This window comes from Psychrobacter pocilloporae (assembly GCF_029872915.1).
GTDB classification, from domain to species: Bacteria; Pseudomonadota; Gammaproteobacteria; order Pseudomonadales; family Moraxellaceae; genus Psychrobacter; species Psychrobacter pacificensis.
Window position 1 is genome coordinate 634,386 of sequence record NZ_PGFT01000001.1, and the last position, 115,343, is coordinate 749,728.

Genomic DNA, 115,343 nt, shown 5'->3' on the forward strand with positions numbered 1-115,343 from the left:
CGTGCAGGCGATATGGTCAGCGTCCACCGCGCAGGCGATGTGATACCCAAAGTCACCCGCGTTTGGGTAGACCAGCGCCCCGCAGACAGTAAACCTGTCACCCTACCAAGCGCGTGCCCTGTCTGTCATTCACCCGTCATCTTGCCCGAGGGCGAAGCCTTAGCCCGCTGCACAGGCGGACTGTATTGCCCAGCGCAGCAGACCGAGGCGCTGATTCACTTTGTTTCACGTCGTGCTATGGATATCGATGGGCTTGGTGAGCGCTGGCTGATTAGCTTTTTTGAGCACGGACTCATCAAGACCGTCGCTGATATCTATCAGCTGCACAAGCACACCGATGATTTGATTAACTTTGAAAAGCTGGGCGAAAAGTCGGTCAATAATATCCTTGCCGCCATTGAAGCGAGCAAACACACCACCCTTGCGCGCTTTATCTACGCGCTCGGCATTCGCGGTGTAGGCGAGAGCACCGCGCAAAACCTCGCGCAGCAGTTTGGCGAGCTTGCCCCCTTGATGCAGGCGGACATCGACGCGCTACTACAGACCCCCGACGTGGGCGCAATTACCGCCGAGCTGGTACATGAGTTTTTCCACGCCCCGCACAATATTGAGGTGATCGACGCGCTACAGGCAGCGGGCGTGCATTGGGACACGGTCGAGGCGGTCTCGGCAGATGGCTTGCCGCTCGATGGGCAGACGTGGGTTATCACCGGTGCGCTCGATAGCATGGCGCGTGATGAAGCCAAAGCCAAACTGCAAGCACTAGGCGCAAAAGTCTCAGGCAGTATCTCCGCAAAAACCACTGCGCTACTGGCAGGGGATAAGGCTGGCTCTAAGCTGACCAAAGCCGAAAAGCTCGGCGTTAAGATAGTGGGTGAGGAAGAGTTTTTGGCGATGGTTGGGGAGTAGGGTATGAATACTGATGACATGAAAGGTCTAGACGAAGAAACTCGTAAAGATGTTGAAGAGTTATTAAAAGTTACGCGTAAGAAAGATGGAACAAAGGCCTATGCAATAGCACAGTTCGAAATACAAGACTATAGGATGGCTAATAAGCAATATGATTTAAGTATAAAGACTTTGCAAAAGATAAAAGAAAGTGATGATAAAGAATATAGTCAGCTCAAAATAAAATTGTTATGGTTAGGGCAAACATCATAAAACAATTTGGATAAGTCGTTTTCCATCCAGCCTTGGCGTAGAAACTTCACTTGTGCCCATTTTTTCTCGATAGGATTCAGATCAGGGCTGTACGGCGGCAGCCAAAGAATACGATGACCATGTCTATTCAGTAGCTTTTGAATACGCCTGCTCTTATGAAATCTGGCGTTATCCATCACAATCACGCATTTGGTTTTAAGACTTGGGATTAGCGTGAATTTGCACCAGTGGTAAAATATGTTGCTGTTAATGTTGTGCTTAAAGTAATCTAGGGCAAACAGCATCTTGTTATACAGAGCACCGATAACATTGGTTCGCTTTTTACCTTGCCAGTTGTAGCGATCAATACAAGGCTTACCAATAGGCGCGTAACCATGGGAACGAATGGTTTCAGCCTCAAAGCCACTTTCATCCATATAGACAATAGGATAGCCTTGCTGCATAAAGCTATTAAGCTTACTGTGGTATATCGCTCTTTTTATCGGACATGCCTTTGGATGCTCTAAGGTCTTTTTTTTGACTGATGCCTAGGCGCTTTAGGGCATGATAAATGCCTGTTTTACTACAGTTTAGACGACGTGCTCGCTCATACTGGTAATCATCAGGATGCTCTTTGACATCATTAAGTAGCACGTCATCTGGTATTTTATAGGGTTTGGTTTGTCTGGTTGTTTTACTATGAACACGTCTCTTCCAGTTTTGTATGGTGGTTGGGCTGAGGTTATAGAATTTAGCTGCCTCGGCAAAGGTCATACCCTCGTCTAAGCTTTTTAGTACTTGTTTGCGGAAATCTAGTGAGTAAGTCATGGTCTTTATAATAACAATTGGGTTTGATAATTAGTTTATAACATTTTTAAGTAGGATTGACTATACTACGAGTTAGCTAAATTAAATATAGCTGTCATAGAATACAATTATAAGAATGAATTAAATGGAGCTTGTAAAAAAGTAGTAGAGCTTTTAGAAAAAACAGCTGGGTAAATAGAGTTACAAGAAAATATGCTTTTTTATTTGCAAAAGATTATTTGTCAAAAGGTAAATATGAAAAATCTATTCAATTGTTTAAATTGATTAGCATTGCTTATTCGTATGAGTCTAATTGTTATGGAAAGATATATAAATTGATGTTAGATTCTAAAACTATAAAGTTAGGTGAATACTTTCTAGAGCTTTTAGATAAAACATTATCAGTAGTCAATATTTTAAAATTAGACTTCAAGAAGTTATCAGATATAGAAAAATCTCCAGAAAGAAAGTTAGCTCACTACACTGGTACATATACAACAGAAAAACTGCTACATATGGACGAAGAGCAAACAAAGCCAAGTGCATTTCGTCTCAATACTATCAATAATGTTAATGATCCAAGTGAAGGTCAATTGCTTTTAAACTATTTGAAAGGGGTAAAAGAAACTTCATTTTATGCGCCGGACTTCGATGAGAAGTTACATGCTTTTGTCAGTTGTTTTACTTTTAATCACGATAGTCTTAACCAGTTTAGATTATATGGCAAACAAGACAATAAGGAAGCTTCTGGAATTAGTTTAGTATTTAACCAAAACTTCTTTCAAGAACATAATCCTGCTATAGGATTGTCTTACGTAGCATTTAAAGGTGATTTGCAAAAAACTGATACGGCTTCTATTAAGCAAGGTGCTATTGAGGTACCAGAAGACAAAGCTTTTGAAAAATCTTTCGAAGGAATTAAAGAACAGCCTGTAATGAGATGTGTCTATATTGATCCTACTTCAGATTATATCCATTTAGCTCAACGTAATCGTTTAACTTTTTTTCGGGAATTTGGTCATAATATCTTAGAAGGTGGCAGTACAACCGAAGCTGAATTTGAATGGAATAAGTATAAAGAATATATTGAAATAAAAACTGATGAGTTCAAAAAAGCATTTGTAGAATTAAAAAAGATTTATGGAAATGCCATTGAAGAAAGAGGCAATTTGAAAGGTATGGGTAAAGAAGATATGGAAGAGATAGATAGTCTGTTGGAGATGATTATTCTACCTTTGAAATATTTGATTAAACATTCAGCTTTTCAAGAAGAGCAAGAATGCCGTATGGTATATATCACCTCACTTGATGACCCTAAAGTAAAAATGAATTTTGGCAAATTTCTATATGTGGAGTACGAACCAGAGGTAAAAGCCCATTTAGACAAAATTTATATCGCGCCTGCTGCAACACAATATCAACCTTATTTAGCGAAACTACTTTGTGATACTAATGTAAAAATTGAGCCATCAAACAACCCCTATCGTCAAAATTAATATCTTTTAGTAGCATGGATACGAACCAAAACCAACCACTTTATCATTAAACCTAACAAAGGTAACAAGACTGATTCAGATCGTCCTTACCGATACTTATAAGATAATAGTCACAGTCATAAGAAAAATTATGATCAAAAAGCGAATAAGGAAAACGTAAGGAGCGCGTTATGGCAGACAATACTAATAATAAATCTAATACCGACACTATAGACACCAGACATAGCCCGCAAGCACAGCATCTCATCGACACTCTACAAGGCGAGCATATCCAAAAGAAGGGCGGGCAGTCTGCCGTCATCTTTCGTATGGTGATGCCAGATCATTTATGCCCGTTTGGCCTCAAGTCAATCGATGCGCTCAAGCACGCAGGCTACGACATCATTGATCGCCATATCACGACCCAAGATGAGAATACATTGGTCAAAGAGACGCTTGGGGTCAAGACCACGCCGCAGACCTTTATCAATGGCAAGCGCATTGGCGGCAATGATGATCTGCAAGTATTTTTGGGCAATTAAGAACCCGAGACAGACGACACCACGTACGCGCCGATAGTAATGTACCACTGGGCGCGATCTCTTTAACCGAAAACGTCATGATGTTCGGTATGGGTGGTTATATGCTGATTCGCGCTTTATTATAATCAAGTGGTTTGATGATGCATAACCGATACATCGAGCTACTCCGTCATTTCCCCATGCGCCTTAGCATCCCCTTTTTTGCCATCAGGTTTGATTACGATAGGTAATATCAACCCTTTGGCAAAGTCGTCTGATAACACATAGTCATAGCGACTGGCAGCGACATTGGGCGTGGTATGAATGACCAGTGTCATCTCGTTACCATCGGTCAGCTCATGTGAGACATAGGTTTCGCTCAGCTGATCCAAGGCTTTGGATAGCGCTTCGTTACTTGCCATACTGATAGTGAGGTTGTGCTGCGCTGTCGCCGCGTCCACATCGAAGTACTCTGCATAGTCACGGACGTTTTGACTATCGATTGCAAATGGATACTTATAGTTGGTGGGATCGGCAGGCTTTGTCCCGCTATCGACTAATGACCAATCTATCTGATCGGCTGCGGGTGTTGACGAGTCTGATGCGGTCGCCGCTGTTTCGGCGGCTGGATCAGGAGTTTTGACGCTATCGTCGCAGCCTGTTAGCGTCCACATACTAGCAGTTGCCATTACCATCATCGTTATCAGACGCGTCGCCATCGGGTTATCCTTTTTACTATTGATCATCATTAATTGGTGCTAAAGGCTATTTTGACAGGTTTCCTGATAGTTCTCTAGCGAAATGAGACAAACAAGTCATGGTTATAGAAATATCAGACAGACAAGATTTATAAAAAGCACGCATAAAAAAAACAGCCACTCTAAGGCGACTGTTTTATTTTTTGATAGAGCGCTGCTTATCTTTGATTGATTAGAGTTGGCAGTTTACTTTATATTCTTGACCGCTTGCCCATTTCATTGCAAAGATTCCTTTGTCACCTTTCATGTGCCACGCATAGACCGCTTTTGGGTTTGAGTCGTTGACATAGCTTGCGACGTCGCCTTTTACATCACCGTTTAAGACGAGCTTTTGCTCTGTCCATTTTACTTTAGGTAAGGTGGCATTGAGCATGACTTGTTTTTTGTTAATAGACTGCTTTGCCATGATGGTGCTGCCATCGGTACAGGTATATGGGGCTGCTGCCATGCGGTCATAAGCGGCAGTGACTTTTTCTGGTGCAGGGGTATCAGTCGTCTCTGGCGTGGTAGAGGCAGTCGTGGCACAAGCGCTCAGTAAGGCAAGTGCAGGTAGGGCAGTTGCAATTTTAGTGATGGTATTCATCATCCTCTCCAAAGTATTACTGGTGTCATTTACTTGTTCTTAATAATGCGTTTAGCATATGAGGCTTATAGTAGCGAAAACGAAGTATTGCCGTGTTAGAAATTGTTCATTACCTATTAGCTTCGTTACCCAATCACTGACAAATGTAACTTACCATCACCAGCCTATTGAAAGATAAACGATAATCATTTGAATTTTTATTCATTAATAAGTCAGATAAAAAAGCACCTATCAACTGAGCGCTGATAGGTGCTTTTTTATGAGTTTAATACGGCCTACGTTTAGTTCATGTTTCTATACTATTCATATTATTAAAACTACTTCTTATCAAGCTATTTGGTTTTGCGCGGTGGCAGACCTGTATGCTGAGTTTGGAAATTGCCTTTGCTGACTTTTTTCTTGGTATTTTTGCCGACCGTATTTTTGCTTGTGCCAGCACGGTTTGCAGCGTTGTTGTTTGACGAGTTGTTGCTACGCTTCACCGAGTCATTACCAAGGCGACTGTTCTTTTTGCGTGCTGACTGATAGCTGTCTTGCGCCGCATCACGTCCCTCTAAGTGCGCGTTAAATGGCGGAATCAAGCAGCCACGGTTTTTGCCAATCAGATCACTACGCCCCATGTCTTGTAGCGCTTTACGTAGTAGTGCCCAGTTTTTTGGGTCGTGATAGCGCAAGAATGCCTTGTGCAATTTACGCTGTTTGCCCGATTTGACGATGGTCACATCGCCTTGCTCGCGGTTGATTTTGTGCAGTGGGTCTTTGTGCGAGTGGTACATGGTGGTCGCGGTTGCCATCGGACTTGGATAAAACGCCTGTACTTGGTCCGCGCGAAAGCCATTGCGTTTGAGCCACAGCGCAAGGTTCATCATATCTTCATCGGTGGTGCCAGGGTGCGCGGCGATAAAGTAAGGGATGAGGTACTGCTCTTTGCCCGCCTCGGCACTAAAGCGCTCGAACATGGCTTTGAACTCATCATACGTGCCCATGCCAGGCTTCATCATTTTTGACAATACGTTGTCTTCTGAGTGTTCAGGGGCGATTTTTAGATAGCCACCGACGTGGTGCGTGACCAGCTCTTTGACGTATTCAGGATCTTTAACCGCCAAATCATAACGCAAACCAGAGGCGATAAGGATTTTTTTCACGCCTTTGATATCACGGGCTTTGCGATACAGTTTGGTCAAATTACTGTGATCGGTCAGCAGGTTTTCGCAGACATCAGGATAGACGCAAGACGGTTTACGGCAGTTTTTCTCAATCGTCTCGTCTTTACAGCTCAGACGATACATATTGGCCGTTGGCCCACCAAGATCAGAGATCACGCCAGTGTAGTTGGGTGCAGTATCACGAATGGCTTCGACTTCACGCAAGATTGAGTCTTCTGAACGGTTTTGGATAATACGGCCTTCGTGCTCAGTGATCGAGCAGAAGGTGCAACCACCAAAACAGCCGCGCATGATATTGACCGAAAACTTGATCATGTCATAAGCAGGGATGCGCGCATCGCCATAGCTTGGGTGCGGCAGACGCGCATAGGGCAGGTCAAACACATAATCCATCTCTTCAGTCGAGAGTGGAATCGGTGGTGGGTTCAGCCAGACATCGATAGAAGTATGCGAGTTACCTGCACCGCTACTATGACGCTGCACCAGCGCGCGAGCGTTACCCGGATTGGTCTCTAAATGTAAGATACGGTTGGCATGCGCATAAAGCACAGGGTCAGATTTGACATGCTCATAGTCAGGCAGACGAATCACCGTTTGCTCACGTGGGGGCATTTTGATTTTATGCTTGCGGGCGGTTTTTGGCTTATTAAACGCATTGTCAAAGCCGCGCATCTGTACCACTTGGGTATCAGTATCCACTTGGTCGGCATTAATGATTTTGTCAGTGACTGGCTCAGCGACAAAACCCTGATATTGTGATGACATAGATGACGGCATGGCTTGCCCGACAGGCGAGTCCGATGGTTTGTTCTGCTCAATTGAGCAGCTATCAACGTCTTCGGTCATGACATACGGGTTGATGATCGGATCGACACGGCCAACGGTATCGACATCGTTACTGGCGACCTCAGTCATATCCGCTTGCCAATGACGACGCGTTGGGGTCAATAAATACGCTGTACCACGTAGCTTACTCATTTGCTCAAAGCTATAGCCTTTCGACAGACCATGTACCACATCGACGATGGCGCGCTCAGCATTACCATACAATAAGACATCCGCACGCGCATCGAGCAAAATACTACGGCGCACTTTGTCTGACCAATAGTCATAATGCGCGATACGGCGTAAGCTGCCCTCAATACCGCCCAAGATAATCGGGACATCAGGATAGGCTTCACGGCAGCGCTGGCTATAGACGATAGCCGCGCGGTCAGGGCGCTTATTAGCGACGTTGCCAGGAGAGTAGGCATCATCACTACGGATTTTACGATCGGCGGTATAGCGGTTGATCATACTATCCATATTGCCAGCGGTCACGCCGTACGCATAGACAGGTTTGCCAAGCTCCATAAAGGCGTCTTTGCTCTTCCAATCAGGCTGCGCGATAATACCGACGCGAAAGCCTTGTGACTCAAGCAAGCGACCGATAATCGCCATACCAAAGCTTGGGTGATCGACATAGGCATCGCCTGAGACGATGATAACATCGCAAGCATCCCAGCCCAAATCGTCCATTTCTTTGCGGCTCATCGGCAGATAAGGCGCAGGCTCGTAGCAGCTCGCCCAGTGTTTGTCATAATCATAAAGTGGCTTGGTGCCTTGTTTAAAGGCAGTGCGGGCGATGGTATCGGCAGACATGGGCGGACCTGTTAATTAGAAAATGGCACTAAAAATACACCCCTTATTCATCATTGATAATAAAGGCTGATTTAAAAGTGCTCATTTTAACATGAATCACCTTCACTATGCGACCTATTCTATGAGTGGTGATTGCCGATAAGTTATTGATAGCGCGAGATAAACTGCTTATGCAAAGTGAGCGACTAGCCCAACCAAACAATGGCAAAAATGATTTCAGCAGAACCGTCACATTGTCGCAAGCATGGTTGTTAAAGTGCAGTTATCAAAGTATGGGTTTGGTCAGTACTAATCATTTGTTTTCTCATGTTTGTTAGCTGTTCTGATTTTCATCCATAGCTTTTGGCATAGCTTTTGCTCCAACCCCGTTAGGGCTTATTTGTGTGCATTCATGAGTGAAAATGGTGCACCGATAAAAATTGAACGGATAGATAAGTGTTTGGAGATAAAATGAGAACATCATCTGTTGGGCTGAATGCGATAAAAGGGCTACTAAGAACATTACTGCACAAGATACTTATGCTGGGGACGCTATTGTTTGGCACGATTGCCAGTGCACAAGCGGCCGCGGCTGACACATTGACGGTGGCGCAGCTACTCGAATATCAAAATATCGCTTGGATTATTTGGGGCGGGGTTTTGGTGTTCTTTATGCAGGCAGGTTTTGCGCTACTTGAGAGCGGCTCCGTGCGTGCCAAGAACGCGGTAAACGTGATGATGAAAAACTACACCGACATGTGTATCGGTGGTCTGGCGTTTTATTTGGTGGGTTTTGGGCTAATGATGGGTACTAATCATTCGGGGTTTGTCGGTACCGATCATTTTATGCCAGTCAATCTATCCAATATGGACTGGGCGCTGATGTTCTTTCAGATGATGTTTGCGGCGACAGCGGTGACCATCGCGAGTGGTGCCATGGCAGAGCGTGTCTCGTTTATCGGCTATGCAGTCGCCGCTTGCTTGATCTGTTTATTTATCTATCCTGTGTTTGCCAGCTGGGTCTGGGGTGGGTATTTTGGCGGGTCAGGGTGGCTAGCTGAGCTTGGTTTTATTGATTTTGCTGGTTCGACCGTGGTGCATTCTATCGGGGGCTGGTTGGCACTGGCAGGCATTTTGGTCATTGGGCCAAGATTGGGGCGCTTTGCCCCTGATGGTACGCCAAGACTCATCGCAGGTCACAACATGACGCTATTGGCGCTTGGCGGGTTTATCTTATGGTTTGGTTGGTTCGGCTTCAATGCTGGATCGACATTATCTATCACTGGAAATATTGGCTTGATTGCCGTCAATACTTTTATCGCTGCGGTCAGTGCGGTGGTGAGCTACATGCTGATTGCTCGGACAATGAGCAAAGCCATTTTGCTCAGTGATAGTGTCAATGCCAGTTTGATTGGTTTGGTGTCTATCACGGCAGGCTGTGCCACGACGACGCCTGTTTTCGCCGTTGTCATCGGTGCCATCGCCTCTGTGGTCTATATTTTATCCACGCAAGCATTATTGAAGCTCAAAATAGACGACGTGGTATCAGCGGTGGCAGTGCATGGATTCGGCGGTGCATGGGGCACACTCGCGGCTGGATTGTTTTATACAGGGGACTTATTTAACTTATCACGGCTGGGCGTACAAGCGCTAGGCGTGGGCGTGGCGTTAGCTTGGGGACTGGGGTTGGGTCTTGTGATGTATAAGCTGATTGATCTAAGCTTTGGGTTAAAGGCCAGCCGCTTACATGAGCAGCGTGGCCTTGATTATACCGAGCATGCCGAGCTCGGCTATCCTGAATTTCAAAAGCAGATGTTCGATGCGAAAAGCCTAACAGAGCGGCATTTATAGGAGAGAACTGATGAATATTGATACTCAATCCGTCGACCAAACCGTGTCTGCGATGGCAGAGGTGCTGTCAGAGTATTTACATCCTGAAGAGGTGCGCCTGCTCAAGAGGCAGTGGCAACAGTACTCAACTGTCTCTGTCAAAATGATGCAGCAGTGTGTGTTGGATGCGACAAGGCGCTATCCTGAACTACAAGATCACAAATCTAAAATTCGTAAAGGCTTTTGGGCTACGTTGCAAGTGGATAGTCAGCAGTCAGTGGAGTCTGACAGTCACAATGGCCATAACGAGACAATCAATGCACCCGTACCTATCTCTGAGCCCGTTCTCGCATTTTATACCGTGATAGAAGCGCTGCGCAGTCAGCTAACGGTAGCAGACAGTCGCAGCTTTTTTCATAGTATGCACCAAACTGTTTCGCAAGAACGCACCTTCAAAGGGCACCACATCAATATCAATCAATTTTTGGAAGGTAATCGTCCACCTGTACCGGACAATGAGCACCTGTTAAATAATCTGATGCAGCTTGCCTACGTGTGCTTGTGCGATATTACTGGTCCTGTAGAGGCAGATGAGATACTGTTTCAAGCGGCACAAACGGCCAAGCAAAGTTATCCAAAAGCCATTGTTGAAAAGTTATTTTAACCTATCAAGTGAGCACGTTACGAGCAAGTACGGATATCGCCTCGTAACGTACCTTATGGTTTCAGGTGAGTCAGTGCGCTGTCTGATAGCTTTTAATTATCTAATAATTGAAGCGGGAAAGTCACCACATCAAATGCAAGGGCAAAGGGCAGCAGCACCAGTTTTTGTGCGCTATTTGGTCCATGACGGTTTGTGTTTTTTTGCTGCGTTTGAGTATAAAAGCTTACCGTATAAGGCTTGGTTAGAGCGCGATAATTTGACTGAATCAAGCTTAAATTACTCACTTGCGGATATATGGCACCTTTCACGGGGACATTAAAACAAAAACGCTGGGCACCAATACGTTGATCACTGGCTGAGGTACACTCTCGGGCATTATTTTGTAAAAAGAACTGATAATCTGAGCGTCCAAACTCGTCTTTTAATTTGGCGTAAGAAAGCTTCATCTCCCCTTGGAAATATCCATCGTTATTGGGGACATAAAAACTCATGTCATTGTCAACGTGGATGTCTTTTTGTGTCAGATTGCTGAGCAAACTGATCATCTCAGTCCCACCTTGGGTAAGTACGTAGCTGTTTTTTTCACCAACGATAACCATCGTCGCATTTGGCGTTTTTGGTAATGCCTGCGCCGGACGGCCAAAAGCGATCACTTGATCTTCTGACAATGTCTGCTTGGTCGTGATGATATGGTCATTACTTTCTAGCAATGAGCTGGTCGCGCAGCCTGATATTGCAAGCATTGAAGAAGTCAGCAAAGTCCCTTTTACCAAAGCTTTTGGGCTTATATGCTTTAGTATGTTATACCTGCTGTTTATTTTATGAGGGTAGTCTGGTTGATAGGTCATGATCAGGCTTCCTTGTCTACTTCGATGAATAAAAATTGCTAATATTATCCAACTTATGTTAGTTTTTTACAAGTTTTGAATGCAGTTTAAACACTAATTATTAATAAAAAAGCTGATACCAACTCAACTAATACAGGTAGATGTATTTAGTCTAAGGTAATCTTGGTTCCACTCTTGGTAAAGTTCATCACAAACTGACTTTTAAAATTGCGTACATTATTTTCGTAAGTCAGCAAGCTACGGGTGAACTGGTGGTAGTCGCTCATGTTTTTGGCATTGACCATCAGCATAAAATCAAAATCGCCCGAGACTTCATAACAGCTCATCACCTGTGTTTGCGAATCCATCAAACGCTCAAACCGGCGCTGCATTGATGTGTTGGAGCGCTCCATTTCTATCATCACCACTGCGGTCAGACCGTAACCCACTTTATTAGGATTAACGATGGCGACTTGCTTGGTAATCACGCCGCTATCTATCAATGCTTGAATGCGACGCTGAGCCGTCGCAACAGACACATGCACTCGTTCTGCGACAGTTTTAAGCGGTAATGTCGCATCGTCTTGCAATAAATTCAAAATAGCTTTATCAGTGCTGTCTAGGATATGGCTCATGATAATGTACCCTCATTAATTATGATTATTAGGTTTTCGATTATAAATATTATCACTAATAATTTAAATTTAAGAAAATAGTTATTTATATGACATTATTTTGATAAATTTATCCATAAATACATTTTTATAGAGATAATATATCAAAGCACTCTAGTAAAATAGACCGTACCAATCAGAGCTGCTTTAAAAAAAGAGCGAGTAATTGTTTTTTTATCATCTACTAATAACTACGGTGCTTATCATGTCTATCTCAATGCTCTCCAATGTATTCGCTAATGCGCTAGCAACCACTACTTCACGTTTGCCATTGCCTGCGATTTGGACGACTGGTAACACGCAGCAGCGCACGCTGATGTTGGGAGTGTCATTTGCCATCTTATCCAATATTTTGTTTGGTGTACTCTATGCGTATAGCAGCTTTCTGACGCCTTTGTCAGGCACACAAGTGTTTATCTGGCGTATGCTGTCAATGTGGGCGGTGTTGGTTGGCTACTTATTGATAAGTGGACGGCTAGGCATGCACATCGATAAATTGCGTGCTTTGCACTCGATCAAACAGTGGGTTTGGCTGCTACTACCTACGCCGATATTTTTGAGTCAGCTTTGGCTATTTATGTGGGCACCGGTCAATGGGCAAGGTGTACAAACCGCCATGGGCTATTTTTTGTTTCCACTCATGATGGTGGTGTTCGGTTGCCTGCTGTTTGGCGAAAAGCTCAGTCGTCTACAGTGGCTTGCGGTCGCATTTGCGGCGGTAGGGGTGTTTAGTGAAATCATTCGTACGCAGAGTGTTTCTTGGGCGACATTGTGGGTGTGTGGTACTTATCCGATATATTATATCGTGCGTAGACTCCAAGGCATTGACGCCATCACTGGTATGCTGGTCGATCTGACATTGTTTGCCCCATTTGCGCTTGGTTACTTGTACTTTTTTGCATCTAGCAATTTGGTGATGGTAGCAGGGTCTGGATTTTTGATCATGATGTTAGTTGGTCTTGGCGTTTTGAGCATCTTAGCAATGAAAACCAATATTGATGCCAGCCAAATGCTACCCGTCAATGTCTATGGCATGATGAGTTATATAGAACCTGCTTTGCTATTTATATTGGCGGTGACGGTGCTCGGTAATCCGTTTGAATCAGCGATGATCTATAGTTATGGGTTGATCTGGTTAGGTATTTCTTGTTTGATTGCTCATGGGATAAAGCAGCTTCGAGCTCGTAAAAGTGTGCCATCATCAATCAAGGGGCAGGTCGCGTAAGCGGCTAGTAGGGTAGTTAATGAGTATTGTCAGTCACGAGTATTAACAGTTGATAAGTATAGTGGATCCAATTTAAAAATGTTATAGCGTTACTGGTATAAATTTTCCTTGCGTGCTGTATATACAGAGGCTGTGAAAAATTCATCCCAGTAGCGCTTTGGAACTTATGACAGTTTTGTTTTGAACTGACTATATAAGCATTAATAAGGTACAAAAAAGGACGGCTCTATATTTACTGAGCCGTCCTTTTTTGACATTTAGATTAAATAACACTTAATCTAAGTGTTGTTTAAAGCCACGCTGCTTATCACGTTCCCAATCGCGATCTTTTAACGTCTTACGTTTGTCATGCAGCTTTTTACCTAATGCGAGGCCAATTTGGCATTTCACCAGCGAGTTTTTCCAGTAGCAAGACAGCGGTACGCAAGCGTAGCCTTTTTGATTGATTGCTCCAGACAGTTTTTCGATTTCACGACGATTGAGCAGCAGTTTACGGGTACGAATACTGTCTGGACTAACGTGCGTAGAGCTCGATAGTAATGGCTGAATGTGCGCACCAAATAAGAAAGCTTCGTTATTGCGAAATATGACGTACGCTTCAGTGATGGTCATTTTTCCTGCACGAATGGCTTTGACTTCCCAGCCTTGCAATGCCAATCCCGCTTCAAAGGTTTCTTCGATAAAATATTCATGACGCGCTTTTTTATTGGCGCAAATCTGATTATCAGGTTTTTTTGATTTTTTTGACATAATTTCTCCATAAGGATTGCCTAAAAACACAGGCGCCTTATTTGACCAGTCCTACTAATTCCTCATCTTAACCCATTCAATGGTATTGAATTTTATTTGGATTATAAGTCAGATGAGTCGAACCGCCTATTGTATCAAAGCCTCTGGTGAAAAGGTAAATCGGCTGTTAGGACAAATGTAGCAGATAAGTATTAAGTTTGAGCAAAATTTGCTAGCATATGGCCTAATATTACCGATTATATTAGCCATGCTATGAGCCATTCTATTTCTCCTAATTCCTCAAAGCTACACACCAAAATTCTATATCCTGGTACGTTTGATCCCATTACCAATGGTCATGTGGATTTGGTGACACGCGCAACCAAGCTCTTTGATGAGGTTGTGATTGCGGTTGCCTCGGGGCATCATAAAAAACCTCTATTTAATTTTGAAGAGCGCGTTGCTTTAGTCGAAACCGTATTTGCCGATTTGCCGCAAGTCTCGGTGATTGGCTTTGAAGGGTTGCTCGTTGATTTTATGCGCGAAAAACACGCCACCGCCGTGCTGCGCGGGCTGCGAGCGATGTCCGATTTTGAGTACGAGTTTCAACTGGCCAATATGAACCGCGAGCTTGATGAAAACTTTGAAGCCGTATTTTTGACCCCCTCTCAGAACTATTCATTCATCTCATCGACCATGATTCGTGAAATTGCCAAACTCGGTGGCGATGTCAGTAAATTTGTCCCACCTGGTGTGTTGCAAGCTTTTGACAAAAAGTTAAATAGTAACTAAAAGATGCTGCATCAAAAATACTCTGCTAGCACTTGCTAAAACAGTCAAGCGCAGCCAGATAGGGCTAATATGAGCAAAAATATAAGGAGCAGTTTATGGCGCTATTAATCACTGATGAGTGCATTAACTGTGATGTGTGTGAGCCTGCTTGCCCCAATGAGGCCATCTCAGAAGGCGATGATATTTATGTCATTGATCCAGATCTATGCACAGAATGTGTCGGGCATTTTGACGAGCCACAATGCGTGGTGATTTGTCCAGTCGACTGTATCCCTCATGACCCCAACCATGTCGAGACAGAAAATGATTTATTAGCCAAATACAAGCGTATTACAGGTCAATAAAATCTTGATAAGCGATTGATGACGTTTGGGTTTACAACGTTTTAGGGACAATATAATGACCAGCAATACAATGACAACCAAATCCATGCAAGTAGCCAGTGAGTTCGATCAGCAACATCTTTGGCATCCATATGCCAGCCTGCCACCAACCTATTCCAATATCGTTATCGATCGCGCTGAAGGGATTTATATCATTACTGAAGACGGCACGCGCTTAATGGATGGTATGTCGTCATGGTGGGCGAGCGTCCATGGCTACAATCATCCTAAGCTAAACGACGCGCTGACTCAGCAGCTAGGTAAAATGGCGCATGTGATGTTTGGTGGCTTGACCCACCAGCCAGCGATAGATTTGGGCAAAAAGCTACTCGATATTGTGCCTTCTAGCCTTGACGCTATTTTTTATGCGGACAGTGGCAGTATCGCCGTAGAAGTGGCACTAAAAATGGCGCTGCAATATCAAGTGGCTGCCAAGCGCCCAAACAAGCAGCAGTTTGCGTCAACCCATTCAGGGTATTACGGAGATACTTGGCATGCCATGAGTGTCTGTGATCCTATCAATGGAATGCACAGTCTGTATGGCAAGCAATTACCGATGCAACATTTCGTTCCTGCGCCGCCACTTGGGTTTGATCGCGTATTGACAGTAGATGATCGTGAAACATTAGCTCAGTTTTTTGCAGAGTATGGCGCGCAGCTGGCAGGATTTATTATCGAGCCGATTATTCAGGGCGCAGGTGGTATGCGTTTTTATAGTCCTGAATATCTACAATTGCTGCGTCAACTGTGCGATAAGCATAATGTACTATTGATTGCCGATGAGATTGCTACTGGGTTTGGGCGTAGTGGCAAACTATTTGCGTGTGAACATGCTGGCATCAGCCCTGATATCATGACCATTGGCAAGGCGCTGACCGGCGGCTACATGACTTTTGCTGCAACACTATGTACCCGCAAAATTGCCGATACCATTCACAATAGCGACTATCCAGCGCTGATGCATGGTCCGACCTTTATGGGTAATCCGCTCGCCTGTGCGGTCGCCTGTGCATCGATTGATTTGATCCTGTCTTATGATATCGAAACGCGTACTGCCAGTATGCAACGTACGATGGAGCAAGCCCTGACGCCAGCTGCGCAGCTGGCAGGTGTAGCCGAGGTACGTTGTTTGGGGGCAGTGGCGGTGATTGAGTTAGAAGACGCTGTTGATATGCCCATTTTTCAATCCTTATTGATTGATAATGGTATCTGGGTCAGACCCTTTGGTAAGTTGGTGTATATCATGCCGCCTTATGTGATTACTGATGATGAGCTGACCACCTTATGCCAAGCGCTGCTAAAAGTAGTACGTAAATATTTAGAACATCGAGGTTAACCATGAGCGTGCTATTTGTATCCGGCATTGATACCGATATTGGCAAAACCTATGCCACGGGTCTGCTTGCCAAATCATTAATGCAGCAAGGCGTCAACGTTATCACGCAAAAGTTGGTACAAACGGGCATCAGTAAACAACCAGATGGCGAGCTAGGCATTGCAGATGATATTTTAAGTCACCGTCAATTGATGGGAATGCCATTACAACCATGCGATCTGGACTTTACCACCTGTCCTTATCGCTATGAGAAGCCTGCGTCACCGCATCTGTCCGCAGCATTGGCCAATCAGCCTCTTAACATCAATGTGATTACCGATGCCACCAACGCATTGCAAGCCGATTATGAGTTGGTGTTGCTTGAAGGGGCAGGCGGGCTACTGGTACCGATAAATGAGCAACTATTAACCTTGGACTATATTGCCAAGCAAGGCTATCCTATCGTCTTGGTCACCTCTGGCCGACTGGGCAGTATTAATCATACGTTACTCAGTTTAGAAGCCATAAAATCGCGCGGCTTAATGATCCATAGTGTGATTTACAATCATATCCATGATGATGCTGAACAAACGGATGCTGAGATTGCAAATAGTACCATTGATTTTTTGCAGGCGTATTTGGCTTGCCATTATCCCAAAGCTCACTGGCTGGTTTTGGCCAAACAAGCAAATAAACATTCAGATAATGCTGACATAACCTTGCCAACAGCGTTTATCTAAGTGTTTAAAATGCTTTTAAGGTCATTAAAGTCATTCTAAAAATAAGCCGAAAAGACATTCCCATACGGGTGTTAGTTTTGCTATACTAGCGCGCTTGGTAGACTAGGCGATCGCCGCTGCACACTGGCAACAGATGAGCAGGGGAGGAAAGTCCGGGCTACATAGGGCAGCGTGCCAGCTAACGGCTGGGCAGAGTAATCTGACGACCAGTGCAGCAGAGAGTAGACCGCCTTTGACTTAGTTGATTGTCGCAAGACACCAATGTCATCGGTAAGGGTGAAAGGGTGCGGTAAGAGCGCACCGCGTGGATGGCAACATCTCACGGCATGGTAAACTCCACGCGTAGCAAGACCAAATAGGCATCGGCATGGCGCGGCCCGCGTTCGATGCGGGTAGGTTGCTTGAGCGTATCAGCGATGATACGCCTAGAGGAATGATCGTCCACGACAGAACCCGGCTTATCGGTTTACCAAACCTTTTTTATCATTTGTTGTAGTAAGTAAGTGCAGTTAATTTGAATGACATTCATTTTTTTGCAAAAAATGCCCATTAGGGGTTGACGGCGGTCAGCAGCTTGGGCATAATGTGCAGCCTAAAACGGCGATGTAGCTCAGCTGGTTAGAGCGCACGACTCATAATCGTGAGGTCGAGAGTTCAAGTCTCTCCATCGCCACCATATATAGCAGTATTAAAAAGCCAATCTCTCTGGGATTGGCTTTTTTTTGCCTGAAATAATCTTTCATTTACAAGGTTTGTATGTGCTATTGCTTAGTCAAATACTCCTTGTTAGATGTCTGTCAGTCTCGCTTACTTGATAAATACTTTCTCTGCTACTAAAATCGCCTTACTTTGCAGTAGAAAACTGCTAGAATACTCTTTGGTATGTGCGTACAAAAGCGCAGCAGAGTTACCGTACTAAGTACTGGGCTTTAGGCGAGGTTATCCATTCTAAGGATTACGATCGACACAACAGCTGACCTGTAGCATACGTTTTAACGAAGCATACCTATCTTATCAAGTGTACTTGACCATATTTATCTCTTATCTTTATTCTATCACCTTTAATTTAGTAGGCGCTTTGTGACTGCATTAGCCAATATTCGTAACTTTTCAATCATTGCCCACATTGATCATGGTAAGTCGACCCTTGCCGATCGTTTTATTCAGATGTGCGGTGCCTTGCAAGATCGCGAGATGCAGGCGCAGGTGCTCGACTCGATGGATATTGAGCGTGAGCGCGGTATCACTATTAAAGCGCAGTCGGTCACGCTATATTATGACCATCCTAATGGTGAGCGCTATCAGCTTAACTTTATTGATACGCCAGGTCACGTTGATTTCTCGTATGAGGTGTCACGCTCATTGGCCGCTTGCGAAGGCGCGCTATTGGTGGTCGATGCCGCGCAAGGCGTAGAAGCACAGTCGGTTGCCAACTGTTATACCGCAGTCGATCAGGGCCTAGAAGTCATGGCTGTCCTTAACAAGATTGATCTACCGCAAGTGGAGCCTGAGCGCGTCATTCAAGAGATTGAAGATATTATCGGAATAGAAGCCATTGATGCCCCTCGTGTTTCAGCGAAATCTGGTCTGGGTGTCGATAAATTGTTGGAAGCGTTGGTTGAATTCATTCCAGCACCGACTGGCGACCGTGAAGCACCCTTACAAGCACTTATCATTGATTCATGGTTTGACAGTTATCTGGGTGTGGTCTCACTGGTTCGCGTACGTGAAGGGACGGTAAAAAAAGGCGATAAGATCTATATCAAATCAACGGGCGATGCTCATCCAGTAAGCTCTATCGGTGTATTCACGCCAAAACCTGTCGATACGGGTATTTTAGAAGCGGGTGAAGTAGGCTTTGTTATCGCTGGTATCAAAGATATTGCAGGCGCGCCAGTTGGCGATACGATTACGCATGCCAGTACGCCTGATGTTGAACGTATTCCAGGTTTTAAACAGATCACGCCACAAGTATATGCAGGAATGTTCCCAGTCGATTCGAGTGATTTTGAAAAATTCCGTGAAGCGCTGCAGAAATTGCAAATCAACGATGCGTCATTATTTTTTGAGCCTGATACTTCAGACGCGTTAGGCTTTGGCTTTCGTTGTGGCTTCTTAGGCATGCTACACATGGAGATTATCCAAGAGCGCTTAGAGCGTGAGTATGACTTGGATTTGATCACCACTGCGCCTTCAGTTATCTATGAGATTGAAAAGAAAGGCGGTGAAGTCATCTATGTTGATAATCCATCAAGACTGCCTGAGCCTAACAATATTGAAGAGTTCCGTGAGCCAATTGCCCGCTGTCAGATTTTAGTACCGCAAGATTACTTGGGTAACGTCATGACCCTATGTATTGAGCGCCGCGGTGTGCAGGTTGATATGCGCTTTATGGGTAAGCAAGTTCAGGTTATCTTTGATATTCCGATGGGTGAGGTGGTCATGGATTTCTTTGACCGTCTAAAATCAGTCTCGCGTGGTTTTGCATCACTGGACTATAATTTTGATCGTTATCAAGTGGACAAATTGGTTAAAGTCGACGTGCTAATCAACGGTGAAAAGGTGGATGCCTTGGCAATGATTGTGCATCAAGACCAAGCACGTTTCCGCGGTAATCAGCTAGTGACCAAGATGAAAGAGCTGATTCCACGTCAAATGTTCGATGTGGCGATTCAAGCCGCAATTGGTAGTCAGATCATTGGACGTAGTACGGTAAAAGCCATGCGTAAAGATGTCTTGGCCAAATGCTATGGCGGTGACGTATCGCGTAAGAAAAAGCTCTTGTCTAAGCAAAAAGCAGGTAAAAAACGTATGAAACAAGTGGGTAGTGTGGAGATTCCACAAGAAGCCTTCTTGGCTGTTTTACAAGTGGACAGTTAATACATCGCTTTATCTGAGAAAGTTCTGGTACATAACAGTTGAATATCGTCAGTTTTTTGATTAAAGCAACTAGACAAACAGCACGTTAATAGGCAATTTGGTATGGATTTTGATTTCAATTTAATTTTAGTGCCGTTGACCATAGGCTTAGGAATTGTCTGGCTGCTAGATAAGCTGGCACTCAAGCAGCGCAAAACTCGCGGTCGAGGTCAAGAAAGTCTGCTAGTGCGATGGGCCTATGATTTTTTTCCTGTGTTGGCTGTCGTATTGATCGTACGCTCGTTTTTGATTGAGCCTTTCAATATTCCATCTTCTTCCATGGTGCCAACGCTATATACGGGCGATTTCATTGCAGTCAATAAATATGCTTATGGCGTCCGCTTACCGCTGACTTACAATAAGGTGTTGGATACAGGATCACCTGAGCCTGGTGATGTGGTGGTATTTCGCTATCCTGAAAACCCAAGCATTTACTATATTAAACGCTTGATTGGCTTGCCAGGCGATACGGTGAGCTACAGTCAAGGCAAGCTCTCTATTAACGATGTACCCGTAAAAACAACGCCTATCGATTTTTCAGCCAATGCTGAATTGACATCACAGCTTTATCTGCCAGGACAGATGGGTCCAGGCGAGGTGCTGACAGAAGAAAGCGCGGCTGCGATGGGTCAGCAAGAAGAAGGCGCCGCGCAGTACTTCCAAGAAACGCAGGGTGAGAACCAGCACTTGGTTCGCTATCTAAAAGGGATGAACAGTGCCCAATATGCGCCTTTTTTACAGCAAGAGTCGCCAGAAGTGGTAAGCTCAGAGGGGACAGAGTGGCGCATTAAAGTACCAGAAGGTCATTATTTTGTGATGGGTGACAACCGTGATCGCAGTGCAGATGGCAGGTTCTGGGGATTTGTTCCTGATGAAAATTTAGCGGGTAAAGCGGTCTATATTTGGATGCATAAACCACCAGGATTAAACTTACCAACTTTCGAGCGTAATGGTACCATTGATTAATACCATGAGTACTCTATTGATTGAGTTATCGATAATAGTTTTATGCTAATATCGTTACTATTCAATAAATAGCGTTTTACTATCTAAGTCATAGGTATAGAACGCTATTAAAAATAGTCATCTATCTGTAGAGGGATATCATAATGCAGCAGTTATCTGGTCTTGCCACGCAGCGCGGTGCTAGTGTGACAAACATCGTTCTCATTATTATGATGTTGGGGATCGCGGTTAAACTCCTAGTGGCCATTGTGCCTGCTCAAATTGGTGACTATCAGCTCACGAAACTTTTGAGTGCAGAGCTTAAAGTAGCCAATGACAATAACGAGACAGCCAAGCAATTCGTTGAGCGTGTTAATAAACAGCTATCCATCAATGCTGACTATGACACCAAGGCAGAAGATGTATTCACTTTTACCAATAAAAAAACGGGCCAATTGGCCATTCATAAAGAATATGCAGTAACCAATACGTTCTTTAGCAATGTCGATATTGTGAATCGTTTCGAAGGAGACATCGATATGGCTACAGCAGAATAAATAATTATAAGATAGGACAGCGCTTTAGTGTCCTCAACAAAATCCAATATAGACTCTTATTAAACTGAATCTGTAAAACAGAAGGGATAACCACAAGCCACGCATGAAACCAACTTCGCAACATTCCCAAGCGGTTCTTACTTCCAAAAAAAATAGCACGTCTGTCGACACGCTTGTTGTTAGCTCAGAATTTACTCAGCGCTTAGCAGTCTTAACGCGCAAGTTAGGCTATGTATTTAATGATTTGAGCCTGCCAAAGCTTGCATTGACGCACCGCTCATTTGACAGCAAAAAAAACTATGAGCGTCTAGAGTTTTTGGGTGATGCGCTTTTGGGCATGATTGTGGGTGAGGCTTTATACCATCGTTATCCTAATCAAAACGAAGGGCGTCTAACCCGTATGCGTGCAACTTTGGTCCGCCAAGAATCATTGGTTATTATCGCGCAAAATCTAGAGCTATCTAACCATCTGATATTAGGCGTGGGTGAGCGTAAGGGCGGTGGCCGTAATCGTGCTTCTATATTGGCGGATGCGGTAGAGTCTTTGATTGGAGCCATCTATTTAGACAGTCAAGATATGGAGATTACTCGTCATTGCGTACTCTCTTGGTATGGAGACTTGATTGACAACGTCAATGACCAAAAAGCACTAAAAGATGCGAAGAGCCGTTTGCAAGAGTGGTTACAGTCTAAGCAATTTGATTTGCCGAGCTACGAGCTTATGGAAACACGTGGCAACGCTCCTCATCAAATCTTCGTGGTACGCTGTCACGTGAATATTCAGAACTGCCCTGATATTACTGAATCTGGTGAAAGTCGCCGCATCGCGGAGCAAAAAGCAGCAGAACTTATGATCAATCAGTTGCATAAACTTCCAGGATCCGCTAAAAAACGCTCTTAGAGAATATTCGCAGGTGATTATAGGCATATTTCTGAGTCAACAATGCCGCTTTTGCGTGATAAGACCTGAAGCGGCATAGACCTAATTTACCTTATATACTACTTATTTCAAATATTACCAGCTGATATCCAATAGTAACTACACCGACAAACTATTAAGTCATATTTGGCTGGATATAAACCCTATAGGATCAACTTATGAGCAATCACCCTGATGTGCCATCGAATAATGAAGATAGTACTCAAAATATGATTGAAAATACAGATGTCGATACGAATGCAGATAGCGTAGAAGATATCACACTAGAAAACGATCTGGCGATTGAAGAGTTTTTTGCACCAAGTGGTAGTGCCCAGTTGGCTGATGATTTTAGATCAGGCTATGTGGCCATCGTTGGACGCCCAAACGTCGGTAAGTCAACGTTGATGAACCACTTATTGGGTCAAAAGCTGTCTATTACCTCACGTAAGCCGCAAACGACGCGCCACCGTATTCATGGCATTTTGTCCAATCACGAGATGCAGGCGGTGTTTGTCGATACGCCAGGCATCCATCGCAATGAAGTACGGGCGATTAATGAGCGTATGAATAAAGCGGCAGTATCCGCTCTAGTAGATGTTGATCTGGTATTGTTCGTTGTTGACTCAGATCAATGGCGTGATGATGATCTATTGACGCTGCAAAAGCTTGGTGAGACCGATTTAACGATCGTACTGGTTATTAATAAATCAGATACTTTAAAAGATAAAGGCAGCGTATTGCCGCTTATTGAAACCTTTAATGAAAGTTTTGACTTTGCTGATATCGTTCCAGTATCTGCACTTAAAAACCAAAACTTAGATCGTTTGCAAGAAGTGATTGCCTCACATTTACCAGTTGCTGCACCTATTTATGATACAGAGCAAATCACTGACCGTTCAGAGCGATTCTTAGCGAGCGAAATCATTCGTGAAAAAATCATGCGTAGTGCGGGTGATGAAGTGCCATACGACTTGACTGTACAGATTGATGCGTTTAAAGACGAGCCTGCGCATACAGATCCAAAGACAGGGCGTCCACGTAAAGCCTGTACCTTTATTGATGCAACTATCTATGTTGAGCGCAGTGGTCAAAAAGCCATTGTTATTGGTGATAAAGGCCAGCGCATCAAGCAAGTCGGTATGGATGCTCGTAAAGACATGGAGCAACTGTTTAACAAAAAGATTATGCTAACGCTATGGGTCAAAGTCAAACGTGGCTGGTCTGATGACGAACGTGCATTAACCAGTTTGGGATATTGATAGCAATCACGCATAGTACGGTAATATTGCTATCCATATGTTAAATGCTGAGGTAATAAACGATGCGTAACGAAGCGTTAATTGGCTATTTATTACATCAGCGTCCTTATCAAGAAAAGCGTGCGTTGTATTATCTTTTTTCTCAGCAGCATGGTGTGATACATGGTGTTGGGAAAAAAGGTGCACCGTTATTTATGCCTTTACAGCTATTTGCCACTGGCAAACGCGACTTAAAGACATTCACTCAAATCCAGATTACTTCGCAAACCACTCTCCAAACAAGTAACGAGCAAAAAGAAGGTACCTCTGCCACACTATCTACTGTACCTTATAGTAATATCAATGGACAGCACCAATATGCGGCGTTGTACCTTAATGAGATACTGTGGCGATTGTTACCGACCGAAGATCCAATGCCGGTATTGTGGCAACATTATCAGGACAGTTTACAGCAGCTGAAGCAACCTTTAGATAACACTGAGCTTCGTTTATGTTTGCGCCAATTTGAGCAGCACCTATTCAATGAGTTAGGTTTCACCTTAACGCTAACGCATGATAACATCGAACATACTATCGAACCTAATTGTGTATATCGCTTTTTACCTGATGTGGGGTTACTGCCAATCATGCAGAATGCTATAGAGTCCGAGCATTTAGAGAGTAGTACCGGACAGACTATATTTAAGGGTATTGATATTATCGAGATGGCCTACCTAGGTATCACTAAAGCAACGCTGAATAATTGGTCAAAGCTACATCGGCATCTGATAGATCATCTACTTGATTATCAACCATTACAAAGTCGGCTGCTATGGCAACAGCAACAACGTTATCAATAAAGAGATTATCATTTTTAAATCTATTGAGTTTAGGCCATGGCTTAACTTGTGGGAATATCGATACTGTTGCCTAGGCCGATGGTGTTGATGAGTTAAATATAGAACACGCTATGATTTAGGATTATAGCAAGCTGTTGTTATGGTAAAAAATGCGATGTATTAAAATGCTTAAAGGTAATGTACTTGCTACTTTGTCCGCATTCAATTACCCATCACAATCGGTAGGGTGGTCTTGATTAAGCTTCTGACTGACTCGACCGTTTTGATTGAAAGAAATTTGGTACATTGCATCATTATAGGTAGATGTGGGGCAGTACTTGATATGGCCAAAATGCCCCCGAGGTTTGCCACTATCCCCCCAAAATTTGATGTAATGGCGACCCGCTCCGACTCTGAGTTTCAGTGTACTATATTTTAAATTAAAATATTGATTGAGTACTAGGGTGTGTTGACAATTACCGTAAATGGATAATCGTCGCTGCTAAATAGATATTAGCAGCAAACGACTCATCCGTTTTTTCAGCACGCATGGCAATTTTCTTGAAATCTTTCAGCTTACAGAAGAAGTTCTCGATTAAGTGACGCCACTTGTACATTTCTTTATCGAAATCTCGTTGCTTTAAACGAGAGCGTTTAGGGGGTATGACCGCTTTGCTACCACGCTCTTCTAAGTCTAGCAGTAGCCAATCCGTGTCAAAGGCTCTATCAGCAAGCAATGCACCAAACTCTTTGTCTTTAATTAAAGGTTTAACGCCAGCCATGTCATGCTGTTGTTCTTTCAATAAAGTAAAATCAACAAGGTTGCCTAATGCATCAACCATTGCCATGATTTTAGTGGTCATACCGCCTCTTGATTTGCCAATTGCCTGATGACAAGCCCCCCTTTTGCGCCTTGTCCATGACGATGTACCTTAACAATAGTGCCATCAATCATGGCATACTCTAAATCTGAGTCATTCAGAGCATTAAATAGCTTGCTGAATCTATCGCTTTTTACCCATCGACGGTAGCGCTTATAAACACTGTTCCAGTTACCAAATTCAGGGGGTAAGTCTCGCCACGGACTACCTGTTCGGACAATCCATAGAACAGCTTCGATAAATAGTCGATTATTTACCGCTGTTCTACCAACATCGGTCTCTTTACCTGCACAATACGGTGCTATCTTTGCCCACTGGGCATCACTTAGGGTTAATCTAGTCATAACACTATGATTATCAATTATTCTATATATGTCAACACACCCTAGAGTATCAGCATTTGTATCGAAGTTTTTGTTACCGTTTTTGTCTACGAATAATATAAGCATGTTGTCACTATTGCGGTCGCATTGTATACCGTCATTCGATAAACAAACCAATACATCTTGTCTAGTGATATAGCTTTCAGCTTTTGCCAAAGCGAGGGCGTTCTCTAATTGGGTTTTGACGCGTTTGGCTTCCATACGCGTTAATTGCGTCAATATGCTTGGCGTTGCAATCGCTACTATGATAGCAAGCACCGTTACAGTAACAATCAGCTCAACAAGAGTGAAGCCATTCCTACCTTTAGCGCTTAAAGCTTGTAAATGCGTTGCAGAGCGTTTGTTATATATAGTTAACTGGTGTAGTGGAGCGTACAACTGATTTATTCGAAATATTAGCCTATCATAACTAAGCATTCCCTTCATCAAAGTAGATACAGGTAAAACCACTATCAGTAATCTGCGATAATTTGATGATGTCTTATAAAGCGATTTCATAGATTGCTACATCCTATGGCTTCAGACTTTCCAAATAAAATAATCGCGCTTATCTGCAACATCTAGCTAATCCATTATGTAGAAAAAATACTTGATAAAGACTAGGGTGTGTATAGAATTCAAATGAGTGGCAACCAGATAAAGACACAAGCGAGCATTACCGCCGCTGCATAGCTATCTTTGAGCTTATCATATCGCGTGGCAATGCCCCTAAAATGTTTCAATCTAGCAAAAGCGTTTTCTACCAAATGACGGCAACGATACAAATACCAATCTAGTGTGTCGTTACAGCTTTTAGAGTTCGACTTAACGGGTATGACTGACTCAGCACAGTGCTTGAAGATACACTCTCTAATATCACTACTATCGTAGCCCCTGTCTGCAATCACCGCTTTAGTCTGGTTATTAATCGTGCTATCTATCAACGTCTTTGCCATCTTAGCGTCATGCACTTGCCCACCTGTCAGCTCAATATGTATAGGGTTACCACAAGCATCGACCACTAAGTGCAGTTTGCTGCTATTACCTGCAACACTTTTACCAATGGCCTCATCAAGATGACTGGCTGCACCTGAACTATGCTGATGAGCTTTGACCACGCTACCGTCTATAAATAACCATTCACTATCATAGTTTGCTGTGACTATCTTCATGAGCTTTTGCCATTTACCGGTTTTACGCCAGTAACGGTATTGATGATATATGCGAGACCAATGACCAAAATAAGAAGGTAAGTCTCGCCATGGACAGCCTACTCGTATGCGGTACAACATGCCTTCAACGGTACGTCTTAGATTGGGCTTGTTATATACGTTAATTTGTCGCAATATAATAAATAGCTTGTGCCAATGTTCATCGTTGAGCTTGGTGCGAGTCATAAGTGATGCCTTATTTCTTTGTTGTGGTAAACATTAGAGTAAGGCGTTGCTTATTTTTTTCAATGGTTCCTCAATTCTATACAGCCTCTAGTATTTGGGTTTGTTGGCAGTATACGAAATTATTACTTTTCTATAAGTTACTTCGAATATCAAATAATGTCGACTATTGTAATATAAACAGAATATATGTCTATTGTCAAAAAATGTTTCAATTAGTGAATAATGTGCATTAGGAATAGAGAAAAATTATTAATTGTAATAAAATATGTTCAAACGATAGGTGCTAGTTAATTTAGCATCTATCGTGAACTGACATACAAAAGATAAAAAGCGTAAGGTGTGTTAGTTCTAAGTAACTTAGAATGGCTATTGTGTTTTAGTTACAACATTATCGTGTAATAATGTGTAGCTCGTTAACGAAAAAAGTTGTAAACTGAATGGATAATCGCTAAGCTACTTCTTAATTGGTTTTGCTTTGTAACCTAAAATGCGTAAAAGATGTCTGATTTAGAGCGTCTTGAGAATCGGTTTTGCTTAATGCATCACTAAAATTATCCTTTGGAGGAAGTCCATGAAACTGAATAAAATTGCTTTAGCACTGTTCGCTGTAACAGCTGCACCTCTAGCAGCTAATGCTGGTGTTACTATTAGCCCACTATTATTAGGTTATCACTACAGCGAAGGCGCTGATGATGATCAAGCTGAATTACTAGGCGACTATAGTGGTAACGGTAATAGCTACTATAAAGAAGATGGTTTATACACTGGTGCCGCTTTAGGTATCGAGCTAACGCCTTCTACTCAGTTCCAAGTAGAGTATGGTGTGTCTAACACTGATGCTAATGCTACAGATGTTGGTGGTAACGATCTTGGCGATTCTTACGATGCAGAGCAAGAAATGATCTCTGGTAACTTCTTAGTTGGTTTTGAAGAATTCAGTGGCTACACTGAAAATGCATTCAAGCCATACATGCTAGTTGGTGCCGGTCAATCTAAAATCGAAATCGAAAACAGCAACGGTGACAAAGTTTCAGGTACTAAAGATACTATCGGTAACCTAGGTCTAGGTGCTATGTATCGTATCAACGATGCACTAAGTCTACGTGGTGAAGCTCGTGCGATTCATAACTTTGACAACAACTGGTGGGAAGGCATGGCATTGGCCGGTCTAGAAGTTGTACTTGGTGGCCATCTAGCACCTACAGTAGCAGTACCACCAATGGAAGAGCCAATGGTTGACAACACTCCAGTAGTTGTTGTTGAAGCTGACCTTGATTCTGACGGCGATGGCGTACCTGATAGCATGGATGCATGCCCAGGCACTCCAATGAATGTAGTGGTTGATGAGCGTGGTTGCCCAGTACCAGTAGATATTACTGATGAGCTAAAAATGGAACTACGTGTATTCTTTGATAACGATAAATCAGCTATCAAAAACCAATACAAGCCAGAAATCGCTAAAGTAGCAGAAAAAATGCGTGAGTATCCAAACTCTACAGCTCGTGTAGAAGGTCATGCATCTAAAACTGGTCCTTCAGCACGTTATAACCAACGTCTATCTGAAGCTCGTGCCGTTGCTGTTAAATCTATGCTAACTAACGAATTCGGTATTGCTCCAAACCGTCTATCAACTGTTGGTTATGGTTATGACCAACCAATCGCATCAAACGATACTGAAGAAGGTCGTGCTATGAACCGTCGTGTTTATGCCATCATCACTGGTGATAAAACTATGACTGTTGAACAAACTAAAGATATGGTTGTTCAGTAAGTATTAGATAAATAATCGTATAGTTAGATATATGGTTACAAAAAAAGTCACCCAATTGGGTGGCTTTTTTTATTTATGTATTGAGAAAAGTAAGTTATTTCATAAATTTATGAATCAATAATGTTATACTAGCCACCCAAACATTCTGTAAATTGACAGAATGTACATTAGCATAGCTATCTGTACGATGAATTTATCGGCATAGATATTTGATTATATTGAGATTTTCTGAGCGATAGCATTTATTGTGTATCATCTAAAATTCAATATTTATCTTATTGATGATAAAAGTTTATCCAGCGGCGCTTATTGCTACTGCATTTTTTTAAGACGACACGAGCATTTTATATGGCGAACGATATCAAACACCTGCGTAACATTGCAATTATTGCCCACGTTGACCACGGTAAAACAACTTTGGTTGATAAATTATTACATCAATCTGGTACTTTTGGCGATCGTGCAAATATTGCTGAACGTGCAATGGATTCAGGTGATATTGAGCAAGAACGTGGTATTACTATTTTGGCTAAAAACACAGCCATTCGTTGGACAGATCAGACTTCAGGAACTGAATACCGTATTAATATCGTTGATACCCCAGGTCACGCCGATTTCGGTGGTGAAGTTGAGCGTGTGATGTCAATGGTTGATTGCGTACTTTTGGTTGTTGATGCTGTCGATGGCCCGATGCCTCAGACTCGTTTTGTAACGCAAAAAGCATTTGAACAAGGTCTAAAGCCGATTGTTGTTATCAATAAAATTGACCGTCCTGGCTCACGCCCTGATTGGGTAATGGATCAAATTTTTGATTTGTTCGATAATCTAGGTGCAACTGATGAGCAGCTTGATTTTCCAGTGGTTTATGCATCAGCGTTAAATGGTATTGCAGGTTTGGAAGCAGATGATTTAGCTGATGACATGACGCCACTATTTAAAACTATTGTTGATGTTGTACAGGCGCCGCAAGTTGATGCAGACGCACCATTCCGTATGCAGATCTCAAGCCTTGATTACAATAGCTTCGTTGGTGTGATTGGTATTGGTCGTATCCAGCGTGGTAAGGTTAAAACCAATACACCAGTTACTGTCATTGATAAACATGGTAAGACACGTAACGGCCGTATCTTAAAAATTATGGGCTACCATGGCCTTGATCGTATTGATGTTGAAGAGGCACAGGCTGGTGATATCGTTTGTATCACAGGTATCGATGCGCTTAATATCTCAGATACGATTTGTGATCCTAATAAAGTTGAAGCATTACCAGCATTAACAGTTGATCAGCCTACCGTATCAATGAATTTCCAAGTAAATAACTCACCATTTGCTGGTCGTGAGGGTAAGTTTGTCACTTCACGTAATATTCGTGAGCGTCTTGAGCGTGAATTGATTCATAACGTTGCACTACGTGTAGAAGACACTGAATCTCCAGATAAATTTAAAGTCTCTGGTCGTGGTGAGCTTCATCTATCTGTACTTATCGAGAACATGCGCCGTGAAGGCTTTGAGATGGGTGTTTCAGGCCCAGAGGTTATCGTAAAAGAAGTTGATGGTGAGCTACAAGAGCCGTATGAAAACGTTGTCTTCGATATCGAAGAAGAGCATCAGGGTTCTATTATGGAGCAGGTTGGTCTACGCAAAGGCGAGATGACCAATATGGAGCTTGATGGTAAAGGTCGTATGCGTATTGAAGCGACAGTACCAGCTCGTGGTTTGATCGGTTTCCGTTCTGAGTTTTTAACATTGACTTCAGGTAGTGGTATCATGACGTCAAGCTTCTCGCATTACGGTCCACAAAAAATCGGTGATGTGGGTGGTCGTTCAAACGGCGTATTGGTTTCTATGGCAAACGGTACTTGCCTAGGCTTTGCACTGTTTAACCTACAAAAACGTGGTAAGTTATTTGCTGAGCCACAGCTTGAAGTTTATGAAGGTATGATTATTGGTCTTAACTCTCGTAACGATGATATGACGGTTAACCCAACAACCGGTAAGCAGTTAACCAACGTACGTGCTAGTGGTACTGATGAAGCGTTGACGTTGACGCCAGCAGTTAAGTTCACGCTTGAGCAAGCGCTTGAGTTCATTCAAGATGATGAGTTGGTTGAAGTCACGCCAAAAGCGATTCGTCTACGTAAACGTTATTTGACTGAAAGTGAGCGTAAGCGTCACAGCCGTAGTAAGAAAAATGCATAATATCGACAGTATAAACTATTCAATCTTTTAGAGCGTTGATTTTCAACACCAAAATTTAATGTCTTTTAGACATCGGAGTAGTTAAAGAATTAGCAGTATAGGGTGAGCTATAGTGGTTCACTTTATACTGCTTTTTTTTGTTGTAATTTTGAAGAAATAAATACAAAATGAACATTAGTTTTGATGTGTTCAATGATTAACGTTAGAGTGAAGTATGATACTGATTATATAAAATATCTATACGCCTATAGATAATTTTTGAGGAGAATACAATGAGTATGGTTTCAGAATTTAAAGAATTTGCTCTAAAAGGCAATGTGATGGACTTAGCAGTTGGTGTTATCATTGGTGGGGCTTTTGCTACCATCACTAAATCATTGGTAGATGATATCATTATGCCAATTGTCGCTTTCATTGTAGGGGGCGAGATTAACTTTAAAAATATGCTTTTGGTATTGGGTGATGTGCCTAATGGGGTTGCTATGACCTACGATGCACTCAAAGAAGCTGGCGTTCCTGTATTAGCATATGGTAGCTTCATCACTGTACTCATTAATTTTCTAATTTTAGCTTTTATTATTTTTATGATGGTGAGAGTAGTAAATAAAATGCGTCGTACGGAAGCTGTAGAGGAAGCTGTAGTAGAGCCATCAGAAGAAGTACAGTTACTGCGTGAAATCAGTGCTAAATTAAGTAATACTCATATTGTAAAATAATAACGTACGGTTTAGTGGTAACAAAAAAGGCTAACTTTATGTTAGCCTTTTCTATTGTCTATTCATAAAGTCATATTTTTTGATTTATGCTAAAAACGATCAAACACAGTAGCTTATGGCGTGACAACCACGTAATCGTTAGTATTAATCAAAATCTCTGATGGTTGGTCAACGACAATACGCACAGTATTATTGTCAATAACTTGTGATTTATAATAGTTGTCTTCAGCAACTGTACAGCCTAAACATCTTCCCATAGCATCCCAAGGCTCAACAAATAATTTTTGCTGCGCTTGATCGGCATTTCCACCGATAAGAGAGAAGGGTAGGCTCACGATATAGGCGGCGGTACCAGCCACAGCATTGACCAGTTGTAATGGTTTACCAACAATCGTATCTACTACCATCGTCTCATACGAAGGGCCAAAGTCAGTTTCGTCTATTTCTATGGCTGCAAGAGTAGGTTGCATACTAGCAGCCATTAACGCTAAGGAAGTAAAGACAGGAAACAACTTTTGCTTAACTGCGCGTTTGTTTGTGGCTTTAACCGTCATAACGATATCCTAAAATTTACAATTAGTATGATTAATGGCTGCTGCTGTCTCCATATAGGAATATCGCGGCAACGACAGGTAGGGTAAGTATTACAGAAGAATAAATAGTGCGCACTATTTTTGTAAGCGCTAGCACTATTAAAGCAAGATGTACGCCAATAAGCAACAAGAATACATGGGATATTCTTATGTGAGTAAAGAAATATATCAAACTAGATTGTATTTATTTTGAAAATAGTAGCAGATTTGTCTTTAGTCAAGGTAAGAAATCATATGAGCACTAATTAAGCTTAAGCTAACGGCTGACAATTTGGACAATAAACGCTGGCTCTACCATTGAGCTTAACATTTTCTAGAATGGTATCGCATTTTAGGCAATGCTCTCCTTGCCTACCATAAACATTTAAAGTCTGCTGAAAATAACCCGTTTGACCACTCGCGACTGTAAAATCTCGTAGCGTTGAGCCGCCAAGTTTGATAGCCTTTTTTAATATATCTTTAATATTGTCAACTAAAATTATCAGCTGCTCAAGTGACAGTTGATTGGCTGGGGTAGCAGGGTGAATACCTGATAGGTAGAGGCTTTCCGTCGCATAGATATTACCGACACCTACCACGACTTTTTGTTCCATAATGACAGATTTGATAGCTCGTGCGATGGACTGTGTTCGTTTGGTCGATGGTTTTTTGTTAGAGCCTGTATTGTTATGATCTTTATCGGATAAGTTATTACGTTGAATAACGTTATAAAGATATTCTGCGGTAAAATCTTCCGAGAGTGGCTCAGGGCCCAAGTGGTCCAGTAATTTGCTACCGTAATCTTCATACCATAATACTGAGCCAAATCGTCTTGGATCGTAATAATGTAGCTGAGACTTTGCATTTTCAGAATCCCTAAATACTACTATTAGATGATCATGTTTACGTTTGTCAGTGCCATAACTGTGCTGCTGTAAACTACCTGACATGCCTAAATGAATCAAAAGCTTAAGTGGTGCTACCATGGCATCATTATCATTAAGCACTGTGGGCAAAAATTTAAGAACAAGATATTTTGCTCGGCGTTCAACGCTATCTAACGTGTAGTCAGCCAGACTACTTAAGTCATCTGGCATCGCCCAACGTAGTTTGGGTTGAAAGACCTTTATGTCAATCACCTGTTGTCCTAATAATGGTGCAAGGCTAGTCTTGGTGGTTTCTACTTCTGGCAATTCGGGCATGATGTTTTATGACAACTCTATTTTTGAGTGAATAATTGGTAGCTTAGCATGTCAACTAAGCCACAGCGCGACGAGCATGTAAGACACCGTGCTGTTGCTCTAGTTTCGCCAGTAACTTAGATAGATGCGCTAGCCCTGAAACTTCGATATGAAATTTCAAAAAGGCGATATTGTCATCGTTACTAAGCGTTTCAACTTTGCGGATATTGACGTTCTCTTTATCAATAATCTGTGTCAAATCACGCAACAGGCCGCGTCTGTCATACGCCTCTACGTGGATATCAACTGGCTGATAGCGACCAGATTGTACTTGCCAAGCTGCCTCTATTTTGCGCTCAGGATCACGCTCGACCAAACGCAGATACTCAGGGCAACCGCGGTTATGAACGCTGACACCTCGCGATAAGGTAATGTATCCGGCAATTGGCTCACCATGTACAGGATGGCAGCAGCCTGCTAAATTGATTTCAATATTATCCAGACCGTCGATACGGATTTTGTAGGCATCGAGCTTGCTCGCATCTCTAGTATCGACGTGCGGTGCAAAGTTCTCTGGTGGTATCTCGGGTTCTAAATGCAGCTGCCGAGAAATATGGCTGGTTAGCTGATTGAGACCGATATCACCTGTGACGAGCCCCACGATAATATCATCGGTCGTATTGACGTGGAAATGCTGGATATAGTCATTTAAGTCAATGCTATTGGGATGCACAGATAGGCGCTCAAGCTCTTTGCTAAGCATCTGACGACCTATTTCAATATTCTTATCACGGTCTTGTTTGTTGAACCATTGACGCAGTTTTGAGCGTGCGCGATTGGTATGAATATAGCCCAGTGAGGCGACTAGCCAATCACGATTGGGCTCACGCGATGCCTTAGTGATGATCTCAACTTGTTCCCCTGTTTTTAGCTGATAAGTCAATGGCACATAGCGCTGATTAACTCGGGCTGCCTGTGCACGGTTACCAACTTGGGTATGCACATAATAGGCAAAATCGAGAACGGTTGCACCTTTTGGTAGCTCGGTGATGTCGCCGTCACGGCTGAAAATATAGATACGCTCGAGCTCATCAAAATCAACGAGTTGTTCTTCTTCGTCAAGCTCCATGTCATCTAGCTCTTCGCCTGTCATGACAGATGAGCGCGGCTGGTTACGGGTCTCGTTGTTAATAGACAGTAGCTGACGTAGCGAGCTGATTCTTTGATTTAAGTAATTGTCTTTTTTATTCTTCAGGCCTTCTTTGTAATTGACATGTGCGCACATGCCAAGCTCCGCCTCAAAATGCATCTCCTGAGTACGAATCTGCACTTCAAGCGATTTGTTTTCGGCAATGACGGCGGTATGTAGTGAGCGGTAGCCGTTTGACTTTGGGTTGGTAATATAATCGTCAAATTGCTCAGGAATATAACGCCACAAACCATGTACCAAGCCTAAGACGTGATAACAGTCTGAAGGATTATTGACCAATACTCGCAATGCTCGGATGTCATACAGCTGGTCAAAGGATAAACCTTTGAGTTTCATTTTGCGGTAAATAGAATAGATATGCTTGACGCGTCCGGATACTTCGCCCTCAATGCCAGCATTCGCTAATGCCTCATTGAGCTTCTCTTCTACACGCTGAATATAAGACTCGCGTTCGCTTCGCTTTTCGGACAGTAGCTTGGCAATCTCTTTGTACCTATCGGGCGCAAGGTAGCGAAACGCCAGATCCTCAAGCTCCCACTTGAGCTGTGCAATACCTAGGCGATGCGCTAATGGCGCATAAATAGTCATGACCTCGCGCGCGACACGAGTTTGACGCTCTGGCCTAGAAAACGTCAACTCACGCATGGCAAAGGTACGCTCTGCCAACTTAATGAGTACCACACGCACGTCGTTGGTGACAGAAATGAGCATGCTATAAATATTTGATAGCTGGTCACGCTGATTATTGACGAAATGATCTTCTAAGCGTTTATTGCTCTCAATAATCTCTGAGAGTTTCCCCATTGCTAAAGTGTCTTTAACAAGGGCTAGGATATCCGCACCAAAATTTTTCTCAACTTCAGCAAGACTAATGATGGATTTGCGGGCACTGCGATATAGCATGGCAGCAACAAGCGCGTCTTCATCTTGATAGAGATAGGTCAATATGTCTGTCATGCCAATACCAGTGACGTAAGCACCTGAGCGCTCAGATTCGCTAGTATTCATGTGACTGCGGATAAACTCACAAGCAGCACTCAGATGAGGTACAGACTCTTGTCCGATACGCTTCGCCACATTGTCGAGCCAAGTGGGTACATCGATATTGGCTTGATCTAAATCAATGGATTCGAGCTCTTCATCTGAGAGCGTATAGGTGTTGTCCAGATACTCGTTTTCAAGCGCGGGGTCGAGGCCATCATAAGTATGTGCCGCTGATCGATCAAAAGTAGTATGTAGCTTGTGAGTTGACAGCTGGTATTTGATATCGAGAGGAATCTGGGCGTAGCTGTTGGCAGATTGGTGAGAGCGTTGGCTCGCTACCAATTGCGCCGCCAGTGTGGCACTGTCGGCCTGCGTGGTTTGTCCATCCACCAACGGCAACCCCTCACGAATTTTTACCATAGCCGACTCCTCTTAGCTATTTTGAATTGATTATAACCTCATCTACTATGCACACACTCCGAATGAACGATTCATAAAGTGCCAGCTATAAACCAATACAACTGCTAAAAATCTGATTTTTAGCAGCCATAAAATGCGCGTAAAATATATAAAGCTACGAGTACAAGTGCTGCTTATACGGCGATATACAGTATAAGAAGATTGTTTACTATTATCTCACTTTGAAAGGACAAATCAAGCTAGGCTCTGTAATGACTTTGGTTAATTATGTGAAATAGTCGTGAGCTATGGGCAAAATATTATCCAAGCTTGGTTTCAGTGTTGCGGTCATAATACGGCTACTTAAGAGGTTATTACGAATCATAAGATACGTATAAAAATCAGCTGTCTACTTTTTCAAAACGAGCGATAGACTCGACGTGTCCAGTATGGCAGAACATATCCATGACACCCGCATGCGTCAAGCGATACCCTTGCTCTAGTAATGCTTTGGTATCGCGGGCGAGGGTTGCTGGATTACAAGAAACGTAGACGATACGCTCAGCGTTGAATTTTGGCAAATACTGCATAATCTCCCAAGCACCAGAGCGCGGGGGGTCGATGAGTAAGGCGTCAAAACCCTGATTGGCCCAAGGTTTGTCAGTGCAATCTTTTGTCAAATCTTGACTATAAAATTCAGTATTGCTGATACCGTTACGACGAGCATTGTCAGCCGCACGCTTGGTCATGGCCTCACTACCTTCGACACCCACCACAGAACCTGTTTCACCAACGAGACGTGCTAGCGGCAGGCTAAAATTACCCAAACCACTAAACAGATCCAGTACTCGCTCACCTGCTTTTAAATCTAATAAGTCGCAAGCCAGCTTGGTCATTTGGCGATTGACAGATAAATTGACTTGGGTAAAGTCAGTAGGAATAAATTCAAAGGTCAAATCATATTCTGGCAGTTGATAATATAGGCGACCAAACTGCTCGCTTAGATCATCTGCCTCTGTCAAAGCGATACGTTCAATACTATCAGCACCTTTTGACTGTAGATATAGCTGCCAATTGCGCGCTGCAAAGAATGCTTTTAATTTGTCTATATCAGCCTCTGACAGCGGCTCTAAGTGACGCACGATTAGTGCAACAGGTTGATTGCCGTCAGGCAATTCTGGCAATTGCTCACCCATCGCAAGCTCAAGCTGAGCAATCTTGTCACGGCTCTCTAGCGTGCTGATGAGCGTCTTTAAGTTCTCAATCTCAAAACCGATGCGTGGGTCTAAGATATGGCATTCATTGAGCTCTGCCAAAAAGTTACTTGAGCGCTCACGAAAGCCGACCAGCGCGGTTTCTTTTTTGACGACATAGCGCACGCCTAGACGAGCCTTGGTGCGATAGCCAAGACGATCACCTACGACAGGTGCTAGCCAGTTATCAGGTTCTACATTGGCTTGATGCATGAGCATCTCAGCAAGTACGGACTGCTTAAAATTTATCTGCCCATCGGGCTGCCAGTGTTGTAAGTTGCAGCCACCGCAAACACCAAAATGTGGGCAAGGCGGCACAGCACGCTCAGGATTTGGATTGGCAGTGATGCTGATTGCATCGCCTTCCTCAAAACTGGCACGGCTATTGGTGATTTTTACCAGTGCGCTTTCACCCGGTAGGGCAAAGCTTACAAATATTTTTTTGCCATGCTTATCTTCAGCATGGCCATCATCAACCCCAAAACCATTGCCATAGATGGCAACACCGCGACCATCATGTGACAAACCATCAATGTTAAATGGAATCGGCTCTGCATCTTTTAGACGACGGCGCGTTTTTGATGATGGCTTTGATTTTTTCTTGCTGGGTGGAATGGCAATCTTTTGGCTATCATTCGTTTGAGTAACACCGTTCTGCGGAGCAGAATTGGCTATTGAGGTTTTGGAGTCGGTGGGTTGCATAAACCTGCCTTAATAATAAATAACTATAAGAGGAGAATAACAAACTGCTAATAATACGGTTTCTATAATTTGGGTGCCGATGACCAGTCAGCAATAAACTCTTGATGTCGTGGACTACCATCGGCTTGGGTATATTGTGCTAGATAGTCGTAGCTCTGCTGTTGCCAAGCATCAAAGTCTGGTGAGGACAGCTTTCCTGTCAGACGTAGCCAACGAAGATAGATGAGCCAAGTGTTCATCACATCAGACTCACAATAGATGGAGAGTGTCTGCCAATCACCACTACTGACGAGCGCGCCCACCATGCTACCATCAACGTCAGTTTTGCCCGGTAATCCATATAAACTGGCGACGATATCCATGGCTTCGCGGCGACTGGCACCGTACTGACTAAATCTGTCCATCAAATCAAGATGACGCGTATGGAAACGATTGACGTAGTTATCAAAGCGCATATTTTTGATACGTTCACCTTCTTCAAACAGCCATGGCGCTGATAAATCATATTGCATAGCGCGATATATCAGTACAGGTATGTCAAAACCTGAACCATTCCAACTGATGAGCTGTGGCAAGGTTTCAAGATCACTGAATGCCCGAAAAAACTTGGTAAGAATGTCTTTTTCGCTAAACTTATCCGCGGTCAACGAAAACAACGATAACTTGCCATCTTTGATATATAAAGCGGAAATACAGACAATGCGCTGCAATGGCAAGCGCATAAAATCGTGTCCTGCTTCTTGGGTGCGTATCGCCGTTAACGCGCTCAACGTATCTGCATCATTAAGATCGGCCAATTGTGGATAGATACGGCGAGCTGCATCGATATCGGCGACCGTCTCGATATCAAAAACTAGTATAGGGTCGGACGGTAGAGCTTGTGACATAAAGAATCCTGCATTTTTATAAGCTTACTATGCTGCGTTATCTGCATCATTATCGATATGACTGTCATCAACATTGTATAAACCTGTCGATAAATAACGGTCTCCACGATCACAGACGATAAAGGCAATGACGGCATCGGGATTATTTTTGGCGACTTGCGTTGCTGCCCAAGCCGCTGCACCTGAGGATACTCCAGCAAAAATACCTTCAGTTTTTGCCAGTTTGCGCATGTAGACTTCAGCGATACGCTGATCGACATCCATGATCTCATCGACCAAGTCTGCGTCAAAAATACCCGGCATATATGCAGCAGGCCAACGGCGAATACCAGCGATAGAAGCGTCTTCATCAGGCTGCAAACCAATGATTTTGACGTCTGGATTTTGTTCTTTTAGATAACGTGAGACACCAGTGATGGTGCCAGTGGTGCCCATGGAGCTAATAAAATGGGTGATCTTACCGTCAGTTTGCGCCCACAGCTCAGGCCCTGTAGTCAGGTAATGCGCTTGGCTATTGTCAGGATTATTAAACTGATCCAGTACGATGCCTTTACCATCGGCTTGCATCTGCAATGCCAAATCGCGTGCCGCTTCCATGCCTTCATCGACTTCAATCAACGTCGCGCCGTAAGCAATCATGGCATCTTTACGCTCTTGAGTAGAGTTGGTTGGCATCAGTAATGTCATTGGATAACCGCGCATCGCCGCGACCATGGCTAATGCAATGCCAGTATTGCCGCTAGTGGCTTCAATCAACGTGTCGCCGGGTTTGATATCACCGCGCTGCTCTGCTTGATAAATCATATTAAAAGCAGGGCGATCCTTTACAGAGCCTGCGGGATTATTGCCTTCTAATTTGGCTAATAATGTGGCGCCATTTTCGATATGCTCTTGTTCAGGTAGGCGCTGCAATTTAACCAATGGCGTTTGACCGACACAATCGGCAAGCGTGGTCACGTGAGTGATAAAGTTAGCGTTTGACATGGCCGTTGCGGACATAAGAAATCCTTATTTATTTTCTAAAATATTTTTTGGGCGATAGGCTGTGATCGAATCACTATTTTTTATTGTCTGATCATCATTTGAGACAAGCGTTTTGTGTATTGGCTTATAGTGACAGATAAACCAAAACTTAACGGCAGTAGCATACGCTCTCATTCATCATGAGGGTAAACCATCTATTGTGGCAAATAAAAAGTTGCGTCATTATATCATTTTGTTGCTAGCTGCGCTTATTGCATAAAAGAATAATACTTGATGAAAGCGCCTTTTATTGGCAATTTTTTTAGGGACAAAAGCAGGTTTTATGGTGCCGCAACCATGCCGTTTAGTAACGTATGTATATTTGCTAGGTTTGCTTAAAGCCATATTGGTCAAAGTTTGTGTTTCATTCACCTTGAATGGGTAAACGCGATTTATAGAATCCTGTTAAGATAATCTTGAGCCATAAAAGGCGTATCTTTAAAAAACAAGCTAGCAAGCTTAAGCATTTTTTATGGTAGCGTAGAGACCGTAACAAAATTCACAGACAGCATTTTCGTAGAGAGTAGAGCGAGCATGGCATATAAAAAACGTTTCAATACCAGTAGCGCTTATGGGCAGCTGATCCTATTGGTGTTTTTACCCATCTGCGTGTTGGCGGCGGTAGGGGTATTTTGGTATTTCACGAAACCATGCGTGCGAGCGATTCAGAGCAAGAGGCACTGGCTGAGGCGGTATTGATTCGTTATACACCAGTCATTGCAGAGCTGATTCCTGATTTGTTGGAGCAAGAACGTCAGCAAGCAAAAAGCAACACAGATGAGGCATCACAAAGTGCGATGACAACGCTCGAAAGCATACAGGATAAACTCGGGCGTATGCAGTCTGAGCAGCATGTACAGCGTATTGCTGTTATCAATGAAGGCAATCAAGTGTTGGCAACCGTAGGCTATGGTCTGAACGAGAAATGGCCGCTAATCAGTGACTCAGCAAAGTTTTTATCGCAAAAACCAACGCCTGTAGGCACGGCATATGGCAGCGTGTTGGGTGAGTTTGAGGGGCAGACGTTGTGGCTACTGGTCGATATGGACAACGAGCCACTTTATATCGCCCGTTATCGTATCGCGATGGCGCTGGTGATTACCGGTCTGTTTACCATTCTGATTTTATTACTCAGCTTAAATATTTACTCAAAGCGTTGGATTGCACCTATCTATGAGCTGCGTTTGCAATTACAACGTACCCATGTTGATAACTTATATCAGCCTGTACCAGTAGAGTCAGATGGTGAGCTTAATTTATTACAGCAAGATTTGGTCAAGACATTTCGTCGCCTCCATAGAAGTTTTCAGGAGCTCAAGGATCATGCCGAGCAAACCGAAGACGATCTGCGTTTGGCATTTGATGAGATGGAAATGCAAAACATCTCTATTCGAAATGCGCGTGATGCTGCCATCTCAACCAGCCAAGCCAAATCCGCATTTTTGGCCAACATCAGCCACGAGCTGCGCACGCCGTTGAACAGTATCGATGGCTTTATTAACTTATTAGCGCGTCACGGTGAGCTCAATCCTGAACAGGATTTATACGTACAGACTATCCGCAAATCCTCAGCTCACCTACTTGCTTTGGTCAATGATGTTTTGGATTTTTCTAAGATTGAGGCGGGCAAGTTGGTGCTTGATCGTCATGAGTTTGATTTGTATGACACCATTTATGATGTGGTTGATATGCTCTCTCCTGTCTCTGCGGAGAAGGGGCTGCGCATGGCTGTCTTGTTCTATAACGATGTGCCCATGCGTATCAATGGCGATGCGCTGCGCCTCAAGCAGGTATTGACCAATATCGTTGGTAATGCCATCAAGTTCACAGATAGTGGCGATGTGGTCGTACGGGTCAGCTTGGATGATCACCGTGATAACTATCTAATGATTAGCGTGCAAGACAGTGGTAAAGGCATCTCGCTTGCTGATCAAAAAATGCTGTTTCAGAGCTTTAGCCAAGGCGATCCGTCAATCACGCGCCAGTATGGTGGTACGGGGTTGGGTCTGGTTATCTCCAAGCAATTAACGCGTCTGATGGGCGGCGATATCGGCTTTCATGACAATGCTCAAGAGAACATCGCCAACCAAGGCGCGACGTTTTGGTTCCGTATGCCAGCACATGTCGATGTGCTAGAGGCACCAACTGGTCAGACCATTGAGCTGCCAGTATTGGCACCGCTTGCAAGCGAGACTGATGAGTTCAACGTCTTGGTTTGGATCAGTCATACGGCCTCAATACAAGTGTTGAAGGCCAGCTTGCAGTACTTACCGATTAAGCTCACTCAAGCCAATTCATTGCCAGGGGTGCTTGAGTCGCTCAAAGAGCATGGCAACTTTTGGGATTGGGTCATTGTTGATGATGACACGCAAGACGATATGATGGCGTTACTCAAGCAAATCCGTCTCCATTATCAAGGCAAACTTGCTGTGTTTGGCTATCAAGTGGCAGCTGACCAAGCGCTGCTAAACCGCTATCAAGCCAATATCTTGTATGAGCCATTGGACAAAAGACAGCTATACGCGATGCTTGATACACAAAACCGTAGCATGCCAAAGAGCTTACAAGAGCCGCGCTGGAAAGGGATTACCGTGCTGGCAGTTGATGATCATCTACCAAATTTGTTGGTGCTTGATGCGCTATTGAGCGAGCTTGGCATACAAGTCATTACAGCGAGTAGCGGCTTTGATGCCATAGAGATTATCAGCAAACAGCAAACCAAAAATGTCAAATCTGCTAAAAACGATAAGCAGAGTCTGTCGAATAAAACGCAAATCTCTAAAGCGGAAACACGCGATGAGGTCAATAAAAAATCCAGCACCTCCCTGTATGCTGAAGAGAGTGCAAATGACGATAAAACAGCTACTCAAGATAAAAATCATATCGATTTGATATTTATGGATATCCAAATGCCGCGTATGTCAGGTCATGAAGCAGCGAAGCAAATTCGGAGCATTGAAGTGGCTGATAGTCGTATTCCTATTATCGCCTTGACAGCCCATGGCCTAGCGGATGAGCGTGATAAGCTTATCGCCAGCGGTATCAATGACTACGTTGGCAAACCAATTAGCCAACCTCAGTTATTGCAAGTACTCCAAAAGTGGCTAGGCCGGAAAAGCATCACACCGCAAATAACGGCATTGGCTGATACTGATTTGCAAGCTTCTAATTTGCAAAGCATCGATTTACAAAATACCGACTCCGAAAATATACACCTCACAGAACAATCGACGCCGCTCTCGGATCAAAAGACCGCCATTTATCCGATGGTCAAAGACAACGAACGCGTTCGTAATAGGACTGAAATCACAGAACCGCCAAAAGTCACTCGACCATTATCACTGAAAAAAATCCGTGATGACTACTTGCGTGACAGTCAGCCACGTGACGATTATAGACGAGAGACCACCCGTGAGAACCAGCCTCGCTATGAGAGCCTACGTTTACACAAGCAAGGGCAAGAATCATTATTGTATCCACCAAAAGAACCGACAGATAATTCTGCTGAAGACATAACAGCGAATATGGATAAAAGGCTATATGAGCAAACGGATCACAACCTCCATCAAAAAAACCTCAGTACAATGGATACGTCTGATATTTTAGACTGGCAAGATGCGCTTACTCGCTCAGCAAACAAACCTGATTTGGCAGCCAAGCTTATCATTATGATGCTCGATACGATTAACGAGGAAAAGCAAGCACTGACTCAAGCATGGGAAGCTCGTGATCGTAACTTGTTGGCACAAATTGCCCATCGCATATTGGGCGGCAGTCGTTATACAGGAGTGCCGCAGCTACGTCAGGCCAGCCAAGACTTGGAGGATAAGTGCTTATTGAATGTACAGCATACAACACCGGTACAATTTGCGATGATTGAGCCATATTATGAGGCACTACTTACCGCACTGAATAATTTACAAAACGTGGATTTATCGGCTTACCCGCAGCTCAACTATCATCGTTTGAGCGAAAATGACATGACGTGGAAAATGATTTAGAGCAGGTAATCGGACCGTTATTATGCGATGTAATAAGTGAATTGCATACGATACCGATCACTAGCGGCCAGATAATGTGCGAATATTAAAAGGCAGACGCTTGATACAGTATCGTAGCAGTCAGTTATTGCTACGGTAGAGTAGGGTTAAGCCTGCTAATATTATCGCTATCAGTCTATCTTTTACCCATTCATAAATAAGGATCGTTATGAACGCCATTGCAACTTACCAATACGAAACGCTACAAGTGAGTGTCACTGATAATATACTCACTGTAACGCTAAATCGTCCGCACAAAAAAAACGCCATGAGTTTTCAAGTCATCGATGAGCTGATCGCTGTGGCAGGCCGAGTGAGCAAAGATAAGACGATACGAGCGGTCATCTTAAACGGTGCAGAAGGGACGTTTTGTGCCGGTATCGACTTGGGCGATTTAAACCATCCCAAAAACCAAGCTTTTGCCATTTGGGAGCTGATTAAGCCATGGCAAAGCTCGTTTCAGCGTGTTTGCTTGGTCTGGCGTGATGTGCCAGTACCGGTCATCGCGGTCTTAGAAGGCTACTGTATCGGCGCAGGGCTACAATTGGCGCTGGCATGTGATGTGCGCATCAGCAATCCCGAGTGTAAACTGTCTATCATGGAGGCCAAGTGGGGGCTGGTGCCAGACATGGGTCTGACGCAATCGGCATTTGGGGTGGTACGAGAAGACGTTCTCAAAGAGCTGGCTATGACGGCGCGCATCATTAATGCTACGGACGGCAAAGAATTAGGATTAATCAGTCATTGTAGTGAGACGCCACTTGAGCAAGCACAGCAGCTGGCGGCTGAATTTGCCGAGCGCTCTCCTGATGCGGTGCTAGCGAGCAAACGCGTAATTAATGCGATGTATGAGCAGCCTGCGACTACCTTATATAAAGAAAAAATCTGGCAGATTAAGATGATGCTTGGACGCAATCGCAAACTTGCTCTGAGAAAAGCAAAGCAAGCTAGCACGGTGTTTAGCAAACGTCAGTTCCGCTAACATTCTTTTGGTGCTAGAAGTATATTCTATTTAGAAATTAATAAGACTTAACTATATGAACTAGGATGATTATGACGATGCTAAGGTTCATAGGCATTTTTATTTTAAATACTATAGGAATCTTAGTAATCGGATGTACTGAGCCAAAAGATCCAGATGAGCCAGTTACTGCTTACATACCAGCAGAAATATCAGACAAAGTGTATGTCGCTACTTTTCCTAGATGTAACCATAATGATGCTGGCGATTTAGATGAGTTTTCAACGAAAAGCTTGGTATTAAGCTTTCAAGCAAAAACTTTCTCTGGAAATATCAATGGTGATTATCACTGCCCCTCTGAGGACTTGGGTATGGTATTCAGAGCTACTGTAAGGCCTTTATACAAGCGAGACAGGACAATTGTAACTGGCAGAAAATATTTATATTTTCCCTATGGCGAAGATAGAGCAGTAGAACAAGTACCAAACGTAGAGTCTTTCTATCTTGATTCGACACAAGCAATGTTAATAATTGATGGTATGTCCAATCAGTCTAGTCCACTAAAATTAGTATTTACAACTTATGATGAAGAAGGGTTAAGTAGTTTCCACAATTATTATAGATTATCAACATTATTAGACAATGATTTCTTACTACAGTACAAAGTTAGAATAATGAATGATAACTACAACCAAAGGTTTAATCTGAGCGGTTACGATACACAATTTGCGCAAGCGTTTAAAGATGTCATAGCGGCTGATGGTAATATATTAAAGCATCCAGAGATTATCCAAGGGTTTGTTGATAATAATGAACGTGTTATTAATTTTTTTAAAGATCATAGAAAGATAATTACTCAAACAGAATTTGAAGAAATTAATAAGACTTAACTATATGAACTAGGATGATTATGACGATGCTAAGGTTCATAGGCATTTTTATTTTAAATACTATAGGAATCTTAGTAATCGGATGTACTGAGCCAAAAGATCCAGATGAGCCAGTTACTGCTTACATACCAGCAGAAATATCAGACAAAGTGTATGTCACTACTTTTCCTAGATGTAACTATAATGATGCTGGCGATTTAGATGAGTTCTCAACGAAAAGCTTAGTATTAAACTTTCAAGCTGAGACTTTCTCAGGAAACTTATCCGGTGAGTTTCATTGTCCCTCTGAGGACTTAGGAAAGGTGTTTAGAATAAAGATAGATCCCTTGTATGAACTTAATGCCAAAGTTGTCACTGGTAAGGAGTATTTTTATTATACTTTTCCTCCAGAGTCGCTACTAGAGAAAACGTCAAACATTGAGCGATTTTATGCTGATTCTAGTCAAGAAATGTTAGTAATAGATGGTATGCCCAATCAGACTAGTCCATTACAACTGATATTTGCTAAGTATCCTAATGAAAAACTTGGTCCTTTTCATAATTATTATGATCTGTATACCATATTGGATAAGGATTTTTTACTACAGTACAAAATTAGAATTATGAATGATGACTATAACCAAAGGTTTAATCTAAGCGGTTACGATACGCAATTTGCGCAGGCGTTTAAAGATGTCATAGCGGCTGATGGTAATATATTAAAGCATCCGGAGATTATCCAAGGGTTTGTTGATAATAATGAGCGCGTAATTAATTTTTTTAAAGATCATAGACAGATAATGACTCAAGCAAAATTTGACGAAATTAATAATTTAAAAAAGTAAATTTAAGCTAGAGGTCAAAGGGTTTATTTAGAACGATCCTGCTCTCAACATCTTTAATTTTAGTCACTTTTATAGCCACATTTGGATTGAAAATATACCAAACATATTTTGAGTAATTACGTTGATTGTTTTTAGTTGTTAAGGCTTGTTTCATTAGTTCCCTATGACTATTGAAATACGAGCGGACAGCACGATATAACACTGTCTGCTTGCACAGATTTGGATAAAAATGCACTATTGTCGTTAAAAACATCTATTTCATGCATCTTATAAAAGCTTAAGTAATCATCACTATATAAACGGTCTAACTATGTCTGCGCCAAAATCCTCTCTTTCAAAGAAACCTATCACCGCTGAACGAGTACGTTCTGCTGATCTGCCTGTTGCATGGATTATGATGCTGGGGTTGATGGTTGCGGTAGGACCATTATCTATTGATATGTATCTGCCAGCACTACCGTCGATGGCAGATGATTTTGGTGTGTCAACCGCTTTTATGGCCAACTCTGTGCCAGCGTATTTTTTGGGTTTGGTATTCGGGCAGTTATTTTATGGCCCTTTTAGTGATCGTGTCGGCCGTGTTAAGCCTTTATACATAGGCATGACACTATATGTGATTGCGTCCATTCTTTGTGCGACCACTGACAATGAATATGTATTATTTGTAGGGCGAACGATGCAGGCATTAGGCGCTTGTGTAGGGGCAGTGGTGACTCGCGCTGCTATTAGAGATCGCCTAACCGCCAAGCAAACCGCAAAAGCTTTTTCGATTATGATTTTGGTCATGGGTCTGGCACCCATACTAGCGCCGTCGCTTGGTGCACTATTTTTACAGTTTTTTGATTGGCATTCCATTTTCTGGTTTTTGGCCGCTTTTGGTGCCCTAAATTTATTGCTTACTAAGTTTTTCTTTTTTGAGACATTGACCGAAGAAAATCGTAATGTGCGTCCTGCAAAAGAAGTGCTTAGTCAGTATTGGGATTTATTAAAAGATCCAACCTTCAACTATCCAGCGATTGGTGGCGGGTTGTTGATGGGTGCGATGTTTGTCTATATCAGCTCAGCTTCTGAATTAATCATGGACACTTATGGCGTCTCGGCCACGCACTTTGGCTGGTTGTTTGGGATGAATGCGGCGGGCTTTGTGGGTTTGACTCAGCTGAATCAGTGGTTGACCAATCGCTTTCGTATCTTGAGCATATTACGCTTTGGGACGATGATGCAGGTGCTCTCTGCAGGCACATTGTTTGTTGTCGGTATATTTTTGGGGACCGATGCTTGGTTGCCACTGGTGCTGGCGTGTATTTTCTTTTGTATTGCAGGCTTGGGATTGACCCAGCCAAACGCCTCAGCGATTGCGCTGGCTTTTCAAAAGCAGCGTGCGGGTATGGCAAGCGCGCTGCAAGGCTCGCTGATGTTTTCAGTGGGTATTTTTGGTGGTTTATTATTAAACTTATTCCCTCTCAATCCAGTGTTAAAAATCGGTATTGCACTTTTTGTACTGATGAGCTTGGGTGCGTTTTTAATCTGGCAGATAGACCGTAACCTAAATCTTGACGATGCAGAGTAAGTATAAAGTTTCATCGTAAATTAAGTACTCATAAAAAGCACCCATACGTTTAGAGCGTATGGGTGCTTTTTTATGTCTGCTATTAATTTGTATATAAGATTTTCTTTTTGATAAAGCATTTTCTTCAAGTTCTATAAATATTAATAATATATATATTGTATAGATATATATGAATTATTATGTATATATAACTAATTGTATATAATTGTCAAACATTATTATTGCAATTGTAAAGTTAGGTAAGTATTATCCAACGTAACTTTCTGTAAGTAAATATTATAGGAATATTGCTTAACCTCTCTAGATTGTCATTCATTAAATTGCATAACCACATTAATTCTCAAGGATAGATTATGAAGCAGCTATACCGAATATTACCAGTCGTTTTAAGCGTAGGTATCTTTGGATGCAGCAACTCTAGTACACCAGAAAGTACTGCTGCTGAGAACCCGCCTGCAGAAGGGCAGGAGGAGTTTGTCAGTAGCCTTCCAGATTCAGCGCCAGTTTTAAAAGTAGCAACCACAGGGACCATGCCTCCTTTCTCGTTCCAGGATGACTATGGCAATATGCAGGGCATTGACATTGACTCTATTCGCGCGCTTGGCGAAGAAGAAGGGTTCAAAGTTGAGTTTTATAAAGAAACCTGGCAAAACATGTTCGATACAGTAGAGTCGGGTAGTCGCGATTTGGCGATTTCAGGCATCTCTTATAAAGATGAGCGTGATGCTAAATACGGGTTGTCTCAGCCTTACTTCTTTAACCCTGCCGCCATCATGTATGCAAAACCAGAATTAAATATTAACAGCCTAGATGATTTGCAAGGCAAAAACATTTCTGCAATGGAAGGCTCTAAGCAGGTCGATCAAGCACAGCAAATGGGTAAGTACAACAACTTCTCGACCAGAACGACTGCCTTTTTATTGTATGAAGATTTAATGCAAGGCAAAGTAGATGCGATTTTGCATGATCTACCTATCTTGCAATATACGGCAAAAAACCATCCTGAGCAAAAAGTAACCATCGTTCCTTATGAAGGGCAAGACAATCCATCAGCCCAGCAGGTTATTTTGATGGCAAAAGGTAATACTGAGCTCATTAACAAAATCAATGACGGTATTACCAAGCTAAAAGCGGAAGGTAAATTTAAAGAGATTGAAGCTCGCTGGCTTGGTGAGACTACAAGTCCAACGGCTAGTGCTTCTGCCACCACTGAACAAGCAAACTAAGGGACGTTTGATATGGCTACAATAAATAATGGAGATAACAAACGTTATCGCGGCTTGATTATTTCGATTGCACTGTTTTTGTCTTTGATCGGTGCTTTGCTTGTATTTACTTTCTATACCTCAAGCTTGCTTGAAAGAAACACGGTATTGATTGATCAGACCAACCAAGTAGCAAACAGCGCACAGTCAGTAATTAAAGATCTGTTCGATTTGGATAGCAGTTACGGTGAAGATACCAGCTCGCCGCACATTCAGCGTGTATTGGAGCGTTTGGAACAGAATACAGCACTGATTAACAATACGTTGACGGCTATCGGAGAAGGCGGCACGATTACCGACGATGCTGACGGCAAAACGTACAAATTACCGAGCGTTAGCGGTAGTGCGCAAGAAAATGTACAAGCGGCAAACGAGCAATGGCAGCTACTTGAGCCTAGAATTGAAACTTACTTAAAAGATGCTGATAACGTACTGGTCGATTCATCAGATGATTTGACTCAGGCGGTAGAGCAGGCAAAAACCTCAAGTTTGCTAATGAACGAATCATTAGATGATTTGACCAACGAAGTGTTTGATGATGCAGAGCGCCAAGCCAATACCATTCGTCTAATTCAGGCACTTGGGGTTGTTGCGATTTTTGCTTACTTCTTGATCTTCGTATTCTTCTTTGTACGCCGCTTACGTGAGACGGATGCTGAGGCATTTGCAGCTCGTCGTGAAACGCAAGAGATTATGGAAACGGTAAATACGGGCCTATTCCTACTGGACAAAGACTTAAATATTGGTCAGCAGCACTCGCGCGCCCTAAACAGTATCGTTGGTTCTGATAGATTGGCAGGAGAAAACTTTACCAATGTCTTGCGTGGTCGTATTTCTGACAAAGATCTTAAAACCACTCAGCAATTCATCGAGCAGCTTTATAATCCTCGAGTTAAAGAAAAATTGGTAGATTCTCTAAATCCTTTGCACAAAGTGATGCTACATAACAGCTCTGATGATAAAGGACTTAACAATCGCTTCTTAGACTTTAAATTCTCACGTGTTTATGAAGATAAAGACATTGCGCGTATTTTGGTTAACGTCAACGATGTGTCAGATGCCGTTTACTTAGAACAGCGTTTAGAAAAAGAACGCTCGCAAAACGATATGCAGATTGAGATGTTAACCACTATCTTGAATGTAAATCCAAAGATCATTAATGAGTTTATTAGCAACACCCAAGCGCATATCGAGCGTATGAACAACATCTTGAAAAACCCTGGTAGCTCACAATACGAGCTTGAAGGCAAACTAAATGCGATCTATCGTGAAATGCACAGCTTGAAAGGTGAGGCATCGGCACTAAAACTGCATAGCTTTACTAAAATTGCGTCAGAAGCAGAAGACAAATTGCATGCCTTGCAAAATCAAGGCCAGCTATCGGGTAATGATTTCTTACAGTTGGCAGTACACTTAGACGACTTACTAAGTCTATCAAATACCATTGCGACCTTGGGTGAACGTATTAACCGCTCAGCACCGCCTAAAGCGGCGACAGCCAATACGCAAGCCCCATTAAGCGATTCTACTTTAAAAGACAGCGTGGCAAAAACAGCTGCGGTAAATAGTCAGCCAGCGAGTAGCATCAGCACTGATGGCGGTTTAGATATTGATCTAGACGGTGAAAGCAATGATGATCGACTGTCTTTTTACAATGAGTTTGCAAAAGAGATTGCCGCTAGACAAGGCAAGCAAGTACAGCTAAAAAGCACGACACTGGCGCAAACTCACATACCAGAGCATCTTGCCAAGCCAATTAAAGAAATCAGTATCCAGTTACTACGAAACGCAGTTGTGCACGGTATCGAAACCCCAGGTGTTCGTCATTCTGCTGGTAAGACTGAAGTCGGTACGATTGACTTAGAAGTACAAGACAATGGTTCAGACTTCATACTAGTAGTGCAAGATGATGGCCAAGGTATCGACTATGACAGCATCCGTAATAAGCTAAGCAAAGAAGGTCGCTTTAGTGAGGAAGAAGCAAGCCAGCTCAGTCAAGGCGATTTACTCAAGCAGTTATTTTCTTCTGGGTTCTCTACCAAAGAAAACGCAGATGAAGATGGTGGACGCGGCGTTGGACTGGATATCATCAAAGCGCAAGTAAAAGACTACAATGGTAAGCTGAACGTAAATAGTGAGCTAGGTCAAATGACACGGTTTGTCATTACGTTACCAAAAGCTTAATTAAAAACACTAAACATATTGTCAGGGACGACAAGCATTTCATTAAAGGTAATAGACAAGTTATGCATAAATTAATGATTGTTGATGATTCAAATATTATCAGAAACCGTATTCAGCGCGCATACGATTCAGGAAAGTTTATGCTGGTTGCAACAGCGACTAGTGGCGTTCAAGCCATTGAAAAATTTAACATTCATCGTCCTAACGTGATCACCATGGACTTGACCATGCCACAAATGGACGGACTTGAGTGTATCGAAAAAATCATTGCGATTGATCCTGATGTACGTATTTTGGTCGTATCAGCGTTGTCTGATAAGGCCACTGGTATCGAAGCTTTATCACTAGGTGCCAGCGGTTTCTTGTGCAAGCCTTTCTCGGAAGAGGAGCTCGTGGAGTCTTTGTATGAGCTGATGCAAGACTAATACCATTCATCGATTAAAGCAGATGTCATTATGAAAGAACAAAAGCTACAGATTTTTTTGAGTATTATTAGTAACTATTTTAATCAGTTTGGTGGCGAAGAGCTAATTGCTGACACCCCTTACTTATTAGAAAACAAACAGCCAAAAGTCCACGATTATACAGGCGTTATTGGTATATCAGGTGGACAAAAAGGCGTGGTGTATTTTTCGGCAACTCGTCAATTACTGTCTTCAATATTGGATAGCATGGGTGAAGCTGATAAGAGTGAGGAAAACTACATCGATTTGGCTGGTGAAGTTGCCAACACGATTTCGGGTAATGCGCGTAAAGAGTTCGGCTCTGAATTTCATATCTCTGTGCCGTTTGTGTTCAAAGGCGCACCGCAAAGTATTGTGTTGCCGAACGATGAGCGTTCTTTTATCATTCCCATCACTTGGCACTCGCAAGTTGGCGAGATTGTGGTTTGTTTGCAGGACTAATGCTGCTGTCACGTAATACAGATGGATATTAATATATTATGTTTAAAGTAGAAAAGTTGGGTGTGTTTCTAAGCTCGATCAATGCGTTCTTTGCACAGATCGACGGCTCAGAAGTATCTATCGATACCCCTTATTTGAACAACAATAAAACGGCGATTGGTTTTGATTATAGTGGTGTCATTAAGATCTCAGGGCCTCTTGAAGGCTGTGTCTATGTCAGTGCACCAAGCGTAATGTTGCGAGAAGTGATAAATGTGATGGGTGAGCCTGACTCTTCGATCACGATGATGAAAGACTTGCTGGGTGAAATGGCCAATACTATCTCTGGTAATGCCCGTACAGAATTTGGTTCTGAATTCATTATCTCTACGCCGCAGATTGTTGAAAGCGCACCAAGTGTGTCTTACTTACCTAGAGATCGCCAAAGCTATATCACGCCATTCACATGGCGCGGTTACAAGGCTGTGATTGGTATCTGTATTGCATAATCTAATATGAAACCATTCATATAAAGTCTAAAGCCAGAAATAAAAAGCGATACGAATGTGTCGCTTTTTTTATTGCACTACCGATCTACTGTGTCTGTAACGCATTGAGGCACTATGAATAAACTGCTGGAGACTTTAAGGTATTATGTGATAAAATACAGCGCAGCTATTTTTATAGTTTAGATATAATTAGTTTAAACGCACAATGGCTTATTTTTGAAACCAACCAATGACACACACATCATGGCAAAAAATTGCTGGGTGTTTGGCGACTTGATTAATTTGCGAACCATTAGGGCTTTAGTAATAAAGACTAGTTAGTAGCAGATGCGTGTCGCCAAATAGGCTGTTTTTGTGATGTGGAGGCATAACCCAACCAATAGGATATATTATCATGGCTACAAAGAATCCAACCAAAATCGAAATGCGCGACTTACTACAAGCTGGCGCTCACTTTGGTCACCAAACACGTTTTTGGAACCCAAAAATGGGTCCATACATCTTTGGCGCACGTAACAAAATCCATATCATCAACTTAGAGCACACCGTAAAAGCGTTCAACGAAGCGTTGACTTACGTAAACGGCCTAGCTGCTAAGAAAAACAAAGTATTGTTTGTTGGTACTAAGCGTGCTGCAAGCGGTATCGTACGTGAGCAAGCGGCTCGTGCTGGTATGCCATACGTTGACCATCGCTGGTTAGGTGGTATGTTGACTAACTGGAAAACACTACGCCAGTCAATCAACCGTCTAAAAGAGTTAGAGAAGCAATCAGAAGACGGTACTTTTGCGAAGCTAACCAAGCGTGAAGCGCTAGAGCGTACCCGCGATATGGAAAAACTTGAGCGTTCACTAGGCGGTATCAAAGATATGGGCGGCCTACCTGATGCTATTTTTGTTGTAGACGTAGATCACGAAGCCATCGCTATTAAAGAAGCTAAAAACCTAGGTATCCCAGTTATCGGTATCGTTGATACCAACTCTAGCCCAGACAACGTTGACTACATCATCCCAGCTAACGATGATGCTATCCGTGCTGTGACTTTGTACGTAACTTCTATGGCTGATGCTATCATCGCTGGTAAAGAATACGCACAAACTCAAGCTGGCGGTAAAGCTGAGCAAGCACCTGCTACTGAAGAAGCACCAGCTGCAGAAGAAGCTACAACTCCAGCAGAGTAAATAGCTGAGTGAAAAAGTTTAACTTTGTAAGGATGTCTTGATAGTGTAGCTATCAGCATCCATATAATGTTATGAACAGCGTATAAGCTCATAATAGGCATGATGTAGTTTTACTCGTCATGCCTTGTTATTGAATAGAGCATTATTAATGAGGCCGTTATACATAACCGAGTAGCTAATGGGCGAGTATTATCGTTCGTACTGGCTATAGCGCTATGTTTTTAAGATGTTATCTTTTTGACATCATTGATGGCTATATTAGTAATGACTCAAAATGAGCGGTCTTGCTAGATTTAAAGCAACATTAAGATATCGAATAGACATTAATTCCTCTTATACATAACTATACTAAGGTGACTCTTATGACAGAAGTAAAAGTATCTGCCAAAATGGTAAAAGAATTGCGTGACCGTACTGGTCTTGGCATGATGGAATGTAAAAAAGCGTTAGAAGAATCAAACGGTGATGTTGAAGTTGCCATTGATAACCTACGTAAATCTGGTCAAGCAAAAGCAGCTAAAAAAGCGGGTAACATCGCAGCTGATGGCGCTATCATCATCGCTCAAGACGAAAACAAAGCATTCTTGTTAGAAGTTAACTGCCAAACTGACTTCGTTGCAAAAGACGACAGCTTCACAGCATTTGCAGAAAAAGTGGCTAACATTGCTCTAGAAAACAACGTCACTGATGTTGCTGCTATCTCTGAATTGCCTTATGGTGATGGTCAGACGGTTGAAGAAGCACGTGTATCTTTGGTACAAAAAATCGGTGAGAACATTCAGGTTCGCCGTGTTGAAGTACTTGAAGGCGCTAACATCGCTGCATACCGTCATGGTCTACGTATCGGTGTAGTGGTTTCTTATGAAGGTGGCGACGCTGACACTGGCAAAAATCTTGCCATGCACATTGCAGCATTTAACCCTGTTGCTGTCGATGATGAAGACGTTGCTGCTGATGTATTGGCACGCGAAAAAGACATCATCGAAGCCAAAGCAAAAGAGTCTGGCAAGCCTGACAACATCGTTGAAAAAATGATCGAAGGTGGCCTACGTAAGTACCTAGACGAAGTAACTTTGCTACGTCAGCCATACGTTATGGACAACGACAAAAAAGTTGGTGATGTCCTAAAAGCTGAAGGCGTAAAAGTACTTGGTTTCAAACGTCTAGAAGTTGGTGAAGGCATTGAGAAGAAGCAAGAAGACTTCGCTGCTGAAGTTGCTGCAACTCAGGCTGCTAACAAGTAAGCACCAAGTAAGAATTAAGTCATATTGGAAAATACTGTGAGTGCTGATTTAGCGCTCACAGTTTAGCTTTATAACTGATGACCTATCAAAATATAAAGCGTCCAAGCACAAAAAGCCCGTTAAGAAATTAACGGGCTTTTTGTGTCTGGGTTTTTAGGTCGCCGGTCTATTTCATTTCTAGCTTAGCTCTGGCTTAGCGTAAAGCATCATAAGCTGAGTTAGCATAGCTGGCACTATTCACATTATTGCTAGTGCCGTAACTGACGTTGCGCAATCCACTGTTAATGGTGCTATTCGTTTGATTGCTGGCACTCATACTGGCGCCAGATAGCCCAGCATCATTCTTATACAAGCTATGATAGCGGCTCATGACTCTTTGTACATAGTTACGGGTTTCTTTAAAAGGAGGAATACCGCCGTATTTATCGACATTACCTTCACCTGCATTGTAGCCAGCTACTGCATGTTCGACATTGTTATTGAAACGGCGCATGAGCCAAGCGATATATTTGGCTGAGCCTTCAATATTGTCTGCAGGGTTCCAAGGGTTACTTACATTAAAGCGACGAGCCGTCGCTGGCATTAACTGCATGAGGCCTTGCGCACCGACAGGTGAGCGAGCATTGGGATTGAAAGCAGATTCGGTATGCATCATTGCTTTCATAAGGGCAGGATCTACGCCATGACGTTCAGCAGAGGCGCGAATGTAGCTGTCGTAAGCATTGCGGCTACCACTCTTGCTAGCGGCACTGCTACCATAGCCATTGCTACTATTAATGCCGTCATACATTTTAGAGTCTTTATAATAAGTGACTTTAACTTTCTTAGTGAATTTATCAAAATTGCCACTAGGATTGACGTTGGTCAGTAATACTTGTCCAGCTTTGTCTTTATAGATATACATATTGCCAGCGTTGGCAGCAGTAGAAAAAGTAGAGAGGGCAATCGCACTTAATAAAATAGGAGGCAAACAGCGAGTAATCAAAGTAGCAGTATTTATCATAGTGTTATCACTTTTTATCGAATAATAGCAAATTGTTTTGCCTATAGACGCGTCATTTTACGCGCTTAAGCGGTCATCGGGGTTGCAGGATTTTATAGCTCGTCATCGATATAGCCACCTAGCAAATACCACGTTTAACAAGAACCACTTGCAATAGATACAAAAAATAATAGTTGCTTACTATAACATATAATAACTTTTTACCGCACCAGATTGACAAAATAAGTTGTAAAATCAAATTTTTATCGTTAAACAAACTTAAATAAATCAAAATGCTATATTTTTGAAGATTGTTAAATATCTGTTTATATTGGATTACAGGCAAGCACTTTTTTGATGCATACCTTATTTTAACTCTCTAAAATGCAAAGGTGATGACAACGGTTGGATGAGCCAAATGTCATGTCTATTAGTCTCGTTACTGAGTAAGCAATAACAATAAAAATAATGATTGAAATGATGAAACAGTGCTCAGTCATCTGTCAAAGCGGTAAGCAAAGTCAGTCTAGATGCCTAACGCACTGATAAATACAGGCACCCAAATGGCGGTCACTAAACCATTGACTGCCAGTCCAAATGCCGCATATCGTCCTGCCGTATGGCTGATTTGCCACGCTTCTACTGTACCAAATGCGTGAGCCGCCAGTCCAAGTGCAAGACCTTTAGCTCGATCATCATTGATACCGCGAAACAAAAAACGGGCGACAGCGCCGCCAATGAGACCTGAGACGATGATGATCAGGTTTGCCAGTGCTAATGGCGCATTGATTAAATCGGCAACACTGAGGCCAATGGGAGTAGTCACAGAACGGGTAGCAAAAGCAAGTATGCTGTCGTGACTCAATGAAAATAGATAAGCCAATGACATGGGCAGTAGGGCACCAATGACACTAGCAATAGCAACGATCAAAGAGAGCTTTTTGACAGGCAGTCCTTTAAAGTTCATTGCGGCTAGTGGCACCGCCAAAAGTACTGTGACATATCCTAATAGATGATCGAATATAGGCTTTGCCGCGCTGTAGTAGTTGTCATAATCCCATTGCAATAAAAATAAGAAGACCAGTACCAAAACGAGCGCGGTAATTACCATCGGTAACCATGATAATTTACGCGCTAACATACGTGCAATGACGTGTGCCGCCAAGGTTAGAAGTACGGCTGCTAAGGTCGCCATAAATACGCTGTCAAAAGTCATAATATCTCTCCGCAGCTCACGGCTGTTCCTTTTGCTGATTCGTCGTGCCGCTGTAGGCATTGGCATCTTGATTCAACCAGCGATTGGCCAGTAGCGCGAGTCCCCACATCGGTATGAGCGTGCTTACTATCATTGTGACCATCACGCCCAACAGCTCATCTCCTAGCGCGAATAGCAGTAAGCCTGCACCCGCTGAGACGGGCAGAAATGCAAAACCACTATCGACGAGGAGGGTGTTACTGGCTTGAGTGAGCCAGTTAGGCAACCCTTTGAGCAATCGCCATATCATCAAGATAACAAACATCGCCACCAAGCCGACAATATTGGCGGCTTTTGCGATACCTGCCAACTGACAAAGAACCACAGCCGTCTCTCGGACAACGATAACCATGGTCAACGTTAAAATTAACGAAATCCATAGCGGGAGATGGGAGGAGTGAGCAGGCTTCATAAGCAGTGTGGCCAAGTCAGATATAGGTGATGAGTTTATAAAAACGAGCGGGCGATGGTATCAATAATATAACGTGAAAAATAATATTATGAACGCTGATAATAGACACTAGTGACATTTCAACTTTTGAGTGGCGAGTATTACCTATCAATATTTGTTGAATGTATAACCGTTGATTATATAGAGAATAAGCTTACTAATAAAGCTTGTAGACACATTCAAAAAAATAGACGATATCGATTGATACCGTCTATGCTATTTTAACCTACTGTATAAAAGATTGCTGTCTAACAGTATGAATCAAAGGTTTACTTATCTATTAACGTCAACAATCGTTTTTCAGCAGCGACTATTTTTCAGAATCAGCGGTTTGTGAATTGAGCGCATTAAATTCGTCAAATGCTCTTTCTTCTTCTGCTGTCATCGTCGGCTCTTCAACTTCATGTTCGTCGGGCTGCTCAAATTCCTCAAGTACTGGCATCAGCAATGTCGCTTGTGCAAGCGGTAATACATCGGTGGGCTTGAGATTGGCTTGTCCGAGTAGTTGTCTTAGTCTATCGCTTGGTAAGCGAATCGTCAAGCACTCATGGCCGCTATCATCATAGCTTTCTTCTTCAATAACACCAAGCTCGTACAAGGTGTTTTTTAACTGTCCTGCATGATAGGGTAGCGTCAAATCAAAAGTGGTCAATGTGCCAGTTAGTAGCTGCTGCACGGCGAATGACAACTCTTCTATGCCTAAGTTCTCTCTAGAAGACACATAGACACGATTAGGTTGACCTTCGCTAGCATAACCAATATGTGCAGGCTCGTCAGTCAAATCAATCTTATTATAAACATTGAGTACCGGCACATCGTTATCAATCTCAGCCAGTACCTCTTTGACCGCCTGAATTTGCTCATGCATATCTTCACTAGAAGAATCGATGACGTGTAATAATAAGTCCGCCTCTAGCGTCTCTTCTAGCGTTGCATGAAAGGATTCAACCAATTCATGCGGCAGATGACGAACGAAACCGACGGTATCAACCAAGACTACACGTCCCACACCTTGCCAGTCTAAGCGGCGTAGCGTTGGATCGAGTGTCGCAAATAGCTTATCAGCTGCATATATATTTTCATCGACTAAGCGATTAAATAAAGTGGATTTGCCCGCATTGGTATAACCAACCAGTGAGATAGTCGGTACGTCTGATTTTTGGCGACGTGCCCGGCCCTGAGCACGAGTCTGTCTGACCTTCTCAATTTTACTTTTGAGCTGCATGACGCGCACTTGTAGCAAGCGACGATCGGTCTCAAGCTGGGTTTCGCCGGGGCCACGTAAGCCAATACCCCCTTTTTGACGTTCCAAATGCGTCCAACCACGGACCAAACGTGTCGATAAATGGTTCAGCTGAGCTAGCTCTACTTGTAGCTTACCTTCGTAAGTACGAGCCCGCTGAGCAAAAATATCCAAAATCAAACCAGTACGATCCAAGACGCGGCACTTCACCAGCGCTTCGATATTACGCTCTTGTGAAGGCGACAAGCTGTGGTTAAACAGTACAATATCCGCATCATGCTCGCGCACCAGTTCTGCAATTTCCTCCGCTTTACCGCTACCAACGAAATACTTGGCGTCAGGGCGTGCACGTGAGCCTGTGACCAGTGCCAAGCGATCGGCACCTGCTGAATCCGCCAACAATTCAAACTCATTGAGATCATCAGGATCTTGAATTTGGCGAATGTCTAAATGTACTAAAATGGCGCGCTCGCCACCTTCATGTCTTTCAAAATAATCCAAAGAGTATCACCTATTTAATAAAGTAAATATATCGCTATTATCAGTTCAGTATACTTTGATATAGCGTTCATATGATTGTCTATATGTGGTCTTATCACTTGATATTAAAGGGTATGAGCACAATTAGCGATGGTTTTATGTTACAGCGATGACTGGGATTAATTTTTTATAAAACTGCTTTATTGCCCGTTTGTATAAAAGTGAGCAGCCACTGAATGGACACCCTATCACTGAGCGTATGAACTTTGTTATACTGGGCTCGTTTTTTTGACTATTAAACACCCGTTATTTAATCATGAGGGCGAAGATGAGCCAAGCTAAATCAAGCTTTTCACTCAGACGACAGTTGGGGCGCGGTAAGCAAATTGCTGGCATGACCACCACCATCGCTGGTGGTATGCGTGCCGCTCAACGCATTGGGGCATTCAAGCAGCCACCGCGCGAAAAACTACCACGCTATATTCAAACGTTTTGTCGCAAGATGGCAGGCTCATTTGGGGTCAAGGTCGTTGAGGTGGAACCTGTAGAGCAGCATCACGGCTTGTGGGTGTCAAACCATGTGTCATGGATGGATATTCCTGTCGTTGGTACCGTGAGTCCAGCATTCTTTTTATCCAAAGCTGAGATTGGTGAGTGGCCTGTGTTTGGCAAGCTCGCGCATGCGGCAGGCACGCTTTTCATCGAGCGTGGCTCCGGTGATGCAGGCTCAGTGTCATCGCAAATAGCTGATTTCTTAGCCAAAGGTTTTTCGGTGATTTTCTTCCCTGAGGCGACCACCACCAGTGGCAAAAAAATCAAGCGTATTCATGGGACATTGCTCCAGTCAGCGATAGATGCTGATGTGCCTATCAGACCCATTGTTATCGCTTATGTCGATAAAGATGGCACGCTTAGCGACGCGCTGCCATACTATGGCAAGATGACAATGACCGACAGCATGAAAAAAGTGCTCGATAGCAAAGATGTCACCGCGTATGTATTGCCATTGGCACCGATAGATCCAAAAGGCTGTACCAAAAGCGAGCTGACCAATTTGTTGCAAGCACGTATGCAAGAAGGGTTGGCAGAACTGCATTCACGAGTACTTCGTGTACCCGTTGAAGATTGATTATTTATAGCTAAACTAGCTTAGTTAATAAAAAGGCGCAAATCGCGAGTTATATATATGACTGCGATTTGCGCCTTTTTTGTGTCTATAATAAATGCAGGTGTAGCAATTTATAGACCGCTGATCTAGATCGAACTAAGGGGATGGATTGGGATGCTGCGCGTGTACCGCTTCAATCGCTTCCAATACATCTGCTGTTAGCTCCACATTGACACTATCAATGTTTGATTTGAGCTGTTCGGTTGTCGTCGCGCCAATGATATTGCTGGTGACAAAGTGACGTGAATTGACAAAAGCCAATGACATTTGCGCCATGTCCAACCCAGCATCAGCGGCGATCTTTGCATATTGCTCGGTCGCTGATACCGCTTGCTCATTGGTATAACGGGCATAGCGATCATACATCGTCAAGCGTGCGCCATCTGGACGCTTGCCATCGAGATATTTACCAGACAATACGCCAAAACCAAGTGGCGAGTAAGCAAGTAGCCCCACGTTTTCGCGATGGGCAATCTCAGCCATACCAACTTCGTATAAACGGTTTAATAGGCTATATGGGTTTTGCACCGTGATAGGCGCGATCAAGCCATTTTTGTCCGCTTCCCATAGATAGCGCATGAGTCCCCATGCCGTATCGTTTGATAAACCATAAGCACGAATGCGACCTTTTTTGATTTCATCATTTAATGCTTGAATGGTCTCTAAAAATGGCGTTAAGTCATCTAATGACTGTGCTGCCATGTCCTCTGTATAGCCGCGCTGACCAAAAAAGTTCGCTTGACGTTCAGGCCAATGCAGCTGATAAATATCGATATAATCGGTTTGCAAGCGCTCAAGATTGCCGTCAATAGCGCTGCTGATATGCTGCGCGTTAAAGCGTGTTTGACCATCACGCAAAAAATCCATTGGTGATATTTTGCTGGCAAGGATGACTTTGTCACGCTGTTTGGTTTTATCAAACCAAGTACCCATGAATCGTTCGGTATCACCTTGTCTGTCTTTATCTGGTGGTGATGGATACATCTCTGCTGTATCCCAAAAGTTGACGCCTTCACTCAGTGCCATATCCATCTGGGCGTGTGCCTCAGCCTTGGTGTTTTGCTGTCCCCAAGTCATCGTACCTAGACAGATCTTAGATACTTTTTCATCGAATTGCGGTAACGTTGTATATTGCATTCGATTGTCCTTTCTCGTTTTTTATTGTGGATTGTGCGTTTGGACAACTACATAAGTTGTATACCAGTGACGCCAGGTGGTGTGACCTTAAAGATTTTTACTTTAAATAATACGTCTTGCCCAGCCAGCGGATGATTGAAGTCCACTTCGACTTGGTCATCATCAATGGCGCTGATCGTACCGGGCAAGGTATTTTTGCCTTTGTCTTCGAATTCAACCATCATACCGACTTCTGGATTGTCAGCGACGAGCGCAAATTGAGTACGGCTAAAATGTTGGATGTTTTCAGGATTCCACTCACCAAATGCTTGCTCTGGCTCAAGGTGAGCTGTGCGCGTGTCGCCTGCGCGTAGATTCATAAGTACCTGCTCAAACCCTGGCAACAAGCTTTCATCGCCGATAGTCAAAGATACGGGCGCATCACGACTAAACGTTGAGTCAATGACCGTGCCGTTTTCTAGTGATACTTCAAAGTGTAGGCTAACAAGGCTACCAAAGGTGATGCGCGTGTCTTCATTTGGATTAATAAATTGAGATTGAGTCATAATAAAAAGCCATCGGTTGCTGGAATAAAAGAATAGAAAATAATGAGTTGGATTGCAGTGTTTTTAACTAGACTATTATAGTGTAAGAAATAATAAGCCATCTAAGGCCAGATGTAAGCGTCAATAATGTAACGCAGATGGTGTACTATAATTGGCAATTCTAAAAGATATGAGGTGTCGGTGGTGAATAAACAACAAGGCACTGTCAAAAAATGGCAGGACGATAAAGGGTTTGGCTTTATTGAAACTCAAAACGGTGACTCTGTCTTTTTTCATGTGAGTGAATTTAAAGCACGCCGTCGTCCCAATGTTGGCGAGCAAGTCGTCTTTAGTATCGGACAAGACGATCAAGGGCGCTTGCGGGCAACAGAAGTACAAGAGCTGTACTTTGTACAACAAAAAATGGCACAAAAGAATCAGCAAATCCGTCAGCGCAACCAAAAACGTAGCCATCAGGCAGAGTTTGAAGCAGGACAAAAGAAACGCTCGTTTCTTGGACTGGCTTTTTATAGTGTTTTAGCTCTATTGGCAGCAACCGATAAACTGAGCTGGCTAGTAGTCGGCTGGTATGCTGCACTAGGGTTAATCACTTATATAATGTATGCCAAAGACAAAGCCGCTGCGCAAAGTGGCGACTGGCGTACACCTGAGTTTACATTGCACGTGCTGAGCGCGCTTGGCGGTTGGGTAGGGGCGTTATTGGCTCAGACGTATCTGCGGCACAAATCACAAAAGCCTGAGTTTCGAGTGACTTATTATTTGACCGTCGTTGTGAACATGGCAGGGTTACTGTTTTTATTGGCAGGTGGTGGATTGGCATTTTTGGAAGGGCTATTATCAACCTCTTTGGTTATAGAATCGTTCTGATATGGAATCATGACATTGAAAATGACGTGCTACATTGATCTGATAGTAGCCAGACTATACAAGCCTATTGATTATTTTTGTGCTAATACCTGTTTATAAACGGCAGCATCTTTGTCCGAAAAGCAGCAAAAAATCACATCACAAAGTGAGAAATCATCGGCTTGCTTAAGATGGCTGAATATAAAATCTATAACAGTATTAATGGCTATCTCAGTTGCTGGCTCTAATGGATAACCGTAAACGCCTGTACTGATGGAAGGAAAGGCGATACTGGCAAGGCCTTGCTCAGTCGCTAATATCAAAGATTTTTGATAACAACTGGCGAGCAGCGCTGACTCCCCTCGATTGCCACCATGCCAAATAGGGCCGACCGTATGAATCACATACTGTGAGGGCAAGTTAAATGCTGGGCTCATTTTGGCATCGCCTGTTTGACACCCATTCAATGTACGGCAATATGTCAGTAGCTCAGGGCCTGCGGCTTGGTGAATCGCACCGTCCACACCGCCGCCACCCAGCAAACTTGAATTGGCCGCATTAACGATGGCATCCACGTCTAGCGTGGTAATGTCTGCTCTCAATACCGTTAACGTCACTGACTTCTCAGTGCTTAAGGGCCCGTTATTCGCTGTATCGGGGATGGTGATTTGCTTTTGGAAAATAGGGTTTATATGATTGGTTAACATAAAAATTCCTTTTAATCATTTGTCTTTAATAGAGTCTGAAGGATTCTTGGTACTTACTTGTATATTGTGTGAGTACGATAAGTGGGACTTTTTACATATGGGTGTATGAATCATACAAAAAATTGTTTAAGTCATCAAAATCAACAGCTAAAAAAAGGTGGGTTACGACTGCGTAACCCACCTTTTTAATTTATCAATTAAATTAATATCTCTAACTATAGACGGTTATGACCGTGGCATTTCACGCTTCCTTTCCAAAAACAGCATATCGATGACAATCAGTACAACCCCGAGAGAAATCCCAATATCTGCAATATTAAAAATGGGATAATGCCAAACATCAGCATAATGCACATGGATAAAGTCAATCACATGACCATGTAGTAAGCGGTCGATCAAATTACCAAGCGCACCGCCTAGTACCATGGCAAGTCCAAGCGAGAGTAGCGTGGCTTTGCGAGGTGCTTTGAGTAAATAGATGATCAGAAACAGTGACATGAGTAATGCCAGTCCTGAAAAAAACCACTTCTGCCAACCGCCAGCATCTGCCAAAAAGCTAAATGCCGCCCCGTAATTATAAGCCAATGTCCAATTGAGAAATGGCTCAATCACGGGCACTGGGTCATGAAAGGTCAGCTTGGTTTCTGCCAGCCACTTGGTCCACTGATCTATGACAATGATAACCAATGCCAGCCCATACCACATAAAAGCGCGACTGCCATTGGCCACCAGTTTTGGTGTCTTCTTTGTTGACTTGCTCAGGCGGCCTCTAGGCGTGGTTGAGCTACCTGTGGTCGCATGAGCAGGCTTAGGCGAATGATCAACCTCAACCTGCGAGTCATGCGGGCTTTCAGGTGAATCCGTTGGGTTAGGCATAATGACGTACCTCGCCGTCACCACTGACGTTGGTCACGCAGCGACCGCATAGCTCAGGATGGGCGCTATCTGTGCCGATATCATCACGGATATGCCAGCAGCGTACGCATTTAGTACCAGTGGCAGCGCTAACTTGTACCACTAGATCTACAGCCTCTTCTGTATTCGTTTCGGTTGCTTCATCTACCTGTACGATGCTATCAGTAGGTGCCTCGCTCATAGGTTCGAGTGTTGCATTGCTAGTAATCAATACAAAGCGCAGCTCTTCATCAAGCTTGGCTAGACTTTCATACATGGCACCGTCAGCGTATAGGCTCACATCGGCAGATAAGTTGGCATTGATAATTTTTTCGCCACGTGCGGTTTCGATGTGTTTGTTTACCATGTCTTTAGCAAACATAATACGCTGCCAGTCATCATTGCTGATAGCACTTAGCTCAAACGCTGGGAACTCGTACCACTCTTGGGTAAACACGTAGCCGCCTTTATCAGCCTCACGTTGGTTCAGTACTTCCCATGCCTCTTGCGCCGTGAATGATAAGATCGGTGTGATCCAGCGAATCAGCGCATGAGCAATATGGTAGATTGCCGTCTGGGCAGAGCGGCGCGGCTGACCGTCTTTTTGGGTGGTGTACTGACGGTCTTTGATGATGTCTAAATAAAAACTGCCCAAGTCCTGCGAGCAAAACGCGGTCACGTGCTGGGTGACTTGGTGAAAGTCCATCGCATCATAGGCACTGATGATTTGCGCTTGTACGGTTTGCGCGCGCTCAATGATGAATTTATCAAGACTGACCAGCTCGTCCATCGCTACACTGTCGGTTGCAGGATTGAAGTCATCAGTATTGGCCAGTAAGAAACGCAAGGTGTTACGAATACGGCGATACATATCGATCGCGCCTTTAAACACCGTCTTACCTGCGCTCATCTCATAACGATAATCGCTGGATGCAATCCACAGACGCAACATGTCCGCGCCCGTTTTGTTGATCTCTTCTTGCGGCGTGATGATATTACCCAATGACTTACTCATCTTACGACCGTTTTCATCGACCACAAAACCATGGGTCAGTACTTGCTTAAACGGTGGGCGCTCATACATGGCCTCTGACGTCAGTAATGACGTTTGGAACCAGCCGCGATGTTGATCAGAACCTTCTAAATACATGTCAGCTGGGTTGGTCAATTCATCGCGTTGCTCAAGTACGGCGAAATGCGTCGTGCCTGAGTCAAACCACACGTCCAATGTGTCCGTTGCTTTGTCATAATCAGCCGCTTCGCTACCTAAGAAGTCCTCGCAGCTGGCGTCAAACCACGCTTCAACACCGCCCTCAGCGATTTTTTGCGCCGCAGTTTCCATCAGCTCAAGCGTATTTGGATGCAGCTCGCCTGTTTCTTTGTGCGTAAAGAACGTAATCGGCACGCCCCACGTACGCTGACGTGAGATACACCAGTCAGGGCGACCATTCATCATCGCTTCGATTCTATTCTGCCCCCATGCAGGTGTCCAGTTGACCGATGGAATATCAGCAAGGGCGCGAGCACGTAGACCTTGGGTTTCCATATTGATAAACCACTGCGGGGTCGCACGGAAAATAATCGGTGACTTGTGACGCCAGCAATGTGGATAGCTGTGTTCAATTTTGGTATGGCTGATTAGATGGCCATTGTCATGTAGGGCAGCGATGATTTTTGGATTGGCTTTATATATGTGCTCGCCTGCAAATACTGCCGCGCTATCTAAATAAACGCCCGTACCGCTCACTGGGTTTTCCACTGGTAAGTTGTATTTTAGACCAACGATATAATCGTCGAGACCATGACCGGGTGCAGTATGTACCAAACCAGTACCACTATCGGTGGTCACATGATCGCCCAAGATGAGCGGCACTTGGCGGTCTTCAATCAATGGATGCTGAGCGCTCAATCCTTCAAGCTCACTGCCTGATACGGTCGCGAGGACGCCTTTATTCTCAAGTTTGAGTTCACTTAGCGCAGTTTCAACAAGATCAGCTGCTAGTAGCAGGTTGCCTTTTTTGGTCGCAACCACGCTATAGTTATGCTCAGGATGGACTGAGATGGCTTGGTTAGCAGGCAGTGTCCACGGCGTGGTCGTCCAGATAACCGCAGCGATGTTGTCTGCGATACCTGCCAATGCGGTCACTTTATCCGTGCCAAGTACATCAAAGCTGACATAGATCGCGTCAGAGACTTTGTCTTGATACTCTACTTCAGCTTCCGCGAGAGCTGAGCTACAGTCCAAGCACCAGTTGACTGGCTTCATACCACGAGTCACATGACCATTGTCATAGATTTTGGCAAGCGCGCGCACGATGTTGGCTTCCTGCGCAAAGTTCATAGTCAGATAAGGATTGTCCCAATCACCGAATACGCCTAGACGCTTGAAATCTGCCTTTTGTAGTTCAATCTGAGTGTTGGCGTATTCGCGGCATAGACCACGGAATTCGGTAGCAGACACTTTTTGACCGACTTTGCCGACTTTGGCTTCGACTTTTTGTTCGATTGGCAGACCATGACAATCCCAACCAGGGACATAAGGCGCATCAAACCCTGACAAGGTTTTTGATTTGACAATAATGTCTTTTAGTACTTTATTGACCGCGTGACCCAAGTGAATCTGACCGTTGGCGTATGGAGGGCCATCGTGCAAAATATACTTAGTCGCACCAGCACGCGCCTGACGAATTTTACCGTACACGTCATCTGCTTCCCAAGCAGCTAACCAATCTGGCTCGCGCTTGGCAAGGTTTGCGCGCATCGCAAATGGCGTATCCGCAAGGTTCAGCGTGTCTTTGTAATCTTGGCTTGGTGTGTCAGTGCTTTTATCAGTCATAGAAGGTATCTTTTTAAAAGGTAGGTTTGTGTGTCGGTTAAAACCGGCTACAAGGCTCGATGTTCAACGTATTTCAATATAGTGCTGAGGTTAATGCTGTGTCGATAATACTTAATTACTAATAATAGTAGGTATATTGCTCATCATAGTCGGTTTATCAACCGTCATGTCAATAAATACCCATTGTTGCTCATTAGTCCACAAATAGTTACGTCAATAATAAATGGTAACGAGACGATTGCAACATAAAATATGCTAGTAAAAATAATTCAAAAAAATATTTAGATCGGCAGCTATTATATGACAAAAAGAGTAGGGTAAAAAGAGCTGAGCAATTGCATCCTCATTTTGATCAATATCAACTGTTTATCTACGTTGCATGTCGTTGATGAAAGTATAACGATGACCTCTTCGCAAGATAATTTATTAAAAAATAAAGTCAGGTTCAGCCGCTAAAAAACCGATGCTAACCATAAGCGCAGTTTTAACGACCATAGTGGCTGAATACCTGTTAGCCCTTGTGTCATCTTGCCATTCTCTAATACCACATAGGATGGTGTGACTTGTCCTTGCCAATCCGCAAAGATATCACCTTCTTGGTCATTTATCGCGGTGAAGTCAAACTGATGCTGATCGAGGTAGCTGCGTAGCTCTTGATTTGAGCCTGACTGCACAGCGATAGTGATGACAGCATGATCGTTTGTCGCTGCTAGCCTATTTATCGTTGGCGATGTGACGCTACAGACCGAGCACCATGTCCCCCAAAAATATATCAGTGTTGGCTGCTGGCGACTCAGCTCGGCCAAATCCACCGGTTGCCCTTGATAGTCCATTAATTGCAATTGCGGATCGGCTGGCATGACAGGCTGTCGCCACCAGTTGACCACACTATAAATCACCAAAAATATCACCCCATAGAGCAGTGCTGTCTTAAGCACAGACAGGATGCGCTGTTTGGGTGTTTTTTTCGGTTTTTCGAGGGTTTTGTCGATGCCAATATCAGTCGTCATAGGGGCTGCTTTTATACTTTTATGTGTTGATAGATAAAAATAAACGGCTGATGATGCAGCCGTTTATTGGATTAAAAAGTCAGTAGGGAGTTATAGCAGATACGTTATTATGGCTTTTGCGCACGATTCTGCAATGGATCACCAGTAAGCACACTGCCTGAGTTTTCGCGGCGTTCTTCGTCACTTAATTTGCTTGCAGGAACTTTGGATTTACGTTTCCATTTTAAACTAAATAAGTCATCACGGCGGTCGATCAGGTTGTGCACTGAGCCTTCGTGACGCACGTGAGTCAACTTATCTAAGTTGACATCAGAGAAGAAAATCATCTCGGTATTGGGCGTGGTCTCTGCCATGATGGCATCATGTGGGAATGCAAAATCTGACGGTGAGAAGATAGACGACTGTGCGTACTGAATATCCAAGCTTTCGACTTGTGGCAAGTTACCTACCGAGCCGCAGATCATGACATAGCATTCGTTTTCAATGGCACGTGCTTGGGCACAATGGCGTACACGCAAATAGCCGTTTTTGGTATCTGTCCAGAAAGGCACGAACAAAATATCCATATCATCAAGTGCTAACAGGCGTGCAAGTTCAGGGAACTCAACGTCATAACAGACCAAAATACCAATACGCCCCGCATCGGTGTCAAAGACCTGTACTTTATCGCCACCTTCAATGACCCACGCGCTACGCTCATGCGGGGTGATATGAATTTTGCGTTGCTCTTCAACCGTACCATCACGGCGGCACAGATAACTGACATTGTACAAGGTATCGTCTTCGTCTAATAAAGGCATAGAACCTGTAATGACATTGACGTTGTAACTGACGGCCAAATGCGAAATTTCATTTTTAAACCATTCGGTATAATCGGCCAAAAAGCGAATGGCGATGTTTTGGTCAGTAGACTCGCACAAGCCCATCAGCGGCGCATTAAAGAACTCAGGCAAACAAGCAAAGTCAGAGTTATAATCGGCCATCACATCGACAAAGAACTCCACTTGCTGGAGCAGTTCTTCTGGCGACTCGACCTCACGCATCTGCCACTGAATACCACCGATACGCACCTCAGATTTACGCGTATTGGGCTTATAATCTTTTGGCTCATAATAGATATTTGACCACTCAAGCAAGGTGGCAAACCCTTTCGATTGTTTGTCATCTGGTAGGTAAGCGGTCAAGATACGCTTGACGATAAACCCGTTTGACAACTGAAAAGACAATGCAGGGTCGTGAATTTCGCGGCTCTCAACAGCGTCAATATATTCGCCTGGGCTTAAGTCTTGGTGGTTATGGTAGTTAGGAATGCGGCCACCCGCCAAAATAGCGCGGAAGTTGAGCTGACGACACAGCTCTTTGCGTGCGTCATAGAGACGGCGACCGAGACGGTAGCCACGATAATCAGGGTCAATCAGCGCATCCAAACCATAAATAGCATCACCCTCAGGGTTGTCTCTAATGATTTCTTTTTGTCCAATCAAATCATCATAGGTATGCGGGTTAGAAAATTTGGCATAATCAACACGCATGGACAGTACAATACCAATTAATTGATCATGGTCAAACAGCGCAATCTGCCCTTCAGGAAAGGCGTCTATGAGCGTATGAATGGTGTTTTTTGACCACGCGCCGCCTAGGTTGACGTAGACGCGATCCATCAAGGCTTTTAACTGGGGGTAGTCTTTTTTCTTGATCTCAGCGATCGTGAGATGAAAGTCATCTGTTTTTTCAATTTTACTCATGATATTCCTATATTAAATCTCTACTAAATTTGAGTATGCGTAATGCAATGATCCTAAGCACTCGATTTTGTCAATTTTTATGAAAAAAAACCAATAAGAATATTCCAGTAGTCAGATATAGCCTTTACAATAATTATTACCCTATTTACAATAGGTTATAGCAATATTTTATGCCATGTTACTCAGTGTATTTGAGGTTTATTCTGACTGATATAGAGGAATAAACCTTAGTAATCATTGCCTGCCGTATCACTTGGTTTTTTATTGGATTGTTAATAACGAAATACAGGGTTGTCCAATGCCTTTATAACGGCGACTGTTTTGCTATTTATTATCTAAATATAAAATCTAAGTAATATTTATTAGTATCATTCATTTTGCTTGCTATGATAGCAAGCTATATAAGTAATAATAGTCTCACGTAGTAACTATTTGCTACGTTTTTGTGAGTCTGCAGCTTTATCTACTTCAGGCATAGTATCGTCTTGCTTGTTTCATTTGGCCGGCGTTATCGGCTTTTAGGATTATTTTATTATGCCCTTAACTCGTAGCAATAGAATCAAGCAATGGGATGCAATACAAGAGTCAGCACTGGTTCAATTGGTCTATGTCAGTACGCTAACGCTCGGTTCACGCCTAAATACCTCTATATTTGAGGATATAGAGTCCCATGCTCGCGATTATAATGAGCAGCATGGTATTACTGGTACATTATGTTATGGCAATGGTCAGTTTTTGCAGTGTATCGAAGGCGAAAAAAGACATGTCCTTGCGCTACAAGAGCGTATTTTCGCTGATAATCGTCACAGAAATATCGAAGTGCTTTTACTACAAGAGATTAATCATCGCAGCTTCTCAGACTGGCGCATGCGTCTGCTGTTTTTGGAGCGCTGGCTATGGTCGCCTGCCACCAAAGAACAAGCAGCGCAGTTGTCACTATTTCTACCGTTTGCGCCGCACGGTTGGTCACCTGATCGTACTGAGCAATTTTTGCAAATTATCAAAAATTTCGACACCCCGCCACATATCAAAGCAGCGGGCATTACTTATAATGCGCTAGGCAATATGTTCCGCCATATGGCGGCACCACATCAAGCCTTTTTGATTGTCCAAGGGTTTCTTAGTATCTTGCTGGTAGTGGGGTTGATGTTGCTATACTGGTAAACCATGTACCTTTACAAACGATGATCTGATGAATAAAAAAAGACGCTAGCCTATGGGTTAGCGTCTTTTTTTTGAGATAAATCGTTGGCCTACCAATCACATATCAAAAATCTTACCACGATTCATGATGTTGTTTGGATCAAACACCTTTTTCACCTCACGCAAGTAATCGATCTCAGTCTCACTGCGGCTGTATTGCAGATACGGCTTCTTCGTCATACCCACCCCATGCTCAGCCGAGACCGACCCACCATATTTTTGTACCGTCTCAAACACGTATTTATTGACAATTTGACACTCGGCAAAGAAATCATCCTTACTCATGTTCTCAGGCTTTAAGATATTCAAATGCAAATTACCATCGCCGATATGACCAAACCAGCACACCTCAAAGTCAGGATAATTGCTACTGACAATCGCATCAATCTCAGCGATAAACTCCGGTACATAGCTGATGAGTACCGACACATCGTTCTTATAAGGGGTAAACACCGAGATCGTCTCTGAGATGTACTCGCGTAGCTTCCACAGCTCTGCCGCCTGACTAAGGCTTTGGCTCATCACCCCATCAACCACCCAGCCCTCTTCCATGCACTGCTCAAAGATGGCCATGGCTTTTTCCATGATGGGCTCATAAGGCGCTTCAAACTCTAATAAGGTATAAAACTTGGTACGTGATTCAAACGGCTCTTGTACTTGACCATGTGCCATGAGCTTATCAACCGCTACATCATCAAAGAATTCAAAGGCAGTCAAATCAATCTGGGCTTGAAAGGCAGAGAGCACATTCATGACGTCACTAAAGTTGTCCATACCCAGAACCATGACATTGAGGTCTTGTGGCTGACGCTCAAGTTTGATTTGCGCGTGAGTGACAAGACCAAGGGTACCTTCAGCACCGATAAACAGTTGACGCAAGTCGTAACCAGTGGCGTTTTTGACCATACCGCGGTTGAGGTGCAAGATATCCCCTTTACCCGTAACGACCGTTAGTCCCATGATCCATTGACGGGTCATGCCATAGCGGATGACTTTGATGCCGCCCGCATTGGTACCGATGTTACCACCCATTTGACTAGAGCCTGCTGAGGCAAAGTCGACAGGATAGTAGAGATCTTTTGATTCGGCGAACTGTTGTAGCTGTTCGGTGACAACGCCTGCTTCAATCTCGACCATGCGGTCCGCTGGATAGAACTGTCCAATCTGGTTCATTTTATCCATGCTGACGACGATCTCGCCATTGGCAGCAACCGCGCCTGCTGAGAGTCCGGTACGACCACCACTAGGGGTAAGGACGACGTTATGCTCATTAGCCAGTAGGATGATGGCTTGGACTTGTTCGGTGGTCTTTGGGAAGACGATGGCGGCGGCGGCGGGGGCGAAGTGTTTGGTCCAGTCTTTGCCCCAGTGCTCTAAGCTCTCTGCGTCGGTTTTGATTTGGGTAAGGTCGAATTGATGGGTGTCAGTCAGTGAGCTTAGGATCGTTTGCACAGCGTTGGTATGGGCTTGGGAGGTGGACTGTTCGGTAGTTAGCGTCATGGTCAAATCTCAATATTAGCGTAAGCACGATGTTGGGACTGTTTATTATATAGCGAAATGACTATAAATTCAGTGAGGAGTCGGCTCGTGATGGCAATAAGTGGGTGATAGTTTCTAAATAAAAAATGAGACAAATAATAAAAAGTGGTTTGTTTGATTTCAAACCGAATGATTCACTATAGCATAAAAATTTTTCAGGCTTGATAATCAATAATTCATCTAATCTGCTAACATCGGCGTCAAATTTTGTGTAAGATATCTGGACTGTTTTCGTTTCATCCATCACAGATTATCCGACAGATAATCTTATAAAACAAATATAGGACAGTTCTCATATGGCGTTATCACTACAAAAAGACAAAATCCGGTTTTTATTGCTTGAAGGTCTACATGACAATGCCCTAAAAGTATTGGAGGGTGCTGGTTATCACAACATCGAGAATATCAGTCACGCGTTAGACAAAGAAGAGCTGATCGAAAAGATCAAAGATGCTCACTTTATCGGTATTCGTTCGCGTACTCAATTGACGCGCGATGTACTTGAGCATGCGCATAAGCTTATCGGCATTGGGTGCTTTTGTATTGGTACCAACCAAGTCGATCTAGATGCCGCTCGTGACTTAGGTATTCCTGTCTTTAACGCGCCATTCTCGAACACCCGTTCGGTAGCTGAGCTGGTATTGGCTGAAGCGATTATGCTGTATCGCGGTATCCCTGAAAAGAACGCAACCGTACATCGCGGCGGCTGGGGTAAGTCTGCGACTAACTCGCATGAAGTGCGCGGCAAGACGATCGGTATCGTCGGTTATGGTTCTATCGGCTCGCAGTTGTCTGTGCTCGCAGAAAGCTTTGGTATGAAAGTCATCTATCATGATGCTGTGACCAAATTGCCACTAGGTAATGCGGTACAAGTTGGTAGCCTAGAAGAGTTACTATCAATGGCTGATATCGTGACATTGCATGTGCCTGATGTGCCAAGCACGCGCTATATGATGAAAGCTGAGCAGTTCGCTCAGATGAAAGAAGGCAGCTACTTTATCAATGCGGCTCGCGGTACGTGTGTCGAGATTAATGATCTGGCGGATGCGCTTGAGTCTGGTAAAATTTTGGGCGCGGCTATCGATGTGTTCCCAAAAGAGCCAAAATCAGCTGACGAAGAGTTTGAATCACCACTACGTAAGTTTGATAATGTGATTTTGACGCCGCATATCGGTGGGTCAACACAAGAAGCGCAAGCTAATATCGGCCTTGAAGTCGCTGATAAGTTTGTTAGATACTCTGACCAAGGTGATACGGCGACGGCGGTGAACTTCCCAGAAGTTTCTATTCCGTTCAAAGAAAACTCGCATCGTCTGCTACACATTCATAGAAACGTACCAGGCGTACTGTCTCAGATCAACCGTCTGTTTGCAGAAGCAGGGATTAACATTCTAGCACAGAGCCTGATGACAGAAGGCGATGTCGGTTATCTAGTCATGGACGTTGACTACAACGATTCGACTGCTGCACTCGATCAATTAAAAGATGTAGAAGAGACTATCCGCGTACGTATCTTATTCTAATATAGTCAATCTGCTTTTAAATTGGATTAACTATATCAGTGCTAATAGTTTTGATACGCATTGAAGATTTATCACAAAAAAAGAGAGGCTCTATTGATTAGAGCCTCTCTTTTTTTTACTTCTGTGTTATTGTACTAATGCTAGGTTTAATTGGCTTTAGCGTTGTTTACCGCTTCTGCTTGCAGACGCGCTTCAATCTTGGCCGCTTTGCGTTTTTCTATGACATCCATCACGTCACTACCGATATGGGCTTCACCGCGTTTTTTGGCCAATTGCATTTGATGCTCGCGCTCACGGAAACGTGCTTTTTGCTCATCGGTCGCTTTGTCGATGCAATGAGGGCATGACTCGCCTTTGATATAGGCTGGGCTCTGCATGTCATCGCTAGTGATGGGCATACGGCAGGCAAAACACTGCTCATAATTACCTTTTTCTAAGTTGTGATTGACCGATACACGGTTGTCAAAGACAAAGCAATCACCTTGCCACATAGAGTCACTGGCTGGGATTTCTTCTAGGTATTTTAGGATACCACCTTCTAAATGGTAGACCTCTTCAAACCCTTGCTCGCGCAAATAGGCAGTTGACTTCTCGCAGCGGATACCACCTGTACAAAACATGGCGACTTTTTTATGCTTGGCTGGATCGAGCTCTTTTGATACGTACTCTGGAAACTCGCGGAAGGTTTCAGTGTTTGGATTGACGGCATTTTGGAACGTACCGATTTGCACTTCATAATCGTTACGTGTGTCGATGAGAGTCACTTCAGGATCTGAGATCAATGCATTCCATTCGCTCGGCTTTACATAGCGACCGACCGATTGTAGTGGGTCGATGTTTTCTACGCCCATGGTGACAATTTCTTTTTTTAGCTTTACCTTAGTACGGTAAAACGGCTGCGCATCGGTATAAGACTCTTTAAAGGTAAAAGTACCAATCGCTTCGATATTGCGTAGGTAGTCAAGGATGGTATCGATACCCTGACGCGTACCAGAAATCGTACCGTTAATGCCTTCGCTTGCCAGCAATAAAGTGCCTTTGACATCGTTATCTAGCATGGTATTCAAAATCGGCTCGCGATACTGCTCAAAGTCAGTAAAGCGTGTGAATTTATAAAGTGCGGCAACAACGATATTGTTGGTTTCACTGTCGTAGGTGGGGGCTGATTGATTGTCAGTTATCACGGTTTCTTTGATATTACTATCTTGAGTGGTGCTCATGTGTTTCTCCTGCTGGCTAGGTCGCAAACCTAGTGCGTTGGGTTTAAAGTATCTTTTTAGTTTAAAGCATTAACAAAATTGTGGGATTGATGAATGCGCGCGTAGTGTAGCAAATTTTGTGTGGGTTTTGAATAGTTTAGGTCGCTCAGCTTGATAGGAGCTGAAATAATAAATATTTTGATTATAAGATAAAAACAAGAAATCCAGCTCAAAGGCTGGATTTTTTATTCGCTAAAATACATAGCTATGGAGTTACTTACTCTGGAACCAGCGATCCGCTTGGTTGCGTGCATTGGCGATGTCTGAGCTTGATAAGTTCAATGCCAACTGTCCAATTTTGCCGCGCGCCTTGTTACGGACTTTTTCGTCGAGCATGCCATCACGGGCAGCCAAGTCATACCATTTATAGGCATCTACCAGATTTTTTTGTTTTTCATCTAACAATGCAAGTGTATAGCTGGCACGGTTGTCGCCACGCATCGCGGCTTTCTCTAGCCAAAGACGCGCTTGCTGCAAGTTAGGTTGTACGCCTTCACCGCGTAAATACATAATAGCAAGGTTTAACTGAGCAGGAGCAACGCCTTGTTGAGCGGCTTTGGTGTACCACTGGATAGCTTGCTGGGTGTTTTGAGCGATACCTTCGCCTTTTTGCAAACGCTTGGCTAGATAAAACTGAGCATGATCGTTACCTTGGGCAGCACGGTTAGACAGCTCGCTCACAGGCATCAGCTCAAAGCGTGAAGTATCAAGCGGTACGTTTGATATTAACTCAGCATTGGCCAAACCAGCACAAGAAAATAAGGCAGTAAACAATGCGGCTTTTAATAATTTCATAGCAGCTCCAAAATTAGGCAGTTAATACGCAAGAAAATTGTACCGCTAAACATCGTCTCGCTAAAGACAGTTAGACGGCGATAACAATTAGGTGACATCTTGCGAGATGAATTACCTAATCATCAGCAATAGAGTTTTTAATTTTGTATCATCGATTTAACCCAACTAATTAGACAAACGGTCGTAATAGTGGGATAACTGACAACATTTTGTTAGCTTAACACCCAAACTTACGAAACTCAAATACTAATTACAAGATTTAATAGCTGCTTATACCTGATTGTCCTTAGTAAAATCATAGAGTTACTATAAGACAATCATTAGTTAACAATTTGCTAAGATAAAAGGTTCAGCAATAACAGTCATTTTATCCTTTTGAGCAAAAATTAAATATCTGACATTACTTCGTTTTTTTCTTTGTCACTCGATAGATAGCGACATCTGCGAGTAGATTGGGTGCCTGTCTAATTAACGCCGTCATCAGTGGGGAATGACCTTTATCAGAGTCGCTTACCGCAAAGCGATTAACGATATGAATATCATGCTGCGCACACAGTTGCTCAAAGTCTTTAAACGTACATAGATGAATATTGGGGGTGTTGTACCATTCATAAGGCAGTGCCTCAGACACCGGCATCATCCCTTTAAGCCCTAAATGAAGACGGTTTTGCCAATGGGCAAAGTTAGGGAATGTGATGATCGCCTCTCGGGCGACGCGTAGCATATCAAGCAGCAGCACATCAGGGGATTTTACCGCTTGTAGCGCGCGTGCCATGACCACGGTATCAAAGCTGTTATCGGCAAAGCGTGCCAAGCCATCGTTTAGGTCTTGCTCAACAATCGATAAGCCGTTGCCAATGGCTTCGTTGATTTTGTCTTCATCAATTTCAAGCCCGTATCCAGTGACGCCTAACTTCTGCTGTAAGTGCGCGAGCAGCTCGCCATTACCGCAGCCCAAATCAAGTACATGTGCTTGCGGTGCGATCCAGCGCTCTGCCAGTTGGTGATCCATTCTCATGAGCGCTCTCCTGTGGCTGGGCGGCTAGGGGTAATAAATGGCGCTGTCAAAAATCCTCTAACAGCACCCATGTAGCGAGGAATATCAAATAAAAAAGAGTCATGGCCATGCGGCGCATCAATATTAATATAGCTAACAGGTTTGCCAGTAGCCATCAGCGCATCGACAATTTCTTGCGAGCGTTCTGGGGCAAAGCGCCAATCGGTGGTGAATGACACAACCAAGTACTGGCACTGTGTATGGGCGAATGCCGCTTTGAGCGCAGAAAGCTCTTGCTGGCGATCAGACTCAATGTCTTCAATCGTCGCTACCGCATCTTCTAACTCGTTCTGCGCATTGGCTTTGCTAGACTCGACTGACGCCGCGATAGAGTTTTCTAATGGGACGGCCGACTCTGTATTGTCTTTTGCTACCGCTGATGAGTAGTCACGTGTCGGGTCGAAATAATCTAATGCCTTGGTCATGAGCAGATAAGTATTGGCATCAAAGTTTTCACTAAAGCGCTCACCTTGATAGCGCAGATAGCTCTCAACCTGAAACTCGACATCGTAGCCGTACATAAACTTGCCAGATTTTAAGTCACGACCAAACTTGGCTTTCATCGCGTCATCAGTCAAATAGGTAATATGACCGACCATCCGTGCCAAGATCAGGCCGCGACGAGGGTAGGTACCAGCTTGTATGTAGCGTCCATCCTTAAAATCAGGATCGGACAATATCGATTGGCGTGCGACTTCGTTAAAAGCAATATTTTGCGCAGATAGCTTCGGTGTACTCGCAATCACCACACAGCGTTTTAGCCTGTCTGGATAATCGACAGACCATTGCAGCGCTTGCATACCGCCCATCGAGCCGCCAACGATAGCATGCCATACGTCAATGCCCAGACGATCTGAGAGCATGGCTTGGGTTTTTACCCAGTCTTTAATCGTGATGAGCGGAAAGTCAGGGCCATAGACTTGTGGCTCATTACTGTTATTTGCACTGCTATCGCTTGAATCGATACTGTCATCCGAACTAATGCTATCGGGATTAATAGTTGTTGGCCCTGTTGAGCCAAAACAGCTACCGATATTGTTGACGCACACCACATAAAAGCGATTGGTATCGATGGCTTTGTTCGGACCAATCATATTGTCCCACCAGCCCGCTTTTTTGTCATCAACGCTATGAAACCCTGCCGCGTGATGGTTACCCGATAACGCATGACAAATCAAAATCGCATTTGATTTATCGCTATTGAGCGTGCCGTAAGTCTCTACCATCAAGTCAAACGAGGGCAGAGTACGGTTACATTCCAAGGTCAATGGCTCGGCAAAATGGAATTTCTGTGGCGTAACCACACCCACAGATCCAGCAGCAGTATTGGCTGAGCTGTTTACGTGAGTTTGAGAATTAGGGGACTGGTCACTGGTATTATCAGAGCGTGCGTTCAAAGCTACCTCGCAAGACAACAATCATCAATAAAATAAAAGTAAAATGGCAAAATTTTAATGGGCTACTTTACTTACACCATTTTTATAAACTGGGCTTGCCTATTGTATGGTGATGCGCGTAGGAGTACAACCGCCGAGCAGGTCTTTTAAACGCCGTTTTATCGCGTTAAATAATAAAGGGTAAATGATAGAAGGCTGGCGACTGCGTAGCAAATTGTACAAGTGCGCTTTTGCCATGCGTGATTCATGGATAAAATGCTACACTAATGCGGTGTTTGCACAAAGGTGTATGAGCAATCTGGTACCTTTATGATGACACGACTTCTAATAACTTACTGCTGATAAATAGTGCTGCTATGAAACCTGAATTGCCTCCACGTATTGCTGTCCTGTTAGTCAACCTTGGTACGCCAGATGAGCCGACGGCACCTGCCGTACGACGTTATCTCAAACAGTTTTTGTCAGATCCGCGAGTGATCGAGATTCCCAAGTTTTTGTGGGCCATTATCTTAAATTTGTTTGTCCTGCCAAGTCGTCCTAAGCGCGTGGCAAAGGCTTACGCGAGCATTTGGGAAGGGGATTCACCGATTCGTAAGATATTAAAAAGCCAAGTTGAGCTATTAGAGCCGCGTTTGGCCAATAGCGTGGCGCCATTTCGCGTCTCTGTGCATCCTGCGATGAGCTATGGTAATCCTGGATTGCCTGATGTGATGGATGCACTGCGCGCAGAAGGCGTGGATCACTTTGTCATTCTGCCTTTGTTCCCGCAGTACTCAGCCTCTTCAGGTGGCGCGGTATATGATGCGCTGACAAAATGGACACTTAAGCAGCGCAACTTGCCAAACTATACCATTGTTAAAGACTACTTTGCCCATCCGCTATACATTCAGGCGCTAGCCAATTCTATCCGCCGTTTCCAAGAGAAACATGGTAAGCCTGAGAAGTTAATGTTCAGCTTTCACGGCATTCCGCAGCCTTATGCAGATAAAGGCGACCCCTATCCTAAGCGTTGCAAATGTACCGCTGCGCAAGTGGCACATGCACTTGGTTTAAAAGACGATGAATGGATCATCAGCTTCCAGTCGCGCTTTGGTAAGCAAGAGTGGGTAAAGCCGTATACTGATGTGGTATTAGAAGATTGGGGCAAATCTGGTGTGCGCTCAGTACAAGTGATTAGCCCTGCATTCTCAGCGGATTGTCTTGAGACGCTAGAGGAGTTGGCCATTGAAAACCGCGATAATTTTTTGGAGGCAGGCGGGCAAGAGTATCACTATATCCCTGCGCTAAACCTCGATGAGACACACATTGAATTGCTCGAAGCGTTGAGCTTGCCTCTTGTAAAAGGCTGGGCTGGCACACTTGATGGATGGGTTTAATCGGCTGAAAATATCTATTACTGTTAGTTAAATGATAAGTCATAAAAAAGCACGCTTAACGATATTAAGCGTGCTTTTTCGCTCTAAAGGGCTATATTAGCCGCGGTGCTAATTTCTAAAAATCATCGTCATTGCTGCGTTCTGCGGCATCTCTATCAGCAATATCCATTGTATCTGGATAATCATTATCATCAAGATTGTCTTGCACCAAAATCTCATCCACACGCGACTCATCAAGGTTTTGACGATGCATAGGTGTTAATCCTTGCGTAGCAGCACTACCGACTTCTGAATTATCAAACCCTGCACTATTATCAATCACATCATCATTGTCGATAGTGTGCAGCATCGGATTGTCTAAATCGACCAACTGATTGTCTTGGTTATCGGTGCTGTCATTATTGTCGCGGCGATTGCCATCGATATGATCCATCTCTTCTGGTAGTGGATTCTTTGTGTTTTCCATAAGTCATTCCTTGTTGTAATTATTAGCAGTAAAGTCATTATAAGGGCTTATAAAAGCGCTGCTTATAGCGACATTGATAATCTGTCCATAAGTTTGTACGGTTATCGGGATTTTCACTAGTAGTAAGGTGTGACAGGATGTTCAAAAAATGTAAGGCGATTGCCAAAATGCAAAACGGCCACTCATATGGAGCAGCCGCTTGTCATTATAAGGTCGTTTATAGTTTTCTTATGATGTCAGTATAGAGAGAGCATGATAATGATTGTACTAATGATTGACATGCTTGAGCTCATAGTTTAATTTCTGCACAAGACATGATTCATAATCAGCCAGTTTGAATCGCCATAAATACGTCAAGGCAATACCATAGATGACAGTCTCAGCCAACTCTTCGACAACTTCACCAAATGTAGGCGGGAACATAATGGCGTTCTCGCCCATATATTGAATGATTGCCAGCGCGGTAACGATGAGGTAGAGCGAGACCGGCACATTCTTTAATACTGCCCATAGGTAGTGCCTCGAATAAGCTAATAGGCCAAGCGCGACGAGATAGATAACGGTCAGCACACTGTCTTCCCACCAATCATAAGAGTGATTTAAAAACGAGAAATCGCTCGGAACCAACAAATCTGGTAGATAGTTTAGCTCGCGACGAATGACGGTAAAAAATACAAGTGCGGCTGCCAACCAAAAGGCCTGAATGTGTTTGATATGACTTTTTATCATGTACTGTGTGCAACGCAGTAAACAGACAAATAGCAAGATCATACCAGGAATTTCAATAATGCCATCTGAACTCAAAATAACTGGCTCCTGCGTATCAAAAAAATGTGTCAAAAACAAAAAAGTGAGCCCGTAGGCTCACTCTAAACCAAAAAACATCTAACGAAATATGCATAATCTACTATGACGCTATTATAACCCAATATGGTAATAATAACGTCATAGAATATAACCAAGTAGTCATAAGTGGTTGTTTATATAGATGATACAGTGGGTTTCAAAACCCATCATAACCCATAATATCTTTAAGCTCGCTAGCGTTCTAAGTTGACCAAATCAATGATTAATGCGCCTCATCCCAGTTTTGACCGCTATCAGTCTCAACCAGTAACGGTACAGCAAAGTCGACATGCCAGCCTTTATCTACGGCCGTAGTCGTCAAGACATCTTGCATGGCATCGGTAATCAATTGGCTAACCGCGTCTACCTTATCGGCATCCACTTCAAACACCAGTTCATCATGGACTTGCAGCAGCATTTTGGCTTGATCTTTTGGCAATACCTTATCAACGGCAATCATGGCAAGCTTAATCAAATCAGCGGCAGATCCTTGTAGCGGCGCGTTGATTGCGGCACGCTCAGCGCCTTGCTTGACCATACGATTGCTATGATTGATATCAGGGGTATAGAGTTTACGGCCTAATATCGTCTCGACATAGCCTTGCTCGTACGCGCTAGCACGCGTATTAATCATATAGTTTTTGACACCCGGATAGCGCTCAAAGTACATATCGATATAGTCTTGCGCTTCACCGCGGCTCATCTGTAATTGCTTGGCAAGTCCAAAGGCACTCATCCCGTATAGCAGACCAAAGTTAATGGCTTTGGCATTACGGCGTTCAGTTGGGGTAACGTCCGCAACATCCTTGCCAAGCACTTCAGCAGCAGTCGAAGCATGAATATCTAGGCCTTCGTTAAAGGCATGCGTCAAGTTCTTATCACCTGAGAAATGCGCCATGAGACGAAGCTCGATTTGTGAATAATCCGCGGCCAAGATTACGCGACCTTCTGGGGCGATAAAGGCTTGGCGAATCAGGCGGCCAGTCGCCGTACGAATGGGAATATTTTGTAAGTTAGGATCAGTTGATGACAGACGGCCAGTACTGGTCAGTGCTTGATGGTAACTGGTATGCACGCGGTCGGTCTCAGCATCTGCAACATTATCGAGTGCATCGGTATAAGTGCTTTTTAGCTTAGACAGCCCGCGATACTCTAAGGTGATATCGACTAATGGGTGATCGATTTTTGATAGGACGGCTTCACCAGTCGAGTATTGACCAGATTTGGTTTTTTTGCCGCCCGGCACGCCAAGCTTGTCAAACAGCATCTCACCAAGCTGCTTCGGTGATCCTAAGTTAAACTCTTCGCCAGCCACTTCATAAGCACGTTTTTCTAGGGCGATGATTTCTTCATCAAAGCGTTTTGATAGCTCGTTTAAGAAAGAGCGTTTGATGAGAATACCATGTGCCTCCATTTGGCAAAGTATCTCTGCCGTTGGAATCTCGAGCTCGTGTAGCAATTTGGCATTATTGGTATCATTTGCCAGCTCAACGCTGAACACGTCAAATAACTGATAAGTAATATCAGCGTCTTCACAAGCATAGTCACTGGCGATATCGATAGCCACTTGGTCAAAGGTGACTTGCTTCGCGCCTTTACCTGCGACTTCCTCAAAGCTAATGGTCTGCGTTTGCAGATAATGGCGTGCCAAATCGTCCATACCGTGTCGAGTCGCTGCCGCATTGATGACGTAGCTTGCCAGCATGGTATCCATCGCCCAGTTATTTGGCTGCTCATGTATCGCACCGACTAAGTCAATATCATAGTGAGCAAGGATATGCGCATCATACTTTAGATGCTGTCCGATTTTACCGATATTTGGATTCTCTAACACAGGCTTTAAGCGCGCCAGTACGGTATCGCGGTCGAGTTGTTTCGCTGTTAGCTCATCACCTTCTAAGCGGTGGGTGAGCGGAATATAATAGGCTTCATGCGCTTGCACCGCAAAAGACAGCCCGACGATTTGCGCCTCGCGCCAATGAACACTGGTGGTTTCGGTATCAATGACAAAGTGCGGCGCTGCTTCTAATAATTCGACCAAGCTATCAAATGCTGGCTCATCGAGCACAGTGTGCCACGCTTTATCTTGATGGTTACTGCCCGTCATATTATCAGTGTTGGTCGATTGCAGTGATTTGGCAACTTGCGCTTGTGACTCAGCATTGGCTTGGCTATCAGCGACACTTTGCGCGCCATTCGCAGGGTGGTTTGGATGATCAAGAGATGCCAGCTCATTTCTAAATTCAAGCTCGGTATATAGGGCGCGAAGCTCCTCTATATGCGCACAAGGGTCGGTATTTATTTTTAAGTCGTTCCAGTCTTGGCCGATTTCCAAATTGGTGACGATGGTAGCAAGCTTTCTGTTAAAAGGAATGTCATCGGCATGTTCGATCAAACCTTTTGCGCCGCGGCCTTTGATAAAGCCAATGTGCTTGAGCATGTTGTCGATGTCACCATACTCAACCAACAAGTCTTTGGCGGTCTTTTTACCGATACCTGGCACGCCTTTGATACCGTCAGAGCTGTCGCCCATAAGCGTCAAAAAATCAATCATTTGGTTTGGGTTAATGCCGAACTTATCGATTACCGCTGGTGTATCCGTGACTTTACCAGTAAAGCTGTCTTCTAAGATGACGCAATCATTAACCAACTGCATCATGTCTTTATCACCCGTTGAGATGACCACATGGTGACCTTGCTCGACAGCACGATAGGCAAGTGTACCGATGATATCATCGGCCTCTGCACCCTCAATACGTAATAGCGGAATACCCAAGGCGCTAACCAAACGATGAATATAAGGAATTTGCTCTACCAGTTCTATATCGATAGGCGGACGAGCGGCCTTATAGTCAGACGACATATGATGGCGAAAAGTCGGTGACTTGGTATCGAAGCATACAGCCATATGAGTAGGGTGATAACGACGCATCAGTTTTAGCAGCGCATTCAAGGTACCGCGAATCGCATTGGTGATTAGACCCTGCGAGTTTTGCATGGTCTTTGGGAGGGCATGATAGGTGCGAAACAGATAATACGAGCCGTCGACTAAGATAAAGGGCGGCTGATCTTTGTCTACATGACTGGTATCCATCAGCGCGACGTTAGGCATGTCGTCAAAATTCGGTAAGGTTTTAGGATCGAGTGCTTGATGGGAGTTGTGGTCGTGATCGGCGGTATTGTCAGCTATATTATCAGTCATAAAAGTCACTTATCAGCTATTAGATAAAAATATGTCCTTATTATAACGATAAAAACAGTGCGTGCCGAACTGCTTAACCGTTACGAGATGTTCTGGCAGTTTTATTTTTACACCAAAATTTCAAACAAAAAAAGAACCCAGACCAGCTGAGTTCTTCTATAATTAACGTATTTTTAATTAACTACTTTCTTAATTAATCATTGATAATGAGTCTCATAATGCGTTACTTTACTTCTGAGGTGACTTCAACATCGATATTGCCGCGTGTGGCTTTAGAATATGGGCACACTTGGTGCGCTTTCTCGACCAACTGTTGAAACTCGTCAGCTGACAATTCTGTATTTTCACCAATGACATGAATTTTAGCAGCCAGTTTATAGTCATGGCCTTCGCCTTGAAGCAAATCTACTTCAATTGAAGTGGTTGAATCAAACTTTGCTTTTTCCATTTGCTTAACAGCTGCAAGGGCGCCATCAAAGCAGGCACTGTATCCCATGGCAAATAGCTGTTCTGGGTTATTGCCCTCTTTTCCAGAGCCTGGTGGTACCATGTTTATAGTCAGGTCATTGTCACTTAAGCTTGCTGAACCTGCACGGCCGCCAGTAACAGTCGCTTTGGTTGAATATAAAGTTTTCATAACACATCCTTTGTTTTGGTTTTTAGATTTTCGTGGTAAAGCCAAATAACCAACCTAGGATAACAAATCATTAAAACAGCTCAGTAAGTCGGTAGTAAATCTTTACGACAAGTTTGTAAATATGACTTTTGGAGCTCTCTACAGTAGCAATACCTGCTGGTGCTAATAAACAAAATGACCAAAGCCATGTGGTTGGTCATATTAATATCATCAAATTGGGTGATAAAAAATCTAAATCATAAGGACATTGTTCGATGAATAGAGTGGTTGCGATATCTGGTGTTTTCTTCTGGACAATGCTTGCGCTCATAGGCTGTGAAGTAGATGACGCCAGTTATGGTTCTGATAGCGACAATATTACGTTGACGAGCTTTGCCAATAGTTACGATAGTAAGGCCAACGATACTGCCATTGCACGCATCGATGAGACCTATCGTACAGGCGCACGCGAGATCAAAACCACCAATCTCATCAACAGTTATAGCAACCAGAGTCTCAATGATTTAGACAGAACCATATTGGCAGATAATTTCGAAGGTCGACTCGAAAACAAAGACATCGAAGTCAATGGTCGCACGGTCAAGCGTCCTATTTATGAAAAAAACAGTAATAACAAACTGGACTATCAAACCACCTATCAAACACTGAACTTGTCGGGCTTAACGACCCGCAGTTATAGCGCGGGCACGAGTATTGAAGAGCGCCGCGGTATTCTCACCGATTTGAGCAACTACTCAGAAATTCCATCCGATGTTGCTTTCCCTGAAGGCTCCGTTTGTTACATTCCAGTCGTGACAAGCGAGCGCTCATTTTTGGCTTTCAATGACAAAAATAAGACAGGCTATTCGTCATTGGAGAAATGGATCGAAGCTGCTAAACAACGCTTTAGTGACGACAGAGATCATATGACCTCTCAGTTTGGTGTTGGTATAGCAAATAAGCAAAAAGCGGCGCAAGTGATGTTCTTTGAATACAAAAATCAACCTGCCTATGAATATAGTGGTGTTGAATATGGGAAGGATATTTATGAGGCAAATTATGTTGCCAAAGGTAGCACCGATCCAAATATAGATAGCCGCTTTGGCGTGGTAGATTGTACGCTTGTCAATGAGGTCGCAGGAGACTTTATAACGGAGCAAATCAAGCGCTATTATTAAAATCAAGCAAGCCCTACGCTGACGGTTAAAAATTTTGTTAACACGCTTTGTCTGACTGATAGAGCGTGTTTTTTGTGCGTGAACTCTGCACCCTAACGCGAAATCGGCTACAATACGCTCATTATTGATTTTATTTATTTAGATTAACTTCTAAATGACACAACTGTTGAAGCTGAAAACTATGAGCGTAGATCCAAAAAAACTAACCAAAGAAGTGGCCAAGCGCCGCACCTTTGCCATTATCTCGCATCCCGATGCTGGTAAAACCACCATGACTGAAAAGCTGTTGTTATGGGGACAAGCGATTCAGGTCGTAGGCGAAGTCAAAGGCCGTAAGACCGATCGTCATGCCACCTCAGATTGGATGAGTATGGAGCAAGAGCGTGGTATCTCAATCACCACGTCTGTCATGCAGTTTCCGTACAAAGACCACATGGTCAACCTACTAGACACCCCAGGTCACGCCGACTTTAGTGAAGATACCTATCGTACGTTGACTGCCGTGGATAGCGCACTGATGATGGTCGATGGCGCAAAAGGTGTCGAAGAACGAACCATCAAGCTGATGGAAGTTTGTCGCATGCGCGATACGCCAATCATTTCGTTCGTCAACAAGCTCGATCGCCAGATTCGTGAGCCGCTTGAGCTACTGAGTGAAATCGAAGCGGTACTAAAGATTAAATGCGTGCCCGTCACGTGGCCGATTGGTATGGGACAGGATTTTGTTGGAGTGTATCACCTTGCAGAAAACAAAACCTACTTATACGAGAAAGGCAATGGCGGCAAGATGACCGTCTCTGAGACCCGCGAAGGCTATGATTATCCTGATATACGCGAGCGTCTAGGTCAGCTGATGTTTGATGCTTTTGAGGAGTCACTCGAGCTGGTACAGATGGCGCTAGAAGAGTTCGATGTAGAGGCGTTTTTGGCAGGTGAGATGACGCCAGTTTTATTTGGCACGGCATTGGGTAACTTTGGTGTCAATATGGTACTCGATACCTTGGTCAAATACGCGCCACCACCAAAAGCCCATCCAACGACTGAGCGTAAAGTATCAGCAACCGAGACCGATTTCACAGGTTTTGTTTTTAAGATCCAGGCAAATATGGATCCACGTCACCGTGACCGCATCGCCTTCTTGCGCGTGTGCTCTGGCAAGTACGAGAAGGGCATGAAAATGAAGCACGTGCGTCTGGGTAAAGACGTTCGTATTGCCGATGCCTTGACCTTTTTGGCAGGCGACCGTGAAGCATTAGAAGAGGCGTATCCGGGCGATATTATTGGTTTGCATAACCACGGAACGATCTCTATCGGTGATAGCTTCACTGAAGGCGAGGAGCTGAGCTTTACCGGTATTCCTCATTTTGCTCCTGAATTGTTCCGCCGCGTGGTACTAAAAGATCCGCTTAAATCAAAAGCCCTGCAAAAAGGACTACAGCAATTAAGTGAAGAGGGTGCCACGCAGGTATTTATGCCGCAAATCAATAATGATTTGGTCTTGGGCGCGGTTGGGGTGTTACAGTTTGAAGTGGTCGCGCATCGTCTCAAAGAAGAATACAAAGTGCAATGTACCTTTGAGCCAGTATCGATTGCCACTGTACGCTGGATTCACTGCGATGATGACGTGGCTTTGGCAAAGTTCAAGAAAAAAGCCCATGACCAGTTATCAATCGATGGTGGTGGTTATCTGACTTATCTTGCGCCATCACGGGTCAACTTACAATTGATGCAAGATCGTTATCCAGAGATCACCTTTAGCAGCACGCGTGAGCATTAAGATTATTTGTATCAAATATACCTGCATCGCTTATTGTTCAATGATTAAGACACGCTAGCCGTGTCTTTTTTATTGTCCGTTATTTATGCGGCAAATGAGTCAAGAGAGGTTTTGAGTGATTATAGTTAAGTCTAAATAAAAACGATACAGGATAATAAATTCATTTGATTAAACGCTATTTTTCTTGCTTGCTGTGACTACGTCTCCAGAGGCTGCGCAAAATAGCGTGTAATCTTATTGTATCGATTTTATAGTGAACCGACTATAGCAACACTTCAAAAACACAAACAGTGTTCCTACAATACAGCGTCATTGTTACGGTAGAATGTATTACAACATTTTATATTTATAAAAGAGGATGCATGAAAGCTATGGTTCAATCTCATCTTAATAGGTTCACGCTGACGCATATTTCTTTAGGCAGAGTAGGGCGTACACGGCGAATTGGTCTCTTAGCAAGCGGTTTACTGATGGGTGCCGCTAGTCTGTCCGCAAATGCAGGTAGCCTTATCAGCTCAGCAGAGTATCTCGATTATCAGTTACCAGAAAAAATTCAAAAGATGTGTACTGAGCGTGATAATTGCCCAGAAATTGAGATTAAATACCTTAAGACAAATCATGGTTGGATAGATAAGACAGTCAATGCACGTATTGATAATTTGGTGGTGAATAGCAAGCCAACTGAGTCAGCACCTATTAAGACGAAAAGCAGCCAGGAAGACGTAACTGCTGCGATTAATGACTTTGCGACATCGCAGTTTCAAGATATGCCTGAAGAGGTTTCGTGGGCTTATAGCTTGATGGTGACGCCTGATTACTTGGGTCACGTCAATAACTTTGAGCTGTTCGAAATCAACTCCTACGTCTTTACTGGTGGTGCACACGGCATGCCTTATAGCGAGTATCTAACGTTTGATCTGACCACCAAAAAACAAGTCACTCTTGATGACATGCTGATCAAAGGCAAAAAGCCTCGTTTTGAAGCACTCGCGCATGATGCGTATAAAGCATGGGTAAAGACCGTCGCTGATGATGTCAGTAGCTATGAGAAAAGCTGGCCGTTTATGTTGAGCGACAATGTGACCTTGACAGAGACAGGGATTAACATTCGGTATCAGCACTATTCTATCGGTCCATACGCCTACGGTATGCCGGTATTGAGCATTCCGTATAGCCAGCTTGATAAGGTCATCAAGCCTCACTTTATACCAAAATAGATCAAGCACATGACCACTAATTATGCTCTCTATCATAGAGTGATCAGTGAATAAAAATTGACAGTAATTTGCTTAAAATCGTTTGAAAATTAATAGAAAAAATAAGGAGTAACAAGATGACGGATAATACAGATAGTGTGAGCACGGCAGCACAAGCCAGCACATGGCAATTAAATGCATTAACAGAGGCACTGGGCGATCTGACACTGACAGTCGAGGATAGCTTGTCTGTAGGTCGCGGCGGTGACAATGATGTGGTACTCGGCAGCAAGCAAGTATCTCGCAATCATGCCATTCTAAGCATACTTGATGGTCAGTTATACGTAAAAGACTTAGACTCTTCTAACGGTACCTTTATCAATGATCGACGTATCGCGGGCAACGAATCAAACCTTCTACAGGCTGAGGATACGCTTGGATTTGCAAGCTTTAGCTTTCAGGTACAAGCGCCTGTCGCTGCTACAGCAGATGGGACACTAGAGCCAGTCATAAAGGACGATACAGTAAGTAGTGTCAGTGATGAGACTGCCCCAGCAGAAACTACTGAGAATTTGCATGATGAATATATCATCGAAGAGCATATCGTCAGCGAGCCAATCGTAAAGCAAACGAATATTGAAGAGATTTTACCCACTGCAGAGGATGCAGAGAGTCCATCTGTCGATACTACTTCAAACACCGTAGTAGATTCAGCAAGTGCGCCTGTAGTTGACAGAGCGGAAGTGGCTGAACCAGCGCCTCAAGAGCCAGTAGTTAAAGAGACTGGTATTGAGGATGTCTTGTCGGCTGCACAAAGTGCTACGCCTGCATCGATTGAAACAGCACCAGAAGAGTCAGAGCCTGTATCTGAAACGCCTGTATCTGAAACGCCTGTATCAGCGGCGACTGAGTCAACTGTAACGGAGTCAGAAGCTGTGACGACTGCAGAGCCGTTGACCCCAACAGTATCTACTGATGATGAACCATCAGTATCGCAGCCAACAGTAAGTGAAGAACCTGTAGTAAATGAAAAACCAGTAGTAAGTGAAGAGCACGACAAAACGACAAAGACTGAATTACAAGAAGAAGCCGATCCTGATGTCTTAAAAGCCAAGCAAGCAGCGACCGCGCAGTTTTCGGGTACGGCAAATTTAGGGCGGGATCATGATCTTGGCACCCAAGGCAATAATGCCATGGATCAAGAAATCAGTAATCCAGCTCATACAGGACAAGTAGAGAAAAAATCTAGCGGTGGTTGGTTTATATGGGTATTTGCTGTCATTTTGATTATTGGCTTGGCATTATGGCTATTTAACATGGGCGTTATGTAGGGACATCGATCCGTAGTTTGAATACGAGCGTTTATCCATAGCTATCCTGATTGATAAGCAGTCCGTTAGCTCAGTTAGTTTATGAAGGTTGAGGCCTGAACTTAACTGCTGTATGAATCGTCATTCAGACAAACTGCTTTTTATAGCGCTAACATTCAAATACGGTGTTGGCGCTATATTTTATGGTTCAGTCCACTGTTTTATTTTTTGCCATTCTGCTGCTAAGAGAGCGTTACTATGATGACTTTCCAAGAATATCAAGCGTTTAAAGATCGGGGTTTTAGTCATGCACCCTTAGTCAAAAAACGTTTGATGGATGCACAGACGCCAGTGTCTGTGTTTTCCAAAGTACGTGATTTAAACGGCTCTGCATATTTGTTTGAGTCTGTGGTAGGCGGTGAGCGCTGGGCAAGATACTCGATGATCGGCTTGGGTAGTGATCTTATTTTACAGTACGCTGATGGCAATATGACTACCAAGCGGAACGATCATATCGATACAGCAGCAGTAGAGAATCCTTTTGATTATATCCGTCAGTTGATGGTGCAGTATCGAATGCCGACTTCTGAAGATGTGCCCACCATGCCAAGTTTTAGCGGCGGCCTAGTCGGTTACTTTGGTTACGACATGGTACGTATCATTGAGCCTAGTGTGGGCCTATCTGACGCACCCAATCCAATGTCAATGCCAGATATGTGGCTGATGCTTTCCATGAGTGTCATTGTTTTTGATAATTTAGAAAATACCTTATCGATCATCGTCTATGCTGACTGTCAAACCGAGGAGGGCTACAGCTTAGCTATCCGTGAGTTGGAAAAAATCGAAGAGAAGTTGGCAGAACCGTCCAATTTGTCCGCGCCAGTGATGCCCACACCAAAATTTATCTCGCAAACCGGTATGGAAAAGTACTGCAGCGACGTTAAGAAAATAAAAGACTATATCGCAGCAGGCGACGTCATGCAGGTGGTTCCAGCACAGCGGTTGACGGCAGATTACACAGGCGACTCTCTAGCCGTCTATCGTGCATTACGCTATCTAAATCCATCGCCGTATCTGTTTTTGGTGCATGGCTATACGCTTGATGATCACAAACGCTTTGATATCATTGGCGCTTCTCCTGAAATCCTGTCCCGTATCGAAAACGGTAAAGTCACCGTACGGCCACTAGCAGGGACGCGCAAGCGTGGTCAGAATGAAGCGGAGGATCTGGCACTTGAACAAGAGCTGCTCACTGATGAAAAAGAGACTGCCGAGCACTTAATGCTTATTGATTTGGGTCGCAATGATATCGGCCGTGTTTGTGAATATGGCAGTGTCAAAGTTACAGACAAGATGTTTATTGAGCGCTACTCACAAGTCATGCACATCGCGTCCAATGTGGAGGGTATGATAAGGTCTGATAAAGACGCGCTAGATGTATTTTGTGCCACGTTTCCAGCGGGTACACTATCAGGCGCGCCCAAGATTCGCGCGATGCAAATCATTGATGAGATAGAGCCAGTACGTCGGACAGTATTTGGTGGTTCAGTGGGCTATCTAGGTTGGAATGGCAATATGGATACCGCCATTGCTATTCGTACAGCAGTGATGCGCCGCGGTGAAATCCATATCCAAGCAGGCGCAGGTGTTGTTGCTGATTCTGTGCCAGAAGCGGAGTGGGATGAAACCAATAAAAAAGCATTGGCGTTGGTCAAAGCGGTAAAAATGGCCTGTAATGGACTACGCATTCGCTAGTTATATAGCCAGCTATGCAGCGCATATAATCACAACAGATCAGAAGAGCAATTACGTTGTTATTTTTCTATCAAAAAAATAACAACGTAATCAGTAGCTTGAATATTATTATTAAAATAATAAAAAAAAAGATAAAAAAGGGCTTGCGCATCTCAAAATATTTGATAGAATAGCCACCACTTTAGAGAGAACAAGCCGACTTAGCTCAGTTGGTAGAGCAACTGACTTGTAATCAGTAGGTCGCCAGTTCGATCCCGGCAGTCGGCACCATCTCTTTTAAAGTAGCTTTTTATGAATTTGTCTTAAATGAGAGTCATTTTTGTTCAAAGCACCCTTAGGTGGGATTGGGGAGCGGTCAAACCCAACAGACTGTAAATCTGTCGCGAAAGCTTCGAAGGTTCGAATCCTTCTCCCACCACCATATTTTTTTAAAAGTTTGTTATAGCGCCAAGCATGCTCTATATAGTTTCTAACTCTCAACTAGAGTTATTAAGATTAGAGTAAATGCGGGTGTGGTATAATGGTAACACCTTAGCCTTCCAAGCTAATGACGCGGGTTCGATTCCCGCCACCCGCTCCATATATACACCATCGCAAAGCCTATTAATTATTCATCACGACATCAGTTATTACTACTGTATCGTGATATTTTTTTTAGTGCAGCTCAAAGGTTTACACTATACGCTCATATAGCTCAGCGGTAGAGCACTCCCTTGGTAAGGGAGAGGTCTCGAGTTCAATTCTCGATATGAGCTCCATTTATTATGTAAATCCTCTATGCTTGTTTTGCTATTTATATATAGCTTTGCGTCGATATCGAAAATATAAAATATTGAAACATATAAAATTAGTACGACAGGTAACGATTTAAAGGTGACACTGAGGTGTTGCCTTTTAGTGCTGTCAGCATATTAATAAATATTGCTTTTGATGATTCGATATCAACAGAATTAAAACTGGTAAACGAGTATGCAAACGTTTATACATTACTTTTTGCATTTTGGTTTCCCTCTCGTTATCGCAGTTGTATTTTTTAAGAAAGAGTGGAAAAAAGCATATCTGATATTGCTTGCGACTATGTTAGTTGATTTGGATCACTTAGTAGCAGACCCGATCTTTCAGGCTAATAGATGTAGCATTAATTTTCATCCGCTACATACGTATTATGCGATGCTGGTATATGTTGCTTTGCTCTTTTTTCGTAAGCCTTTTAACATCATTGGGATTGGATTGCTTTTTCATATGTTAACGGATTTTACGGATTGTTTGATGATGTCATCTAGCTGATATAATAGCTTTGCACATCGAGCCGTTAAACGGTTATAAGCAGTAGCATATTTAAGACCTCTTTAGATAATAGAAAAATAGGTTTCGAGCAAGAGATGTATGACTATTGAGGATAAGCCGGCGTATAATAACGGATACAAAAATTAGTTCGAAGTGCTGTTTGATAAGAAGCAGTGGTTCGTGCGGTTGATAGCTAGGTTTATGATGAGTTAGTTTTATTATGAGCCATTAAACAGCTTTTTATTGATCATTCACCAAAAAAAGAGGAAATACCCATGGCAAAGGCCAAGTTTGAACGTAGCAAGCCACACGTCAACGTCGGTACCATCGGACACGTTGACCATGGTAAAACCACCCTTACCGCTGCAATCGCAACCGTAGCTGCAATCACCTCTGGTGGCGAAGCAAAAGACTACGCATCTATTGACTCAGCACCAGAAGAAAAAGCACGTGGTATCACCATCAACACCTCACACGTAGAATATGACACAGACACACGTCACTACGCACACGTAGACTGCCCAGGTCACGCCGATTATGTTAAAAACATGATCACCGGTGCCGCTCAGATGGACGGCGCAATCTTAGTTGTATCAGCAACTGACGGCCCAATGCCACAGACTCGTGAGCACATCTTGCTATCACGTCAGGTTGGCGTACCATACATCATCGTATTCATGAACAAATGTGACATGGTAGATGACGAAGAACTACTAGAACTAGTAGAAATGGAAGTTCGTGAACTATTGAACGACTATGACTTCCCAGGTGATGACACCCCAATCATCCACGGTTCTGCTACTGAAGCCCTAAAAGGCTCACAAGAAAAATACGGCCAACCAGCCGTTGTAGAACTACTAAACGTACTAGACACCTACATCCCAGAGCCAGAGCGTGACGTTGACAAAGCATTCCTAATGCCAATCGAAGACGTATTCTCAATCTCAGGTCGTGGTACCGTAGTAACTGGCCGTGTTGAATCTGGTATCGTAAAAGTTGGTGACGAAATCGAAATCGTTGGTATCCGTGACACTCAAAAAACCACCTGTACTGGTGTAGAGATGTTCCGTAAAATGCTTGACGAAGGTCGTGCTGGCGAAAACTGTGGCGTACTACTACGTGGTACTAAGCGTGAAGACGTACAACGTGGCCAAGTACTAGCGAAGCCAGGTTCAATCACGCCTCACACCAAATTTGACGCTGAAGTATATGTACTGTCAAAAGAAGAGGGTGGTCGTCACACACCATTCCTAAACGGCTATCGTCCACAGTTCTACTTCCGTACCACTGACGTAACTGGCGCAATCCAATTACAAGACGGTACTGAAATGGTCATGCCTGGTGATAACGTTGAGATGGGCGTAGAGCTTATCCACCCAATTGCTATGGACAAAGGTCTACGCTTCGCTATTCGTGAAGGTGGCCGTACTGTAGGCGCTGGTGTTGTTGCTAACGTATTGAACTAAGACTTAAGTCTCAGTAATGAGATTATGAATTAGTCATAAAAAAGCCACCCTATCTAGGGTGGCTTTTTTTTTGGGGGTGTGAATGAGGAGAAGGAGTTAAATACTAGGGTTTTTCTCTCATTTGAAAAAATAAATTCTAAAGCTATAAGTTACAAGGACTGCTTCATATATAGTAGATTAAAGATTTGCTTATAGATAGCTATAACCCTTATTATATAATGGCAGGATTTTAAAAATAAAAACACAATAACTTAAATCGGAGTAAATAATGATTACCCATGTACCTGATGTAACTTTTAAAACTCGTGTTCGTGATGAATCTATCGGTGGTGAAAACCCATTCAAATGGTATGATCTAACCACAGACGAGTTATTTGCCAATAAAAAAGTAGTGGTATTCTCACTACCTGGCGCCTTTACACCAACCTGTTCAACCAGTCATTTGCCTCGCTATGAAGAGCTTTACAATGAGTTTAAAGCGCTAGGTGTTGATGAAGTTGTTTGTGTTTCTGTTAACGATGCCTTTGTTATGTACCAGTGGGGCCTGAAGCAAAACCGTGAAAACGTTTTCTTACTTCCTGACGGTAACGGTGAGTTCACTCGTAAGATGGGTATGCTGGTGGATAAGAGCAATCTTGGCTTTGGCATGCGTTCATGGCGATATTCGATGTATGTGGATAATAAAGAAATCAAAAAGGTGTTCAAAGAACCTAACTTCGGTGACAACTGCTCAACAGACCCATTTGAAGTGTCAGATGCAGATACCATGTTAGAATATCTGAAAAGTAATGCTTAATCACAATTCTTAAGTGTGTTGACGTTTGACTGGTATCATCAGGCGTCGATAAATACTTGAATGCTGAAGCTCAAATACTGTTGAACTGCTTAATCCTTAAGTATAAGGGCTAAGCAGTTTTTTTATGTTTTCTACAAAAACTTTGGCAATATTAAAAGAAATACCTAAGATAGTGTTAAATATGAGGCGCGAAAGCGGGTATTTATGACATAAATAATGTCATTTCTGAGTAATTATAAAAATGACGATAAGATAGCGTTTATTGCATAAGAAAAATAAAGGGAGAAGCGGTGTTTATTATAAAGAAATTAGCAATCAATACATCAGAGCGGCAACAAGCGCTTCAAGCCGTTGCAAATATCGAAGCGCTCGTACAGCCGCACGACGCATGGACTGAGCAGTCGTTGGCTGAGATGCTCGCGCAAGATAGTATGCATATGCTCATAGTTTATAAACAAGAAGATAAAGCCGATAATAATAAAGTCATTGGCTACTGCCTCTATCAAGTGATTTTTGAGCAAGCAGAGATTTTGCGTATTGGCACGCATCCTGATTATCAACGACAAGGCATTGCTTCACAAATTATTGATAAGTTGCATGAAGTATTGCAGAGTAATCAGGTGGAAAATTTGTTATTAGAAGTACGAGCAGACAATCATGCTGCGATAGCGTTATATGAAAAGCAAGCATTTGCAATCATTCATAGACGCAAAGGCTATTATAAGTCACCGAATCAGTCCGCAATTGATGCGTTAATCATGCAACATGTCTATGGTGAGTGAAGAGAGTAAATTCTCATTAGGAGTTATAAGCGTGGTTTCTTTAAAGATAAATTATTTATCTCAACCAACGTTATCGTGTTTAACTTGATGGTATTTTCTTCTTACAGATATTAGTGTCTAACTGATAATTGCTGTCTGCTTTCATCCGTGCAAGAACATCTATACGCTCGCTCAATAATTCTACCATCACGCTTATATTGGCTTGCTGTTTCCTGACTTGTTCTAGCTTTTGCTGAGTCAGCATGAGCTGCAAATCAATATCCAATTGGCCATCATAGTAATCGTTTAAGCTGTTTTTGATTTCAGTAAGGGTGAAACCAATGGCTTGCGCGCTTTTGATTAGCTCAATACGCTCGACGCACTCGGGATGAAACTCAGTATATAAACGTGAGCCTGCTTGACGCTTACGCGACCTTAATAGGCCCAACTGTTCATAGTGACGCACGGTGTCTTTGGTTGTATTGGCTTTTGCTGCCAGCTCTCCGATTAGCAGAAATGAGGTATCAAGCGCCATAAAATTCTCTTAACTCTTTAGCTTTTGTAGATTTCATGATTGATGCTGCCAAGGATTTGCTGTATCGAGAAGGGATACGGCCAATGGCTGATGAAAATTATTGTGCCAATTGATGGAGCGACTGCTTATTAAGCGATCTAATTGAGCAAGAAAGTCAGGACGCGGTAGAGTAGTGGCACCCAAGCTCATGAGATGATCATTAGGTAACTGGCAGTCGACAAGTGCAACATGACTTTGCTCACATAAGCGCATCAACCCCCAAAACGCGAGTTTTGACGCATTAGAGGCACGATGAAACATGGATTCGCCAAAGTAGATGCCATTTATTTTTAGGCCGTACAGTCCACCAATGAGTTGACCTGTCTCGTCCCACACCTCAATGCTATGGGCAAATCCTTGCGCATGCAGTTTGGTATAAGCCTCAATCATCTCTTCATGAATCCAAGTGTGTTCGCCTTCGGGCAGGTCATTATTAAGACCATCGCTACGCGGCAGACTACAGGCATGTATGACGTCATCAAAAGCTTGATTGAGTGTTAGTTGCCAACGCGTGCGATTTGCTTGCTTGCGCAGTGACTTACTCGGTTGATAATCAGATGGGACGATCACACAACGCGGCTCAGGACACCACCAAGCGATAGGCTCATCTTCATTGAACCATGGAAACAGTCCTTGTGCATAAGCAGATATTAATGTATCGGGTGCAAGATCGCCACCCATCGCGACAATACCAATGCCCTCAGGATCGATAGAGATAGGATCAGGAAAGTCATAACGCCCAAGACTTTGTAAAGTCTCAGGCGTGATGTATTGATCATGATCGCCGTGCTGCGCAAAGTTATTCATTTAGTCTTCTTAATCAGCAGTCAGCGTTGACGCATAGGTATGGTCTTTCGCCGTTGTCTCACCGATAGCATCCAAATATTTCTCAGCATCCAGCGCTGCCATACAGCCAGTACCAGCAGAGGTAATGGCTTGACGATAGACATGATCAGCCACGTCACCTGCGGCAAACACCCCTTCGATACTGGTCTGCGTGGCATTACCATTCAAGCCACTATTGACGACCAGATAGCCATCTTTCATATCCAATTGACCTTTGAATAGGTCGGTATTAGGCTTATGACCGATGGCGACAAACATACCCATTGCATCCAGTTGTTTGGTGCTGCCATCAATCATTGATTCGATAACGACACCATTGACGCCCATGTCATCACCGACAACTTCTTTGACTTGATGATTCCATTCAATTTTAACATTACCGTTTTTGGCTTTTTCAAACAGCTTGTCTTGTAGGATTTTTTCAGAGCGCAGGCTATCACGGCGATGCACTAAAGTCACTTCAGAAGCAATGTTAGAGAGGTATAAGGCTTCTTCAACGGCTGTATTACCACCGCCAATCACAGCGACTTTTTGATCTTTATAAAAGAAACCGTCACAAGTGGCACAAGCGGATACGCCAAGCCCTTTAAATTTGGTTTCTGATTCTAGACCTAAATACTGAGCAGAGGCACCTGTTGAGATAATCAGGGCATCACAAGTATAGGTACCGTTGTTACCTGACAGCTCAAAAGGTCGTACATTCAAGTTAACATCATTGATATGATCATAAACCAATTCTGTACCGAAACGCTCAGCATGTGCTTTCATACGCTCCATCAATGCAGGACCGGTCAAATCATGCGCATCGCCTGGCCAGTTATCAACCTCAGTAGTGGTGGTTAATTGACCACCTACTTCCATACCCGTTACCATAACAGGTTTAAGGTTGGCGCGTGCCGCATAGACCGCAGCCGAATAACCGGCAGGACCTGAGCCTAAAATGATGAGCTTTTCGTGACGTGGAGCAGTAGTGTCAGTTGCCATAAGTGGTTCCTTTCTAAATATACGCATGAAAAATATGAGTTATAAATCTAATAAAAAAACGTCAAGCGTTGCTACTAATATGGTTTTTCTAATTGCTGTGTGATAATAACATAAGGGTAGATAGCAAAAAGTGCAAGTTTGCTAAAACAAACACAGCTATCATTAGAATCAAAGCATGATAACCTTGAAATACTCGTGCTAGAAACAGCTGGTATTTTATAGGGTCTATACAAAATTGTTAGCAGTATTATGTTAGGGCGTGTTGAACATTCGCAAATAGGCACTGCTGATCGCTAAAATGGTTCCAGACAAGGCACAAAGCGACGATAATGCAGATGCCTTAGCGAGATTTGTAACGCAGTATGGGGCAATTTTAGCATCAGCCCCAACGATAAAAGCAGGGGACAGGACTCTTTTTTGCCGCTTCATCGTTAAAAATAAGCGCTTAGAGTGACTAAACTTATTATTTTTAACATCGAATCGCCTAAAAAATAGTCGCTGTCAGTGCCATGGTCAAATGTTCAACACGCCCTAGTAACTTTTGGATTATTCGCAGATTTTTTGCTTAAATCGTACATTGATTTACTTTCTTGCACGCTTTCTTTATAAGAGTGTCGCCACTGTACCTATGTATTTGTTATTATAAGAAGTTATGCCAAGTGTGATAGAGCTTAAGCGATGACTGCTATGCTCAGGCCTTTTGAGAGGTGAATCTCAACCAAACACTTTGCTAGGTACCTTTATATGTCAGCACTTTATGCCAGCATGATTAGACTTAGTCATGCACTGGCGACCATTTAGTATTAACAACAAGGCAGATTTTACGTGATATCAGCACCGCTTATTGAGTATTTAAAAAAGGGAATATTTACCCTCCTTGGGTTAATACTGGCTGTTTATTTGTTTGTTATTTTAATGACTTACACAGGCAATGATCCTAGCTGGTCGCACATCAGTAGTGATATGACGACTATTAACAACATGGGTGGCCAGACGGGCGCTTGGTTGTCCGACTTGCTCTATAGCTTTTTTGGCTATGGTGCATGGTGGTTTTTAGCGTTTGTGGTTTATGAGTCTATCCTTATTTGGTGGGACAATAAGCCGACGTTTTGGCTCATGCGGCTGGTCGCTTATGTGTTTTTGCTGTTGAGCGCCAGTGCATTATTTGCACAACTGGTTGCCTTAATTCAGCAAGTAGCCAATCCTGCATCAACGGGACTTGAAGGCGTGGCTGGTGGTATCATCGGTCTTGAGTTGCAGGAACGTTTGGCACAGTTGCTATCGCAGTGGGGCAGTGTGGTTTTCTTGGCGGTGTTCGTTGTGATTACCGCGACCTTTGCCTTTAACATCCATTGGCTCGCTATATATCAGAAGATTACAGCATTATCTTGGCTTGGCTCAGGGTTAAAAAATAAAGAAGATGCTGCCGAGTTGGATGAGCAAAGTGAGGTGTCGCAAGACCGTGACAATATCAAAGAGGGAAATCCCAATCAAACAGCCGAGTACGAGCAGCTGCCACTTGAGTTGCAATCAGCTGACGATGCGAATAGTGTTCAAGCAGTAGATAATAGTGGCAGATTCAGCAATGTATTATCAGATTTTTTGTCGACGTCAGGATTGGCTGATAGTGTGAAAGCATCTATGGCGACAGCAAAAGCAGCAGCAACGTCTAGCGATGAAAAAAGTGAGTCACCATACGCGGTCGCAGCGACTGCTAATGCTACGGTTGGCAGTACAGTCAGTGACACCAACACATCAACGATACCAAACCCTATCGTAGCGCCTGCTCGCAAAGTCGAGCCAAGCTTTGCATGGAATGATGCAAATACGGTTGATGATCTGCTCGCGCGTGAACAGATGGCTTATAGCACTAACAGCATAGATAATTCTACTGTGCCTAACTATGCACAGAGTGAAGTCGTCACTGACGTGCCATTAGAAGAAGCAGTACAAACCTCTGTGGCAGCACCGATGGTAGAAACAGAAACTCAATCAGATTTATCTAATCAAGAGCTAGCTACTCAATCCTCAATGGATGAATCAACGAATGCTCAAGCTGTCAATCAGGTTATTACTGAGCCGGAAGACTCTCACCCAGATGATATAACGGAGAATGTCGATAAGTTGGCAGAAGCATGGTTGGCGGAGCATGGCAATATATCAGAACCTGTTGCAAAATCGTCAGTTGCTACTGCTGAGGAAACTAATGTCACTAATCAAATTCCGCAAGAAGAGCTATCAAGGCCTACGTCAGACGCCACTAATAGCATTCTAAGTGACGACTCTTATGGGCTCTCTGCTGCACAGTCCGAACTATTACAACGTAATGAGTCATCGCCTGTACCTGAGGTCACAGTGGCTCAGCCATCAGTAGAAGTGGCCGCATCAGTATCAGAAATTTCGGATATGACACCGACCAATACGCCGCCTGCCAATCCAAAAGCGGCGCCAACTATTGAAGCGGTCAGTTCGGCCTCAAATACGCAGCCTGTAGCCCCAGCTAAACCTTCTGTCAGCTTTGCGGTACCAGAAGGTGATAGTAGCAACCATATCACAGATATGATGCCAGAAGATGACAGTGAAGACACGGCTTCACCCGTTATGCCGCATATCAGTGACGATGCGGCGTTCAGTCAAAAATCACGCTCGATGCAGACGGCTGCCTATCGCAGTAGCCTAACCCCTATTCCAGAAGTGTCTATATTGGACAAGCCAGATCCTGACCGTAAGCCTAGCTATACCATCGCTGAGCTTGAACAATTATCTGAGCTGCTTGAGATCAAGCTCCAAGAGTTCAATGTAAAAGCCAACGTCGTCAACGCTATCCCAGGGCCTGTGGTGACTCGTTTTGAAGTGGAGCTGGCGGCTGGTGTCAAAGCCAGCAAAGTCACTGGTATCTCACGTGACTTGGCGCGCTCATTATCGATGGCCTCTTTGCGTGTGGTCGAAGTCATCCCTGGTAAGCCGTATATTGGTATCGAAGTGCCCAATAAAAAACGTGAAATGGTGCGCTTAATCGAGCTACTTAGTACCGAGATGTTCAAAGACCCTAAAGCACAAATCAGCATGGCGATGGGTAAAGACATTGGCGGTAACCCCATTATTACTGATCTGGCGCGTGCCCCGCATATGCTGGTTGCTGGTACCACAGGCTCTGGTAAATCGGTATTGGTCAACTCAATGCTATTATCGATGTTACTCAAGTACACGCCCAATCAATTGCGACTCATCTTGATTGATCCAAAGCAGCTGGAGCTTGCCAACTATAATGACATTCCGCATCTGCTTACCCCAGTTGTTACTGACATGACCGAGGCCGCTAGCAGCTTGTCATGGTGCGTGGCCGAAATGGAGCGTCGCTATCAGTTGATGAGCTTGCTCAAGGTTCGTAAGCTCAACGAGTTTAATAAAAAAGTCATCGCGGCAGAGAAATCAGGCAATCCAATGCTCGATCCGTTATGGCGACCAAACGACAGCGTAAGTATCAGCCAAGCGCCAAAGCTCAAAACTCTGCCCATGATTGTCATTGTTGCGGATGAGTTTGCCGATATGATTATGCAGGTGGGTAAACAAGCCGAAGAGCTCATCACGCGCTTGGCACAAAAATCACGTGCGGCTGGTATTCACTTAATGCTAGCTACTCAGCGCCCATCAGTCGATGTCATCACGGGTTTGATTAAAGCCAATATCCCAGTACGGGCAGCACTACGTGTCAACTCAAAAGTCGATTCGCGTACGATTCTGGATAGTGGCGGTGCTGAGGACATGCTCGGTAACGGTGATATGTTGTTCTTGGGGCCAGGTCAGATTGAACCAGATCGTGTGCATGGTGCTTATGTCAGTGATGAAGAGGTCAACCGTGTCTGTGACGCATGGCGTGAGCGCGGTGCGCCCGATTATATTGACAACATGGCAGGAAATTTTGAGCTATCTAGTCCGGGCGGTGGTAGCACGGCTAATGCCTCTGGTGAAGATGATGACCTATATAATGATGCTGTCGCCTTTATTATGGAAACGCGTAAGGTCTCAGCTTCTAGTATCCAGCGTAAGTTCAGTATCGGATATAACCGTGCAGCGCGCATTGTCGACTCAATGGAAGACGCTGGACTGGTCAGCTCGATGGGCAAAAGTGGTAAGCGCGAACTGTTAATGTAGTGCTTAGTATTGAATGAATAATGAAAAAACGAGTCACGACAATGGCTCGTTTTTTTTGTGAAAGAGATTCAAGATTAATTCACTCATAAGCGAATAAGCTACCAAAACTTTCAAATGACCAGTGAGTTTGTTTATCAACCATAGGTCGTGGTTTTTTATAATAAACTGACAGTTACTGATGAAATAGATATTTAAAAAATCTTACTACAATTACTCTCCAAGGAAGGTTGGTTATGTTTAGAGAATATACCCAGTACGATGCACTCGCCTTAGCGGCACTGGTTAACTCAGGTGAGGTCAGTGCAAAGGAGCTATTAGACGCCGCCGTTTATCAGGCCAATAAGCTCAATCCCAAGCTAAATGCCATTATTCACCGTTTCGATGAGCGCGCTTACAACGCGGCGCAAGCAGGACTGCCTTCTGGCGTATTTACTGGCGTGCCGTATTTGCTAAAAGATTTATCATTTAGCTTCGCAGGTGAGCCTATTACGATGGGCAGCCGCAGCGTCAATATCCTCTCAGAAAAAGACAGCGAAATCGTCAAACGCATGAAAGCGACAGGCGTCAATACCTTTGGCAAAACCAATACGCCAGAGTTTGGCTTGATTATCACCACTGAGCCAAAAGCCCATGGCGCCACTCACAACCCGTTTAAAAAAGGCTATAGCTCTGGTGGCTCGTCAGGTGGTAGTGCCGCGGCAGTGGCGAGCGGTATCGTACCGATGGCAGGCGGCGGTGATGGTGGCGGTTCGATACGGTTTCCATCTGCCTGGTGCGGTGCGTTTGGCTTAAAACCAAGCCGTGGCCGCAATCCACTTGGCCCTAATCTTGGTGAAGGTTGGGATGGGGCAGTTGCTGATCATGTGATTACGCGCTCGGTACGTGATAGTGCCGCGATGCTCGATGCCACCAGTGGTGCAGAGATTGGCGCGCCTTATGTCATTGCGCCGCCAGACGGCACGTTTTTGCAGGCGGCGATGCGCGCGCCAAGGCCATTGAAAATCGCGTTACAGCAGCAGCCACTGATTGCCAATACCGTAGTGGACAAAGAAGTCCTTGCTGTACTTGAGCAAACCGCTAAGCAGCTAGAATCGATGGGGCATCAAGTGATACCCGCTGAGCCAAATATCAATATCGAGCAGTTTTGGCATGACTTTATCGTCGTGGTCTGCGCACATACCGCCTTTACGATTGATAATATCGAGCGTGAGTTTGGGCCCGCCCATATCAAAAACCTAGAGCCGCAAACCTACAATATGGCGCTACTCGGACGTTCGCTATCAGCAGTGGATTTGGTTCATGCCAAGCATGGCTGGCATCACAGTCAGTATCAAACGGGAATGTTATTAGAAACCTACGATATGATTTTGTCCCCGACGGTACCGACGCCTGCGGTCAAACACGGCGTGCTACCGCCCAGTCGCATGGATGAGATGATGATGCGTAGCGCTGGGGTGCTCAATAAAGGGTTTGACATGGGTAGATATGCCTTTAAGTCAGGCATGATCGAAAAGCTAAGCGCGCCTGTGCTAGGAAAAATGGGCTTCACATTGTTGGGCAATGTCACAGGATTGCCAGCAATGTCAGTGCCAGTCGGCATGAGTAAAAAAGGCTTACCAATTGGCATGCAACTCATCGGACGTATGAATGATGAGGCGACGCTATTTAGTCTGGCAGGTGAGATGGAGCGTGCGGGTTTATTTACCAAACCTGCCTTTGAGAAGTAGGTTTGGTTTGTGTGCTTTAATTAGATAAGTAGGAAATAGTAAATAGAAGCTAATCAAAGCGGTAAATATCCATGCCCAAACTATGATGGGCCATGCTCTGATGAACAACCGAGACGCGCTGACCGGCACCTAACGCAAAAAACAATGGCAGCAAATGCTCGTCACTTGGATGAATGTCTTTGTACTCTGGATATTGCTGCCAGTCGAGGGCAGTGGGTATGTCTATCTTGAGCTGCTGGAGCAACCACTGCTTAAAGGATTTGGCAGCTTGGTCAATGCTATCGGCATCCCAGCGCAGTGCTTGTAAGTTGTGGGTGATATTACCTGAGCCAATAACAAGAATTTTCTCATCACGCAGATGCGCGAGCTGCGCGCCCAATTGATAGCAAGCAATGCTATCGTAATGCTGCGGCAGTGACACTTGAACGATAGGCACATCTGCCTCTGGGTACAGGTGTCTGAGCGGTGCCCAAACGCCATGATCACAGGCACGTACAGGATTGACGCTACATGTGATACCGCGTGCGGTGAGCTGCTGAGCAAGTGTCTCAGCCAGCGCTGGTTGACCTGATGCAGGATACTGAAGATCGTAAAGCTCAGGCGCAAAACCCGAAAAATCATGCCACGTTTTTGGCTGCGGGTTACTGCTAATCTCGAGCTTTGCTGATTGCCAATGCGCCGACATAATGACGATAGCACGTGGCTTAGGTAAGTTTTGCCCGATACGTGCCAATGCACTGGTCGTGGCAGATTGCTCAATCGCAAGCGTGGGTGCCCCGTGCGAGATAAACAACGCAGGTAGTTTGGATGCATTAGGCATTATAGCAGACGCACTTTCCCATGCCGCAGCAGAGGTAATAGGTGTCTGTACAGTGTCGTGATGATGATCACGCTGATGCGTAGTCTGAGAGGCTTTGGATGTCGCGCGTTTTGGATATGTCATGTTCCATTTATTAGGGCATGCGCCAGTTTTTCAATCTATTTTGGGATTGACGTTTTAAATCAAAAAAAAGCTTGGGGTTTGGTTAATTACCGCGATGATAAGGGTGGTTATTGTTGATACTCATCGCGCGGTATAGCTGCTCCATTAGTACAACGCGTACCAGCGGATGCGGCAATGTCAGTGCTGATAATGATAACTTTGCGTCGGCTTTTGCTAACACTGCTGGTGATACGCCATCTGCACCGCCGATGACCAACGCAATATCATCACCTTGCTGCATGCCATCAGCGAGTTTATCAGCCAATCCTTCCGTTGAAATCATCTTACCTTTGACGTCTAGTACCCATAATTGCTCACGGCTCGCGGCATTATGAGCGGCCAATATCGCTTGACCTTCTTGCTCACGGTACTGTGCTAGATTGGCATCTGATGGGTTTTTTGCCCGTTTTGCAGCGGCAATCTCTACAATCTCTGTGCTCAGCATGGGCTGAATACGCTTAAAATACTCATCAAATCCTGTTTGAACCCAGCTAGGCATCTTATTGCCAACGGTCAAAATTCTTACCTTCATAGTACGTACCATTTTTTAAATTGAAAAATTTTTACATTCGAGCACTGAATCTGAGTATTGATGGCCATCAGTGCTCAAGTATCTAATCACTACATCAAAGGGGTAATGGTCTCTGACACGCTGTGATCTACATCCTGCTCATCATCACTCGTATCGGCTTGGCGTTGTTTTGGAATCACGCTGAGTTTGGCATCAGACTCGAAGACAATAGCTTCGATATCATCAAAATTATTGACCCCTTCAGCGCGCATCGCACATTCGATTTCTTGACGAGTCAGGCGCTCGGCACGCATCGCTTCTGGCAAAAACTGCCCTTGATAAAAGACAATACGTGGATCAGACAGAATAACACTTCTAAATTGCGGTGAGATAGAGGCGTATTTGGTTATCAAAAACTGTAAGAGATAGAGTACCAATATCGACGAAGCCCCTTCGATGAAAGGGATGTTTTTGAGCAAAATGGTACTAGCACCCAATGAGCCAATCATGACGGTCACGATCCAGTCAAAGTTATTGAGCTGTGACGTCGAGCGTTTACCAGAGGCTTTGGTCACCAACACAATCAACACGTAGACCATAACAGTCGTTAAAACAATGCGACCGAGCTTATCTATGTTGTCAAAAAAAACCGTTTCCATGATGTTTGCTCCTATTATAAAGTAAAACAAATAATCGCTAAAATTTGACTGCTCAAAGTTAGCCTAACGGATTTTACCTATGAGTAGGAGAAAACTTTGTATTACCTTGTAGGTGGTCGGTTATGCTCGTTGTAGATAGTTGGCTGTGCTCATACTGTTTTGGGAGCAGGGTTCAAGAAATGGTTGATGGCCCATAGGCTGATACGCGTACTGACCAAGGTGAATACCAGCATCAGCACCAATGAAGAAAGCAAGGGCAAAGGCCGCGCCATAGCCATCTCGAGTAATACCTCACGGCTAACCCCATCAAATAACCAAAACCATATGGCTAAAAAATAAAGGACCGTCAATAACCAAACCACCGCTACACCGCCAAACATGAGCCGGTTGATTTCATTTTTAGCCAAGGCACGCTGCTGATGCTTGATGAATTTGCTGACCGCAATATAAGCACCGACGATGATAGAGACGACCATGACCAGTTGCGAATTAAGCGCAATCTTGGTCTGAATCATCATAAATATGGCGCTGGCAAGGATGTAACCAATGGCGAAAAACCCAATATATTGCGCCAGTTTAAGCTGACTTGACGCAAGCGTGCGAGGCTTACTGAGATTGGTTGTCTGGCGTGACATAAGCTTGCCTTTATAAAGGTAAAAATAAAAGTTTTAAAAATGTATTCATAAACATAGCAGTCATAATTGCTGTGCAAATAATCATGCCACTTGCGTCAAAATATCTGCTGCTTTACTACTGCTCACTAAGCATCGCTTTAGCAAGACCATTAGCGCTGAGCGGTCCAGTCAAGTACTGCATCTAATACAGGTCTTGCCGTATAAGGATTGAGCGCTTGATCTGTATTAATCATACCCACAACGACATAGTCTTGACCTGATAATCCTTTGACATAGCCTGCCATTGAGGTGACGTTATTTAGTGTGCCTGTTTTTATCCACGCTCGGCCAATCGCTGCTGAGTCAGGTAGTCGCTCACTATGAGCGGCAATGGTGCCACTGACTCCAGCGATACCTAACGAGTCTACATACGCATCAAAGCTTGGATGATTATAAGCGTAAGTCAACAGCTCGCTTAGATTGGCAGCGGTGATGGTGCAGTCGCGGCAGAGTCCCGAGCCATTGGTCAAATAAGGTGGCGGTGTGCTTAGGTTGGTTTGCCACCATTGGCTGATGTGTGTTAGCGCTGCAGGATAGTCAGTATGCATCGGCTGATACTGGTACAAGCTGGCGGCCTTTTGCGTGCTGTTTTTAGCAGGCATATTGGCGCGCTTAGTTGTGTCATAAGCGCCGATGGATAAGGCAACTTGCTCTGTCATGACATTGTTTGAAAAATGATTGATGTCATAAATTTGCTGCGTTAAGTCCAATGAAGGATAGCTGACCATAGGCAAAGGCGACATGGTAATAGCCGTGAGACCATGTACTAATTTTGAAGTATTTTTGGCATCGTAAGGGGTTTCTTGTGAGATCACTTGTCCGCTCAGTGTATTGCCAAGCGCTTGCCATTTAGCAGCAATGACGTGTGCGGCAAACGTTTTGGCATCAGGATACGCCACATAAAACACATGCTCACCGCAGCTTTTTGGCAGGCTGGCATTGAGTGCTAGCCGCTCCGCTTGCCACTGCGGCGATAGGCTGTAGCTTACCTGTCCGCAAGCCGCGTCACGTGTGCGGATCTTATTAGGGAGTTGATAGTTAGCCAGTCGCGGCTTATAAGTCAAGCTTGCGTGGTCGTTGTCCAAAGGGTGAGTATTGATACCGACGGTGCTAAAGTTCACCAAAAACCCATCTGGACTGGCGTTGTAAGGACGCAGTGGCGCATTGTCAAAGGCGGCAGGATCCTTGCTCACCGACTCAAAAATGCTGCTATCAACGATGATATCGCCATTGATATGGCGAATACCCGCTGCTTGCACTTGATAAAGGAGCTGCTTTAATCGCTCATGAGTCATCTTAGGGTCGCCGCTGCCTTGAATGATTAAATCACCATGTAGACGGTCGCCGATGACAATACCAGTATGATAGACGCGTGTATACCATACAAAGTCTGCCCCCAATGTATCAAGCGCGATAAAAGTGGGTACCAACTTCATGGTGCTGGCAGGCGTACGCGGTACATCAGGCTGATGATTCAATAGTGGTGAAAAGGAGATTTTTACCGAGGCATTATCCGTGCTCACCGCGCTATTGTCATCATTAGTAAGGGAAGGGTTCTCATCAGGTACAACCGTCGGTATGCTCTCTACACTCTGATACGTATAAGGATCATCAGTATACGTATGTATTTTTCGCTCATGCTGTTCAATCGTACGCTGTTCAATAATGATTAGCGCGCTTTGTGAGTCAGTATGAGTGGTGATGTTGGTCGCTAGGTTATCTGTCTTTGTCACGTTTTGGCTGCTATTGTTTTCATTAGCAGTCACAGCGTTATAGTCAGAGGGTCGCGTCGATTGGCGATCCGTATCACGGCTATCAATCACTTGCACAGACGCGGGCAGTCGACTGGCATTTTTGTCACCCACAGGCGTTACGATAAGACTGATATCAGACGCTGTCAGATTGGCACGTGACAATGCTGCTTCAATGGGGGCTGGTAGAGCCGGCTGTGCATAAGCAGGCGCTATGATCATCGCGGCGAATAGCGTGAGGGTAGGCAGACGTTTATTAGATAAGTGAGAGGGTAATACACGGCTACAGATTGCGGCAGTTTTGGCAGTAATGGGCGACTGATGGTCGCGCTTTGAACGGTATCGCATGAGCATCTTTCATCAGGTGGCAAAAACTGCTTATGGTAACATGAGTTGCTGTTTTCGCATATGCTCTCAGAAGCTCAATTTTATCGTCAATAATAAAGGCTAGCGTACATGCAAAAATGCCATCGCCGTCATTATTGCATCGTTATAAGCGTCATGCGCGCCAAGCTCAGGAATACCATAATGCGCCAGAATATTAGTCAAATGCTGCGTTTGATTGGGAATACCTTGCGTACGGTCGCCCATACGTCGACTGTATAATTGACGCACATCGATGACTTTGTTGGGCAAGGTCGTTCCCATATAGCGTTTGACCAAAGGGTTCAAAAATACCATGTCGAGCTGCGGGCAGAATCCGACGATGGGTCGGTTATCAATAAAAGGTAACAAAAGAGCCAGCATCTCGTCATAACTCATGCCATGCTCGACATCAGCAGTACGCAGACCATGAATGACAATTGTATCCCGATCTGGCATTACAGGCGGTCTGCAAACTAAGTGCATGCCATTACCCGTATCGATCGTATTGCCATTGATATGTATCGCTGCCACGGATAATAAATGGTGCTTTTTGGGGTTCAGGCCAGTCATTTCACAGTCAATCGCTACCCACTGCTCAGCCGACGGTGTGGTGAACATTGATGCCAGCTCCGGACGCTGTAGCTGCGTCTTTTGCCAAGCGCAAGATAACTGCTGTAACCAGCTCATGTTGATCATCCATTTATTTATTCTATTGCTATATTTATGCTATTTCTAACTGATAGTGTTGACGCAGCTGATTTTTAAAACTTTTTACCACGGCCAGACATTCTTTAAGCAGGTCGCGTTCTAGTGCGGTTAGTGTCGTTGGATCGACTTGCCTTGCCTGCTTGTCCTCGGTCGACAGTGCTACGGATAGCCGCTGCGCCATAAAAAACTCAAGCGCCTCCAATAATGTATCGGCGCGCTCTTGGGTCAGGGCATGAGACTGCACCAATGCCTTTAGGCGATCTTTACTGCTAGGCACATCGAGCACATCATTTTCTAATGCCAACGTACGAATACCATGAACCAATGGAAAGATCCCTGCTTTTTTTAGATCGATATCTGCTGATATAGATTTACCCCCTATCAAAGGTACAAACTTTTGCCACCACTGATTGACATCGCCAAACTGCAATGCTGCACGGGCAAACTGACGTACAAACATTGGATCGGCGTGTCTGTGAGCCATTCTTAAATGCTGACGTACCTGTGTCAGTAGGGTTTCATCACCGCAGACGTATTCGCCATCCATTATGGCGGACAAGTAGATGCCATGCATGGGGTCAGTGTTCCTAAACCATGAGGCAATCTGCGCGGTAAACTGCCTGAGCGGTTGTCGCCACATGGAATTGGTCATCATGATATTGCCATCGCACAGTGGATAGCCAAGCGTTGCCAAGTGATTATTAAAGGTATCGGCAAACTGTGCCAAATCCGGATGCGTATAGCCATCACGAATGATCAGGGCGTTATCTTGATCGGTACGCATGATTTGCTCGCCGCGACCTTCTGAGCCCATGACGATGAGACAAGTATTGCTTATCACTTCATCAGGTACGATCAGCTGCCAGAGCTTGGTAAATACTTGCGCATTCAACGTCTGCACCATGCGGCTGATATTACCGATTTTGACACCGTTTTGATGCTGCGCACGAATATAGCGACCGATAAGCTCGACTGCGGTATCTAGGCTTGATAGATCGGTTGCTTGCTCGATTTGAATACTAATAAGCTGTGAGTGATGACCAATGTGGGCGAGCATATCGTTTTGTCCAAGCACGCCGACGACATCACCACTGCTATCAATGACTGGCAGCCTGTGAATGCGATAGCGAGTCATAGTGAGCAACGCATCGCCAATCTCGTCAGTGGCCTTGATCGTACGCAGGTTAAAATTGGTATAGCGCTGGCAAAGCGTAATAGCGGGATCTTGTCTGTCACTCACAGCGCGACAAATATCCGTATCGGTGAGAATGCCTAACAGCAGTTTTGGCTGCTCAGTGTCTCGTATATTTTCTACATAGTTCAGCGGTCGTACCAGTACGTGTTTTAGCCTAGCCTCGGTCATGATACGCGCAGCTTCGTACAAGCTGTTATTGGCATCGACAATATGTACTGGCAATAAATGGACGTCGATGACAGGTTGCAGCATGATTTGCTGCACTTCTTGTTGATGGGTATAGCCAGCAGGGTTTAGGGCTTTGTTGCTACGGCGCTGTCGCAATGCCTTTAGTCTTTCGGGTAGCTTGTCTGATAGCATTTGGCGTACCAGATGATTTTGCGCGCTGATTTTATCGACAGTGGCACCATCGACTTGTAGCAGCAATGTCTCCTCACTGGCCCGAAACTGGTACGGCTGTATAGGCGTGTTTTTACTTTCTGGCACACCATTTTTTATGAGTGACTCAGGTAAGCGGCGACTATCAAACCAGTCATTATTGTTTGGCTCATCAGAATGGTTGCTGCCCAAATAAGAGGCGACAAATTCACCACCCAGTGATTGCTCAATTTGTCCTTTGATGACCACATATAGATACTGCAAGTCTGCTGCGGGTAGGATCTCATCTCTAGCAAGATAGCGGATCTTCGTGTTTTTTCTGATGCTTTGACGTTCAGCTAGACTCAGTACGTCAAAGGGCGGCTGGGTAAAGTCAAGATGGGGCATGGCATCATCCTTGATGGTATATTTTGCAGTAGAGACTTTACTATAGCACTATTCATGCAAAAAGCCTCTAATAACCCTATTTATATTGTGGTTATTAGAGGCTGCTTTATTAGCTTAAGATAAAAGCTTTTTGAGTGACTGTTTATGCCGCCAGCAACTTTCGAATACGACTGATTGCTTCGCGGCTCTCCTCGACACTCGCGACCAAAGCAACACGGACATAGCCTTTTCCAGGATTATTCCCATCAACCTCGCGTGACAAGTAGCGTCCTGCCAATGCATGGATATTGGCCTGCTCGTATAATGCTTTGACAAATACTTCATCATCGCCATCGAACGGTTCAGGTACTTTTATCCAAAAATAAAATCCAGCTTCTGGCATGCGCAAATCTAGCAACTCGCCAAGCTCTGACATCCATAGCGCGAACTTTTCTTGATAAAGGGCGCGATTGTGTGCGACATGCTTTTCATCTTGCCACGCAGCGATAGAGGCAAGCTGATGCGGTATCGGCATCGCACAGCCTTGGTAAGTACGATATTGCAAATAAGACTGCAAAATCTTGGCATCGCCCGCCACAAACCCAGAGCGTAAACCAGGTAGGTTCGAGCGTTTGGATAACGAATGAAATACGATACAGTTTTTGAAATTACGGCGACCCAGATTCGCGCAAGCTTGCAGTAAGCCAATCGGAGCAGTATCAAAATACAGCTCGCTATAGCACTCGTCGCTGGCAATGACAAAACCGTATTGGTCTGATAAACGAATGAGATATTCCCAATCCTCCATAGTCATAACCGAACCCGTTGGGTTATTCGGACTACAGACAAATACAAGCTGCGTGCGTGCCCAAACGTCTTTTGGCACCGCGCGATAATCCCCCTTAAAGTTATTGTCTAACGTACAGGGAACAAAATGGGGCGTCGCTTGTGCCAATATTGCTGCACCTTCATATATCTGATAGAACGGATTGGGCATAACAACCAAAGGCGACGCATTAGAGGCTGAAGAGGACGTGCTTTCGTTATCAGCGGCATCATGATTTATGACGGCTTGTACAAAGCTAAAAATGGCCTCGCGAGTACCCATCACTGGCAAAACTTGGGTGTTGGCATCGACATGGCTAAGAAAAAAACGCTTCTCTAACCAGTGCGCAATCGTCTGACGTAACTCAAACATACCATTGGTGGTCGGATAACGACTTATTTTGTCCAAGTTTTCGCGTAGTACGTCCAGTACAAATGCTGGTGGCTCATGTTTTGGCTCACCAATACCCAGTTTGATTTCGCTGTAACCGTCGGCAGGTATGCTGTCAGCGAATAAGGTTGCCATCTTGGCAAAGGGATAAGGATGTAGATGCTTTAAGTTGTGATTCATAAGTGTGATAACTATAATAGACAATTAATAATAAAGTTATAAAGAAAATTTACATTAGAGCAGTGTAATACCTCTTTTGCCTTTTTCTTCTCATAACGTGAATGCGAATTTATTGTGCTTGAACGGCTGACCTTATCATAGCCCATTCAATCGTACTTACAAAGCGCATTGAACGCTTCGCGTCTGATAACTTATAACAATATAAAAGAT

At 43.8% G+C, this 115,343-nt stretch carries 95 protein-coding genes, 5 tRNA genes, 1 other RNA gene and 2 pseudogenes (1 of these 103 only partly in view); 54 read left to right on the plus strand and 49 right to left on the minus strand.

The annotated features are described in order from the left end of the window. Window positions 1-909: the end of an NAD-dependent DNA ligase LigA gene (gene ligA / locus CUR83_RS02765; protein ID WP_284719035.1), read on the plus strand. 1,206 nt of this gene lie to the left of the window's left edge; 909 of the gene's 2,115 nt are visible here — the last part of the coding sequence; its start codon lies off the left edge, out of view; its stop codon occupies window positions 907-909. Window positions 910-912: 3 nt separating this feature from the next. Continuing rightward, window positions 913-1,161, plus strand: coding sequence for a hypothetical protein (locus CUR83_RS02770; RefSeq protein ID WP_284719036.1), 249 nt, complete (start codon window positions 913-915; stop codon window positions 1,159-1,161). On the opposite strand, the gene CUR83_RS02775 is transcribed toward CUR83_RS02770, so the two are convergent. Both CUR83_RS02775 and CUR83_RS02780 read right to left on the minus strand, forming a co-directional pair. Next, window positions 1,119-1,643 carry an IS630 family transposase gene (locus tag CUR83_RS02775; RefSeq protein ID WP_342213130.1) on the minus strand — a complete coding sequence of 175 codons (525 nt, stop codon included), beginning with the start codon at window positions 1,641-1,643 and terminating at the stop codon, window positions 1,119-1,121. The genes CUR83_RS02770 and CUR83_RS02775 overlap by 43 nt on opposite strands. Continuing rightward, a complete protein-coding gene (locus CUR83_RS02780; protein ID WP_284719037.1) occupies window positions 1,618-1,968 on the minus strand; it encodes an IS630 transposase-related protein in 351 nt (116 codons plus the stop codon). Before CUR83_RS02780 ends, CUR83_RS02775 begins: the two co-directional genes overlap by 26 nt. Before the next feature lie 317 nt (window positions 1,969-2,285). Between CUR83_RS02780 and CUR83_RS02785 the strand changes: the two genes are divergently transcribed. Together CUR83_RS02785 and CUR83_RS02790 are read left to right on the plus strand one after the other, a co-directional pair. After that, complete coding sequence (locus tag CUR83_RS02785) at window positions 2,286-3,443, plus strand: hypothetical protein (protein ID WP_284719038.1); 1,158 nt, start codon at window positions 2,286-2,288, stop codon at window positions 3,441-3,443. A gap of 170 nt (window positions 3,444-3,613) precedes the next feature. Then, window positions 3,614-3,964 (plus strand): glutaredoxin domain-containing protein, encoded by a 351-nt coding sequence (locus CUR83_RS02790; protein WP_284719039.1) that lies wholly within the window; start codon window positions 3,614-3,616, stop codon window positions 3,962-3,964. Window positions 3,965-4,125: 161 nt separating this feature from the next. Here the strand turns inward: CUR83_RS02790 and CUR83_RS02795 are convergent, their stop codons facing one another. The 3 genes from CUR83_RS02795 to CUR83_RS02805 all read right to left on the minus strand — a co-directional run bounded on the left by CUR83_RS02795 (window position 4,126) and on the right by CUR83_RS02805 (window position 8,091). Next, the gene (locus CUR83_RS02795) at window positions 4,126-4,662 is read right to left on the minus strand and encodes a hypothetical protein (protein WP_284719040.1); all 537 of its coding nucleotides are present in this window, start codon (window positions 4,660-4,662) and stop codon (window positions 4,126-4,128) included. Window positions 4,663-4,873: 211 nt separating this feature from the next. Beyond that, complete coding sequence (locus CUR83_RS02800) at window positions 4,874-5,284, minus strand: hypothetical protein (protein ID WP_212563912.1); 411 nt, start codon at window positions 5,282-5,284, stop codon at window positions 4,874-4,876. Between the two features lie 332 nt (window positions 5,285-5,616). Then, window positions 5,617-8,091 carry a YgiQ family radical SAM protein gene (locus CUR83_RS02805; RefSeq protein ID WP_284719041.1) on the minus strand — a complete coding sequence of 825 codons (2,475 nt, stop codon included), beginning with the start codon at window positions 8,089-8,091 and terminating at the stop codon, window positions 5,617-5,619. Window positions 8,092-8,610: 519 nt separating this feature from the next. Between CUR83_RS02805 and CUR83_RS02810 the strand changes: the two genes are divergently transcribed. Together CUR83_RS02810 and CUR83_RS02815 are read left to right on the plus strand one after the other, a co-directional pair. Then, window positions 8,611-9,921, plus strand: coding sequence for an ammonium transporter (locus CUR83_RS02810; protein WP_425301320.1), 1,311 nt, complete (start codon window positions 8,611-8,613; stop codon window positions 9,919-9,921). Window positions 9,922-9,931: 10 nt separating this feature from the next. After that, a complete protein-coding gene (locus CUR83_RS02815; RefSeq protein ID WP_071002306.1) occupies window positions 9,932-10,564 on the plus strand; it encodes a hypothetical protein in 633 nt (210 codons plus the stop codon). Window positions 10,565-10,656: 92 nt separating this feature from the next. Here the strand turns inward: CUR83_RS02815 and CUR83_RS02820 are convergent, their stop codons facing one another. Then, window positions 10,657-11,307, minus strand: a complete 651-nt coding sequence (locus tag CUR83_RS02820) for a YidX family protein (RefSeq protein ID WP_071003693.1) — start codon at window positions 11,305-11,307, stop codon at window positions 10,657-10,659. A gap of 251 nt (window positions 11,308-11,558) precedes the next feature. Continuing rightward, entirely contained in the window at window positions 11,559-12,026 is a 468-nt protein-coding gene (locus CUR83_RS02825; protein WP_071002305.1) for an Lrp/AsnC family transcriptional regulator, read from the minus strand. A gap of 244 nt (window positions 12,027-12,270) precedes the next feature. On the opposite strand from CUR83_RS02825, the gene rarD reads away from it, so the two are divergent. Next, the gene (gene rarD / locus CUR83_RS02830; RefSeq protein WP_284719042.1) at window positions 12,271-13,290 is read left to right on the plus strand and encodes an EamA family transporter RarD; all 1,020 of its coding nucleotides are present in this window, start codon (window positions 12,271-12,273) and stop codon (window positions 13,288-13,290) included. A 273-nt stretch (window positions 13,291-13,563) separates the two neighbouring features. Here the strand turns inward: rarD and smpB are convergent, their stop codons facing one another. Then, window positions 13,564-14,040, minus strand: a complete 477-nt coding sequence (gene smpB / locus CUR83_RS02835) for an SsrA-binding protein SmpB (protein WP_071002304.1) — start codon at window positions 14,038-14,040, stop codon at window positions 13,564-13,566. Window positions 14,041-14,292: 252 nt separating this feature from the next. Between smpB and coaD the strand changes: the two genes are divergently transcribed. Beyond that, window positions 14,293-14,811, plus strand: coding sequence for a pantetheine-phosphate adenylyltransferase (coaD, locus tag CUR83_RS02840; RefSeq protein WP_071002303.1), 519 nt, complete (start codon window positions 14,293-14,295; stop codon window positions 14,809-14,811). 44 nt (window positions 14,812-14,855) lie between these two features. Here coaD and CUR83_RS13430 read toward each other — a convergent pair. Then, window positions 14,856-14,906, minus strand: a pseudogene (locus CUR83_RS13430) (hypothetical protein); the annotation flags it as partial. On the opposite strand from CUR83_RS13430, the gene CUR83_RS02845 reads away from it, so the two are divergent. From CUR83_RS02845 to recO, 11 genes are all read left to right on the plus strand, one after another. Then, window positions 14,907-15,155, plus strand: coding sequence for a YfhL family 4Fe-4S dicluster ferredoxin (locus CUR83_RS02845; protein WP_058024492.1), 249 nt, complete (start codon window positions 14,907-14,909; stop codon window positions 15,153-15,155). It abuts the pseudogene before it with no gap. 55 nt (window positions 15,156-15,210) lie between these two features. After that, on the plus strand, window positions 15,211-16,530 hold the full coding sequence (bioA, locus tag CUR83_RS02850) for an adenosylmethionine--8-amino-7-oxononanoate transaminase (RefSeq protein ID WP_416383512.1): 1,320 nt from the start codon (window positions 15,211-15,213) through the stop codon (window positions 16,528-16,530). Window positions 16,531-16,532: 2 nt separating this feature from the next. Further along, entirely contained in the window at window positions 16,533-17,249 is a 717-nt protein-coding gene (gene bioD / locus CUR83_RS02855; protein ID WP_284719043.1) for a dethiobiotin synthase, read from the plus strand. Window positions 17,250-17,343: 94 nt separating this feature from the next. Continuing rightward, window positions 17,344-17,726: RNase P RNA component class A (gene rnpB / locus CUR83_RS02860), an RNA gene on the plus strand. 122 nt (window positions 17,727-17,848) lie between these two features. Further along, window positions 17,849-17,925, plus strand: a tRNA-Met gene (locus tag CUR83_RS02865). Window positions 17,926-18,329: 404 nt separating this feature from the next. After that, complete coding sequence (lepA, locus tag CUR83_RS02870; RefSeq protein WP_071002301.1) at window positions 18,330-20,129, plus strand: translation elongation factor 4; 1,800 nt, start codon at window positions 18,330-18,332, stop codon at window positions 20,127-20,129. A 102-nt stretch (window positions 20,130-20,231) separates the two neighbouring features. Beyond that, window positions 20,232-21,134: a signal peptidase I gene (gene lepB, locus CUR83_RS02875; RefSeq protein ID WP_071002300.1), complete on the plus strand. Its 903-nt coding sequence runs from the start codon at window positions 20,232-20,234 to the stop codon at window positions 21,132-21,134. Window positions 21,135-21,277: 143 nt separating this feature from the next. Beyond that, window positions 21,278-21,670, plus strand: a complete 393-nt coding sequence (locus CUR83_RS02880; protein WP_223334848.1) for a DUF4845 domain-containing protein — start codon at window positions 21,278-21,280, stop codon at window positions 21,668-21,670. Between the two features lie 103 nt (window positions 21,671-21,773). Next, window positions 21,774-22,571 (plus strand): ribonuclease III, encoded by a 798-nt coding sequence (rnc, locus tag CUR83_RS02885; RefSeq protein ID WP_223334849.1) that lies wholly within the window; start codon window positions 21,774-21,776, stop codon window positions 22,569-22,571. A gap of 248 nt (window positions 22,572-22,819) precedes the next feature. Next, window positions 22,820-23,851: a GTPase Era gene (gene era, locus CUR83_RS02890; RefSeq protein ID WP_093067978.1), complete on the plus strand. Its 1,032-nt coding sequence runs from the start codon at window positions 22,820-22,822 to the stop codon at window positions 23,849-23,851. Window positions 23,852-23,913: 62 nt separating this feature from the next. Further along, a complete protein-coding gene (gene recO, locus CUR83_RS02895) occupies window positions 23,914-24,690 on the plus strand; it encodes a DNA repair protein RecO (protein ID WP_071002297.1) in 777 nt (258 codons plus the stop codon). 455 nt (window positions 24,691-25,145) lie between these two features. Here recO and CUR83_RS02900 read toward each other — a convergent pair. The 3 genes and pseudogenes from CUR83_RS02900 to CUR83_RS02910 all read right to left on the minus strand — a co-directional run bounded on the left by CUR83_RS02900 (window position 25,146) and on the right by CUR83_RS02910 (window position 27,309). After that, window positions 25,146-25,894 (minus strand): IS5 family transposase gene (locus CUR83_RS02900; RefSeq protein ID WP_284719802.1). Its coding sequence is split into 2 segments (ribosomal slippage): window positions 25,146-25,564 and window positions 25,564-25,894, totalling 750 coding nucleotides; the frame shifts between segments, so codons are not numbered across the junction. A gap of 276 nt (window positions 25,895-26,170) precedes the next feature. Beyond that, window positions 26,171-26,431 (minus strand): annotated as a pseudogene (locus CUR83_RS02905) (prepilin-type N-terminal cleavage/methylation domain-containing protein); the annotation flags it as partial. A gap of 119 nt (window positions 26,432-26,550) precedes the next feature. Continuing rightward, window positions 26,551-27,309, minus strand: coding sequence for an IS5 family transposase (locus tag CUR83_RS02910; protein WP_093071332.1), 759 nt, complete (start codon window positions 27,307-27,309; stop codon window positions 26,551-26,553). A gap of 571 nt (window positions 27,310-27,880) precedes the next feature. Between CUR83_RS02910 and CUR83_RS02915 the strand changes: the two genes are divergently transcribed. From CUR83_RS02915 to mscL, 3 genes are all read left to right on the plus strand, one after another. Beyond that, entirely contained in the window at window positions 27,881-29,080 is a 1,200-nt protein-coding gene (locus CUR83_RS02915) for an OmpA family protein (RefSeq protein ID WP_093067746.1), read from the plus strand. A 348-nt stretch (window positions 29,081-29,428) separates the two neighbouring features. Continuing rightward, on the plus strand, window positions 29,429-31,279 hold the full coding sequence (gene typA, locus CUR83_RS02920; protein WP_071002295.1) for a translational GTPase TypA: 1,851 nt from the start codon (window positions 29,429-29,431) through the stop codon (window positions 31,277-31,279). Window positions 31,280-31,551: 272 nt separating this feature from the next. Further along, entirely contained in the window at window positions 31,552-31,995 is a 444-nt protein-coding gene (gene mscL, locus CUR83_RS02925) for a large conductance mechanosensitive channel protein MscL (RefSeq protein ID WP_058025799.1), read from the plus strand. Between the two features lie 113 nt (window positions 31,996-32,108). On the opposite strand, the gene CUR83_RS02930 is transcribed toward mscL, so the two are convergent. The 6 genes from CUR83_RS02930 to cysM form a co-directional block, all read right to left on the minus strand. Beyond that, the gene (locus CUR83_RS02930; RefSeq protein WP_071002294.1) at window positions 32,109-32,549 is read right to left on the minus strand and encodes a hypothetical protein; all 441 of its coding nucleotides are present in this window, start codon (window positions 32,547-32,549) and stop codon (window positions 32,109-32,111) included. A gap of 290 nt (window positions 32,550-32,839) precedes the next feature. Continuing rightward, the gene (gene mutM, locus CUR83_RS02935) at window positions 32,840-33,769 is read right to left on the minus strand and encodes a bifunctional DNA-formamidopyrimidine glycosylase/DNA-(apurinic or apyrimidinic site) lyase (RefSeq protein WP_071002293.1); all 930 of its coding nucleotides are present in this window, start codon (window positions 33,767-33,769) and stop codon (window positions 32,840-32,842) included. Window positions 33,770-33,824: 55 nt separating this feature from the next. Continuing rightward, the gene (locus CUR83_RS02940; RefSeq protein ID WP_186475113.1) at window positions 33,825-36,362 is read right to left on the minus strand and encodes a RelA/SpoT family protein; all 2,538 of its coding nucleotides are present in this window, start codon (window positions 36,360-36,362) and stop codon (window positions 33,825-33,827) included. 380 nt (window positions 36,363-36,742) lie between these two features. Beyond that, the gene (rlmD, locus tag CUR83_RS02945; RefSeq protein WP_083328877.1) at window positions 36,743-38,296 is read right to left on the minus strand and encodes a 23S rRNA (uracil(1939)-C(5))-methyltransferase RlmD; all 1,554 of its coding nucleotides are present in this window, start codon (window positions 38,294-38,296) and stop codon (window positions 36,743-36,745) included. A 62-nt stretch (window positions 38,297-38,358) separates the two neighbouring features. Beyond that, complete coding sequence (locus tag CUR83_RS02950) at window positions 38,359-39,183, minus strand: 3'-5' exonuclease (protein WP_071002291.1); 825 nt, start codon at window positions 39,181-39,183, stop codon at window positions 38,359-38,361. 27 nt (window positions 39,184-39,210) lie between these two features. Continuing rightward, window positions 39,211-40,167 carry a cysteine synthase CysM gene (gene cysM / locus CUR83_RS02955; protein WP_071003687.1) on the minus strand — a complete coding sequence of 319 codons (957 nt, stop codon included), beginning with the start codon at window positions 40,165-40,167 and terminating at the stop codon, window positions 39,211-39,213. 671 nt (window positions 40,168-40,838) lie between these two features. On the opposite strand from cysM, the gene CUR83_RS02960 reads away from it, so the two are divergent. The 12 genes from CUR83_RS02960 (at window position 40,839) to tsf (ending at window position 55,757) form a co-directional block, all read left to right on the plus strand. Next, complete coding sequence (locus CUR83_RS02960) at window positions 40,839-44,207, plus strand: ATP-binding protein (protein ID WP_284719044.1); 3,369 nt, start codon at window positions 40,839-40,841, stop codon at window positions 44,205-44,207. 208 nt (window positions 44,208-44,415) lie between these two features. Continuing rightward, complete coding sequence (locus tag CUR83_RS02965) at window positions 44,416-45,228, plus strand: crotonase/enoyl-CoA hydratase family protein (RefSeq protein WP_284719045.1); 813 nt, start codon at window positions 44,416-44,418, stop codon at window positions 45,226-45,228. 71 nt (window positions 45,229-45,299) lie between these two features. Then, the gene (locus tag CUR83_RS02970; protein WP_284719046.1) at window positions 45,300-46,097 is read left to right on the plus strand and encodes a hypothetical protein; all 798 of its coding nucleotides are present in this window, start codon (window positions 45,300-45,302) and stop codon (window positions 46,095-46,097) included. A gap of 20 nt (window positions 46,098-46,117) precedes the next feature. Beyond that, entirely contained in the window at window positions 46,118-46,921 is an 804-nt protein-coding gene (locus tag CUR83_RS02975; protein ID WP_284719047.1) for a hypothetical protein, read from the plus strand. A gap of 310 nt (window positions 46,922-47,231) precedes the next feature. Continuing rightward, window positions 47,232-48,491, plus strand: a complete 1,260-nt coding sequence (locus CUR83_RS02980) for a multidrug effflux MFS transporter (protein ID WP_284719048.1) — start codon at window positions 47,232-47,234, stop codon at window positions 48,489-48,491. 353 nt (window positions 48,492-48,844) lie between these two features. Then, window positions 48,845-49,717: a substrate-binding periplasmic protein gene (locus CUR83_RS02985; protein ID WP_284719049.1), complete on the plus strand. Its 873-nt coding sequence runs from the start codon at window positions 48,845-48,847 to the stop codon at window positions 49,715-49,717. Between the two features lie 12 nt (window positions 49,718-49,729). Beyond that, window positions 49,730-51,940 (plus strand): ATP-binding protein, encoded by a 2,211-nt coding sequence (locus tag CUR83_RS02990; RefSeq protein ID WP_093067790.1) that lies wholly within the window; start codon window positions 49,730-49,732, stop codon window positions 51,938-51,940. 62 nt (window positions 51,941-52,002) lie between these two features. Beyond that, complete coding sequence (locus tag CUR83_RS02995; protein ID WP_058025789.1) at window positions 52,003-52,365, plus strand: response regulator; 363 nt, start codon at window positions 52,003-52,005, stop codon at window positions 52,363-52,365. Between the two features lie 30 nt (window positions 52,366-52,395). Further along, window positions 52,396-52,845: a chemotaxis protein CheX gene (locus tag CUR83_RS03000; RefSeq protein WP_058025788.1), complete on the plus strand. Its 450-nt coding sequence runs from the start codon at window positions 52,396-52,398 to the stop codon at window positions 52,843-52,845. Window positions 52,846-52,883: 38 nt separating this feature from the next. Further along, window positions 52,884-53,333 carry a chemotaxis protein CheX gene (locus CUR83_RS03005; RefSeq protein WP_093067793.1) on the plus strand — a complete coding sequence of 150 codons (450 nt, stop codon included), beginning with the start codon at window positions 52,884-52,886 and terminating at the stop codon, window positions 53,331-53,333. 394 nt (window positions 53,334-53,727) lie between these two features. Then, the gene (rpsB, locus tag CUR83_RS03010) at window positions 53,728-54,513 is read left to right on the plus strand and encodes a 30S ribosomal protein S2 (RefSeq protein WP_201571511.1); all 786 of its coding nucleotides are present in this window, start codon (window positions 53,728-53,730) and stop codon (window positions 54,511-54,513) included. A 362-nt stretch (window positions 54,514-54,875) separates the two neighbouring features. After that, a complete protein-coding gene (gene tsf, locus CUR83_RS03015; protein ID WP_284719050.1) occupies window positions 54,876-55,757 on the plus strand; it encodes a translation elongation factor Ts in 882 nt (293 codons plus the stop codon). 193 nt (window positions 55,758-55,950) lie between these two features. Here the strand turns inward: tsf and CUR83_RS03020 are convergent, their stop codons facing one another. The 4 genes from CUR83_RS03020 to hflX all read right to left on the minus strand — a co-directional run bounded on the left by CUR83_RS03020 (window position 55,951) and on the right by hflX (window position 60,189). Next, the gene (locus CUR83_RS03020; RefSeq protein ID WP_284719051.1) at window positions 55,951-56,760 is read right to left on the minus strand and encodes a lytic transglycosylase domain-containing protein; all 810 of its coding nucleotides are present in this window, start codon (window positions 56,758-56,760) and stop codon (window positions 55,951-55,953) included. Between the two features lie 505 nt (window positions 56,761-57,265). After that, complete coding sequence (locus CUR83_RS03025) at window positions 57,266-57,955, minus strand: LrgB family protein (protein ID WP_284719052.1); 690 nt, start codon at window positions 57,953-57,955, stop codon at window positions 57,266-57,268. Window positions 57,956-57,971: 16 nt separating this feature from the next. After that, window positions 57,972-58,406, minus strand: coding sequence for a CidA/LrgA family protein (locus CUR83_RS03030; RefSeq protein WP_284719053.1), 435 nt, complete (start codon window positions 58,404-58,406; stop codon window positions 57,972-57,974). A 349-nt stretch (window positions 58,407-58,755) separates the two neighbouring features. Beyond that, complete coding sequence (hflX, locus tag CUR83_RS03035) at window positions 58,756-60,189, minus strand: ribosome rescue GTPase HflX (RefSeq protein WP_284719054.1); 1,434 nt, start codon at window positions 60,187-60,189, stop codon at window positions 58,756-58,758. Window positions 60,190-60,496: 307 nt separating this feature from the next. On the opposite strand from hflX, the gene CUR83_RS03040 reads away from it, so the two are divergent. Beyond that, complete coding sequence (locus CUR83_RS03040) at window positions 60,497-61,297, plus strand: lysophospholipid acyltransferase family protein (RefSeq protein WP_071002279.1); 801 nt, start codon at window positions 60,497-60,499, stop codon at window positions 61,295-61,297. A gap of 135 nt (window positions 61,298-61,432) precedes the next feature. Here CUR83_RS03040 and CUR83_RS03045 read toward each other — a convergent pair whose 3' ends face one another. Both CUR83_RS03045 and CUR83_RS03050 read right to left on the minus strand, forming a co-directional pair. Then, window positions 61,433-62,473 (minus strand): aldo/keto reductase, encoded by a 1,041-nt coding sequence (locus CUR83_RS03045; RefSeq protein WP_071002278.1) that lies wholly within the window; start codon window positions 62,471-62,473, stop codon window positions 61,433-61,435. 47 nt (window positions 62,474-62,520) lie between these two features. Further along, entirely contained in the window at window positions 62,521-63,018 is a 498-nt protein-coding gene (locus CUR83_RS03050) for an FKBP-type peptidyl-prolyl cis-trans isomerase (RefSeq protein WP_186475099.1), read from the minus strand. A 183-nt stretch (window positions 63,019-63,201) separates the two neighbouring features. On the opposite strand from CUR83_RS03050, the gene CUR83_RS03055 reads away from it, so the two are divergent. Continuing rightward, window positions 63,202-63,885: a DUF1294 domain-containing protein gene (locus CUR83_RS03055; RefSeq protein WP_277077309.1), complete on the plus strand. Its 684-nt coding sequence runs from the start codon at window positions 63,202-63,204 to the stop codon at window positions 63,883-63,885. Between the two features lie 71 nt (window positions 63,886-63,956). On the opposite strand, the gene CUR83_RS03060 is transcribed toward CUR83_RS03055, so the two are convergent. From CUR83_RS03060 to CUR83_RS03080, 5 genes are all read right to left on the minus strand, one after another. Further along, complete coding sequence (locus CUR83_RS03060) at window positions 63,957-64,571, minus strand: O-acetyl-ADP-ribose deacetylase (protein WP_277077310.1); 615 nt, start codon at window positions 64,569-64,571, stop codon at window positions 63,957-63,959. A gap of 225 nt (window positions 64,572-64,796) precedes the next feature. Next, complete coding sequence (lspA, locus tag CUR83_RS03065; protein WP_284719055.1) at window positions 64,797-65,447, minus strand: signal peptidase II; 651 nt, start codon at window positions 65,445-65,447, stop codon at window positions 64,797-64,799. Next, window positions 65,440-68,301, minus strand: a complete 2,862-nt coding sequence (ileS, locus tag CUR83_RS03070) for an isoleucine--tRNA ligase (protein ID WP_284719056.1) — start codon at window positions 68,299-68,301, stop codon at window positions 65,440-65,442. The genes lspA and ileS overlap by 8 nt, the downstream gene beginning before the upstream one ends. Before the next feature lie 452 nt (window positions 68,302-68,753). Beyond that, complete coding sequence (locus tag CUR83_RS03075; protein ID WP_240365921.1) at window positions 68,754-69,311, minus strand: protein disulfide oxidoreductase; 558 nt, start codon at window positions 69,309-69,311, stop codon at window positions 68,754-68,756. A 107-nt stretch (window positions 69,312-69,418) separates the two neighbouring features. Continuing rightward, complete coding sequence (locus CUR83_RS03080) at window positions 69,419-71,056, minus strand: carbon-nitrogen hydrolase family protein (protein WP_223334891.1); 1,638 nt, start codon at window positions 71,054-71,056, stop codon at window positions 69,419-69,421. A 534-nt stretch (window positions 71,057-71,590) separates the two neighbouring features. Between CUR83_RS03080 and CUR83_RS03085 the strand changes: the two genes are divergently transcribed. Then, window positions 71,591-72,220 carry a BLUF domain-containing protein gene (locus CUR83_RS03085; RefSeq protein WP_284719057.1) on the plus strand — a complete coding sequence of 210 codons (630 nt, stop codon included), beginning with the start codon at window positions 71,591-71,593 and terminating at the stop codon, window positions 72,218-72,220. 96 nt (window positions 72,221-72,316) lie between these two features. On the opposite strand, the gene CUR83_RS03090 is transcribed toward CUR83_RS03085, so the two are convergent. Next, the gene (locus CUR83_RS03090; protein ID WP_284719058.1) at window positions 72,317-73,759 is read right to left on the minus strand and encodes an FAD-binding oxidoreductase; all 1,443 of its coding nucleotides are present in this window, start codon (window positions 73,757-73,759) and stop codon (window positions 72,317-72,319) included. Between the two features lie 335 nt (window positions 73,760-74,094). On the opposite strand from CUR83_RS03090, the gene serA reads away from it, so the two are divergent. Continuing rightward, window positions 74,095-75,321: a phosphoglycerate dehydrogenase gene (serA, locus tag CUR83_RS03095; RefSeq protein WP_284719059.1), complete on the plus strand. Its 1,227-nt coding sequence runs from the start codon at window positions 74,095-74,097 to the stop codon at window positions 75,319-75,321. 146 nt (window positions 75,322-75,467) lie between these two features. On the opposite strand, the gene trhO is transcribed toward serA, so the two are convergent. The 4 genes from trhO to metX all read right to left on the minus strand — a co-directional run bounded on the left by trhO (window position 75,468) and on the right by metX (window position 79,742). Then, window positions 75,468-76,541, minus strand: coding sequence for an oxygen-dependent tRNA uridine(34) hydroxylase TrhO (trhO, locus tag CUR83_RS03100; RefSeq protein ID WP_284719060.1), 1,074 nt, complete (start codon window positions 76,539-76,541; stop codon window positions 75,468-75,470). A 252-nt stretch (window positions 76,542-76,793) separates the two neighbouring features. Continuing rightward, the gene (locus CUR83_RS03105) at window positions 76,794-77,375 is read right to left on the minus strand and encodes a tetratricopeptide repeat protein (protein ID WP_071002268.1); all 582 of its coding nucleotides are present in this window, start codon (window positions 77,373-77,375) and stop codon (window positions 76,794-76,796) included. A 400-nt stretch (window positions 77,376-77,775) separates the two neighbouring features. Then, the gene (metW, locus tag CUR83_RS03110) at window positions 77,776-78,393 is read right to left on the minus strand and encodes a methionine biosynthesis protein MetW (RefSeq protein ID WP_075107829.1); all 618 of its coding nucleotides are present in this window, start codon (window positions 78,391-78,393) and stop codon (window positions 77,776-77,778) included. Next, window positions 78,390-79,742, minus strand: coding sequence for a homoserine O-acetyltransferase MetX (gene metX / locus CUR83_RS03115; RefSeq protein WP_284719803.1), 1,353 nt, complete (start codon window positions 79,740-79,742; stop codon window positions 78,390-78,392). The genes metW and metX overlap by 4 nt, the downstream gene beginning before the upstream one ends. A gap of 443 nt (window positions 79,743-80,185) precedes the next feature. Here metX and hemH point away from each other — a divergent pair, with 443 nt between their 5' ends. Further along, entirely contained in the window at window positions 80,186-81,205 is a 1,020-nt protein-coding gene (gene hemH / locus CUR83_RS03120; protein ID WP_058025767.1) for a ferrochelatase, read from the plus strand. A 115-nt stretch (window positions 81,206-81,320) separates the two neighbouring features. On the opposite strand, the gene CUR83_RS03125 is transcribed toward hemH, so the two are convergent. The 4 genes from CUR83_RS03125 to CUR83_RS03140 form a co-directional block, all read right to left on the minus strand. Beyond that, window positions 81,321-81,671: a hypothetical protein gene (locus tag CUR83_RS03125; RefSeq protein ID WP_071002267.1), complete on the minus strand. Its 351-nt coding sequence runs from the start codon at window positions 81,669-81,671 to the stop codon at window positions 81,321-81,323. A 267-nt stretch (window positions 81,672-81,938) separates the two neighbouring features. Beyond that, complete coding sequence (locus CUR83_RS03130) at window positions 81,939-82,400, minus strand: hypothetical protein (RefSeq protein ID WP_284719061.1); 462 nt, start codon at window positions 82,398-82,400, stop codon at window positions 81,939-81,941. Window positions 82,401-82,740: 340 nt separating this feature from the next. Then, entirely contained in the window at window positions 82,741-85,719 is a 2,979-nt protein-coding gene (gene polA / locus CUR83_RS03135) for a DNA polymerase I (protein WP_071002266.1), read from the minus strand. A gap of 223 nt (window positions 85,720-85,942) precedes the next feature. Further along, window positions 85,943-86,356 (minus strand): organic hydroperoxide resistance protein, encoded by a 414-nt coding sequence (locus tag CUR83_RS03140; protein ID WP_071002265.1) that lies wholly within the window; start codon window positions 86,354-86,356, stop codon window positions 85,943-85,945. Window positions 86,357-86,610: 254 nt separating this feature from the next. On the opposite strand from CUR83_RS03140, the gene CUR83_RS03145 reads away from it, so the two are divergent. From CUR83_RS03145 to rimI, 13 genes are all read left to right on the plus strand, one after another. Further along, a complete protein-coding gene (locus tag CUR83_RS03145; RefSeq protein ID WP_240365926.1) occupies window positions 86,611-87,513 on the plus strand; it encodes a hypothetical protein in 903 nt (300 codons plus the stop codon). 181 nt (window positions 87,514-87,694) lie between these two features. Further along, window positions 87,695-89,290 carry a peptide chain release factor 3 gene (locus CUR83_RS03150; protein WP_252962625.1) on the plus strand — a complete coding sequence of 532 codons (1,596 nt, stop codon included), beginning with the start codon at window positions 87,695-87,697 and terminating at the stop codon, window positions 89,288-89,290. 362 nt (window positions 89,291-89,652) lie between these two features. After that, on the plus strand, window positions 89,653-90,507 hold the full coding sequence (locus CUR83_RS03155; RefSeq protein ID WP_083328872.1) for a DUF3298 and DUF4163 domain-containing protein: 855 nt from the start codon (window positions 89,653-89,655) through the stop codon (window positions 90,505-90,507). A gap of 116 nt (window positions 90,508-90,623) precedes the next feature. Continuing rightward, window positions 90,624-91,817: an FHA domain-containing protein gene (locus CUR83_RS03160; RefSeq protein WP_284719062.1), complete on the plus strand. Its 1,194-nt coding sequence runs from the start codon at window positions 90,624-90,626 to the stop codon at window positions 91,815-91,817. Window positions 91,818-92,054: 237 nt separating this feature from the next. Next, window positions 92,055-93,551 (plus strand): anthranilate synthase component I, encoded by a 1,497-nt coding sequence (trpE, locus tag CUR83_RS03165; RefSeq protein ID WP_071002262.1) that lies wholly within the window; start codon window positions 92,055-92,057, stop codon window positions 93,549-93,551. A gap of 194 nt (window positions 93,552-93,745) precedes the next feature. Continuing rightward, window positions 93,746-93,821: transfer RNA gene (locus CUR83_RS03170), tRNA-Thr, on the plus strand. A gap of 67 nt (window positions 93,822-93,888) precedes the next feature. Further along, window positions 93,889-93,972: transfer RNA gene (locus CUR83_RS03175), tRNA-Tyr, on the plus strand. Window positions 93,973-94,057: 85 nt separating this feature from the next. Beyond that, a tRNA-Gly gene (locus CUR83_RS03180) sits at window positions 94,058-94,131 on the plus strand. 103 nt (window positions 94,132-94,234) lie between these two features. Then, window positions 94,235-94,309 (plus strand) — tRNA-Thr (locus CUR83_RS03185). 211 nt (window positions 94,310-94,520) lie between these two features. Then, a complete protein-coding gene (locus tag CUR83_RS03190) occupies window positions 94,521-94,838 on the plus strand; it encodes a DUF6122 family protein (protein ID WP_071002261.1) in 318 nt (105 codons plus the stop codon). Between the two features lie 275 nt (window positions 94,839-95,113). Beyond that, entirely contained in the window at window positions 95,114-96,304 is a 1,191-nt protein-coding gene (tuf, locus tag CUR83_RS03195; protein WP_071002260.1) for an elongation factor Tu, read from the plus strand. 268 nt (window positions 96,305-96,572) lie between these two features. After that, window positions 96,573-97,100, plus strand: coding sequence for a peroxiredoxin (locus tag CUR83_RS03200; protein ID WP_071002259.1), 528 nt, complete (start codon window positions 96,573-96,575; stop codon window positions 97,098-97,100). Between the two features lie 290 nt (window positions 97,101-97,390). Beyond that, complete coding sequence (gene rimI, locus CUR83_RS03205; protein WP_071002258.1) at window positions 97,391-97,882, plus strand: ribosomal protein S18-alanine N-acetyltransferase; 492 nt, start codon at window positions 97,391-97,393, stop codon at window positions 97,880-97,882. Window positions 97,883-97,961: 79 nt separating this feature from the next. Here rimI and CUR83_RS03210 read toward each other — a convergent pair whose 3' ends face one another. Genes CUR83_RS03210 through trxB form a run of 3 tightly spaced genes read right to left on the minus strand, consistent with a single transcriptional unit; the run spans window position 97,962 to window position 100,265 of the window. Next, window positions 97,962-98,396, minus strand: coding sequence for a MerR family transcriptional regulator (locus tag CUR83_RS03210; protein WP_058023725.1), 435 nt, complete (start codon window positions 98,394-98,396; stop codon window positions 97,962-97,964). Window positions 98,397-98,429: 33 nt separating this feature from the next. Next, window positions 98,430-99,242: a leucyl/phenylalanyl-tRNA--protein transferase gene (gene aat / locus CUR83_RS03215; protein WP_186475079.1), complete on the minus strand. Its 813-nt coding sequence runs from the start codon at window positions 99,240-99,242 to the stop codon at window positions 98,430-98,432. 9 nt (window positions 99,243-99,251) lie between these two features. Then, on the minus strand, window positions 99,252-100,265 hold the full coding sequence (gene trxB / locus CUR83_RS03220; RefSeq protein WP_186475078.1) for a thioredoxin-disulfide reductase: 1,014 nt from the start codon (window positions 100,263-100,265) through the stop codon (window positions 99,252-99,254). Between the two features lie 825 nt (window positions 100,266-101,090). Here trxB and CUR83_RS03225 point away from each other — a divergent pair. Continuing rightward, window positions 101,091-104,420 carry a DNA translocase FtsK gene (locus CUR83_RS03225; protein WP_284719063.1) on the plus strand — a complete coding sequence of 1,110 codons (3,330 nt, stop codon included), beginning with the start codon at window positions 101,091-101,093 and terminating at the stop codon, window positions 104,418-104,420. 233 nt (window positions 104,421-104,653) lie between these two features. Further along, a complete protein-coding gene (locus CUR83_RS03230) occupies window positions 104,654-106,147 on the plus strand; it encodes an amidase (RefSeq protein ID WP_284719064.1) in 1,494 nt (497 codons plus the stop codon). 49 nt (window positions 106,148-106,196) lie between these two features. On the opposite strand, the gene CUR83_RS03235 is transcribed toward CUR83_RS03230, so the two are convergent. The 8 genes from CUR83_RS03235 to dapC all read right to left on the minus strand — a co-directional run bounded on the left by CUR83_RS03235 (window position 106,197) and on the right by dapC (window position 115,133). Then, complete coding sequence (locus tag CUR83_RS03235; RefSeq protein WP_423726437.1) at window positions 106,197-107,090, minus strand: DODA-type extradiol aromatic ring-opening family dioxygenase; 894 nt, start codon at window positions 107,088-107,090, stop codon at window positions 106,197-106,199. Between the two features lie 82 nt (window positions 107,091-107,172). Beyond that, window positions 107,173-107,661, minus strand: a complete 489-nt coding sequence (rlmH, locus tag CUR83_RS03240; RefSeq protein ID WP_075106889.1) for a 23S rRNA (pseudouridine(1915)-N(3))-methyltransferase RlmH — start codon at window positions 107,659-107,661, stop codon at window positions 107,173-107,175. A gap of 89 nt (window positions 107,662-107,750) precedes the next feature. Further along, window positions 107,751-108,299 carry a DUF421 domain-containing protein gene (locus CUR83_RS03245; RefSeq protein WP_284719065.1) on the minus strand — a complete coding sequence of 183 codons (549 nt, stop codon included), beginning with the start codon at window positions 108,297-108,299 and terminating at the stop codon, window positions 107,751-107,753. A 149-nt stretch (window positions 108,300-108,448) separates the two neighbouring features. After that, window positions 108,449-108,934 carry an ABZJ_00895 family protein gene (locus CUR83_RS03250; protein ID WP_075106890.1) on the minus strand — a complete coding sequence of 162 codons (486 nt, stop codon included), beginning with the start codon at window positions 108,932-108,934 and terminating at the stop codon, window positions 108,449-108,451. A 149-nt stretch (window positions 108,935-109,083) separates the two neighbouring features. Next, entirely contained in the window at window positions 109,084-111,072 is a 1,989-nt protein-coding gene (gene dacB, locus CUR83_RS03255; RefSeq protein WP_284719066.1) for a D-alanyl-D-alanine carboxypeptidase/D-alanyl-D-alanine endopeptidase, read from the minus strand. 99 nt (window positions 111,073-111,171) lie between these two features. Continuing rightward, window positions 111,172-111,777, minus strand: coding sequence for a 3'-5' exonuclease (locus CUR83_RS03260; RefSeq protein ID WP_284719067.1), 606 nt, complete (start codon window positions 111,775-111,777; stop codon window positions 111,172-111,174). 34 nt (window positions 111,778-111,811) lie between these two features. Further along, entirely contained in the window at window positions 111,812-113,758 is a 1,947-nt protein-coding gene (locus CUR83_RS03265) for a DUF294 nucleotidyltransferase-like domain-containing protein (protein ID WP_284719068.1), read from the minus strand. Between the two features lie 142 nt (window positions 113,759-113,900). Continuing rightward, on the minus strand, window positions 113,901-115,133 hold the full coding sequence (gene dapC, locus CUR83_RS03270; RefSeq protein ID WP_284719069.1) for a succinyldiaminopimelate transaminase: 1,233 nt from the start codon (window positions 115,131-115,133) through the stop codon (window positions 113,901-113,903). Window positions 115,134-115,343: the final 210 nt, after the last annotated feature.

What these genes read in the sequence shown, in the direction of transcription:
- CUR83_RS02770 (WP_284719036.1), top strand. Translation starts at nt 913, where the DNA reads ATGAATACTGATGACATGAAAGGTCTAGACGAAGAAACTCGTAAAGAT.
- CUR83_RS02780 (WP_284719037.1), bottom strand. Translation starts at nt 1,968, where the DNA reads ATGACTTACTCACTAGATTTCCGCAAACAAGTACTAAAAAGCTTAGAC.
- CUR83_RS02785 (WP_284719038.1), top strand. Translation starts at nt 2,286, where the DNA reads ATGTTAGATTCTAAAACTATAAAGTTAGGTGAATACTTTCTAGAGCTT.
- CUR83_RS02790 (WP_284719039.1), top strand. Translation starts at nt 3,614, where the DNA reads ATGGCAGACAATACTAATAATAAATCTAATACCGACACTATAGACACC.
- CUR83_RS02795 (WP_284719040.1), bottom strand. Translation starts at nt 4,662, where the DNA reads ATGGCGACGCGTCTGATAACGATGATGGTAATGGCAACTGCTAGTATG.
- CUR83_RS02800 (WP_212563912.1), bottom strand. Translation starts at nt 5,284, where the DNA reads ATGAATACCATCACTAAAATTGCAACTGCCCTACCTGCACTTGCCTTA.
- CUR83_RS02805 (WP_284719041.1), bottom strand. Translation starts at nt 8,091, where the DNA reads ATGTCTGCCGATACCATCGCCCGCACTGCCTTTAAACAAGGCACCAAG.
- CUR83_RS02810 (WP_425301320.1), top strand. Translation starts at nt 8,611, where the DNA reads ATGCTGGGGACGCTATTGTTTGGCACGATTGCCAGTGCACAAGCGGCC.
- CUR83_RS02815 (WP_071002306.1), top strand. Translation starts at nt 9,932, where the DNA reads ATGAATATTGATACTCAATCCGTCGACCAAACCGTGTCTGCGATGGCA.
- CUR83_RS02820 (WP_071003693.1), bottom strand. Translation starts at nt 11,307, where the DNA reads ATGCTTGCAATATCAGGCTGCGCGACCAGCTCATTGCTAGAAAGTAAT.
- CUR83_RS02825 (WP_071002305.1), bottom strand. Translation starts at nt 12,026, where the DNA reads ATGAGCCATATCCTAGACAGCACTGATAAAGCTATTTTGAATTTATTG.
- rarD (WP_284719042.1), top strand. Translation starts at nt 12,271, where the DNA reads ATGTCTATCTCAATGCTCTCCAATGTATTCGCTAATGCGCTAGCAACC.
- smpB (WP_071002304.1), bottom strand. Translation starts at nt 14,040, where the DNA reads ATGTCAAAAAAATCAAAAAAACCTGATAATCAGATTTGCGCCAATAAA.
- coaD (WP_071002303.1), top strand. Translation starts at nt 14,293, where the DNA reads ATGAGCCATTCTATTTCTCCTAATTCCTCAAAGCTACACACCAAAATT.
- CUR83_RS02845 (WP_058024492.1), top strand. Translation starts at nt 14,907, where the DNA reads ATGGCGCTATTAATCACTGATGAGTGCATTAACTGTGATGTGTGTGAG.
- bioA (WP_416383512.1), top strand. Translation starts at nt 15,211, where the DNA reads ATGACCAGCAATACAATGACAACCAAATCCATGCAAGTAGCCAGTGAG.
- bioD (WP_284719043.1), top strand. Translation starts at nt 16,533, where the DNA reads ATGAGCGTGCTATTTGTATCCGGCATTGATACCGATATTGGCAAAACC.
- lepB (WP_071002300.1), top strand. Translation starts at nt 20,232, where the DNA reads ATGGATTTTGATTTCAATTTAATTTTAGTGCCGTTGACCATAGGCTTA.
- CUR83_RS02880 (WP_223334848.1), top strand. Translation starts at nt 21,278, where the DNA reads ATGCAGCAGTTATCTGGTCTTGCCACGCAGCGCGGTGCTAGTGTGACA.
- rnc (WP_223334849.1), top strand. Translation starts at nt 21,774, where the DNA reads ATGAAACCAACTTCGCAACATTCCCAAGCGGTTCTTACTTCCAAAAAA.
- era (WP_093067978.1), top strand. Translation starts at nt 22,820, where the DNA reads ATGATTGAAAATACAGATGTCGATACGAATGCAGATAGCGTAGAAGAT.
- recO (WP_071002297.1), top strand. Translation starts at nt 23,914, where the DNA reads ATGCGTAACGAAGCGTTAATTGGCTATTTATTACATCAGCGTCCTTAT.
- CUR83_RS02910 (WP_093071332.1), bottom strand. Translation starts at nt 27,309, where the DNA reads ATGACTCGCACCAAGCTCAACGATGAACATTGGCACAAGCTATTTATT.
- CUR83_RS02915 (WP_093067746.1), top strand. Translation starts at nt 27,881, where the DNA reads ATGAAACTGAATAAAATTGCTTTAGCACTGTTCGCTGTAACAGCTGCA.
- typA (WP_071002295.1), top strand. Translation starts at nt 29,429, where the DNA reads ATGGCGAACGATATCAAACACCTGCGTAACATTGCAATTATTGCCCAC.
- mscL (WP_058025799.1), top strand. Translation starts at nt 31,552, where the DNA reads ATGAGTATGGTTTCAGAATTTAAAGAATTTGCTCTAAAAGGCAATGTG.
- CUR83_RS02930 (WP_071002294.1), bottom strand. Translation starts at nt 32,549, where the DNA reads ATGACGGTTAAAGCCACAAACAAACGCGCAGTTAAGCAAAAGTTGTTT.
- mutM (WP_071002293.1), bottom strand. Translation starts at nt 33,769, where the DNA reads ATGCCCGAATTGCCAGAAGTAGAAACCACCAAGACTAGCCTTGCACCA.
- CUR83_RS02940 (WP_186475113.1), bottom strand. Translation starts at nt 36,362, where the DNA reads ATGGTAAAAATTCGTGAGGGGTTGCCGTTGGTGGATGGACAAACCACG.
- rlmD (WP_083328877.1), bottom strand. Translation starts at nt 38,296, where the DNA reads ATGCAACCCACCGACTCCAAAACCTCAATAGCCAATTCTGCTCCGCAG.
- CUR83_RS02950 (WP_071002291.1), bottom strand. Translation starts at nt 39,183, where the DNA reads ATGTCACAAGCTCTACCGTCCGACCCTATACTAGTTTTTGATATCGAG.
- cysM (WP_071003687.1), bottom strand. Translation starts at nt 40,167, where the DNA reads ATGTCAAACGCTAACTTTATCACTCACGTGACCACGCTTGCCGATTGT.
- CUR83_RS02965 (WP_284719045.1), top strand. Translation starts at nt 44,416, where the DNA reads ATGAACGCCATTGCAACTTACCAATACGAAACGCTACAAGTGAGTGTC.
- CUR83_RS02970 (WP_284719046.1), top strand. Translation starts at nt 45,300, where the DNA reads ATGACGATGCTAAGGTTCATAGGCATTTTTATTTTAAATACTATAGGA.
- CUR83_RS02975 (WP_284719047.1), top strand. Translation starts at nt 46,118, where the DNA reads ATGACGATGCTAAGGTTCATAGGCATTTTTATTTTAAATACTATAGGA.
- CUR83_RS02980 (WP_284719048.1), top strand. Translation starts at nt 47,232, where the DNA reads ATGTCTGCGCCAAAATCCTCTCTTTCAAAGAAACCTATCACCGCTGAA.
- CUR83_RS02985 (WP_284719049.1), top strand. Translation starts at nt 48,845, where the DNA reads ATGAAGCAGCTATACCGAATATTACCAGTCGTTTTAAGCGTAGGTATC.
- CUR83_RS02990 (WP_093067790.1), top strand. Translation starts at nt 49,730, where the DNA reads ATGGCTACAATAAATAATGGAGATAACAAACGTTATCGCGGCTTGATT.
- CUR83_RS02995 (WP_058025789.1), top strand. Translation starts at nt 52,003, where the DNA reads ATGCATAAATTAATGATTGTTGATGATTCAAATATTATCAGAAACCGT.
- CUR83_RS03000 (WP_058025788.1), top strand. Translation starts at nt 52,396, where the DNA reads ATGAAAGAACAAAAGCTACAGATTTTTTTGAGTATTATTAGTAACTAT.
- CUR83_RS03005 (WP_093067793.1), top strand. Translation starts at nt 52,884, where the DNA reads ATGTTTAAAGTAGAAAAGTTGGGTGTGTTTCTAAGCTCGATCAATGCG.
- rpsB (WP_201571511.1), top strand. Translation starts at nt 53,728, where the DNA reads ATGGCTACAAAGAATCCAACCAAAATCGAAATGCGCGACTTACTACAA.
- tsf (WP_284719050.1), top strand. Translation starts at nt 54,876, where the DNA reads ATGACAGAAGTAAAAGTATCTGCCAAAATGGTAAAAGAATTGCGTGAC.
- CUR83_RS03020 (WP_284719051.1), bottom strand. Translation starts at nt 56,760, where the DNA reads ATGATAAATACTGCTACTTTGATTACTCGCTGTTTGCCTCCTATTTTA.
- CUR83_RS03025 (WP_284719052.1), bottom strand. Translation starts at nt 57,955, where the DNA reads ATGACTTTTGACAGCGTATTTATGGCGACCTTAGCAGCCGTACTTCTA.
- CUR83_RS03030 (WP_284719053.1), bottom strand. Translation starts at nt 58,406, where the DNA reads ATGAAGCCTGCTCACTCCTCCCATCTCCCGCTATGGATTTCGTTAATT.
- CUR83_RS03040 (WP_071002279.1), top strand. Translation starts at nt 60,497, where the DNA reads ATGAGCCAAGCTAAATCAAGCTTTTCACTCAGACGACAGTTGGGGCGC.
- CUR83_RS03045 (WP_071002278.1), bottom strand. Translation starts at nt 62,473, where the DNA reads ATGCAATATACAACGTTACCGCAATTCGATGAAAAAGTATCTAAGATC.
- CUR83_RS03050 (WP_186475099.1), bottom strand. Translation starts at nt 63,018, where the DNA reads ATGACTCAATCTCAATTTATTAATCCAAATGAAGACACGCGCATCACC.
- CUR83_RS03060 (WP_277077310.1), bottom strand. Translation starts at nt 64,571, where the DNA reads ATGTTAACCAATCATATAAACCCTATTTTCCAAAAGCAAATCACCATC.
- lspA (WP_284719055.1), bottom strand. Translation starts at nt 65,447, where the DNA reads ATGCCTAACCCAACGGATTCACCTGAAAGCCCGCATGACTCGCAGGTT.
- ileS (WP_284719056.1), bottom strand. Translation starts at nt 68,301, where the DNA reads ATGACTGATAAAAGCACTGACACACCAAGCCAAGATTACAAAGACACG.
- CUR83_RS03075 (WP_240365921.1), bottom strand. Translation starts at nt 69,311, where the DNA reads ATGACGACTGATATTGGCATCGACAAAACCCTCGAAAAACCGAAAAAA.
- CUR83_RS03080 (WP_223334891.1), bottom strand. Translation starts at nt 71,056, where the DNA reads ATGAGTAAAATTGAAAAAACAGATGACTTTCATCTCACGATCGCTGAG.
- CUR83_RS03085 (WP_284719057.1), top strand. Translation starts at nt 71,591, where the DNA reads ATGCCCTTAACTCGTAGCAATAGAATCAAGCAATGGGATGCAATACAA.
- CUR83_RS03090 (WP_284719058.1), bottom strand. Translation starts at nt 73,759, where the DNA reads ATGACGCTAACTACCGAACAGTCCACCTCCCAAGCCCATACCAACGCT.
- serA (WP_284719059.1), top strand. Translation starts at nt 74,095, where the DNA reads ATGGCGTTATCACTACAAAAAGACAAAATCCGGTTTTTATTGCTTGAA.
- trhO (WP_284719060.1), bottom strand. Translation starts at nt 76,541, where the DNA reads ATGAGCACCACTCAAGATAGTAATATCAAAGAAACCGTGATAACTGAC.
- CUR83_RS03105 (WP_071002268.1), bottom strand. Translation starts at nt 77,375, where the DNA reads ATGAAATTATTAAAAGCCGCATTGTTTACTGCCTTATTTTCTTGTGCT.
- metW (WP_075107829.1), bottom strand. Translation starts at nt 78,393, where the DNA reads ATGAGAATGGATCACCAACTGGCAGAGCGCTGGATCGCACCGCAAGCA.
- hemH (WP_058025767.1), top strand. Translation starts at nt 80,186, where the DNA reads ATGAAACCTGAATTGCCTCCACGTATTGCTGTCCTGTTAGTCAACCTT.
- CUR83_RS03125 (WP_071002267.1), bottom strand. Translation starts at nt 81,671, where the DNA reads ATGGAAAACACAAAGAATCCACTACCAGAAGAGATGGATCATATCGAT.
- CUR83_RS03130 (WP_284719061.1), bottom strand. Translation starts at nt 82,400, where the DNA reads ATGATAAAAAGTCATATCAAACACATTCAGGCCTTTTGGTTGGCAGCC.
- polA (WP_071002266.1), bottom strand. Translation starts at nt 85,719, where the DNA reads ATGACTGATAATATAGCTGACAATACCGCCGATCACGACCACAACTCC.
- CUR83_RS03140 (WP_071002265.1), bottom strand. Translation starts at nt 86,356, where the DNA reads ATGAAAACTTTATATTCAACCAAAGCGACTGTTACTGGCGGCCGTGCA.
- CUR83_RS03145 (WP_240365926.1), top strand. Translation starts at nt 86,611, where the DNA reads ATGAATAGAGTGGTTGCGATATCTGGTGTTTTCTTCTGGACAATGCTT.
- CUR83_RS03150 (WP_252962625.1), top strand. Translation starts at nt 87,695, where the DNA reads ATGAGCGTAGATCCAAAAAAACTAACCAAAGAAGTGGCCAAGCGCCGC.
- CUR83_RS03155 (WP_083328872.1), top strand. Translation starts at nt 89,653, where the DNA reads ATGAAAGCTATGGTTCAATCTCATCTTAATAGGTTCACGCTGACGCAT.
- CUR83_RS03160 (WP_284719062.1), top strand. Translation starts at nt 90,624, where the DNA reads ATGACGGATAATACAGATAGTGTGAGCACGGCAGCACAAGCCAGCACA.
- trpE (WP_071002262.1), top strand. Translation starts at nt 92,055, where the DNA reads ATGATGACTTTCCAAGAATATCAAGCGTTTAAAGATCGGGGTTTTAGT.
- CUR83_RS03190 (WP_071002261.1), top strand. Translation starts at nt 94,521, where the DNA reads ATGCAAACGTTTATACATTACTTTTTGCATTTTGGTTTCCCTCTCGTT.
- tuf (WP_071002260.1), top strand. Translation starts at nt 95,114, where the DNA reads ATGGCAAAGGCCAAGTTTGAACGTAGCAAGCCACACGTCAACGTCGGT.
- CUR83_RS03200 (WP_071002259.1), top strand. Translation starts at nt 96,573, where the DNA reads ATGATTACCCATGTACCTGATGTAACTTTTAAAACTCGTGTTCGTGAT.
- CUR83_RS03210 (WP_058023725.1), bottom strand. Translation starts at nt 98,396, where the DNA reads ATGGCGCTTGATACCTCATTTCTGCTAATCGGAGAGCTGGCAGCAAAA.
- aat (WP_186475079.1), bottom strand. Translation starts at nt 99,242, where the DNA reads ATGAATAACTTTGCGCAGCACGGCGATCATGATCAATACATCACGCCT.
- trxB (WP_186475078.1), bottom strand. Translation starts at nt 100,265, where the DNA reads ATGGCAACTGACACTACTGCTCCACGTCACGAAAAGCTCATCATTTTA.
- CUR83_RS03230 (WP_284719064.1), top strand. Translation starts at nt 104,654, where the DNA reads ATGTTTAGAGAATATACCCAGTACGATGCACTCGCCTTAGCGGCACTG.
- CUR83_RS03235 (WP_423726437.1), bottom strand. Translation starts at nt 107,090, where the DNA reads ATGACATATCCAAAACGCGCGACATCCAAAGCCTCTCAGACTACGCAT.
- rlmH (WP_075106889.1), bottom strand. Translation starts at nt 107,661, where the DNA reads ATGAAGGTAAGAATTTTGACCGTTGGCAATAAGATGCCTAGCTGGGTT.
- CUR83_RS03245 (WP_284719065.1), bottom strand. Translation starts at nt 108,299, where the DNA reads ATGGAAACGGTTTTTTTTGACAACATAGATAAGCTCGGTCGCATTGTT.
- CUR83_RS03250 (WP_075106890.1), bottom strand. Translation starts at nt 108,934, where the DNA reads ATGTCACGCCAGACAACCAATCTCAGTAAGCCTCGCACGCTTGCGTCA.
- dacB (WP_284719066.1), bottom strand. Translation starts at nt 111,072, where the DNA reads ATGCGATACCGTTCAAAGCGCGACCATCAGTCGCCCATTACTGCCAAA.
- CUR83_RS03260 (WP_284719067.1), bottom strand. Translation starts at nt 111,777, where the DNA reads ATGAGCTGGTTACAGCAGTTATCTTGCGCTTGGCAAAAGACGCAGCTA.
- CUR83_RS03265 (WP_284719068.1), bottom strand. Translation starts at nt 113,758, where the DNA reads ATGCCCCATCTTGACTTTACCCAGCCGCCCTTTGACGTACTGAGTCTA.
- dapC (WP_284719069.1), bottom strand. Translation starts at nt 115,133, where the DNA reads ATGAATCACAACTTAAAGCATCTACATCCTTATCCCTTTGCCAAGATG.